Genomic DNA, 94,868 nt, shown 5'->3' with positions numbered 1-94,868 from the left:
GACCCGGCGGACCCGGCGATCTTGTGCAGGATCCCCTCGATCTCGGCGGTGGTCGCGACCGGATCCGCATGCCCGGCCAAAGCCTGGGCCAGCAGTTCCAACCGATCGTGACGGTCGCAAAGTTTGCGGATGAACAGTCCCCTCAGGCGGGCCATGCCGTCGTCGAAGGATTGACGATCCATCACGCCGTGGCTCCGGAGAACCAGAAATCATCCAGCTGCGCCTCGACCCGGCGCGCCTCCTGCTCTGCACTGTTGACCGCTCGCGACAACAGATCGAGCGCCGAGGCGCCGGACTGCCACATGATGCGGCTGGACTGACCCGTGCTGACGCGCACGTTCAAGGGCGCGCCGTTGCTGCAATGCATTTCCAGCCGCTGGATCGACAGGTTCAGCCGATCGGTGAATGCCTCGTAATCAGTCATGCGCGCGCCCTCGACGACACAGACGAACGATCCGCTGCCCGCGTAGGCCGCGACGAAAGTCTGCGAGGCCAGCGTGTCGGACAGCGCCTCTGCCACGTCGACGATCATGCATTGGAAGTCGAAGACCGAGGTCTGCAGGAACAGCTGCTCGATCCGCCGGATCGAGATCGCGAAGACACTGGATCCGAACAAACGCGCCCGCGATAGTTTGGACACGTAGTTTTCCAATGCGACGACATCGACGATGCCTTCGATGTCCCTGATCTCGAACGGCTTATCGATCGACATCGGCGTCGCGCCGACACTGGCGCGATGGCCGGATGGCGTCGGTTCAAGCTTTGTGCCGTTGTCACGGCGCGCCTGAACAAGCGACTCGATCAGATTCAGCCGGACGCGCAGTTCGGAGATGTCGAAAGGCTTCGTCAGGTAGTCCGTGGCCCCCGCTAAAAAGGCCGAATCAATATAGCGCTTTTCCGACATCGCCGTCAGCATCATGACCGGCGTCTGGGCATAGCCGTTGATCAGGCGCAGGGCACGGCAAACCTCCACCCCGTTCATCTCTGGCATCTGGTAATCGAGCATGACGCAGTCGAAATCCCTTTGCTCATGCAACATCTCGAGGGCCTCGGGGCCAGAAACAGCGGTCTGCAGTGTATGGTCGCCGACGTGGCCGATGATCTCGGTCAGAAGTTCAAGGATGAACGGATCGTCATCAACAGCCAGAATTTTCATGACACGGGCCCTTCTGCCTGCACGTGCATCTCTGGGATGCGGGAATGGTCGTCTTGTGCCCACGGGTGATCCCCAATTGCGGTGGCAATTTGTCGAATCGACGATGATTTTGGGATGGTCGCTGTCATCGTCCGCTGCCGATCATACCTGAACAAAAGGACAGGGTCCTGCACGCATAGGCAGAAATGGCACAGGTGCCGAAAAAGTGTCCGGAAACCAGTCCCCTTGACGACTGATGTGGGTAACAGTCTCGAACGCCTGTTAAAATAGCACCCTTGAGTAGTAAATTCGATGTCGGCCAATGCGAACATCAGGGTTCATGTCCTGATTGCCATGATTTGTCTCGGACTGACGGGCGGAATCGCGATCGCAGCAGAGGTCGTAGCACAACGCCGCGCGGAATCGGCCTATCAATCCATCGTCGATGACAGCCGGGCGGCGATGCTGACGCGCATCGAAAGCTACATGCTCGGCCTCAACGGACTCGCGGCCTTCTACGACGCGTCGGACAACGTCACGGCTGGCGATTGGGCGTCCTACGTGGCGGCGCTCGACATCGATCGCACCTTGCCCGGCGTGCTGGGTCTCGGACTGGTGCAACCGGTCGACGGTCCGGAATTGGTCGATATGCTGGACAGCGTCCGCGCAGCCGGAGAGCGTGAACTGGTCGTGCACCCGGAAACCGGACGCGCCGAAAAGATGATCGTCCGTTACATCGAACCGGCGCCCTCGAACGAGGCGGCGCGCGGTCTGGATATCAGTTTTGAGGAGACGCGGAGGAGCGCCGCAGTGCTGGCCCGCGACGCCGGCGTGGCGCAGATGACGGGCCCGATCGAACTGGTCCAACGGGGCGGCGAGACCTGGGGCGCGCTGCTGCTTCGGCCGATCTACGACATCACCCCGATCCCCGAGACGGTGGACGCCCGGAAGGCCGCACACCTCGGTTGGGTGTATGCACCGTTCTTCATGGAAGAAGCCCTTTCCGGCCTGTCTGCAAGTCAGGGCGATCTATACGGAGTCACCGTCTCGGACGGGGATCAAATCATCTATCACTCCGGTCACGACGATACGGCGTCCCACTACGTCAGGTCCGAAGACATTCCGGTTCACGGCCGGACTTGGTCCGTGACATGGGAAAGCTCGCCCGCTTTCGATGGGCTGCACCACAGCCCCGCACCCTATATCGTGCTGGTAACCGGGTTTTGCACGACGATGCTCTTGTGGTTCTACCTGCGGACGCTGGCCACCCGCGAGACGGAGATCAACAGGCTCGTCGACAAGAAGACCCGCGCCCTGTCGGACCGGGTACAGCAGAACCGGGCAGTGATCGAGAATTCCGTTTTCGGCGTCATTCATCTGGACGCGGACGGGATCGTCCAGTCATCCAACGCCGCCTCCTGCAATCTGCTGGGATTGAACAAGACGGAATTGAAAGGCCGCCGCCTGGCCAATCTGATCAAGCCGGACAACCCCGAAATCGACAGCGCAGTGCCGCAGATGGCAACAGCGCTGCGCAACGGGGAATTACGCAACCTCGAAATGCAGACGAATGTCTGGCATCGGTCCAACGGCAAATCGGTCCAGTCCGTCCTGCTCCGTGACGTCACCGAAGAAATCCAGTCGCAGCAGACGATTCGTGCCGCGGAGGAGCGCTGGAACCTCGCGTTGCAGGGTGCAGAAATTGGTGTCTTCGATGTGGACCTGACGACTAATACCTCGATCGTCTCCGACACCTGGAGACGGATGATGGAGGTGCCGGATGACGTGAGCATCAATGCGCAGGCGCACTTCTTCTCTCGCGTCCACCCCGACGATCTGCAGGCGCTGCAGGCGGCCGATCTGGCAGCGATCAAGGGCAAGGTACCGCGTTCCATTTCCGAATTCCGTGTCAGCACGCCTGACGGCAAATGGCGCTGGCTGCGATCGGACGCCGTCGTGGTGCAGCGCGGGGCCGATGGAACGGCGCTGCGTCTGATCGGCGCACAGACCGACATCACAGCCCTGCGCGCTGCAGAAATGGCCCGCAATCAAAGCGAGGAACTGCTGCAACTCGTGATCGACCGCGCCCCGGTCGGCACGGCGATACTTGATCAGAATGGCATCCTGACGCGCGCAAACGGTGCCCTGTCGAACCTTACCGGCCACGACGAGAAGGAGCTGGTCGGCAGCCACCTCGGCTCGATCCTGATGCCGGAGGAACGTGACGCGATACTGGCGGCTGTAGTCGACCTGCAAGGTGACTCAAAGCGGAACTATCGCGGCGAACATCGGATCTGCTGCGCCGGCGACGACGTGCGCTGGGGCCTCATCAAGGTGTCCTGGGCGTTCGACCCGGCACAGGGCACGGAAATCTTCATCGTTCAGATCAACGACATCACAGAGGAAAAGCGGGCCGAACTGGTCAAGAACGAATTCATCGCGACCATCAGCCACGAGCTGCGGACGCCTCTGACATCGATCAAGGGTGCGCTGGGGCTGATTGCGGCGAAGCGGTCCGACGAGATTTCGGCGCCGTCGGCACGGCTGCTCGAAATCGCCAGCGCCAACACCAACCGATTGATTGCCCTTGTGAACGACATCCTCGATCTGGAAAAGATCACTGCGGGCAAGATGGATTTCAACATCCAGCGCCATGACGCCGCCGCCCTCGTCACAGAGGCACTCGAAAACAACCGCCCCCTTCTGCTGAAGAACAGCCTGACGTTCCGTGTCGTGGACCGGTCCGACAGGGCCGAGGTGATGGTCGATGCCGATCGCATGGCACAGATCCTGAACAACCTGCTTTCGAACGCCTGCAAGTTCGCCCCGACGGGCAGTGCGGTTGTGGTCGAGATCCTGCGCAGCGACGACATGGTGCGCTTCGACGTCACCGATCGCGGACCCGGCGTGCCCCAGGCCTTCCGGAGCCGAATTTTCGGCGCTTTTTCGCAGGCGGACAGTTCGGATACCCGCCAGAAGGGCGGCACCGGCCTCGGGCTCAGCATTTGTCGTCAGATGGTCGAGAAAATGGGTGGACAGATCGGATTCGAAAGCGACCCCGACGTGCGCACGACCTTCCATTTCACCTGCCCGCTTGCAACCGCGCCGCAGCCCGAAAAGGTCGAGGTTCCCGTGATCACCACCGACTTGTCGCGCAAGGTCATCCTGCACCTCGAGGATGACGACGACTTTGCAGAAGTCATCCTTTACGGCCTTGGCGATATCGCCGACATCACGAAGGCCGCCACCCTGACCGAAGCGCGGCAACGGATGAAAGAGCGGTCCTACGACCTGATCCTCGTCGACTGGGTGCTGCGCGACGGCGATGTCGCCTGCCTGCTGGATGAATTGGTCATCGCGCAACCAAAGGCCCGGATCGTGGTCCTGTCGTCGGCGGACCTGACCATTTGCAAGGACCGCATTGATCTCGCGATGACGAAGTCCCGCAACGGCCTTCCCGATATCGTCGCCAACCTCAAGCAGGAAATGATGAAAACTGCAGTCGCCTGACATTTTCGGCGCGATTGCAGAGGCCCCGCCTTACCCTCTCCTGAGCCATAAACTTGCCTCAAATGAAAATTATTCAGTTGGCAGTCGAAGCTCTCGGCTTGACGTTTGATCTTGAATAAAGACTTTTATCGCAGGACTATTTTTATGCGAGACCCCATTTTGTCATCACGGCTCGCATTGCGATCCATCTCTACCGGCGCGGCCGCAATGCTGATATGGCAGACCCAGCCTTTCATGCATCTTAACGCGACCTCCGCCAGCATCTTTGCGCTGACCGCAAGCCTTGGGTTGCTCATGTGTCTGCCACCGCGTCAGTCCCTTGCCCCCGTTGGCGGCGGGACGACGCGATCATCGCGGGATACAATTGCGCTCGACCTTCATGCGCTTGTGGTCAGGACCGACCTGCAGGGCAAGATCCGGCAGGTGAATGACCACTTCCTCGCTTTGACGGGTTACCAGCGAGAGGAAATCATCGGGCGGCCCGTATCCGTGCTTCACCACCCCAAGGATGTTGCGCCACACGCAGAGGCGTCGCACGCTCTCGCCACCGGTGACAGCTGGACCGGTGAAAATCGCATCGTGGGCCGCGACGGCATCATCCTTTGGACCCGTGCTACGGCATTATCGGACACGGATGCGGACGGCCGGCCCTGCGGCACCCTGCTGGTGCATTCCGACATCAGCCGAACGAAGGAATCTCTGGCAGCCCACAACGCCACCGCCAGCTTGAACCGGCTGACCGAACCGGTCTTCATGGTCAGCACCACCAATTACGAACTGACGTTTGCCAATGATGCAGCGGCGGCGCTGTTCAATTGGAACCGTGAGGACATGTCGGTCATCCGCGTCGGCTCGCTGCCGCTGGAATGTGACAGGCCGGCGGTATCGCGGCAGATTGAATCCCTGCTTGCGCACGAAATCGGCAGCTTCGCCTTCGAAGCGCTTTACAAGGGCGTTCCCTACCGTGCCGACGTGCAGCTGATCGAGCACACCGATATCCGGCCTCGGCTTTATGTCGTCCTGCGCGACCAGGTTGCCGTCAAGGCCGCCGGCCGCGCCAAGGACGAGCTGGTCGCCACTGTCAGCCACGAACTTCGCACACCTCTGACCTCGATCAAGGGTGCCCTGGGTCTGATCCGATCCGGCGTCGCGGGTGAATTGACCGACAAGATCCGTGACCTGCTGGACATCGCCTACCGCAACGCCGACCGGCTGGTGCTGATCGTGAACGACATTCTCGACCTCGAGAAGCTGGCTGCGGGGCAGATGGATTATGATATGGAACGGCAGGATCTGATCCAGACACTGAAGGAGGCGATTGCCGCAAACGAGGCCTTCGCCACCCGCTTCGGCGTCACGATCCGCCTGATCGCCGAGGACGACTCTGCATTTGTCTGCTACGACGCCGACCGTATCCATCAGGTCATGACGAACCTGATCTCGAACGCCTGCAAGTTTTCACCCACGGGCACCGACATCGAGGTTCGTGTCGATTCTGACGAAGAAAAACTGCACGTCAGCGTCACCGACAAAGGTATCGGCATCCCTGCCGACGCGCTCGAAACGATCTTCGACCGGTTCACACAGGTCGGCAAGGCCAGCCGCTCCCGGCAGGGCGGCACCGGTCTGGGACTCAGCATCGTGAAAGGCATTGTCGAAAGTCATGGCGGAACGGTAGACTTGTCCAGTATCGAAGGTCAGGGCACCACAGTTACCATTACATTGCATCGCGCACCCGCGGAAAAACCCGCGGCCATGTTAAGCGCCAACAGAGGTCTTCACTGACATGCCATCCGCGCCGATCCGCCTCCTGCACGTCGAGGATGACCTCGATATCCTCGAAATTGCCGCCATGTCGCTGGAAATGGCCGGTGGTTTCGACGTCCGGCAGTGCGAGAATGCGGCGGATGCCCTGCGGGTTGCACCGGACTTCAAGCCCGACGTCATGCTGTTCGACATGATGCTGCCAGAGATGAGCGGCGTTCAATTGCTGGCCGCCATCCGCGAGGTACCCGACTTCGCCGAGACGCCGGTGATCTTCATGACCGCCCGTGCCCAACCGCACGAACGCCGGGACCTGATCGAACGCGGTGCCGTTGATGTGATCGTAAAGCCGTTCGACCCGGTGAAGCTGGGCGATCAGATCAAGGGCATCCTCGCCGCGTCCTGAACCAGCCGGCACGGCATTTGGCCGGTCTTTGCACCCTCGGATATCGCAAATATCTGTACCCACAGACTGTCGCCACCGGTTCTTGACTATTTTACTTTGCCGGGCGTAGACAGGCCTTGCCGACGCGATGAACCACGCCGTGCTATGGCCAGATCCGGCCGCAGGAACGCAACGCCATGGCCCTTGATCATGCTATGCCACCCATCACCGTCCTCTGCCTCGGGGCGGCGACAAAAGGTTTTTCCGGAAAGGTGCAAGCCATCGAAGTCGCCGACACGCGATCCAGCCTCCCGGCGGCAGAGATGGAGCGGCGCCTGATCGAACTGGGGTTTATCGAAGGCGCGCGGGTGCAGATCCTGCATCAAGGCCTTTTCGGACGCGATCCGATCGCCGTCCGGGTGAACGGGACCACCGTGGCGCTGCGGCGGCGAGAGGCAATGGCCATTCAGGTCGCCTAGAATTCAACCGGGACATTTCCCATGCCAGACGGCTCTCATTCGCGGGCGTTACGCTTTGCCATCGTTGGCGCGCCGAACTGCGGCAAGACGGCCGTGTTTAACGCGCTTACAGGCGGGCGGCAGAAAGTCGGGAATTACGCTGGTGTCACGGTCGAGCGGAAGACCGGCATCGCACGCACGCCCGCGGGCCGGACCCTGAATATCATCGACCTGCCCGGTACCTATTCCCTGCGCGCCCGCAGCCCGGACGAGGAAGTGACCCGCGACGTCGTCCTGGGCACACATCCGGGTGAACCGGCACCGGACCTCCTCTTGGTCGTGGCCGACGCAACCTCGCCACGGTCGGGCCTGCGGCTGGTGATGGAACTGCAGCAGGTCGGGCGACCGATGATCCTTGTCATGAACATGATCGACATCGCCCGGCACCGGGGCATCACCGTCGATCTCGAAAGGCTCAGCCGTGACCTTGACATCCCCGTCGTGGCCGCGACCGCCGTGCGCCGCGGTGGACAGGACGAGGTGTGGCGAGCCCTCGATGCCGCCATTGACGAAGGGATAGCGCCTGCTGCCGAAAACCGCTGGACCCCGCCCACGGCCGCCGACCTGCGCCGGTCCCAGCGCGTGGCGGATACGCTGATTTCTGCCGCAGTGATCCAGCCTGAAAAGCCCGATACCGTGACCAACCGCATCGACGGCGTGCTGCTGCACCCGGTCTGGGGCCTCGTCATTCTGCTCGCGCTGCTGTTCGTCATGTTTCAGGCAGTGTTTAGCTGGGCCACCCCGGCGATGGATGGCATTGCCTGGGTCTTCGACCACCTCAGCCTGCTGATCGGGCAAGTCCTGCCGCCGGGTCTTGTCCAAAGCTTCCTGCGCGACGGCGTGATATCGGGCGTCGGCGGCGTACTCGTCTTCCTGCCGCAGATCCTGATCCTCTTCCTGTTCATCCTCCTGCTCGAAGACCTCGGTTACATGGCCCGCGCCGCGTTCCTGATGGACCGGATCATGGGCGGTGCGGGGCTGCACGGGCGAGCGTTCATCCCGTTGTTGTCCAGCTTCGCCTGTGCGATACCCGGCATCATGGCAGCCCGTGTGATCGACAACCGGCGCGACCGGCTGACGACGATCCTCGTGGCGCCCCTGATCACCTGCTCTGCCCGGATTCCGGTCTACACCCTCATCATCTCGGCCTTCGTGCCCGCGCGGCAGGTGGCCGGCCTGTTCAACCTGCAGGGTCTCGTGATGTTCGGACTCTATGCCGCCGGGATCGCGGCCGCCCTCGGCGCCGCAGCGGTGGCGAAATTCGTGTTCTGGCGCGATCAGTCGTCGCCTCCGTTCATGCTGGAACTGCCGGACTACAAGATGCCTCGCGGCCGTGACGTGGCCCGCGGACTGATGACCCGTGCGCGCATCTTCATCAAGCGGGCCGGGACGACGATCTTTTCCATGACCGTCCTGATCTGGGTGCTGGCGACCTTCCCCCGCCCGCCCTCCGGCGCCACCGAACCCGGCATCTTCTACAGCTTCGCCGCGATGATCGGCCATCTGATCGGACCGCTGCTGGCTCCCATCGGGTTCAACTGGCAGATCAGCGTGGCCCTGATCCCGGGCATGGCCGCAAGAGAGGTCGCGGTCTCGGCCCTCGGCACCGTCTACGCGATACAAGGCGACACCGGCCTGATCGGCCGGACATTGGCCACCAGCTGGAGCCTTGCAACCGCCCTGTCCTTCCTCGTGTGGTACATTTTCGCGCCGCAATGCGCCTCCACCCTCGCGGTGATCCGGCGAGAGACGGGCGGATGGACATGGATGTGGGTGACCTTCGGCTACATGCTTGCGCTGGCCTATGCCGCTTCGTTTCTCACTTACCACCTCGCCGTTCTGATGGGTGCTGGCTGACCGTCCGACAGATTGTTGCGCGCACCCTCTGGACGACGCACCACGGTCGTTTAGACTGGTCTGAAACGCAACCGGGTCCACCGGGACGAATAACCTCCGGGGACGCCACAGCCTATGCCATTCAGATCATGTCTCGTCCTAACCGCGCTTCTGGCCCTCGGGGCCTGCGTCGGGCGTCAGTCCGTCCTCGATCCTGCAGGGCAGGATGCGCAGACGTTGCTGATACTTTTCGCCGTGATGCTAGCCGGGGCAATCGTGCTATGGGTGGCCGTGAACGGCATGATGCTGTTTTTCAATCGGATCAGCACGCGGCACTACGACGAATCCGCCGCCCGTAAACTGATTATCGGCGGCGGCATCGTGTTTCCCACCATCGTCATCGCCGCCCTGCTGGCCTGGGGCCTGTCGATCATGCCCGACCAGCGTGCGCCCGGCGACGGCCTGCGCATCAAGGTGATCGGCGAACAGTGGTGGTGGCGCGTCGAATACTGGCCGGAGGGTGCAGAGACACCCATCGTTGCCGCCAATGAAATCCGCCTGCCCGTCGGCGCGCGGACGGAATTCAACCTGACCAGCGCCTATGTCATCCACTCCTTCTGGATCCCCGCACTGGGTGGCAAGATGGACATGTTCCCCGGCCGCGAGACGATGGTCTCGCTGGAACCGACCGAGACGGGCGTCTACCGCGGCCAGTGCGCCGAGTTCTGCGGCGCGTCCCACGCGCAGATGGCCTTCGAGGTCGTCACCCTGGACACCGCCGATTTCGACACATGGCTCGCGGCAGAGGCCGCACCGGCCATGGCCCCCGAAGGGGCGAAGGCGCAACGCGGGGCGCAGGTCTTTCTGGCCGAAGGCTGCGGCGCCTGCCACGCCATTCGCGGGACCGAAGCCGTGGGTGAGGTCGGCCCCGACCTCACCCACGTCGGCAGCCGCGAAAGCCTTGGCGCCGGGGTGCTGGAACCGACCATGGCGAACATCGCGGACTGGATCGCCCACACCGACGACCTGAAGCCCGAGGTGGAAATGCCTGCCTATGACGACATGCCGGACGACGACCTGATGGCGCTGGCCACCTACCTGAAGGGCCTGAAATGAGATACTCCGGCACCGACCGCCCGCAGGCCTCCGGCATCTGGCCGCCCACCGAGGAGATGCTGGCCGAACCCGTCGACCGCGCCGCGCAGGCGGCGCGCGAAGACCGCCTGCGCGAAGCCTGGGACGAACCGACCGGCATCGCCTACTGGACCGCCGTCAACAACGACAAGGTCGGCGCTTGGTATTCGCTGACCGCACTCTTCTTCATGCTCTGCGCCGGGGTGCTGGCGCTGCTGATGCGGGTGCAGCTCGCGGTGCCGGACAACCAGTTCCTCGACGCGGACCGGTTCAACCAGTTCTTCACCATGCATGGCTCGGCCATGATGTTCCTCTTCGCCGTGCCGATGTTCGAGGCGATCTCGATCCTCGTGCTGCCCGCCTTCCTCGGTGCCCGCGACATGCCGTTCCCCCGGCTGTCGGCCTATGGATACTGGTGCTTCCTGATCGGTGGCATCTTCGTCATGGGGTCGGTGCTGTTCGACAGCGGACCGCGCGGAGGCTGGTTCATGTATCCACCCCTGTCCACGCTGGACGACGGCGTCGGCGCCGACATCTGGTTGCTGGGGCTGAGCTTTATCGAGGTCGCCTCCATCGCCGCGGCGGTGGAGCTGATCGTGGGCGTGCTGAAGTGCCGCCCGCCCGGGATGCGCGTCAACCTGATGCCGCTCTACGCGTGGTACGTGCTGGTCGTGGGGGGCATGATCCTCTTCGCCTTTCCGCCGCTGATCGCGGGCGACTTCCTGTTCGAGATGGAGCGCAGCTTCGACTGGCCCTTCTTCGACCCCACGCGCGGCGGCGATCCCATGCTGTGGCAGCACCTGTTCTGGATCTTCGGCCACCCGGAGGTCTACATCATCTTCCTGCCCTCCATCGCCATCGCGGCGATGGTGGTGCCCACGGTCGCGCAGCGTCCCATTGTCGGCTATTCCTGGATCGTGCTGAGCGCAGTGGGCGTGGGCTTCCTGAGCTTCGGCCTCTGGGTCCACCACATGTTCACGACCGGCCTGCCGAACATTTCGCTCGGCTTCTTTTCGGCCGCGTCGGAGGCGGTGGTGATCCCCACCGGCATCCAGATCTTCGTCTTCGCCGCGACGCTGATGGTGGGCAAGGTCAAGAAAAGCCTGCCGATGCTGTGGATCGCCGGGGCGCTTGCGATCTTCACGCTGGGCGGTCTGACCGGCGTCATGCTGGCCATCGCGCCCTTCAACTGGGCCGTGCACGACACCTATTTCGTCGTGGCGCACCTGCATTACACACTTTTCGGCGGCATGATCTTTCCGGTGATGGCGGGCGTCTACTACTTCTATCCCTTCATCCGGAAGGGCAAGATGATGTCAGAAACGCTGGGCCGCTGGTCGTTCTGGCTGATTTTCGTCGGCTTCAACGCGGCCTTCCTGCCGATGCACTACACCGGCATGATGGGCATGCCGCGCCGGGTCTATACATATGGTGAAAGCATGGACTGGGGCTGGCTGAACATGCTGTCCACCGTGGCGAGCTTCGTCATCGCGGCGGGATTCCTCGTCTTCGTCTACGACCTGCTGCGCAAGAAGAAGGACTTCGAGGGCCGCCAGCGCAACCCGTGGAACGCGGGCACGCTGGAATGGTCCCACGATGTGCCAGAGGAAAACTGGGGCGTCCGCACCATCCCCTACATTACCACGCGCTATCCCCTCTGGCAGCAGCCGCAGATGGTGGAGAGGATGGACGCGGGCCGATTCTACCTTGGCGATACCGAATTCGGCCACCGCGAGACGCTGGTGACCTCGGTCCTCGATGCCAAGCCGCTGCATATTCAGCGTGTCACGGGCCCAGCCTATATCACCATGCTGGCGGCGGGTTTCACCGGCGGCGCCTTCATCTTTCCGACCTTTCACATCTATGGGCCTGCGATCGTCTGCGGTGCCTTCGCCATCGTCTGTGTGCTTTACTGGCTCTGGACCTCTACCGCGCAGATTCCCGAGGCCCCGACTGGCGACGTCGGACTTGGCCTGACCCTGCCGCGCTATGCCTCCGGGTCCGATGCGCCGGGCTGGTGGGCGGTCTGGATCACCATGCTGGGCGATGCCACGGCTTTCGCGTCGCTGATCTTCGGTTTCTTCTTCTACTGGACCGCCAGCGACAACTTTCCGCCGCAGGATACGACACATGCGGACGGCGGTTACGTGGCGGCCTTCGCCGTGCTTCTGGCCCTGTCCTGGGTCGCGACGCGCATGGCGCGCGGCATCCACCGGGGCGGCAACGTCGCAATGGGCCGCATCCTGATGGCCGCCGGCATCGTGCTGACCCTGACGGGCGGGGCCGCCGTCTATACCGCGGTCAGCGACCTGCGCCCCACGGAACACGTCTATCCCGCGCTGATCTGCGGCCTTGCCGTCTGGCTGGGCGCGCATCTGATGCTGGGGGTGATCGGTCAGGGCTACTGCCTCGCGCGGTCCCTCGCGGGGCGGATGACGCCGCTTTATGACGCGGATCTCCACAACGTGACGCTGCTGTGGCACTTCATAGCGCTGCAATCGCTGGTCACGGCGGCTGTGATCGGCCTGCTGCCGGGGTGGATGTCGTGAAGGCGCAGGGCAAGACCGAATTCCGCACCGGTGTCGGGACCCTGCTGAAGATCAGCCTCGCCCCGACGATCTGGGCCTTCCACTTCGTCATCTGCTACGGCGCCACCGCCGTCTGGTGCACCAAGCTTACCGCATCCGGCGATACCGTGCCGCTGCAGACATGGCTGTCCGCCCTGACGGTCGCGGCACTGGCAGGGATCGTTGCCTGTGGCATCAACGGCTGGCGGACCTGGCGAAGGGGCGGCTACGGCGAGGATGGTCATACCCCGGGAATCGGCGACACTGAAAGCCGCGCACGATTCCTCGGCCATGCGACGGTGCTGCTCAGCGTCGTGTCCTTCATCGGCGTGATTTTCGTGATCACCCCCGTGCTGCTCATCGGCACCTGCGCATGAAGGCTCTTGGCATCCTCGGCCTCGCCCTTCTGCTCGCCATCTGGGTCTGGCCGTGGGAGGGGTGGATCGGTCTCTTTCCCGCTCATATGGTCCGTCACATGGGGCTGGTCGCCGTCGTAGCACCGCTGCTGGTCATCGGCTTTCCGAAGGCCACGCGCATCTTCGCCGTCTCCCCTCTCGCCGCCACGGTGTTCGAGTTCGTCATCGTTTGGGGCTTTCATCTGCCCGCCCTGCACGAGGGCGCGGCCTTCAGCACCCCTGCCTTCGTCGCGGAACAGACCCTGTTCCTGCTCGCAGGCCTTTGCGTCTGGGCTGGTTGCCTGCGCGGCGGCGGTCTGGCGGGCGCGGGGGGGCTTTTGCTGACCTCGATGCACATGACCCTGCTGGGAGCGCTGCTGACGCTTGCGCCGCGCGTGCTGTATGTGCCGGGCTGCGTCGGATCGCTCGCGGAACAGCAGCTTGGTGGCATGATGATGCTGGCCATCGGCACACCTGTCTACCTCATCGCTGGCCTCTGGCTGACCGGCGGCGCACTCAAGGAGGAAACCGCATGAAGCGCGTTCTGCAGACGCTCGCCGCCCTCGCGGTGCTTGGCCTTATCGGCGGGTCTGCCGTGGTGTTCGGAGGGCTTTACAACGTCTCCGCCCGGGTCGGCCATTTTCCGGGTGTGCCTCTCATCCTGCACACCACCTTCATCAATTCCGTGAAACGGCATGCCCCTCCTGAAAGTGCCGTGCCCGATCTTGACGGCGAAGGCATGGTCGCCTTGGGGGCGAAGCACTTCGACGGCGGTTGCAAGGTCTGCCACGCAGCCCCCGGGCAAGACCGGTGGGCCATTCCCACCGTCATGGTCCCCGCCCCGCCACACATCACGGACGCCGTGCAGGAATGGCAGCCGAACGAACTGCACTGGATTGTCGATGAAGGCGTCAAGATGTCGGGCATGCCCTATTGGCCCGCGACGCGCACCGACGATATCTGGCCCATGGTCGCTTTCCTCGATGCGGTGCAGGACGGCATGACCGGGCAGAACTATGCCGACCTGACGGCGCGCCCCACACGGCCGGACGGCGCGCCAGAGGCGCTCCCCTACTGCGCAATGTGTCACGACAACTCCGGGCGCACCGACAACCCGTTGATACCCCGCCTCGACATCCAGCCGCAGGCTTACCTTGAACAGACGCTGCTGGCCTACGCGGACGGCAGCCGCGACAGTGGCATCATGCACGTCGCCGCCTCTCGCGTGACAGAGTCCGACCTTATGGAACTGGCTGGCTGGTTTGCAGCGCAGGACACCACCCCCACGACGGTCAGCAATATCACAGATCGCGACCTGATTGCCCGGGGCGAGGCACTGGCGGCCAAAGGCACCCGCGACGTGCCCGCCTGCACCGCCTGCCATGGGCCGAAGGCCGGGCCGCGGGCGTCAGATTTCCCCCGCCTCGCGGGGCAGAGTGTCACGTTCCTGTCCGACCAGCTTCACCTGTGGCGCGACGGTGCACGCGGCGGCGGGACCAAGGCGAACCTGATGACCAAAGCCGCGCAGGATCTCAGCGACGGCGACATCGCCGCCCTCTCCGCCTGGTTCGCCGCCCAGCCCGCATCGCGCTAGCGCATCCGCGCACCGTCGATCTGCTCGCACGGGGCTTTTCGAATGGTCGGGGCCGTGCCACCTTTCTGGCGTGCGACGCGCAACGCGCACCCCCTCCGCCCGGAAAGGATGCACCCATGAGCTGGAGCCCCACCCCCGACCCGACCCTCGGCGACCGCGACAGCGTGAACGCCGTCGACATCCTGATCGTCCCCCGTGCCGTCGATCTGGGAGAGATGACCGTCCGCCGCGCCCTGCCGTCCGTCAAGCGGCAGATGGTCGGCCCCTTCATCTTCTTCGACCAGATGGGCCCGGCGGAATTCCTGACCGATCAGGGTATCGACGTGCGGCCCCATCCGCACATCAACCTCGCCACCCTCACCTATCTGTTCGAGGGGCAGATCATGCACCGCGACAGCCTCGGCACCGAACAGGCGATCGAGCCCGGCGCGGTCAACTGGATGCGCGCAGGCCGCGGCATCGTCCATTCCGAACGCACCAGCGCGGATCGCCGCCGTGACGGCCAACGCCTTTTCGGCATCCAGACCTGGATGGCCCTGCCCGAGGACCGGGAGGAAGACGACCCCGCCTTCCTGCATCACGGCAAGGACGATCTGCCCCATGTCAGCGCCGACGGCATCACTGCGCGCCTGATCGCCGGAACGGCCTTCGGCGAAACCTCGCCCCTCGTCACCGCCTCCGACACGCTCTATGCCGACGTGGCCCTTGCGGCGGGCCGGTCCATGCCCATCGACCCCACGACCGAGGAACGCGCGATGTACACCATATCGGGAGAGATCGATATCGCCGGCGACACCTTCGGCCCGGCGCAGCTTCTGGTCCTGCACCCCGGCGACCGGATCACTGTGCGGGCGAGCTCCGATGCACGCTTCATGTTGTTCGGCGGCGCTCCGATGGGCGCGCCCCGCTACATCTGGTGGAATTTCGTATCCTCCCGACTCGAACGGATCGAAGCCGCGAAGGAGGAATGGGCCCGGGGCCGCTTCGACACCGTGCCGGGGGACGAGGCGGATTTCATCCCTCTGCCGGACAACATCGGCAAGCCGCGCAGGGCACAGGGCGGCGTTTTCTACCCCTGACCTTGGGCCAAACCGGGCGGGCTGGCATCCCGACGCGGCCTGCCCCATGATCGGCACCATGACGGGCCGGCCCGACCGGGTCCGCCACATTCATTTTCCACAGGATGCGCCCATGCAGAACGAAAACCCCGTCTGGCCGCTGGTCGACGCCCGCGCCGCTGAATTCACCGGCCTCGCCGACCGCGTCTTCGATACGCCGGAACTGGCCTATACTGAAACCCGGTCCTGCGCCGAACACACTGCCATGCTGAAACAGCAGGGATTTCGCGTGACCGAGAACGTCGCCGGCATCCCCACCGCCGTCATGGGCGAGGCGGGCAATGGCGGCCCGGTCATCGCGATCCTCGGCGAATACGACGCCCTGCCCGGCCTGTCCCAGCAGCCCGGCATTGCCACGCCGCAACAGATCGCCGACCACGGTTTCGGCCACGGCTGCGGGCACAACCTGCTGGGCTCTGCCGCCCTCTCTGCCGCCACCGCCGTCAAGGACTGGCTGGAGGCCGAAGGCATTACGGGCCGCATCCGATATTACGGTTGTCCGGCCGAGGAAGGCGGCGCCGCCAAGACCTACATGGTGCGTGACGGCTGGTTCGATGACGTCGACATCGCGATCACATGGCACCCCGGCGCCTACAGCGCGGTGGACGACATGCGCTCCCTCGCCAACACCCGCATCGACTTTACCTTCACCGGCAAGGCCGCCCATGCGGCGGGCGCGCCGGAACTGGGCCGCTCCGCCCTCGATTCTGTCGAACTGATGAGTGTCGGCGTAAACTACCTGCGCGAGCACATGCCCGATCAGGCGCGGGTGCACTATGCCTACCTCGACGCGGGCGGGATCGCGCCCAACGTTGTGCAGGCCAAGGCCACCGTCCGCCACCTGATCCGCAGCCCTGACCTGCAGGGCCTTGCCGATCTGGTGCAACGGGTCCGCGCCATCGCGGATGGCGCGGCGCTGATGGCGGGCACGCAGGTCAGCTCGCGCGTCTTTTCCGCCGTGTCGAACCTGCTGGAAAACCGCCCCCTGTCGGAAGCCATGCAGGCAGAGTTCGAGGCGCTTGGCCCCGTCCCGTTCGACGAGGCCGACCGCGCCTATGCCCGCGAGATCCGCGAGACGCTGACCCGCGCCGATATCGACGACACCTTTCGCAGTGTCGCGCAGCGGCCTGACTACGACCTCGCCCTCTTCGATACCGTCGCCCCGCTGAACCGGCCCTTCACCGGGGGCATGGGGTCGACCGACGTAGGCGACGTCAGCTGGGCCGTGCCGACCGTGCAAGCCCGCGTCGCCACCTGTGCCGTGGGCACTGCGCTGCATTCATGGCAGCAGACGGCGCAGGGCAAGGCCCTGGCCGCCCACAAGGGGATGCTGCATGCCGCCAAGCTGATGGCCGCCACCGCGCGCCGCGCCCTGACCGACGACATGCTGCGTGCGGCGGCGAAGAAGGCGCACGCCGACCATCTGGCGGAGTTCCCGTACACCTGCCCGATCCCGGCGGAAACGAAACCGCCGATCGCCGCGGAGTGACTTGCGAACCCGCCGCCCGGACCGGGCGACGGGACCGTTCAAAGATCCTGCAGTACCGCAGTCGGGCGATCGGCCATCTGCGCCAGCTTCACCTGCATCAGGATCGACAGCTCGTCGTAGTTCGTCCACTCGTCGACGATCTTGCCGTCCTTGTAGTGCAGATGCGTCATGCCCATGACCTGCACCCGCTTGCCCGTGGGTGCGCCCAGCGATTCGAGGATGCCCCACCCCAGATGGTGCCCCTCGATCAGCCAGCGCACCGCAACCTTGGTGCCGCCCTCGTCCGAGGGGACGGAACAGATGTGCTGCGGCATGAACGCACCATCCGGCACAGAGCCATAGAGCCCGATGGTCTGGTGCATGACCGAGGCCACGCCGTAAAGCTCCTTCATCAGCGGGCCGTGCCACTGGACGGTGGGCGCGTAAACGTCCTTGATCTTGCCGAACATCCGCTTGTTATGGACCTCGTGCATCCATTCCAGCGTCTCGCGCTCGATGTCGTTGGTGGCGATGGACGTGTCGGCCTCGGTCTCGGGCGGGTATTGCCCGATCAGGCGACGGGTCTCGCCGATGTCGATGGACAGCAGGCCCTTCTCGAAATAGCCGCGCGCCATGTCCTCGGCGTATTTGTCCACATCCAGCCCGATCTGCCGCAGCTGCGCCATGCTGTCGACGACCAGCCATTCGCGGTAGATCATGTTCTCGAACACCATGCAGTCGGCAATGGTGCGCGCGACGAAGGGCCGTCCCGTGGGCTTGCCCCAGGCGCCCGGCTGGGTGTGCCGCCCGGACCCGGTGACGAGGTGCGAGGTGTAAAACCCTGTCTGATCGTCGCCGCCCCAGATCACATGGGTCGCCATCCCCCGCCGCTCCGGCAGCATGCACAGCCGCTGGATCGTGTTCTGCACCACGTCCTCGCGGTTGTAGACCGTACCGGACGAGGAATAGACCACGCAGTTGTGGGTGTAGTGGGTGTAGATCAGCCCAACGTCACGCTCGTCCCAGATCCGGTGGGTGCAGCGGATGATATAGTCCACGATGTCCGTATAGATCGGATCGAACCCCTGCATCGCCTGCGCACGGGGCCGATCCGTCGGCACCATCCGGGTAAAGTCGAGCCGTTCCGGCTGCAATGTCGGCTCACCTGTCGGTGCATCCTGCCTGGTACTGCGTGTCGGCGTGGTCTTTGGGCTGTTGTCTGCGGGGGCTGTCATGTCCTGTCCTGTCGGCTGCTGGAGTGGCTCGAAACTGGGCCGATCCTGACAGGACTGCATACGATTGCAAGCATTACCTTCCCCTACGGAAGATCGGCTGCATCCGGTCCATCACATCCACCCCCATCTGCAGCAGCAGATCGAGGATATCGAGCGGCACCCAGTTTTCACGGATCAGCCCCTCGTGGTGCAGATAGAAGTCCATGACCCGCATGGTGACCGGCCGGTTGGTCGGCCCGACCCCAAGGAACCCGCCACCCGCATGCATGGCAAAGACGGACGGCCAGCCCCCCGTGACGGAGTATGGTCCGTCGCCGATCCGGATGTAGTGACCGCCCTTGTGCTGCGCCTTCAGCTCCGCGATCTCGTCCCACTGCCCGCCGCCCTTGCGCCCCGGAAAAGCGGTCCTGAACGGCAGCTGGTGATAATCCACGAAGCCCTGCAGCCCCCGTGTCGTGCCGATGCCGGACGGTCCGTACCACATCATCTTCGGGTGCCAGTGCTCCTTCTGCGGCATGGTCAACAGGCCATCGCGCCCTTGCCGCGCCTGGTCGTTGTAGGCCCCCAGCGTGCCATGCATCGCCAGCGTCTGCGCCAAGCTGGCAGCGCCCTGCGTTGCGTCCAGCGGATCAAGTGCCACGCCGTCGGCGGTCAGCGGGCCGGGCCACATCCCCTCTGTCCCGAGGCTGGGCGCGATCGGCCAGAAGCCCGCCTGCCGGATCACATCCAGCACATCCCACAGGCAGGACGACTGGACGATTCGCCCATTCTCGACCTGATGCACCTCGCCGTAGCGGATGTAGATTGGCGCGCCGGTGGCCGGAATCGTCAGCCAGTCCTGCCGAAAGGTGCCGCAGTAATGGCCCACTGCCGCGATATAGTCGCGCCCCTCGAAGCTACCGCCGACGAAGATCGCGTCGCGGCGCTCCAGATCGGGAAAGGATCGCAGCAGCGGCTGCCAGACCTGATCCGCGATCGCGTCGATGCCCTGCATCTCGTTGATCGGATGGCTGCCGCGCCACTGGGCGTCGGGGGCGTAAAGATCGGTCAGCCGGGCCGTCAGCCTCTCCGGCGTCGCCTCGGCCAGCGCGCGCAGACCGGCCAGGAGGCGGCGGCGGTCGATGCTTTTGGGGTGGGTCACGGAAGCCTCCGAGTGGGGCCGGAAACGGCGTTTCAAAAAATTCTTGCAAACGTATTCAACACGACCTAGCGTCAACGTCAACGCAGTCGTCATCCGGGTCGCCAGAAATCCGGAACCGCGTGAAATGGCCCCCAACGCCGGAACAGCAAGGCCTACCGCCTGCCCTTCACCAGAGAGGATTTCCATGACCAAGATGCTTCTGTCCACCACCGCTGTCCTGATCGGGTTGGCCGGTGCCGCTTCTGCCCAATGCGCGATCGAAGGCGACGGCTCCGTCCGCATCCTCGCCAACGATTTTCAAGCGCTGCATGCCGTCGTCAGCCGTGCCGCTACTTGCGCAGGCGAAGGCGTCGAGGTCACGACCAACGAAACGACGGAGCATAAGGACATCCAGGTCGCTGCCCTGTCCACGAGCCCCGCAGCCTATACAATCGCCGTCGTGGCGAACGGATCGCTCGTGCCTTTGCTGAACGAAGGTCTGGTTCAGCCGATGGACGATCTGGTCGCAAAATACGGGCAGAACCTGCAGGACAGCCAGCTGATCCGCGTCGACGGCAAGATCATGGCGATCGCCTTCATGGCCAACAGCCAGATGCTGCACTACCGCGCCGACCTGCTGGACCAGAATGGCATTGCCGTTCCGGCGACCTACGAGGATGTCATCGCCGCCGCGAAGACCCTCGAAGAGAAGGGCGTCATGAAGACGCCGCTTTACGCCAGCTTCAAGCCGGGCTGGGATCTGGGCGAGGAATTCATCAACATGTACATGGGCTCGGGCGAGCCGTTCTTCGAGGACGGCACGGCGAAGCCCGCCATCGACAATGATGCCGGCGTCGCAGCACTCGAGATGATGAAGGCGCTGAAGGACAACATGGGTCCAGACGTGATGACCTACAACTCGAACGAGGCCCAGCCCTACTGGGAAAACTCCGAGGTCGCGATCATGACCGGCTGGGGCAGCCGCACTGCCGCCTTCATCGACGAAAACGGTGCCACGCCAGAGATCGCCAAGGAAACAAAGATTGCGGCAATGCCGTCCTGGGGCGGCCACGACATCCCGGCAACCACGCTGTGGTGGGACGGCTTCGCACTGGCCAAGAACATCTCTGACGAAGACGCCGCCGCGTCCTTTCAGGCGATGATGTACGCCCTGTCGCCAGACCTCGTGGCCGATCCCGAAACCGCCGGCCTCGCCGCCTGGCTGGTGAACGGCTACACGCCCACCCCGGCGTCCGAAGGCGTCTTCGCCAACATGAAGGCGGGTGCCAAGCCCTATCCGATGACACCTTACATGGGGATGCTGCACACGGCGCTTGGCGACAACCTGGCCGAGTTCATGCAGGGTCAGGAAACGGCCGAAAAGGCGCTGGAGGACACCGTCGCCGCCTATACCACCGCCGCGACAGAGGCCGGCTTCATCAAGTAGGCCCTATAGGCAGGGCGCCCCCGCGCCCTGCCCTTTCATCCCTCAAACCCGATCCTCACGGTCCGCCCTGCGCGGCCGGCCAACCCCGCCACGCCGAAAGGAGGTGCCCGGATGCCGCACAAGACGTTCCTCGCCTTCATCCTGCCGTCGCTGCTGGCGATGCTGCTCTTCGTGGCGCTGCCGATCGGGTCCGTCGTCTACCAGTCGCTCTTCATCGAGCACGAGCAGGTGATGACCGAGGTCGAGACCTGCGGCCCCTTCGGCTGCACGACCGAACGCAAGGTCGACGCCGCCGCCATGCAGGAGCTGCGCGACGCGCAGCCCGCCGGGCGGTTTAACGGGCTCGGGACCTATTTTAATTCCGGCCATCTCGCCTTCGACCGCATCGGCCAGATCTGGACCCGCAGTGAAACCTGGGGCGGCTTCTTCAATCAGGTGATGAACCTGCCGCTTTACAAGGCGTTGATCTTCACGCTGGCCTATACCTTCATCGTCACCCCCTGCGTGATCGTGCTGGGGTTCTTCATCGCTCTCGGCGTCAATGCCATTCCGGGGCTGATCAAAGGGCCGGTGATCTTCTTTTCGCTGCTGCCGATGATCGTCACGCCGCTGATTGGCAGCCTCGTGCTCTACTGGATGATCGACAGCCGGGGCATCATCGGCGCGGGCCTGCAGGCGCTGTTCAACAACCCCTCCCTGTCGCTGAAGGCTTCGCCGACACTGACCTGGATCACGCTTTTCGTCTATGGCATCTGGCACAACGCGCCCTTCGCCTTCGTCGTATTCTACGCGGGCCTGCAGGGCGTGCCGCAGGACACGATGGAATCCGCCATGGTGGACGGTGCCAGCCGGTGGGAGCGGATCCGCTTCGTCACCATCCCCTATCTGCTGCCGCTGGCAACCTTCGTGGCACTGATGCAGCTGATGGACAACTTCCGCGTCTTCGAGCCGATCGTCGGCTTCTCGGCCGAGGCCAATGCGACCTCGCTGTCCTACCTGATCTATTCCGACCTGCGCGGTGCCGATACGCCGCTCTTCGCCTCCGCCGCCGCGACCTCCGTGCTGACCACGCTCGGGGTGATCGTCCTGCTGACGCCCGTGCTGATCCGCACCTGGCGCGATTTCAACCGCAAGGCCTGAGGAGGGACCGATGGCACGCCCCACCAACGCACAGCCCCTGCCCCTGATGGTGCTCTCGCTCGGCTTCATTGCGCTGTGGCTGATTGCCGCCGCCTTCCCCTTCGTCTGGACGGCCTGGGGGTCGTTCAAGGTCGAACCGGACTTCTTCTCGCGCTCGGACTGGACCAATGCGATCACCGGCGTCCAGACGATCCGCCAGACCGGCAGCGCCTTCACCGGCGCCGGCTACGAAGGCGCGTGGCTCGAGCAGGAATTCTGGAAATCCGTCATCAACACCGCCATCGTGACGCTTTGCGTCACCGTCATCTCACTGACCTTTGGCACGCTGGGCGGCTATGCGCTGGCGCGGTCTGGCTACCGCTACACCTTCTGGATCCTGATCGCGGCGCTGATCTTCCGTGCCATGCCTCATGTCACGCTGGTCTCGGGCTATCTGTTGCCGTTCTTCGAACTGGGCATCTGGGGCTATCTGCCGACGACGATCATCGTGCTGGTGGCGATCAACCAGCCCTTCACCCTGTGGATGCTGCACAGCTTCTTTCTGTCGATCCCCAAGGATCTGGACGAAAGCGCCATGGTCGACGGCTGCACCCGGTTTCAGGCGTTCCGGCTGGCGGTGATCCCGGTCATGTGGCCCGGCGTCGTGACCACCGGCCTGTTCAGCTTCCTGCTGGCCTACAACGACTTCACCGTGACCTCGATGCTGCTGACGCAGGAAAACCAGACCATGGTGCCCAAGATCGCCAGCTTCCTCGGGTCCACACAGGCCGAGGGCAAGGTGATGTATGCGGTCGCCGCCGTCGTGTCCGCCATCGCACCGCTCTTCGTGCTCGTGCTCTTCTTCCAACGCCAGATCGTCAGCGGGTTGACCGCCGGCGCCGTGAAAGGGTGATCCCATGGCCCGACTGAACCTCAAGAACGTCAACAAACGCTGGGGCAACTACGTCGCGGTCAAGGATTTCGACCTCGACATCGCGGATCAGGAATTCCTCGTGCTGCTCGGCCCCTCGGGCTGCGGCAAGTCCACCACCATGCGGATGATCGCGGGGCTGGAGGATGTGACCGAGGGCGAGATCTGGCTGGGCGACCGCATGGTCAACGATCTGGAACCAAAGGACCGTGACATCTCGATGGTGTTCCAGTCCTACGGCCTCTACCCCAACCTCACGGTCTACGAGAACATCCGCTTCCCCCTGCGCGTGCGCAAGGTGCCGAAAGACAAGCACGACGAGATGGTGATGACTGCCATCCGCATGGTGGAACTCGAACAGTTCATGCATCGCCGCCCGGCGGAACTGTCGGGTGGCCAGCGGCAGCGCGTGGCGTTGGGACGCGCCATCGTGCGCAAGCCCACCGTCTTCCTGATGGACGAGCCGCTGTCGAACCTCGACGCCAAGCTGCGGGTGTCGACCCGCGCGCAGATCAAGAACCTGCAAAGCAAGCTCAAGACCACCACTGTCTACGTTACCCACGATCAGATCGAGGCGATGACCCTCGCCGACCGCGTCGTGGTGATGAACAAGGGCGAAATCCAGCAGGTCGGCACGCCGACCCAGATCTACGACCACCCCGCCAATACCTTCGTCGCCAGCTTCATCGGCAGCCCCGCGATGAACCTGATCCCCGGCACCCTGCGCGGCGGCACGTTCACCGGCGACGGCATCACCGTCACGGGCCTGACCGCACCCGACGGCGATATGACCTTGGGCTTCCGCGCCGAGGACGCGGAGATCACCGAAAGCGGCGGCCAGATCGCGGCGCCGGTCTATGCCGTGGAACTGCTGGGCGAGGCCTCGATGATCTCGTGGCGGCTGGGGGACGCGCTGGTGTCGGTCAAGACCGCCAAGGACTACCGCGCCGAGACCGGCCAGATGGTCGAGGCCAGCGTGCCCGCCGCGATCTGCCACCTCTTCGATACCCAGACCGGAAAGGCCCTGCCCCGATGACCCCACAGGAACAGGCCGACGCGACCCGCGCCGTGATCCAGCGCATGGAACGCGCCTTGGGCGAGAACTCCAACGACATGGCCGCGCATTTCCACGCGGACTTCCACTGGTACGGCAACCGCGGCTGCGGCACCAAGGACGGGCTTCAGGCCTTCCGCGACAACTGGCAACTACCGCTGCGCGCGGCCTTCACCGACCGGACCTACCACACGCAGCGTTTCATCTGCGAAGGCGACTGGGCGTCCTGCTTCGGCCATATCGAGGGGACCCATTCCGGCCCCTTCATGGGCATCGCGCCCACGGGCAGGCGCGTGACGATCCCCTACATGGATTTCTGGCAGGTGACCGAGGGGCGCATCAAGGACAATTGGGTCAGCGTGGATTTCGCGAGCGTGCTGGCGCAACTGGGCCGCGACGTGTTCGACGGCCACGGCTGGGAGGCATTCGACGACAGAACACGGGTGCCACCGCACCCGAAGGAGACAGCATGACGATCACCTATCTCAAGCGCGGCAAGCCCGACGCCGAACGGGCCGAGGACGACGCGAAGGTCCGCGGCATCGTGGAAACGACGCTCAAGGACATCGAGATGCGCGGCGACGCCGCGATCCGCGACCTGTCGCAGAAGTTCGACGGCTATGCGCCCGACTCCTTCCGCCTGTCCGCGTCAGAGATCGAGGCCGCCATGTCGAAGGTGTCCGACCGCGACATGGCCGACATCCGGTTCGCACAGAACCAGATCCGCACCTTCGCCGAGGCGCAGCGCGCGTCGATGACCGACATCGAGGTCGAGACCCTGCCCGGCGTGATCCTCGGGCACCGCAACATCCCCGTGCAGTCGGTCGGCTGCTACGTCCCAGGCGGCAAGTTCCCCATGGTCGCCTCCGCCCATATGTCGGTGCTCACGGCCTCCGTCGCCGGCGTGCCGCGCATCGTGGCCTCTGCCCCGCCGGTCAACGGCGCGCCGCATCCGGCCATCGTCGCCGCGATGCATCTGGGCGGCGCGCATGAAATCCTCGTGCTGGGCGGCATGCAGGCGGTCGGTGCGATGGCGATCGGGACCGAGAGCATCGACCCCGTCCACATGCTCGTCGGCCCCGGCAACGCCTTCGTGGCAGAGGCCAAGCGCCAGCTTTACGGCCGCGTCGGCATCGACCTCTTCGCCGGCCCGACCGAGACGATGGTCATCGCTGACGACACGGTCGATGCGGAAATGTGCGCGACCGACCTGCTGGGACAGGCGGAACACGGCTACAACTCCCCCGCCGTGCTGCTGACCACCAGCCGCAAGCTGGCCGAAGGCACCCTGGCCGAAATCGACCGACTGCTGGCGATCCTGCCCACCGCCGAGACCGCAAGCGTCAGCTGGCGCGATTACGGCGAGGTGATCCTTTGCGACACGCACGAGGAGATGCTGCAGGTCGCCAACGACATCGCCTCGGAACACGTGCAGGTCATGACCGACCGCGACGACTGGTATCTGGACAACATGCACAGCTACGGCGCGCTGTTCCTAGGCCCCCGCACCAACGTGGCAAACGGAGACAAGGTGATCGGCACCAACCACACCCTTCCCACCAAGAAGGCGGGCCGCTACACCGGCGGTCTCTGGGTCGGCAAGTTCCTCAAGACCCACAGCTACCAGCGCATCACGACGGATGCGGCGGCGGCGCAGATCGGCGCCTACGGCTCGCGCCTGTGCATGCTCGAAGGCTTCGTCGGCCATGCCGAACAATGCAATGTGCGCGTGCGCCGCTACGGCGGACAGAACCTCGCCTATGGCACCGCCGCCCCCTACAAGGACGCGGCGGAATAGGATGCCTCAGGGGGACTTGCGATGAAACTGCCGACACCACCGACGACACGGCTCGACGGCAAATGCGCGCTGGTCACGGGGGCCTCCTCTGGCATCGGGCTGGGCTGCGCGGTGGCGCTGGCGGATCGGGGCGCCCACGTCGTCTGCGCCGCCCGTGGCGGCGACCGGCTGGCAGAGGCGGTCGCGGCGATGAAAGGCAAGGGCTATGCCGCCGAGGCGCTGACGCTGGACATCGCGGACCTCGATGCGATGGCGGCGGCGCTGGATGCGCAGAATCCCTTCGACATCGTCGTGAACTCGGCCGGCATGGCCCGCCACGGCCCCGCCACGGCCACCACGCCCGCCGATTTCGACGCCGTGATGGCGGTGAACCTGCGGGGGGCCTATTTCCTGTCCGCCCGCACGGCGCAGGCGATGCAGTCCGCGGGCATCAGGGGGTCGATCATCCACATCTCCAGCCAGATGGGCCATGTCGGCGGCATTGACCGGGCGGTCTACTGCGCCTCGAAACACGCCCTCGAAGGCATGGTGAAGGCCATGGCGATCGAATGGGGCCCGCATGGCATCCGCATCAACACGCTCTGCCCCACCTTCATCCGCACGCCTCTGGGCGACGTCACCCTGCGTGATGCCGAGAAAAGGGCGTGGATCGAGGGCATGATTAAGCTCGGCCGCGTGGGAGAGGTCGAGGACATCATGGGCGGGGTGGCCTACCTTGCCTCCGACGCCTCCGCCCTCGTGACCGGGACCGCGCTGATGATCGACGGCGGATGGACGGCGCACTGATGGCGAACGACACCCCCTCCAAGGTCACATCGCTCGACGTGGCGCGGCTGGCGGGCGTCAGCCAGTCCGCGGTCAGCCGCGTGTTCACCCCCGGCGCCTCCGCGTCCAAGCGCACGGTGGAAAAGGTCCGCAAGGCGGCCGAGGAACTGGGCTACCGCCCCAACATCCTCGCCCGCGCGATGATCACCGGGAAAAGCCGGATCATCGGCCTCGTGGTGGCATACCTCGACAACTACTTCTATCCGCTCGCCGTCGAACGCCTGTCGGTCGAGTTGCAGAAGCAAGGCTACCACGTCCTCGTCTTCATGGCGTCGAACACCGTGGGCGACGTGGAAACCGTGATGCAGGAAATCCTCGACTATCAGGTCGACGGCATCGTGCTCGCCTCCGTCTCCATGTCCTCGGTCCTCGCCGCGCGCTGCGACGATCTTGGCATTCCCGTCGTCCTCTTCAACCGGACCCAGCCCGACACGCGCCTCGCCAGCGTCACGACCGACAACGTCGAAGGCGGCCGGCAGATCGCCCACCACCTGATCGCGGGCGGCGCGCAGCGCGTCGGCTATATCGCAGGGTTCGAGGGCGCCTCGACCCAGATCGACCGCGAGGCGGGATTCCTCAAGGGGCTGGCAGAGGCGGGGGCCAGCCTGCAGGACCGCGGCGTCGGCAACTTCCTGCACGACCAGGCCCGCGCCGCGGCGCTCGAGATGTTCGCCGGCCGCGACCGGCCCGATGCCGTCTTCGTCTGCAACGACCATATGGCCTTTGCGGTGATGGACGTGCTGCGCGGCAAGCTGGGCCTCGACGTGCCCGGCGACGTCGCCGTCGCGGGATTCGACGACGTGCCGATCTCGGCCTGGGCCGCCTACGACCTGACCAGCTTTCGCCAGCCCCTGAACGCCATGGTCGCCGCCACCGTCGAGACATTGATGGAACGCATCGCCGACGACGCGGTGATGCCCCGCAAACACAAGCTGTCGGGACAGCTGATCGCCCGCGGCTCGACCCACCCCGCAAAGGACACGCCATGAAGGGTTTCGACCCCAAGTTCCGCGACTTCCCCGACTACATCATCGGCATTACGAAAGAGATCTGGGAAGACCGCGGCATCGCCACGCTGCACCAGTATTACGGCGAGGACATCGTCGTCCGCTCCCCCTCGGGCGTCGTCACGGGCAACACCGGCGTGATCGCCGCGACGCTGGCGACGCTGGCGGAATTTCCCGACCGCACCCTTCTGGGGCAGGACGTGATCTGGTCCGGCACGCCGGAGGACGGGATGCTGTCGTCGCATCGCCTCTTCTCTACCGCGACCCACCTGGGCGACGGCGTCTATGGCAAGGCGACGGGCAAGCGCCTGAAATACCGCATCATCGCCGACTGCTACGCCATCGACAACGCGATCACCGACGAATGGCTGATCCGCGATCAGGGTGCCATCGTGCGTCAACTGGGCCTCGACCCAGCCGACTTTGCCCGCGACCAGATCGCCAGCGAAGGCGGCGCAAAGGCCTGCAAAAGGCCCTTCACGCCCGAAGCCGACCTGCCCGGCCCCTACACAGGCGCCGGCAATGACAACATCTGGGGCACCCGACTGGCCGAGGCGGTAACCCGCCTGATGGACGCCGACCTTGCCGCGATCCCGGTGCTGTGGGACCGTGCCTGCGAACTGGCCTATCCCGGCGGTTTCAACGGCCACTCGCATGTGGACGTCGACCGCTTCTGGACCGGCCTGCGCGCCGCCTTTCCCGATGCCCGGTTTGAAATCCACCATACCATCGGGCGCGAGGATCCCCTGATGCCGCCCCGCGCCGCCCTGCGCTGGTCGCTGACCGGCACCCATTCCGGCTGGGGCGCCTTCGGTCCACCCACCGGGGCACCGGTGCACGTCATGGCCGTCACCCACGCGGAATTCGGTCCCTTCACCGACCGCGCCCATGGCACCGACCACAGCATCCGGCGCGAGTGGACCCTGTTCGACGAAACCGCGATCTGGAAGCAGATCCTGATCCACACCGGCGCCCACGACTGACCGCATCACTCTCAGGAGCATCCCATGACAACCGCCACCGCCGCCCGCCCCGCCACGATCACCGCCGCCGAGATGGAGGCCCGCATCGTTCGCTACGGCGATCTGCAGCCCTGCAAGACCGCCTTCATCGACGCCCATACGCCCGGGTCCGACCAGAAAGAGAACTTTACCATCATCGGCGGTGGCGTGTCGGAATCCACCGACCAGCACGTCCACATCACGATCCCGCACGGTTTCAACATCGGCGCCGCGGGCCAGCCGCCGAAATGCCGGAACTCGCTGCACAGCCACCGCACGGCAGAGGTGTTCTTCGTCCTCTCGGGCCGCTGGCGGTTCTTCTGGGGCCGCTGGGGCAATGCGGGAGAGGTCGTGTTGGAGGAAGGCGATATCATCAACATCCCCACCGGCATCTTCCGCGGGTTCGAGAACATCGGCACCGACTACGGCATGATCATGGCCGTGCTGGGCGGCGACGATGCCGGCGGCGGCGTGATCTGGGCGCCGCAGGTAATCGAGGACGCCGCCGCCCATGGCCTCGTGCTGGGCGAGAACGGGAAGCTCTACGATAGCAAAAAGGGCCAGACCCTGCCCGAGGGCGTGAAGCCGATGCCGACCCTGACCGACGCGCAGCTGGCCGACTACCCCGAGCCTCAGGCCGCCGACGTCGTGCCGCGCCACGTCGCCCGCTACTGGGACATGATGGCGATGGCGCAGAAGAAACCCGCCCTCGTGATCGGCGAAAACGGCATGCTGCCCGACCGCCCGGGGTTCGAGGTCGGTTTCCTGACCCGCGGATCCGCGACCGAAGAGATGCACAGTCACGACGTGCCTTCGGTCCTCATGCCGATGCGCGGCCACTGGCGCGTGACCTGGGACGGCGGCGCCGCCACCCTCGCCCCCGGCGACACGATGAGCGTGCCAGCCCACCTGCCCCACACCGCCGTGCCGTCGATGACGGGCGAAGCCTCGCTGTTCCACGTCGTCGCCACCGCCGACCCTGCCGGCCCGACCTGGAAAGGCTGACCCATGCCCGTGCTGACCACCCACACCGGCTCCCTCCCCCGCACGCAAAAGGTCGTGGATTTCATCTTCGCCCGCGAGCGCGAGGAGCCCTACGACGCCGCCGCCTTCGATGCCGCCATGACCGCGGCGGTGGCGGAAACCGTGCGCAAGCAGGTCGCCGCGGGGATCGACATCGTGTCCGACGGCGAGACGTCGAAGATCAGCTATGCCACTTACGTCAAAGACCGCTACACCGGCTTTGCCGGCGACGGCCCCCGCAACGCCCCCGCCGACCTCAAGCTGTTTCCGAGCTTCCTCAAGCGCGTCGCGGCGGAAGGCGGCACGCCCAAATACGCCCGCCCGGTCTGCGTGGGCGAGGTCAGGTCCAAGGGTCAGGGCGAGCTGGAAAAGGACATCGCCAACCTCGAGGCCGCGATGGCAGAGCATGGTGCGCGGCGCGGCTTCATGAACGCCGCCTCTCCCGGCGTGATCTCGCTGTTCCTGCAGAACGAATATTACGCCACCCGCGACGCCTACCTCGCCGCCCTCGCGGACGCGATGAAGACGGAATACGAAACCATCGTCGCCGCCGGTCTGGACCTCCAACTGGACTGTCCCGACCTCGCCCTGTCGCGGCACATGCTGTTCAACGACCTGTCCGAGGCGGAATTCGTGAAGGTCGCGCAGTCGCACGTCGACGCCCTGAACCACGCCCTGCGCGACATCCCGGCCGAAAAGGTCCGCATCCACATCTGCTGGGGCAATTACGAAGGCCCGCACGTCTGCGACATCCCCATGGATCGCATGTTCGGCACCCTCATGTCCGCCAAGGCCCAGTATCTGCTGTTCGAGACCTCGAACCCCCGCCACGCCCACGAATGGACCGTGTTCCGCGACCGCGCGACGGAAATCCCCGACGACAAGGTGCTGGTTCCCGGCGTCGTGGACACCACGACGAACTTCGTCGAACACCCAATGCTGGTCGCGCAGCGCTTGCAGCGCTTCACCGACATCGTCGGCCACGACAGGGTGATCGCCGGCAGCGACTGCGGCTTCGGCACCTTCGCGGGTTTCGGCGCGGTCGATCCCGACATTGCCTACGCCAAGCTCGCCGCCATTGCGGAGGGGGCGGCGCTGGCATGATCCCTCTCGTGCTCCTGCCCGGCATGATGTGCGACGCCCGCCTTTACGGCCCGCAGGTTACAGCCCTGTCGGGACCGCGCGACGTGCACGTCCTGCCGGTGACGGATCACGACACGGTGCAGGCGCTGGCCGCCGCCGTGCTGGCCGCCGCCCCGCCCCGCTTTGCCCTGTGCGGGCTGTCCATGGGTGGCATCGTCGCGATGGAGGTGCTGCGTCAGGCCCCCGACCGCGTCGACCGCATCGCCCTGCTCGACACCAACCCCAAGGCAGAGGCTCCCGCCGTGCAGGAGATGCGCGCGCCCCAGATCGCGGCGGCGCAGGCGGGGCGTCTGGCGGCGGTGATGCGCGATGAGATGAAGCCGAACTATTTGGCGGATGGCCCCGACAAGCCCGCGATCCTCGATTTGTGCATGAACATGGCCCTGACGCTGGGGCCCGAGGTCTTCGTCCGCCAGTCCAGAGCCTTGCGCGACCGCCCCGACCAGCAGGACACGCTGCGCGCCGCCCGCGTCCCCGCGCTGATCCTGTGCGGGGCCGAGGACGCGCTCTGCCCCCTCCACCGCCACACCCTGATGCACGACCTGATGCCGGGATCGACCCTGACCGTCATCGCCGGCGCCGGGCATCTGCCGACCCTCGAAAAACCTGATGACACCACGGCGGCCCTGCGCCGCTGGCTGGAGGATGCATGACCCTCGATCCCGACCTTCTGGCGCTGCTGCAGCGCGTCGACACCCCCACCGTCTGCAACGCGATCGAGGTGGCGCAGGGCAAGCGGGGTTTCGACGCCTTCACCCGCGGCACCGTCCTCGCCTCCGACACCAGCCGCGCCGTGGTGGGCTATGCCGTCACCGCGCAGATCGCCGCGGTGGAGCCCCCGACGGAAACCCCGGAGGTGATCCGCGCCCGCCGCATGGCCTATTACAAGGCGATGGCCGATGGACCCAAGCCGTCCCTCGCGGTGGTCGAGGATCTGGACGTGCCCCACGCCATCGGCGCCTACTGGGGCGAGGTGAACACCACGATCCACAAGGGCTTCGGCCTGTCCGGCGCCCTGACCAACGGCGTCATGCGCGACCTGGGCGACATGGCGCCCGACTTTCCGGTCATCGCGGGGTCCATCGGGCCCAGCCACGGCTTCGTCCACGTCCGCAGCATTGGCACGCCGGTCACCGTCTTCGGCCTGACCGTGGCCCCCGGCGATCTGGTCCACGCCGACCGCCACGGCGCCGTCGTCATCCCGCCGGAGGTCCTGCCGCAACTCTCTGCCGCCATCACGAAGATGCAGGAGACCGAGCGCCTCGTCCTCGACCCCGCCCAGGCGGAGGGCTTCGATTTCGCCGCCTTCGAAGCGGCCTGGACCGCCTTCGAAAAGGCCCGGACGTGACGGAAGGGCCCCGACTGACCGCGGCGCAATTCGACGCCGCCCTCGCCGCGCGGGGCATCGCGCCGGATGCGGCGGACCGGGATGCGGCCCTGACCATCGCCCGCTTCCTCGACGACTGCACGCGCCGCCTGAAGGCAGAGGCGCCGGACGACACGCCGGACCATGATGCAGGAGAATGACGTAACCACCTCCGACGCGGCCCTGCCGGAGCTGTCCGTCGCCGAAGCCGCCGCCGCCCTGCGCGACGGCACACTGACCTCCGCCCGTCTGACCCGCGCGCATCTCGACCTGATTGCCCGCCGCGACCCGCAGGTGCGCGCCTTCGTCCACCTGACCGCCGACCGCGCCACGGCCGCTGCCGCGCAGGCCGATGCGGATTTTGCGCGGGGCATCGACCGCGGCCCGCTGCAGGGCATCCCCTTCGCGATCAAGGACCTGATCGACGTGGCGGGCGCCACCGTCACCTTCGGCGCGCTGCGCCACGCAGATCGCACCGCCACGACAACCGCCACCGCCGTGCAGCGGCTGCTGGACGCGGGCGCCGTGCCGCTGGGGATGGTGGCGACCTATGACCTGGCCCTCGTCGGCCCGTCGCAGGACGGCCCCTATCCACCCGCCCGCAATCCCTGGCACACCGACCACATCACCGGCGGGTCCTCCTCCGGCTCTGCCGCCGCCGTCGCGGCGGGGCTCGTGCGCGTGGCGCTCGGCACAGACACCGGCGGGTCGATCCGCAGTCCCGCCGCCTATTGCGGCGTGGTCGGGCTGAAGCCGACTTTCGGTGCGGTGCCGATTGACGGCGTGCAGCCGCTCGCGCCCGGGCTCGACCACCTCGGCCCCATCGCCCGCACGGTCGCAGACGCTGCCTTCGTCTTCGCCGCCCTGACCGGCACCGCCCCGCCCGATCTGTCAGGCAACCTGCAGGGACTGCGCGTCGGCTACGCCCGGCACTGGGCAGAGGGGTCAGAGACCACGCCCGCCCTCCTCGACCGGCTCGATGACGCGGTGGCCACCCTGTCGCAGATCGGGGCACAGTTCGCACTGGTCACCCTGCCCGACATCGCCCTGATGGAGGCTGCCGGCGCCGTCATCATCCACGCCGAGGCGCTGGACACCCACGCCGCCGACGTCACCGGCACCGGCGGCCCGACCGGGCGCATGGCCTACCAAAGCCTGATCGCCGGCGCGGCCCTGACGTCAGAAGATGTTGCCCGCGCCCGGGCCGCGGCGGTGCGTCTGCGGGCCGGGATCGACACCGTGCTCGACACCTGCGATGTCATTATCACCGCCACCACACTCACGCCCGCCCCGTCGTTCTCGGCCTTCGCGGGCGGTCGTGCGGTCTGGACGCCAATGCGCACCCTGCCCTTCAACGCCACGGGCCACCCGGCCCTGTCGGTGCCCATGGAATTCGTGGACGGCCTGCCGGTCGGCCTGCAAATCATCGGCCGCCATGGCGAAGAGGCCCGGCTGCTGCAGGTCGGCGCCGCCTTCGAGGCGGCCACCGACCACGCGGTGCAACGCCCGCCCTACCTGGCCTGAAGCCTGTCCAGCCGCAGCTGCGCCGCGCGGCGGTGGCCGTCAAGCCCCTCGCTCGCACTCTGTCGCACGGCGGGGGGCGCCACCGCGTTCACGCCCTCCGGCGTAAGCCACTGGTGCGTCGCGATCTTGACGTAGGCGCCGACCCACAGCCCACCGGTATAGCGCCCCGCCGCCATCGTCGGCAGCGTGTGGTTCGTGCCGGAACACTTGTCCGAATAGACCACGCTCGCCAGCTCCCCGATGAAGAGCGAGCCATAGTTCCGCAGCCGCTTGGCGAAGGCCTGCGCGTCCTGCGTGTGCACCTGCAGATGCTCCGCCGCGATGAGGTCGGAATAGGCGATCATTGCCTCCTCGCTGTCGCAGACCGCGATCTCGCCGTAGTCACGCCAAGCCTGCGCCGCCGTCTCGGCCGTCGCGAGTTCGGTCAGTTGCCGCTTGACCTCCGCCTCGACCGCCGCGGCCAGCTTGGCATCCGTCGTGATCAGCCCCACCCGCGTCCGGACGTCATGCTCCGCCTGCGCCAGCAGGTCCGTGGCGATCATCTCGGCGTCGCCGGTGTGATCGGCGAGGACATAGATCTCCGACGGGCCGGCAAGCTGGTCGATGCCCACGGGGCCAAAGACCTGCCGCTTGGCCTCGTTCACAAAGGCATTGCCGGGGCCCACGATCTTGGTCACCTGCGGCACGGTCTCGGTGCCATAGGCCATCGCGGCGATCGCCTGCGCGCCGCCGATGCGGAAAATGCGGTCGGCTCCGGACAGGTGGCAGCCCGCAATCATCGCCGGATGCGCATTGGGCGGCAGGCAGGCGATCACCGTATCGACCCCGGCCACCTTGGCCGGCACGATCGTCATGATCGGCGCCGACAGCAGTGGATAACGCCCGCCCGGCACGTAGCAGCCGACCGTTTCCAGCGGGATCACCCGGTGCCCCATGTGGACCCCCGGCAGCGCCTCCATCTCCAGCGGCAACATGGTCGCAAGCTGCGCCTCTGCAAAACGGCGCACGTTGGCGATGGCAAATTCCGTGTCGGCGCGTGTCTGCTGGTCCAGACCCGCCAGCGCGGCTGTCCTTTCAGCGTCAGTAACCTCGAAGACCGCAAGTTCGCTCTTGTCGAAACGGCGCGCGTAGTCCGCCACCGCGGCATCGCCGCGCGTCCGAACGGCGTCGAGGATCTCGGTCACGAGTTCCGCCACGGAACCGGTATCCCCCGCCGCACTGCGCGCCGGCGCCCGGAGTTGTGTGACGCCCCGAGGAAGATCGTTGAATTGCACCATGAGAGGATTCCTTACCGGTCTGCAGCCCGTCAAACGCGGCCGCGCATATTGCTTGCATACGTATTCAATACAGCGCGCCACTTGCTGACGCAACGTCAGATTTCGATCCATCACAAGACCCGATCGAGCCGCATCGCTGATCGTGACGCACCCAGAAGATCCGTGGCCACCACTTCCAGCGCGCTGACCTCTCCGGGCGGCACGAAGCGGCGCAAGGCTGCCGGCAACTGACCATTCATTTCCGTCACCGCCCGTTCGGCTGTGGCGGCAGGGGGACCGCTGGCAGGACTGCAAAAATGTTAAACAGCACCGGCGCGGCCAGATCGCCGCCAAAGGCCCCCGGCACCGGCGTTCCGTCCGGGCGTCCCCGCCAGACCGCCGCGACATGCGTCCTGTGGAAGCCTACGACCAGCACATCGCGATTACCGCCGACATCAGCCCGGTGCGCGAAATCCTCGACCAACGCCCGGGCACTTGCAAGTTCACGTCCCTTCGATCCATTCATTATATCAACGTGCCACGTTCTAAGATTAGTTTTCGACGCCAAAGGCAGATATACCACGTATCCGCCATCTCCGGCACCCTCCGGCATCTGGCGATCAGCCTCGAGCCCGTCGGGGCGATATTGGATCGCGGTGACCGGCAAGCCGTCCACCGCCCTAACCCGGTCGCCAGCGGCCCTGCCTCGTCCGAAATCACAAGCCGGGTCGTCACATCGACGTTCATGCCCCCTGCCCCGGCACAGTGGCGCTGCCCCGCCAGACCTCGGTCGCGCACGCGGCATTGAAACGCCGACCAGACGTCCAGCGGGCGTGCGAACAGATCATCCTGCACGCCGCGACCAAATGGCGGTCCGACATCTGCATCAGCTTAAGATCGCCTTGATCAAGGTTTACCGTCGTCATCGCCAGCCCTTGGTCACCGCCCTACGGCAGGACGTAGACGCGCCCCGGAAACCGCACTGCCGGGCTGCGGTCGCGGATGTAGCCGCTGATCGCATCGTCACGCGCCAAGATCTCGCCGTTGGCAGCCGGAAGGTCGCGCCGCAGGGTGACGGCGATCTCTTGTCCATGGGTTAGCCCGGCAATGCGCAGATGTTCGTCGCGCGCGTCTACCGTCAGCCCCCTATCCGGCAGACGCACGAAGGACGTGTGATCAAGCTGCTACGACAATGGAGCGGAGAATGGGGCGCAGAACGAAGGCGACAGGCTCTCTCAGGCTTCGATCTCCACCCGCTTGATGGTCGGGTCGCAGGCCAGCAAGGCGGCCATTAGGTGTCCGGTATAGTGGCTGCGGACGTAATCCGCGATGAACCGGGTCGGTGCGACCAGCCGCAGCACCCCGCCGTCGCAGGTCCGCATCCGCAGACCGCTGAACCACGCCTGAAACAATGCGGGCGCATCCTGCTGAAGCCGCTGGATCGCAGCGGCCCAGATCCCGTCGTCGCCGGTGACGACCGGTGCAGGGCGCAGTGGCACGACGTTGCTGACGGCTGCCTCTGGCATCGCCGCGGCGCCGGTCATGCGCGCGGTAAAGTCCGGTCCGACCGCAGTCCAGTAGGGCATGGTGTCCGGCAGCACCGCATCGAAATGGATGGCATGCGTCGCGACCCTGCCGCGCGCCGCGGGGATGGTCACGCTGATCCAGCCAAGATTGCGCATCTGAGCAAGGTCCCGTTTCGCCGTCCGTTCGGTGACGCCCCACATGCGCGCAATCTCGCGCTGGCCGACACAGAACTGCCCCATCCGCCAATTGAACCGTGCGGTGATCAGGAGCGACAGCCGCAGCGCCAGTCGGCCTTGAACCGGCGAACCTTGGGCTGCGAGCGTCAGCAGCGCCGTCAGCACATCGTATTTCAGGGCACCTGCCTGCGGACCTGCCGCTGATCTGATCTGCATGACCCGCTCCTCGCCCAAGGGCCTTGCCTGACCACTGGACCTTTTCCTCGTTCCACCTCCGGCGGGCATGTCTTGCTACGACCTTCGCCGCGGCATCGTCTTAACAACGCTTTTGCCAACCTGTGGCTGATTAGCGTTGGATTGCCGGCCTGTGTCAAGGATTCGTCGCTGTGGATAGCATCCCCTCCCAATTCAATCTGAAAGAAACGGTATGAGATTGGTATAGGGGGCCGCCCATGGTGTCCCCCTAAAGCGACGCAATGTCCCCTCAATGGTTGGTATCGGCCAATTCGCGTCCCCCCAAATCGAGGGTATCTCGTCCTCCGAATCACCCCGGCGTCCGAATCACTGAAGCCCCTTCGGGCGTTTATGTGCGGACCAGTTTGCCTAGCCGGACCTTATCCGCGGATAAGGTTCTGTAGCATGGAACCAGCTCTCGACAAAACCGTCATTTTACGCGTAAATCGTCACAACCACTGAAATAACGTCCGAGGCATCATGTTCACTCACCACGATCTGCGCGATATCCAGACGCGCTCGCTGAAGATGCAGGGCTGGATCCGGCAGCAGACCTTTTCTCCGGAGAATACGAAGACCCTGCGCCGGTTCTCTAGCTGGGAGGTGGCGGAGTTGATCCTGCATATGAATCAGTCGACGTTCCGGGGCCGCATGGCGGCCGACCCTGCCCTGCCGGCCGGTCTGGTCGAACCCGACGGCCGTCAGCGGTGGTTCACGCTGGAGGAGGTGAATACCCTCCGCCGCAAGCTGAAGGTCAAGGGCAAGTCCCTGATGCCGCCCCGCCCCAAGGGGCGAGCGTTTCGGACGGCCATAGCCAATTTCAAGGGCGGCGCCGGCAAGTCGACCGTCGCCCTGCACTTCGCCCACGCCGCGGCGCTGGAGGGCTACCGTGTCCTTTGCGTCGACTTCGACCCGCAGGCGACGCTGTCTCACTCCATGGGTCTGACGGACGTGGGCGAGGAGCAGACCGTCTGGGGCATCATGGCCCGCGACCTGGTGCGGGAAACGGAAGCCGCGAACAATGCCCCCGCCGCCGCCGCGTCAGGGACCGCCCTGCCCCGCCGCACCATCCCGTCCAGCATCACCGACCTTGGCCTGCAGGATCTGCGGATCGCGGACTTCATCCAGCCGACGGCCTGGCCGACCATCGACATCATTCCCAGCTGCGCCAACGCGGCCTTCGTCGAGTTTGCCAGCGCCCAGTATCGCCATCTGAACCCCGAGTGGTCGTTCTTTGCGGCCGTGTCCCGCTACCTTGACCAGTTGCCGGACGACCAGTGGGACCTGATCTTCTTCGATTGCCCGCCCGCCATCGGCTACCAGTCGATGAACGCCGTCTTCGCGGCAGATATGCTCTACATCCCCTCCGGCCCCGGCTATTGGGAGTATGACAGCACCACGTCCTTCATCGGTCAGCTGGCCGAAGCGCTCGGCGATCTGGCGCATGGCTTTCAGGGGTCGCTGCCGGAAGACGGCATGACGCTGCCCAAGGCCTTTGCCGACATCCGGTTTCTGCTGACCCGGTTCGAGCCGGGCAATGAACTGCACCGTGCGATGCAGGATGCTTTTGGCAAGGTCTTCGGTGACAAACTGGCGCAGCATCCCGTCGAGATGACCCGTGCCGTCGAACAGTCCGGCCGGTTCCTCGCCTCGATCTACGAGATGGACTACCGCGATATGACCCGCGAGACGTGGCGCCGTGCGCGCGCCAGCTTCGACCAGGCCTACGATGAATTCCACGACACCATGCTGCCACACTGGACAGCCATGGGCACGCAGGACTGACCCAATCCCGCAAACCTTATCCGCGGATAAGGTTTCACCAGACCATGAAGGGGACCGACCATGACCCGCAAGAAACGTATCTTCGATGTCGAGATGCCAGATGACACGCCAGAGGTTGCGCCTGCGCCGGCGGAGCCCGAAACCACCGCGCGACGTGGGCCAATGGCGAGCGCGATTTCGGAAAACGCCTCTGCGCTGCAGGCCCGCAACGCCGCCGCCGCCGCGATCCGCGCAGAGAATGATGAACTGGCGCATGCCTTCGTGGCCATGAGGGCCGCGGGCCAGGTCGTCGAGGAGATCCCCCTCGATCAGGTCCACACCTACCTGCTGACGCGCGAACGGCTGGGCAGCGACGATCCCGAGCTCGATGATCTCGTGACTTCGATCCGCGAGGTGGGCCTGTCGAACCCGATCCGGGTGGAGGCGCGCACCGACGGCACGGGTTACGAGTTGATCCAAGGCTTTCGTCGGCTGTCTGCATATCGCGTACTGGCCGAAGAAGATCCCGAGAGGTGGGGCAGGGTGCCCGCGCTGGTCCTTCCCCGCGGGGAAGATATCGCGGGCCTTTACCGTCGGATGGTGGACGAGAACGTGGTGCGGAAGGACCTGTCGTTTGCAGAGATGGCCAATGCCGCCCAGAACTACGCGGCCGACCCTGCGACGCCGGTCCATGACCTGCAGGGCGCGGTCAAGGCGTTGTTCCAGTCGGCGCCCTATTCCAAGCGCAGCTACATCCGTGCCTTTGCCCGGATGCTCGATCTGATCGGCAACTATCTGATGTATCCGACGGAAATCCCTCGCAAGCTGGGCGTCGATCTTGCGCGCGAGCTTGAAGACCGGCCAGAACTTATCGGTCGTATCAGAGACGACTTGCGGGACTGGGACAGTCGATCGATTCACGACGAACTCGAAGTGTTGCGCCGCTGCGTGGGCGTCGACCGCTATATGGATGACGGCCCCGTCCTGCCGGCCCGTGATGCGCCGACCCGAAAGGCGCAGGCCGACCGGGGCAAGACCAAGACGACCTTCGACATCCGCACCGGGCGTGGCCGCGTGAAATGCACCGCCGCCGTGGGGCGGTTGGAAATCAAGATCGACCGCGACTTCTCGACCATGGACCGCGCGCGGCTGGAACGCGCGATTGCGGCGCTGATCGATGGGCTGGACTGACGGGGCAGGGGCCAAAACCTTATCCGCGGGTAAGGTTTTGGCCCTTACGATGGCAAGCGGTTTGCGCAGTGCCCTCCATAAAGATGTTTTATAACAACGATATAGCAGGTATTTCTCTCGCGTAGCCTTCAAACCTTATCCGCGGATAAGGTTTGAATTCCGAAACCGCCATCAGCAAACGAAGTAGACCTTCCCCATGGCATCTCACCAAGGGGAAGGTCTTTTCATTTTGACCGGCGGGTTGGCCGATCGTCGGGGGTGCGACCGGTTTACTCCGCCGGCTGGGGGGCAACGTCCGCCGGGTCGGCGGGTCTTTCACCGTAAAGCTCGCCGGGCAGTTCCGGTGGCATCGCGTGGTCCGCTTCCGCGTCGTTGCGGTATTTCTGGTTGTGCCTGTAGACGATCAGCGGGTCCCAGCGCAGCGCCTTGATCAGGCCGATCAGGATCAGTGCCACGACGATGGCAAAGGGAAAGCCCGCCACGACCGCTGCCGCCTGCAGCGCGGACAGACCGCCTGCCAGCAACAGGACCGATGCCACGGCGCCTTCGCTGATCGCCCAGAAGATGCGCTGCACCTTGGGTGGATCCGGGTCGCCGCCGGCAGTCAGCATGTCGATCACGAAGGACCCGGAATCGGAGGATGTCACGAACCACATCACGATCAGGATGATGGCGAAGCCCGAGGTGATGCTGGCTAAGGGGAAGTAATCCAGCAGGGCGAACATCGCATCGCCATAGGCGTTCTGTGTCGCCTCGACCAGCGTTGGGTCGCCACCGAGAGAGATCGACAGCGCCGTGCCGCCGAAGGCGCAGAACCAGAAGAACATGATCGAAGCGGGGATCAGCATGACGCCGAGGATGAACTCGCGGATCGTGCGGCCGCGGCTGATCCGGGCGACGAAGACGCCGACGAAGGGTGCCCAGCTGACCCACCATGCCCAATAGAAGATCGTCCAGTTGTTCTGCCATGTGCCGCCGTCGGTCCATGCCTCCGTCCATGTCCCCCAGGATACGATGTCGCGCACGTAGGCTCCGTAGCTTTGCACGAAGGTATCGAAGATAAAGAGGGTGGGGCCGACGATGACCATGAAGACGAGGAAGACCAGCGACAGGCCGATGTTGATGCTCGACAGCCGTTTGATGCCGCCGTCCAGGCCCGCGACGACCGACAGGGTCGCCATTGCGGTGATGACGGCGATGACGGCGATCTGCACGAAGGCGTTCTGCGGCAGGCCGAAGACGGTATCGAGGCCCGAATTGATCTGCATCGCGCCAAGGCCCAGCGAGGTCACGATACCGAACATGGTGCCGAAGACGGCGAGGATGTCGACCACATCGCCCCAGAATCCATAGATCCGGTCCCCCAGCAGAGGGTAGAGCGCCGAGCGGATCGTCAGCGGCAACCCCTTGCGAAAGTGGAAGTAGGCGAGGCTGAGCGCCACGACGGCATAGACCGCCCAGGCATGGAAACCCCAGTGCAGGAAAGAGATCGTCATCGCCTGCTTGGCGGCCTCGACGGTCTCGGCTTCTCCGACCGGGGGGGCGAAAAAGTGGTAGAGCGGCTCTGCGGCGCCCCAGTAGATCAGGCCGATCCCGATGCCGGCAGAGAACAGCATCGCGACCCAGGCGAACAGGCTGTATTCCGGCGCCTCGTCCATGCGTCCCAGGCGGATGTCCCCGAACCGGCCGAAGGCGAGATATACGACGGCGACCAGCATGACGTTGACGAGGATGATCATGGCCCATCCGAAGGTATTCGCCAGCCAGTCCTGCATGCCCGAGAACACCGCGCCCGCCGTTTCGCTGAACGCGGCGCCAAGGATGATGAAGCCCAGGATCAGGATCGCCGAGACCGAAAAGACCCTGACATTTACCTTGGGAAAGATCAGTAGTCGCTGCTGTTTCATCCGGTCCATGTGATCCTGCATCGTTATCCTTTCCTCGGTCCGCATCCGGCGCTTTGCGTCCGGTCGGTGCTTCTGATGGCTGCGCCGCAATGGCCTGCGCGGAGCAGTCGTGCAGCAGTTTTTGCCACACGGTCTTGTGATCAAAGCGGACGGAGGGGGATATTGTTCCGAAAAAAGCGGTATCAGCCCTTTATGCGGCGCGAAGGGGTGTCAGCTTTGGTGACCTGCGCATCGCCTTCTAGCGCCGCAGACCGTCGACGAAGATATCCAGCAGGCGCAACACCTGCGCCCGCCAGTCCGGGCCGGGCGGGCGGGCGTAGCAGAGTGCATACATCGTCTGCAAAACATCATCCGCCGTCACGTCGTCCCTGATCTGTCCCTGCGAGGCCGCCGCTTCCAGAAGCCGCGCCACGGCGGCGTTGATCCGGTCTGACAGCGGTGCGAGGGGGCGCTTGAGGTCGTCGGACATCACCAGCGAAAGCGCACCCAGCATGCCACGCTTCGTCTCGACCGTCGCGACATTGGCGTGAAGCCAGTGCCGCAGGGCCCCAACCGGATCGTCGGTCCGGTCAAGGCTGTCGGCGGTGGTCACGAGCTGTTCGAGCTCGCGCAGGAAGACCGCATGGAACAACGCCGCCCGGTCGGGAAAATTGCGGTAGAGCGTGCCGATCCCGACACCGGCCTCGCGCGCGACGGCCTCGAGGCTTGCGTCCGGGCCGCCCTTGCCCAGCACGTCCTTGGCTGCCGCGATCAGTCTTTCACGGTTGCGCAGGGCGTCGGACCGCGGCTTGCGTTTGCGCGTTTCCAAGGGCAACCACCTTTCACTTGCAAAGCGGAGGGTTCCTCCGTATAACGGTTTCTGAACGATCCACCAAGGCCCCGATTGGTGCGGGGGATCGCCACCCGGCAGGGCGCATGTGCCCTGCTTTCCGCAAAATAGCACGGAAGGGAAGGACGCATGTCACTTTCTATCTCTCTGACCCTGAACGGTGTCGTCCGCGACATCGTGCTGGATGACCCGCGCGTGACGCTGCTGGACCTGCTGCGCGAGCGTCTGGCCCTGCCGGGAACGAAGAAAGGCTGCGACCGCGGCCAGTGCGGGGCCTGTACGGTGCTGCTGAACGGCAAGCGGATGAATGCCTGCCTGACGCTGGCGGCGACACTCGACGGTGCCACGGTCACGACGATCGAAGGGCTGGCCGATGGCGATGCACTGCACCCGGTGCAGACGGCATTTCTGGAAAACGACGGATTCCAGTGTGGATACTGCACCCCGGGCCAGATCATGAGTGCGGTGGGCCTGATCGCGGAAGGCCGCGCCGGGGACGATCCGGAGCGTATCCGCGAAGGTATGAGCGGCAACATCTGCCGGTGTGCCGCCTATCACGGCATCACCAGGGCGGTGCAGGAGGCGACGCGTCGCATGGCTGCCGCCGAACGAGGAGACGCAGCATGAAGCGGTTCGATTTCGTCCAGCCCGCCAGCGTAGCAGAGGCGCTGCAGGTCTGGCATCCCGGTGCCGTCTGGCTGGGGGGCGGGACCAACCTGCTGGACCTGATGAAGGGCGGCGTGATGCTGCCCGACACGGTCATCGACATCAACCGGCTGGCCGATCTGCGCGGTATCACGACGCTGGACGACGGGTCACTGCGGATCGGTGCGCTGGTCAGCAACGCCGAACTGGCGGATGACACCGGCTTTGCCCATGATTTCCCGATGGTGGCAGAGGCGCTGTTGTCAGGCGCGTCCGGCCAGTTGCGGAATGCGGCGACGGTGGCGGGCAACCTGATGCAGCGCACCCGCTGCGCCTATTTTCAGGATACCACCGCCGCCTGCAACCGGCGAGAGCCGGGGACCGGATGCGATGCGCGGGGCGGGGTGGACAGCCATACCGCCGTGCTGGGGTTTGGCGATGCCTGCATCACCACCCATCCATCGGACTTCTGCGTGCCGCTGGCTGCACTTGATGCGGTGGTCGAGGTACAGGGCCCGGACGGTGCGCGCGAGGTTGCGCTGCGCGACTTTCACCTGCTGCCCGGAGAGACGCCGGAGCGTGAGACGGCGCTGCAGCCGGGCGAGATCATCGTGGCCCTGCGTCTGCCAGCGGACGCCAAGGGGTTTGCGGCCCATGCCCGCTACCTCAAGGTGCGGGACCGGACGTCCTATGCCTTTGCGACGACCTCTGCCGCCGCCGCGCTGCGGGTCGAGGGTGGCGTGATCGCGGAAGCGCGGCTTTCGCTGGGTGCCATCGCGGCAAAGCCATGGCGCGTGACGGAGGCCGAGGCGCTGCTGGTTGGCCATGCGCCGGATGCGGCGCCCTTCGATCAGGCAGCGGCGCGCGCGTTGGACGGGGCCGTGCCATCGAACGACAACGGCTGGAAGATTGCGCTTGCGCGGCGCACGGCGATCCGGGCGCTGGAACTGGCCGCCGCCGGCACGCCCGAACGGATGCCGGCGCTGCCTGCCTCACCCTTTGCTGACCAGAACGGAGATCATGCCCATGTCTGATACGATGACACCGCAACGCTATGGGTCGAACGCCGGCCAGCCGTTGACGCGGCGTGACGGCTTGGCGAAGGTGACCGGCACGGCGACCTTCGCTGCCGACAATACGCCCGAGGGACTGCTCTATGCCGTCTATGTGCCCGCCGCGATCGCACGGGGGCGCGTCGTGCATCTGAATGTCGAAGCTGCCACCGCCGTCGCCGGTGTGACCCACGTGATGACGCCACAGAACCGTCCGCCGCTGCAGGGCGACCCGGAGGCGAAGCCGAACGGATTTTCGTTCATCGTCGATGTCCTGCAGAACGATGGCGTGCGCTATGCCGGGCAGCCGATCGCACTGGTGGTGGGCGAGACGCTGGAGGCGGCGACGGAAGGCGCGCGCCTGCTGGCGCCGCGCTACGAGGTTGCCGATTCAGAGACGACACTGGCAGGGCAGGGGGGTGAAGCGGTGGAACCGGGCGCCTTCGGACGTCCCGGCGGGGCAGAGCATGGCGATGTCCCGGCGGGACATGCAGCCGCCGTCAGTGCCATCGATGTCGTCTACGAAACACCGGCCCAGTATCATAATGCCATGGAAACCCACGCGGTGGTGGCCGCATGGGACGGCGACCGACTGCACCTCGACCTGCCCAGTCAGGCGCTGAGCCTGTCCTGTGCAAGCTATGCCTATTTCTTCGGGATTCCCGCCGACAACGTGACGATCCGCTGCCCCTATATCGGTGGCGGGTTCGGATCGAAGGCCTTTCCGACGGGGCCGCAGGTGCTGGCGATCCTTGCGGCGCGGACGGCAGGCCGGCCGGTGAAGCTGATGCTGACACGGGCGCAGATGTTCGGCCCCGTCGGGCACCGTGGTGCAACGCGTCAGCGGCTGCGGCTGGGGATCGACGGTGGCGCGGCGCTGACCGTTCTGGATCACGAAGGCACGGCGGCCACGTCCCGCTTCGACGATTTCATCGAGCCCGCGGCGAACGCGTCGCAGGGCCTTTACGCGGCAGAGGCGCTGCGGTCGGCGCACCGCGCGGTACGTCTGGACGTCGGTACTCCCGGACCGATGCGCGCGCCCGGAGAGGCGTCGGGGTCGGCGGCGCTGGAATGCGCGATGGACGAAATGGCGCTGCTTGCAGGCCTCGACCCGCTGAAGTTCCGGCTGCGCAACTATGCAGAGGTGGAGCCGGGGACCGGCAAGCCCTATTCGTCGAAGGCCCTGCGCGCGTGCTATGCCGAGGGTGCAAAGCGGTTCGGCTGGGCGGACCGGCCGATGGAGCCGGGCCGGATGCGTGACGCGCGGGGGCTGTTGACCGGCTGGGGCATGGGCACGGCGCTGTTCGGCTGCCCGATGTTCGAGGCGGAGGCGACGGCGACGCTGCGCGCCGACGGGTCCGCGCTGGTCGAAACCTCTGCCATCGACATGGGGCAGGGGGCCTGGACGGCGCTGGCGCAGATCGCGGCGGACAGTCTGGGCCTGCCGATGGACCGGGTGGAGTTCCGGGCCGGCCATTCGTCCCTTCCGAACGCGGGCATCGCGGGCGGGTCGGGGCATACGGCGACCGCGGGCGGCGCGCTGCATGCGGCCGGTCGCGACGCGATCCGCAAGCTGGGCGAGATCGCGGCGGCCGACCCGGATTCGCCCCTTCACGGTAGCGGCAACGCGGATTTCACCGCGCGTGACGGGCGCCTTTACGTCGCAGGCGACGACAGTCGCAGCGAGGATTTCGCGGCGATCCTGTCGCGGGCCGGGGCGGTGGACCTGACCGGTGCGGGGTCTGCGTCAAGGCCGGCCGCGGATGCGGAGGCCCATGCAATGAACTCTCACGGCGCGGTCTTTGCAGAGGTGAAGGTCGATCCGGACCTGTGTCAGGTCCGCGTGACGCGGCTGGTCGGCGCCTTTGCCGCGGGCCGGATCATCAACCCCCGGCTGACGGAAAGCCAGCTGATGGGCGGCATGATCTGGGGCATCTCTTTCGCCCTGCACGAGGAGGCGAAGCACGACCCGCGTTCCGGCCGGATCATGAACGCCGATCTGGCGGGGTATCATGTGCCGGTCAACGCCGACGTGCGCGGGCTGGAGGTGCTGACGATCCACGAGGACGACCCCTACGTGAACGCCCTTGGGATCAAGGGTGTCGGAGAGATTGGCGTCACCGGAACGGTCGGCGCCATTGCGAACGCGATCTGGCACGCGACAGGCAAGCGCGCGCGCCGCTTTCCGATCCGGATCGAGGATCTGCTGGACTAACCGGCCCGCCCCGTGGCGCATAGCGTCACGGGGCGGGTCAGGCAGAGGCCTTGTCCCGCGGGTCGTCCTTTGACCAATCACTTTCCGGTTCCGGCAGGACCATGAGGTCGTCGAGGAACAGGCTGAGCAACTGGCCCCGGCCACTGACGCCGGCCTTGCGGTAGATGGCGTTGCTTTGCGCCTTCACCGTGCCTTCGCTGACGCCGCGCAGGCGGGCGATATCGGCGCCGGACAGGCCCTTGATCGCGAAGAGGGCGACGTCACGCTCCGCCGGGGTGAGGCGCCAGCTGTCGAAACGATCCTCCAGCATCTGCATGAAGGCGCCCGAGGCGCGGCGAAGTTGATCCTCGATCTCGGCCGAGCGGCGCAGGGTGCGTTGCAGGACGATGACGCCAAGCACGACGCCCAGCAGCAGGCCGAGGGCGGCGCCAAGTTCGATGTATTCGCTGATCTGCCAACTGATCGGGACGAGGCCGAGGACCGATGACAGGATGTTGGCGAGGAAGAACATCGCGCAGATGATCTGAACGACGAGGATCGCCAGCACGCCGGCGCCGCGGCGTCCAAGGCGCCGGCGGGCGCGCATCAGTCGTCGTCCCCGTCGTCGCCGCCACCGCGTCCGCCATGGCCGCCGCCATCGCCCTTGCCACCGTCATCGCTGCCGCCGCGGTCACCGCCGCCGTCGTCACCGCCGCCCCGTCCGCTGTTGCCGCCGCCATCGTCGCTGCCGCCGCCGCGGTCACCGTCGTCACCTCCGCCGCGACCGCTGTTACCGGATCCGCCCCCGTCGTCACCGCCCTTGCCCGATCCCGATCCGCCGCGACCACCGGAATCGTCGGACCCGCGTCCGGAGCGATCTTCGCGGCCACCCTGCGGATCCATGATTTGCGGTGCTGCACGGCCGTCGTCGTTCCGTTCCTGCCAGTAGTCGCGCAGGATCTCTCCGGTCTGGGGATTGAAGACCATTTCCCGTTCAAGACGGTCGCTCGTCGCCTCCAGCCGCGTCCGGCCAAGGAGGGTGCGGCTGACCTCGATCCGGGTAAAGCCCTGATCGCGCAACTGGGACAGGATCGATTCCTGCACGGTTTCCGCAGCGGCAAGGGACGGAAGCAGGCACAAGCAAGGCAGGATCAGATGTTTCAGCACAGCAATACTTTCTGCGTGTAGAGGCCCCTGCACCGATGCAGGGGCCCGCTGTTCATGATGTTTATCACGAATTTTCCCGGACTACCGAGATCAATCGTCATCGCTGTCGTCGTTGTCATCGCGGCCGCCGTGACGACCGCCGTCGGATTTGCCGCCATTGTCATCGCCGCCGGACGCATTGTCACCGCCACGGCCGCCATGATTGCCGGGCTCGTGATCGTCGCCATCGTCATCGGATGCGCGATCTCCACCGTGACGGCCATGATCGTCATCGTCGCCCTGCATGCCGTCATCGTCATCGTCTTCGGCATGATCCCCGCCACGGCCCCGACCGCGGCCCTGACCACGGTGATCGTCTGAAGCCTCGTTCGCATGTTCGTCATCGCGCGGCGTGCCGTTCATCATGCCGTCACGATCTTCGACGGAATTGACTTCCTGTTTGAGGATGTCACCGGTGGTGGCGTCATAGGTGACCTCGAGCTGGCGGTCACCGCGAATTGCCTCGACCTTGACCTGATTGTCGCGGGTCTTGACCTCGATGCGCGAGTATCCCTGTTCGGTCAGCTGGTCGACGACCTGCTGACTGATGGATTGGGCGTGACCTGCAATGGCGATCGTCGTCAGGATCGTGGCGCAGGCGAGTGTGGTGCGGATGGACATGTCGGGTTCCTCTCTGGCTGGCCCCGCGTCGTGCCGGGCCCTGACCTCAGAAAGGCGCGTTGCCGTCGCCGGGGCCATTGCCCAGAGGTGCATATTGCACCCGATCATCCTGCTACCTAGGACCATCAACCCAAGTTTACGACCTTGTTTGCCCGACTGGGACGACCTGCCACGCGAACCGCGGTCTGGCGGCGGGGCGCAAAGCGTCGCATGACTGGTCAAGCACGGTGTCACGCACGGACCCCGCGCAGCAACGTGAAAGGACATCCGATGACTTGGCCCACCCCCCGTCTGGCACCGCCGCAGCCCGCCGATTACAATGCGCGACAGCAGCAGATTGCGGCCGCGATCGCAAGCGGACCACGCGGGGTCGTCGCCGGCCCGCTGGCGATCTGGCTGCACCGGCCGCAGCTGGCGGATACCGCGCAGGCACTGGGGGCCTACTGCCGCTATGGCACGTCACTGGAACCGCGCCTGTCGGAACTCGCGATCCTCGTGACGGGCCGGGTGTTCGGGTCGGAATACGAATGGTTCGCCCACAAGGACCATGCCCTTGCCGCCGGTCTGCCGCCCGAGACGGTCGAGGCGATTCGCCTAAACCTGGTTCCTGCGTTCGAAACAGAAGAGGAGAGCGTCGTACACGACGTTGCTCGCGCCGCGCATCTGAACCGGGGTCTGGATGACACGCTCTACGCCCGTGCGATGGCCGTGCTGGGACAGGATCGTCTGGTCGATCTGGTCGGCCTGCTGGGCTATTACACGTTGATCTCGCTGACCATCAACATCTTCGGCGTAACGCCGCCTGACAGCGCCACACCGGAACTTGCCGAGGGATGACGTGACGGATTTGGCCGGTGCCATGCTGCACTGGCAATTGTCCGTCCGATCACCATAATTCGCGCAGCGCAGCATTCCACCGGGGAGCGATGGGCGGTATCTGACGGTCATGGACATCATTCTCGTCACGACCGTCATCGCCTCGCTCTTTCTGGTCATCGGCCTCGCAGAGCCGCTAGCGGCCCGACTGCGGCTGCCCTACAGCGTGATCCTCGCCGTGCTGGGCGTCACCATCGCGGCCGGGGCCACGTTCTTTCTGCGCACGACGCTGACCGACGCGCTGAACCCGGTGGCCGAGGCGATCCTCGGCCTGCCGATCCGGTCAAACGTGTTCCTTTACGTCTTTCTGCCGACCCTGCTGTTTCAGGCCACATTGGGCATGAACCTGCGGCGAATGCTGGATGACTGGGTGCCGATCCTGACGCTGGCTGTGGTTGCCGTCGTCGTGGCGACGATCACGGTGGGTTACGCCCTGTCATGGGCCAGCACGTTGCCGCTGGCGGCCTGCCTGCTGATCGGCGCGATCGTGTCGACCACGGACCCCTCGGCGGTGGTCTCGATCTTCCGTTCGATTTCGGCCCCGCGACGGCTGGCGCGGATCATCGAAGGAGAGAGCCTGCTGAACGACGCCGCGGCGATCGCGCTGTTTGGCCTGTTCATGGGATTTGTCATGCTGGGCGTGCCGGATCCGACCTTTTCCGACGCGATCGGCCGGTTCCCGATGCTGATCGCGGGCGGGGCCCTGGCGGGTTGGGTCGCGGCGCGGCTGGCGGTCTGGATCATGGGCATGTTCGCGCGGCACGAGCGGGCGCAGATCACCGTCTCCATCGCGCTGCCCTATCTGGCCTACATCATCGCCGAACAAAGCGTCGGCGCCTCGGGCGTGATCGCGGTCGTGACCGCCGGCCTGACGCTGAACCTGACCGGGCCGGGGCGGCTGCCGCCGCAGGCCTGGACCTCGCTGCAAGAGGTCTGGGACCTGCTGGCGCATTGGGCCGGGGCGCTGATCTTTATCCTCGCCGCGCTGCTGATCCCGCGTCTGCTGGAGGCGGTGCGCCTGAGCGATATCGCCCTGATCGGCGTCGTCATTCTGGCCGCCGTCGCGGCGCGGGCGGTGATTCTGTTCGGATTGCTGCCGTTGCTGAGCCTGCTGCGGCTGTCGCCTGTCGTGGAACGCCCCTATCGCGCGGCGATCCTATGGGGGGGATTGCGGGGGGCGGTGACGCTGGCGCTAGCGCTGGCGGTGACCGAGAGCCTGCGAGTGCCGGTCGAGGTCAAGCGCATCGTCGGCATCCTTGCGACGGGTTTCACCGTTTTCACCCTGATCGTGCAGGGGTCGACCCTGCGGATGGTGATCGGCTGGCTGGGGCTGGACCGGCTGTCGCCTATCGATGACGCGCTGTCGCGGCAGGTCGTCGCCGTCGCACTGCAGACGGTGAGAGAGGATGTCGCCCGCACGACAGAGAACTACGACCTGTCCCGCGACATCGTACGGTCAGAGGCGAAGCGGTTCGGCGAGCGGCTTGATGCCGCCGTCGTGTCGGCAGAGGCGAATGCCGACATCCTCGACCGGGATCGGATCACGCTGGGGCTGATCGCGTTGGCGGGTCACGAGCGGGACACGATTCTCGCGCGGGTGCGGGAACGCACGATCTCTGCCCGGATGGCGGAGCGGGTGCTGCTGGATGCGGACCAGCTGATCGAGGGCGCCCGGTCTGGCGGGCGCAGCGGGTATCAGCGGGCCGCGCGGCGCAACGTGGCCTATGGCCCGGCGTTTCAGGCGGGCGTCTCGCTGCAGCGGCGATTGGGGCTGTCGGGGCCGCTGGCCCGGATGACGGCGGACCGGTTCGAACTGCTTTTGTCGCAGCGACTGATCCTGCGGGATCTGGGCGGATTCATCGACGGGCGGATCAGGCGCATTCACGGACGGCGGGTCGCGGACCTGCTGCACGAGCTGCTGTCGCGCAGGATCGAAGCGGCGGAGACCGCACTGGAGGGGCTGCGCCTGCAATATCCGGGCTATGCCGAGGAACTGGAGCGGCGCTTCATCCGGAGGACGGCGTTGCGGCTGGAAGAGCGGGAATACAACGCGATGCGAGAGGACGGCCTGATCGGGTCGGAGGTCTATACCGCGCTGATGCAGGAACTGGGCGCGCGGCGGGCCAGTGCCGAGGACCGCCCGAAGCTCGACATTGCATTGCAGCGCACGGATCTGGTGCGGCAATTTCCAGTCTTCAAGGATCTGGACGATGCAGCGCTGGCCCGGCTGGGACGGGCGCTGCAGACGGAATACGTCGATGCGGGTCAGGTCATTGTGCCGCGCGACAGCATCGCCACGCGGGTCTTCTTCATCGCCTCTGGCGCGGTCGAGATGGAAGCGGCGGGCCAGCCCCTGCGCCTTGGGCGGGGCGAAATGTTCGGCCAGTTGGCGTTGCTGTCGCGGCGGCCCCGGCGGGCCGAGGTGCGGGCGATCGCGCCCTCGACACTGCTGGTGCTGGACGAGGTGCGGTTTCGCCGGCTGCTGCAGGCCAGCAGCGGGCTGCAAGAGGCTGTCCGGGCAAGTGCCGAAAAGCGGGGACTCGACCCCGACGCGGTGTTTTAGGGTGGCGCAGCCTTGATGACCGGGACTGCCAGCCTAAGCTGTGGCAGGCTTCGGGACGACCAGCATGACAGGCGGCCTGCCCGGACGGTTTACCAGGGCGAGGTTCGCAGATGTCCGAACATCAAGACCGACCGGCCGATGCGGCCGAGACCGCGCCAGACAGCGGCGATACATCAGACGAAGCGAAAGGGTCGTCGCGCCGCAAGCGGATCACGCTGATCATCGTGGCGATCGTCGTCGTGGCCGCGGTGGTTGGCGGCGTTCTGTGGTACCTGCACGCCCGGCAATTCGCGACGACCGACGATGCCTTTATCGGTGGCGACGTGGTGCGGGTCTCGGCGCAGGAGGCGGGCGCACTGATCGCGGTGCCCGTCACGTCCAACCAGCAGGTGCAGGCGGGCGATGTGCTGGCGCGGATCGACGATGCAGCCCTGCAGGCTGAATTGGCGCTACGGCAGGCGCAGTTGGCGCAGGCGCGCACCGCGATGGGTGAGGCGGAGGCCGGCATCGCCGAAGCGCAGGCGGCCCTAGCGGGGGCGCAAAGCAATGCGGCGGGCGCCCAGGTCACGGCGCAGAACGCACGCACCAAGGCAGACCGCTACGCGGCACTGGTCGACGAAACCGGGCAGACCTCGATTTCACGCCAGACCAACGACGACACGCAGGCTGCGGCGGACGAGGCCGAAGCCGCAGCAACGGCTGCTGCGACGCAGGTCAAGACTGCCGAAAGCCGGGTTGCGGCGGCCGAGGCGCAGGCTGCATCCGCCAAGGCGAATATCAAGGCGGCTGAAGCCAATGTCGCGGCGACGCAGGTCAGCGTGGATCATACGACGATCACGGCGCCGATCGACGGTCAGGTCGTGCAAAACAATGTGAACCTCGGGTCCTATGTCGCGGCGGGCACGCAACTGATGGCGATCGTACCGAACGACCTTTACGTGACCGCGAACTTCAAGGAAACGCAGATTGCCGACATCCATCCGGGGCAGGCGGTCGATATCACCATCGACGCCTTTCCCGACGTGGACTTCAGCGGCACCGTGGTCTCGATCCAGAACGGGGCAGGGCAGGCGTTCCAACTGCTGCCACCGCAGAACGCCACCGGCAACTTCGTCAAGGTCGTGCAGCGGGTGCCGGTCCGGATCTCGATCGACAAGCCGAGCCTTGCGGATTACCCCATCGGGCCGGGCATGTCGGTGCTGCCCCGCATCCATCTGGACGACTGACCGTGGCGGGGGCCGCCACCGCCGGGGCAGGGGACCGCGCGCGGGACGACACGCCGGACCTGCCCCGCTCGGCCGCCGGGGTCGGCGGGCCGTGGCTGATGACCATCGTGATCTCTGCCGCGACCTTCATGGAGATCCTCGATACCTCGATCGCCAACGTGGCGCTGGCCAACATCTCGGGCGGTTTGGGCGTTTCGACCAGTCAAGGGACGTGGATCGTCACCAGCTACCTCGTCGCCAACGCGATCATCATTCCGATCAGCGGGTTCCTGTCCAAGGCGATCGGGCGCAAGCGCTACTTCATGATCTCGATCGCGCTGTTCACGGCGGCCTCGCTGCTTTGCGCCGTGTCCACGTCGCTGGGGACGCTGATCCTCGCCCGCGTGCTGCAGGGCGTCGGTGGCGGCGGGCTGGCCCCGGTGGAACAGTCGATGCTGGCCGACAGTTTCCCGCCCGAGAAGCGGGGGCAGGCCTTTGCGGTCTTCGGCATCGTCGTGGTGGTGGCCCCGATCATCGGGCCGACCATCGGCGGCTGGATCACCAATGTCATCTCGTGGCACTGGATATTCCTGATCAACGTGCCGGTGGGCATATTCACCCTGTTCACCGTCGGCGCCGTGGTCAACGAACCCAAGGCGCTGGTGGAGGAGACGCGCAAGCTGCGCGCCGGCGGGCTGAAGGTTGACTACATCGGTTTCATCCTTGTCGCCATCGGTCTGGCGGGCCTGCTGGTGATGCTCGACCGGGGCGAGGCGGAGGGCTGGTTTTCCAGCAACCTGATCCTGACCATGACCGCGATGGCCGTCGTGGGCCTTGGCGGCATGGTCGCGTGGGAGCTGAACCACCCGGACCCCATCGTGCCCATCGGGCTGCTGGCGAACCGCAACTTCGCGATCTGCACCGTGCTGATCATGATCACCGGGCTGCTGGTCTTCGGCACGATCCAGATCATCCCCCAGATGCTGCAGCAGGTCTTTGGCTATACCGCCTATGACGCGGGGCTGGCGCTGACCTATGGCGGGGTGATCTCGCTGCTGCTGATGCCCGTGGCCGGGGCGCTGTCGGGGCGGGTCGACCTGCGGCTGCTGCTCCTGCCCGCCTTCGTCACGCAGGCGGTGTCGTTCTGGTGGTTCAGCGGGTTCAGCCTGCAAAGCACCTTTGCCGATGCGGCATGGGGGCGGTTCTTCATCTCTCTGGGGCTGCCGTTCATCTTCATCCCGATCACCTCTGCCGCCTACGTCGGGTTGAAGCAGGGCGAGTCGGACAAGGCGTCGGCCTTGTTGAACTTCTTTCGCAATCTCGGTGGGGCATTCGGGATATCCCTCTGCCAGACGCTGCTGGCGCGGCGCGAACAGGTGCAGCAGGCGCGGATGACCGAGGGGCTGAACGATCTGAACCCTATCTTTGTCGATGCGCTCGACACGCTGACGCGACAGGTCGGCAGCCGCGATGCGGGGCTGGCGACGCTGTACCAACAGGCGCAGCGGCAGGCGGCGATGATGGCCTATGTGGAGCTTTTCCACGTCCTGATGCTGCTGGTCGTCTTCATGCTGCCGCTGATCCTGCTGCTGCGCACGCGCAAGAGTTGACGCCCGCGGGGCCCCCGCGCCCTTGACGATGCGTCCGGTGCCATGCACACCAAGCGGCAAGAGGGGTGGGGGACCGGACGTCATGGCTCAGACGACAGGCGCGCGGGCGGCACTGATCGGCGCCGGCATGGTGGCACGGACCCACGTTGCCGCGATCGCCGATACGGACGCCGTGCAACTGGCCACGATCTGCGCCCGCCGCCCAGAACGGGCCGCGGCGCTGGCGGCAGAGGCCGCAGAGCGCATGGGCCACCCCGTCGCCGCGACGACCGATCTGGCCAGCGTGGCCGCCGATCCTGCCATCGCCTTTGCCATCGTGCTGACCCCGCCCGACGCCCGCGCCGACGTGATCCGGCCGCTGGCGCAGGCGGGCAAGCACATCCTGCTGGAAAAGCCCATGGGCCGCACGGCAGAGGAAGCGCGCGAGGTCGTGGCGATCTGCCGCGATGCCGGTGTCACCTTGGGCGTGGTGTTCCAGCATCGCGTGCGCGCGGCTTCCCGCGCCGCCGCCGCGCGCATCGCCACCGGCGATCTGGGTGCGCTGGGGCTGGTGGAGATTTCCGTGCCCTGGTGGCGGCCGCAAAGCTATTACGACGAGCCGGGGCGCGGCACCTATGCCCGCGACGGCGGCGGGGTGCTGATCTCTCAGGCGATCCACACGATGGATCTGGCGCTGAGCCTCGCGGGGCCGGTGACGGCGGTGCGGGCCATGGCCGCGACGACCCGCTTTCACGCCATGGAGGCGGAGGATTTCGTCACCGCCGGCCTGACTTTCGCCAACGGCGCGGTGGGGTCCATGGTCGCCAGCACCGCCAGCTTTCCCGGCGGGGCGGAATCGATCACCCTGCATTTCGAGCGCGCCAGCCTGCACCTCGCCTCCGGCCAGCTGGTCACGCAGTGGCGCGATGGCCGGGTTGAAAAGGAAGGTGCCACGGGCGGCACCGGCGGCGGGGCCGATCCAATGGCCTTTACCTCCGACTGGCACCGGGACGTCATCGCGGATTTCGCGCAAGCCATCGCCACCGGCCGCGACCCGCTGGTGACGGGAGAGGCCGCATTGGCCGCCCACGACCTGATCGACGCAACCATCCGGTCGGCCCGCAGCGGCCGCCCCGAGGAGATACCGCAATGACCACGCCCCTGCGCTTTGCCGCCATCGGCATCGACCACCGCCACATCTACGGCATGGCCGCCAACATGATCGACGCGGGCTGCACCTTCGTCGGCTGGGCGACCGAGGGGCATCCCAATACCGAGGACGGCTTTGTCGAACGGTTCCCCGACGTGCCGCGCCGCGACGCGCAGGCTCTGCTGGACGATCCCGCCGTCGACCTGATCCTGCTGTCGGGCATCCCCCGCGACAGGGCTGGTTGGGCCGTCCGCGCGATGGAGGCCGGCAAGGACGTGCTCAGCGACAAGCCCGGCTGCACGACCGAGGAGCAGCTGGCGACGCTGCGGGACACCGTCGCCCGCACCGGCCGCATCTGGTCCATCGACTTTTCCGAACGGTTCGAGGTGCCTGCCGTCACCCGCGCGGCCGAACTGGTGGCCGAGGGCGCCATCGGGCGGGTGATCCAGACGCTGGGCATCGGGCCGCACCGGCTGAACCGGGCGACGCGGCCCGACTGGTTCTTCGAACGCGACGCCTATGGCGGCATCCTGACCGACATCGCCAGCCACCAGATCGACCAGTTCCTGTTCTTCACCGGATCGACCGACGCCGAGGTGACGCTCGCCCGCGTCGCCAACTACGCCAACCCGGACGATCCCGGCCTGCAGGATTTCGGAGAGATCGCCCTGCAAAGCCCGAAGGGTCACGGCTATATCCGCGTCGACTGGTACACGCCCGACGCGCTGCCGACGTGGGGCGACGGGCGGCTGACCATTCTGGGGACCGAGGGCTATATCGACCTGCGCAAGTACGTGGACGTGGGCCAGCCGGGGACCGATCACCTGATCCTTGTCAACGGCGACCGGTGCGAGCGGATCGACGCCTCCGGCGCCGGTCTGCCGTTCTTTGCGCGGCTGGCGGCGGATGTCCGCGACCGGACCGAGACGGCGATGACGCAGACGCATGTCTTCAAGGTCTGCGAACTGTCCCTGCGGGCGCAGGCCATGGCAGAGGCGGCGCAGGCATGATCCGGGTCGCCATCGTCGGCGCCGGGATCGGGGCCGAGCATCTGGCGGGCTACCGGGCGCTGCCCGACCGTTTTGCCGTGACGACCTTCTGCGATCTGGACACCGCCCGCGCCGAAAAGGCCACCGGCGGCGACCCCGCCATCGCCGTCACCGGCGATCTGGACGCGGTGCTGGCGGACCCGGCCATCGACCTGATCGACGTCTGCCTGCCGCCGCATCTGCATTTCCCGATCACCCTGCGGGTGCTGAAGGCGGGCAAGCACGCGATCTGCGAAAAGCCCATCGTGCGCGCCCTGTCCGAGGCGGATGCGCTGGAACGCGCGGCGCTGGCCGCCGACCGGCAGGTGTTTCCGGTGTTCCAATATCGCTTCGGCCGCGCGATGCAGCAGCTGGTGGCCCTTCAGGAGGCGGGGCTGGCGGGCAAGGCCTTCGTTGCCAGCATCGAGACGCACTGGAACCGCGGCACCGCCTATTACGACATTCCGTGGCGCGGCACATGGGCCGGCGAATCCGGCGGCGCCCTGCTGGGCCATGCGATCCACGCCCACGACCTGCTGTGCCACATCCTCGGGCCCGTCGCCGCCGTCTCGGCCATGGCCGACACCCGCGTGAACGCAATCGAGACCGAGGATTGCGCCGCGCTCGCCTTTCGCATGGAAAGCGGCGCGCTGGCGACCAGTTCGGTCACGCTGGGCGGCGGCGACGACACCACGCGGCTGCGGTTCTGCTTTCAGGGCTTCACAGCCGAAAGCGGCAGCGCGCCCTATACCCCCGCGCAGTCCGACTGGCGCTTCATCGCGCGGGCGCCCACGACGCAGGACCAGATCGACGCGGTGACGCAGGCGGTGCCCGAGGGACACGGCGGCTTTGCCGGATACCTCGACGCGGTGGCCGATGCACTGGACGGCGCACCGGGGCGCGAGGTCAACCTTGCAGCCGGACGCCGGTCCATCGAACTTGTGACGGCGATATACGCGGCGATCCGGGGGGGGCGGACCATCGACCTGCCCCTCGCGCCGGATTCAGAGTTTTACAACGGCTGGATGCCGCCCGTAAGCTAGGGCGACCAACATCCGGCACACGGCATCTGGGAGGAGCCTGACCAATGAGACAGACGATTTTGCGGACGACCGCGCTTGCGGCGGGACTTGGGATGACGGCCGGGGCGGCCATGGCGCAGGACATCCGGTTCCAGTGCTATTCCGACGGCAACGAATGCGAGGTCTACGACGACCTGCTGTCGCGCTTCGAGGCCGAAAACCAGGGCGTCAACATCACCGTGGACGTGGTGCCCTATCAGGCGATCCTCGAAAATTTGCCGGTGCAGCTGGCAGCCGGCAACGGGCCGGACATGGCGAAGGTCACGGACCTTGGCGGTCTGAACCAGTATTACCTCGACCTTGCGCCCTACATCGACACCGCCGCCTGGGACGAGGCCTTCGGCAACACGCTGGACTGGTATCGCGCCGGCGACCGTCAGGGATACTATGGCCTGCACACGCAGCTGACCATCACCGGCGGCTTCGTCAACGCGACCCTGTTCGAGCAGGCGGGCGTCGAGATGCCCGGCGAAGGCGCGACATGGGACGACTGGGCGACGGCGACCAAGGCCGTGGCCGAGGCGACCGACGCCGACTTCCCGATGGCGGTCGACCGGTCGGGCCACCGCGTCGCGGGGCCCGCGATCTCCTACGGCGCCAAGTTCCTCGATGCCGAGGGCAAGGGCACCTTCGACGGCTTCAAGCCCTTTGCCGAGCAGTTCGTCGCTTGGAACGAGGACGGCACCATGGCGCGCGACGTCTGGGCCAGCCAGGGCGGCGCCACCTATGCCGACGCCGCGCAGGAGTTCATCAACGGCGAGGTCGTGCTCTACTACTCCGGCTCTTGGCAGGTCGCGCGGCTGGACGAGCAGGTGGGCGACTTCTTCGACTGGAAGGTCATCGGGTCGCCCTGCGGTCCCACGGGTGAATGCACCGGCATGCCGGGTGGTGCCGGCATCGTCGGCTTCGAGCAGACCGAGCACCCGGAACTGGTGGCGAAGATCATCGACTTCCTTGCGCAAAAGGACATCTATGCCGAGGCCGCCGCGCGGACACGCAACCTGCCCGCGCATCAGGGCGTCGCCGCCGAGGGCGTGACCTTCGAAGACGTGACGCCAGCCGCGCAGGAGGCGCTGAGCGCCTTTGCCGCCGACCTGAAGAACGTGTCGCCCACCGCCTTCGCCTATCAGGGCTATGCGGGCAACCGGGCGATGTTCGGCATCACGGTCGAGCGTCTGAGCCAGGCCATCGTCGGAGAGCTGACGGTGGACGACGCGATGACCCGCATGGAAGACGACCTGAAGGCCGCGGCCGAAGGGTCGCAATAACAGGACGACACCCCGCCGCACCCCTGCGGCGGGGACTTTCGGGGGGCGTCCATGCTGGCAGTCATCACACCGCTCATGCGGATCATCGAGATCCCGATGCTGGCCCTGCAGCGGCTGCTGGGGATCAACCGGCTGGCCTGGGCGTTCCTGCTGCCGAACCTGATCCTTTTCGGACTCTTCGCCTTTCTGCCGGTAATACTAAACGTGTTCTACGCGACCTCTGGCAGCGACAACGTGCTGCTTCAGAACCGGCCCTTCGTGGGCGGGCAGAACTTCGGTCAGCTGCTGGACTGCGGCAACTACATCGACGCCAATTCCTGCCGCGAGGACAAGTTCTGGCGCGCGGTCTGGAATACCGTGACCTTCGTGACGCTGCAGGCCGGCTTCATGGTGGGGTTCGCCCTGCTGACGGCGGTGATCCTGAACGGCAGGATCCGGGCGCGGGGCTTTTTTCGGTCGGTGTTCTTCTTTCCGGTGTTGCTGTCGCCGGTCGTCGTGGCGCTGATCTGGAAATGGATCCTGCAGCGCGAGGGGGTGCTGAACGCCTTCCTCGACTGGACCGGGCTTGGCGGCATCAACTGGCTGGTCGATGCGCAATGGGCCTTTGGCTGGTCGGTCTTCATCTCGGTCTGGGCGCATATGGGGTTCTATACGCTGATCCTGCTGGCGGGCCTGCAGGCGATCCCGCGGGATGTCTACGAGGCGGCGACGATGGACGGCGCGTCAGGCTGGCGGACGTTCCGGCGCATCACCCTGCCGCTGTTGGCGCCCACCATGCTGGTCGTGCTGGTGCTGGCGCTGATCCGCGGCGTGCAGACCTTCGACGAGATCTATGCCTTTACCGGGGGCGGGCCGGGGACGGCTACGACCTTCATCATTCAATATATCTATGAACGCGGCTTTGCAGGTGCGCCGCGGCTGTTCGGGCTGGCCGCGGCCGCATCGCTGCTGGTGGCGGGTGTGCTGGTGGTGCTGACGCTGGCGCAGTTGTGGGCCAACAGGAGGAACGTCGATGGCTGACCGCAGTGGCGTCACGGGCTTTCTGACCGCGACGCGGGGCAGGGGGCGGCTGCACTGGACCGACTGGGTGTCCTACGGCTACCTCTTCCTTGGCGTCTTCCTGATGTTTGGCCCCGTGGTCTGGCTGGTGCTGTCCAGCTTCAAGGACCAGAACGAGCTCGACCGGTTTCCGCCGCGGTTCCTGCCCTATGCGCAGGAGGTGCTGACGGTGCCGGGCTACGACGATCCGCTGCCCGCCTTCACCGTGACGGAGGGCGATCTGGCGGGACAGGTCGTCGGCCAGACCCGCCGCGCCGCGGGCCGGGCCGAGGTCGTGTCGCCCGACGCGCCGGAGGATCGTGTGCGTCTGACCACGGACATGCTGCAACCGGTCGAAGGGGTGGCCTTTGCCACCGACAATTATACCCAGCTTTTCGCGCGGTTCGATTTCCTGCGGTATTTCTGGAACTCGACCTTCATCACTATCGCCGCCACGGTCATCATGCTGCTGGTCAACGCGATGGCCGCCTTCGCCCTGTCGAAATACCAGTTTCGGGGGCGCAACGCGGTGCTGCTGATCGTCATCGGCACATTGATGATCCCGCAGACCGTGGTGCTGGTGCCGCTGTTCCTGATCGTCACGAAACTGGGCATGTTCAACAGCCTGTGGGGCGTCATCATTCCCGGAGCCGCGACGCCGACCGGGGTGTTCCTGCTACGGCAGTACATGATCACGATCCCGGACGAGATCCTTGACGCCGCGCGCATGGACAAGGCCAGCGAGTGGAAGATCTTCTGGCGGATCATCCTGCCGCTGTCGGCCCCCGCCATCGCGGTGCTGGCGATCCTTGCGATCATGTGGCGCTGGAACGACTTCCTCTGGCCGCTGATCGTGCTGACCCGGACCGAGAATTTCACATTGCAGCTTGCACTGAACTCCTTCCAAGGCGAGTTGCAGACCGACTGGCCCAGCCTGCTGGCGATGACCGTTCTGACGCTGCTGCCGATCGCGGCGGTGTTCATGTTCCTGCAGAAATACATCGCTACAGGCATCGCCTCGACCGGCGGCAAATGACGACGAATAGGAAACAAGATGGCCAGAGTTGAGCTGCGGCGGGTCCGCAAGTCCTATGGAGAGGTGGAGGTCATCAAGGGCATCGACCTCGACGTGCAGCAGGGCGAGTTCTGCGTCTTCGTCGGCCCCTCGGGCTGCGGCAAGTCCACGCTGCTGCGCATGATCTCGGGGCTGGAGCCGATCAGCGACGGCGACGTCGTCATTGGCGACGAGGTTGTCAACGACATTCCCGCCGCCGACCGGGGGCTGGCGATGGTGTTCCAGTCCTATGCGCTTTACCCGCACATGTCCGTGCGCCAGAATCTCAGCTTCGGGTTGGAAAACATCAACACGCCGAAGGCCGAGATCAGGGCCAAGGTCGATCAGGTGGCGAAGATGCTGCAGATCGACACGTTGCTGGACCGGCGCCCCAAGGACCTATCCGGCGGTCAGCGCCAGCGGGTCGCGATCGGGCGGGCCGTTGTGCGCGAGCCGCGCGTCTTCCTGTTCGACGAGCCGCTGTCGAACCTCGATGCGGAGCTGCGGGTCGAAATGCGCAAGGAGATCACGGGCCTGCACCGGCGGCTGGAAAACACCATGATCTACGTGACGCACGATCAGGTCGAGGCGATGACGATGGCCGACAAGATCGCGGTCCTTCGGCTCGGCGAGCTGGAACAGTTCGGGAAACCGCTCGACCTTTACAACCGGCCGCGCAACCTGTTCGTCGCGGGCTTCATCGGGTCACCCAAGATGAACTTCGTCGCGGGGCGGATCGATGGCGACACGCTGGCGCTGGACACCGGCGAGCGGATGTCGCTGCCCGCCACGGGGTTCCGCTATCAGCCGGGACAGGCGGTCACGCTGGGGATCCGGCCCAACCACGTCACCGTCGGCGACGACGGCCCGATTCGCATGACTGTCGCCAGCGTGGAGCAGTTGGGGGGCGAATCTTATATCTACGGCACCCTTGGCAATGGCGGCGCAATCGCGCTGCATCTGCCCGGTCAGGCCGGCGCCGGTACGGGCGAAGTGCTGACCATCGGTGCCGACCCTGCGCAGATCCATCTGTTCGACACCGAAAGCGGCCTGTCCCTGCGCACCGACTGACGATTCCATGCGGCGTGCCCGCCCGCTGAATCGCATTGACCTTGGCGTAGTGGGGGCCATGTCCTGCAGCATTCCGGCGCGGCGCGAGACCTGCCGATCATACCCCAAGGAGGCCCGTCCTGCCCGGTCAACCCATCTCTCCATTCTCGGTGCCGATCTTCCGCTCCATCTGGCTCGCGTCGATGTCGTCGAACTTCGGCGGTCTGGTCCAGGCCGTGGGTGCGTCCTGGCTGATGACTTCGCTGTCGAACTCATCTCAGGAAGTGGCGCTGGTGCAGGCGTCGACCGCCTTGCCGATCATGCTCTTTTCACTCGCGGCGGGAGCGATCGCAGATAACCTCGACCGGCGCATCGTGATGCTGTGCGCGCAGACCTACATGGTGGTGATGTCCCTGCTGCTGGCGTTTTTCGCATGGAACGACTGGCTGACGCCCTGGGGGCTGCTGGGGTTCACCTTTGCCATCGCCTGCGGCACGGCGCTGAACAATCCGGCGTGGCAGGCCTCTGTCGGGGACATGGTGCCGCGCAGTGCCTTGCCCGGCGCGGTAGCGCTGAATTCCATGGGGTTCAACATGGCGCGGTCAGTCGGGCCAGCGATCGGCGGGGCGATCGTCGCCGTGGCCGGGGCCGCGGGCGCGTTCCTGACCAACGCCGTCAGCTACATCGGACTGATCGTGGTTCTGTTGCGCTGGCATCCGGACCGTAAGCCGCGCACGCTGCCGCGGGAACGGATCGACGTCGCCATGGCCGCCGGGCTGCGCTATGTCGCCATGTCGCCGAACCTGTGCGTCGTGCTGCTGCGTGGGTGCCTTTTCGGCGCAGCCGCGGCGGCGATCCCGGCACTGATGCCGATCGTGGCACGCGACCTGATCGTTGGCGGGCCGCTGACCTATGGCGTCCTGCTGGGGGCCTTCGGCATCGGTGCCGTCGGCGGTGCCCTGTCCAGCGGAAGGCTGCGTGCGCGGCTCACGACCGAGGGGATCGTAAGGGTTGCATCCGTCGCGATCGTGCTGGGCGGTGCCGCCACAGGCCTCAGTCGGACTCTCATTCTGACGCTGCCCGCGCTGATGCTGGCAGGAGCAGGGTGGGTGCTGGCACTGTCCACATTCAACGTGACGGTGCAGCTGTCGACGCCGCGCTGGGTCGTCGGACGCGCACTGTCGTTGTACCAGATGGCGACCTTCGGCGGTATGGCAGCCGGAGCCTGGGGTTTCGGCGCGGTGGCGGAACGTCATGGTGTGACCCTCGGTCTGCTTGCCGCGGCGGCACTGCAGGCGGCGGGCGGGCTGGCCGGGCTTGTGCTGCCATTGCCCGCGGGTGGCGATGCGGACCTCGAACCGATGGACAATCTGGGCGAGCCCGAGACCGCGGTGCCGGTCCACGCCCGGTCCGGCCCCATCGTCATCACCATCGAACATCGCGTGCCCGAGGCGAACATTCCGGCCTTCGTTGCCGCAATGAACGAAAGGCGGCGCATCCTGCGCCGCGACGGCGCGCAACGCTGGACCCTGCTGCGCGATCTGGCCGAAACCGACCTGTGGATCGAGCGCTATCACGTCGCGACGTGGCTGGAATACATCCGCGACCGGCAACGGCGGACCCGGGCGGACCAGGACAATTCAAGGCAAATCCGTGCGCTTCATGTCGAGGGTCACACGCCGCGTGTGCACCGGATGATCGAGCGGCCCGTCGGCTCTGCTTCGTCGGAACATGTGCCGGGCGGCCATGAAGCCGGCGATCCGATGACGGACCCGACGCGGGCCAACTGAAGGCGTTTGACAAGTTGCATTCGCGGCTTGGCTGCCTTTCAGCGGCGCTGCACTCCGAGCTTTTTGGCTGGAATTCCTGATCGATGGCGCCTGAATTTTCGCCAGTTAGCGCAGGGCGGGCAGACCGACGCCTGTCGATTCGAAACCTCCGTCGGCGGCCACGACCTGACCGGTCACGTAGCTTGCGCGGGAACCGGCCAGAAAGCAGATGACCTCCGCGATCTCGCGTTCCGTGCCGTAGCGATTCAGCGGGATCGCATCGTGATAGGCGGCGCGGATTTCGGGCGAGTGAACGGCAAGGGCCAGCTTCGTGTTCACCGGGCCGGGGCAGACGCAGTTGGCGCGGATGCCGACCTCGCCTAGTTCCGCCGCCTGTTGCTTGGTCAGATGGATGACGGCGGCCTTTGACGTGCCGTAGGCGATCCGCAGGGTGGAGGCGCGCAGGCCGGAGATCGAGGCGATATTGACGATGGCCCCGCCCTGCGCCGACAGCAGCGGCAGGCAGGCCTGGCTCATCAGGAAGACGCCGTCGAGGTTCGTTTCCATCACCCGGCGCCAGCGGGCAAAGTCGGTCTCGGCCAAGGGGCCGAAGTCCGCGACGCCCGCGTTGTTCACGAGGATATCGAGGCGACCGCAGGTCTGTTCGATCTCGGCCGCCGCCTGCGCAACCTGCTGCGGCACCGCGACGTCGCAGGGGATCGCCAGCGCGCCGGGCAGGGTGGCTGCGGCCTGTTCCAGCTCCTCGGCGTCGCGGTCAAGCATGACGACGCGGCGGCCTTCGGCCTGCATCAGGGTCGCGGTGGCCAGCCCGATGCCGCGGGCGGCCCCGGTGATCAGGGCGACGGTGTCGGTCATTTCAGCATCTCCGGCAGGAACAGGGACAGGGCGGGCATGGCCGCCACGATGGCGAGGCCGATGATGCTGACCACCAGGAACGGCAGCGCCGCGCGGGCGATGCGTTCCAGCGGCAGCCGCGTGATGTTGGCCGCGACATAGAGGTTGATCCCGACGGGCGGCGTGATCAGGCCGATGGCGAGGTTCACCATGACCAGCACACCGAACCAAACCGGATCCCAGCCCAGTTCCCGCACCACCGGCATGAAGATCGGGAGGGAAATGAACATGACCGTCACAGGGTCCATGAACATCCCCGCGATCAGCAGGATCAGCATGATGACCATCAGGATCACCGCGCCGTTGTCCGACAGGCCCAGCAGCTGGCCGGAATACTGACCCACCAGGTCCTCAACCGTCACGACCCATCCGAAAAGGCTGGCATAGGCCACGACCAGCATGACGACGGCGGAGGAGGCCGCGGCCTCGGTCAGCGCGTCGTAGAGGGTGCGGAGGGTCAGGGTGCGATAGGCGAAGGCACCAACGGCGATGGCATAGACGGTGGCGACCAGCGCCGCCTCGGTCGGGGTGAAGATGCCGGAGTAGATGCCGCCGAGGATCACGACCGGCGTCATCAGGCCCCAGAAGGACGCGCGGAAGCTGCGGCCGAGGTCGCACCAGTAGCCGTCGCTGGCAGCAGCGGGGGCCAGACGGTCGAGCCCGTCACGGCCGCGCGGCTTGATGAAGGGCAGGACCACCAGCATCAGCAGGCCCATGAAGAGGCCCGGCACGATGGCGGCGGTGAAGAGGGCGGAGATCGAGGTTTCCGCGATCACGCCATAGATCACGAGGCCGATGGAGGGCGGGATCACGATCGAGAAGGCGGCCCCGGTGCAGACGAGGGCGGCGGCGGCGGCGCGGGGATAGCCGTCCTCCTGCATGCCCTTGATGATCATCGGGCCGATGGCGGCGACGGAGGCGGGACCGGAGCCGGAAACGGCGCCCCAGAACAGGCAGACGACGGTGCCGACGACGCCCATGCCGCCGGGCAGATTGCCGATCAGGATGCGGAAGAAGCGGATCATCCGCTCTGCAATGCCCAGCGTGCCCATCAGGGTGCCGGCGAGGATGAAGAAGGGGATCGCGAGCAGCGCGTATTTTGCAATGCCGGTGGCGATGAGGTCGCCGGCGAGCTCGAACCCGAAGCCGATCTGCCACATGGCATACATCGCCGACAGGCCAAGCGCGAAGGCCACGGGCACCCGCAGGGCCATCAGCAGGAAGAAGACGACGATCATCTGGGTGCCGGCACTCATGCCAAGAAGGTCAGACACTGGGCGTCGCCTGCGGTTCGGCGCGGGGGGCGTGCCATGTTTCGGCCGCGTGTTGCAAGTAGCGGATAATGATGAGGGCGAAGCCGAAGGGCAGGCCAATCTGATACCACCAGGCGGGCAGGCCGAGGGCATAGCTGCGCATGCCGCTTTCGATCTGGTTCATCGCCGTGACCCACGAAAACCACGCCGATGCCGCCAGCAGGATCAGTGAGAGGATGACCGACAGGACGAAGACCGCCTGCGCCGCGCGGCGGGGCAGGGCGTCCTGCACCAGTGTCACGGCCAGATGCTCGCCCCGCCGGGCGGCGATGGCGGCGCCGAAGACGGTCAGCAGCAGGAAGCCGTTGGTCAGCACCTCCTCCGACGCGGCGAAGGAATAGTGCGTGGCGTAGCGCACCACGACGTTGATGAAGCCGATCAGCGTCATGCCGAGGAACAGCACGGCGCAGACGATCTTCTCGAATTCGCGCAGGACGAAGCGCATCTGATCCCCTCCCCGGATCGGCGCAGCCCCGGTGGCGGGGCCGCGCCGCAGTCTTCAGTTCGCGGGCACGGTCGCGATGGCATCCTGAAAGCTGCCGACGATGTCGGTGCCGACCTTCTCGGCCCAGGTGTCGAAGGCGGGTTGGGTCGCCTCGCGGAAGGCGGCGAGCTCTTCCTGCGAGGGCTCGTAGATCTCCATGCCCTTCTCGCGCAGCAGGTCGACGCCTTCGGCGGTGCTGTCACGCGTGATCTCGCGCTGGTATTCCATCGCCTCGGTCGCGGCGGCACGCATCTCCTCCTGCGTCTCGGCATCCAGGCCGTCCCAGACCTTGGTGGACACGCCGAGGAAGATCGGGTCGTAGGAATAATGCCAGGTCGTCAGGTATTTCTGCACCTCGAAGACCTGCTGCGGGATGATGACGGCGCCGATCGGGTTCTCCTGCCCGTCGACCACGCCCTGCTGCAGGGCGGTCATCGTCTCGCCCCACTGCATCTGCTGGGGATTGGCGCCGAGGGCGTTCATCACGTCGATGTACATCGGCCCCGCCACACGCATGTTCAGGCCCTTCATGTCGTCGGGCTTGGTGATCGGGCGGACGTTGTTGGTGACCTCGCGGAAGCCGTTCTCGCCCCAGGCCAGAACTTCGATCCCCTTGTCGCGCAGGATGTCCTCCAGCAGCTTGGCGGGTTCGCCCTGCGTGGTCGCGTCGACCTGCGCGTAGTCGGCATAGAGGTAGGGCAGCGAGAAGACGGCCATCTCGGGCACCAGCGGTGTGACGTTGATCGCGGAGGTCACGACGAGGTCGAGCGCGCCGCGGCCCACCATCTCGGCCTGCTTCATCTGGTCGCCGCCGGACAGCTGGGCGTTCGGGAAGACGCGGACGTCGTAGGCGCCGTCGGTTTTCTCCTTCAGCAGTTCGGCGAACTTGTCGGCGCCCTTCTGCCAAGTCGTCGTGTCGCCGGTGTTGTGGGAAAGGCGCAGGGTCTCGGCCTGGACGGCGCCGGACAGGACGGTGGTGGCAAGCATGGCGGCCAGGACGGCCTTGGTGATGGTCTTCATGATGGTTCCTCCCTCAGTTCGTCATAATGTGGAACAGAGAACGCCGCGTCGGGCAAGATATTTCTTGCATTACATGCGAAAATGCGCAGGTCTTTGGGGAAAGGCCCGAGGTTTCGGGAGGATTTCAGAGATGGCGGTCCATATCGTGAAAGATCTTGGCGATGCGACCCAGGCCAGCGGCAGCCAGGCGGTGGACCGGGCGCTGCTGCTGTTGCAGATCACCGGTCAGGCGGCCGGGCGGGGCGTGTCGCTGTCCGATCTCATCGCGGCCTCCGGCCTCGGCAAGCCCACGGTGCGGCGGCTGATGCTGGCGCTGATCCGGCGCGGGCTGGTCGAACAGGACGTGGCCACGCGGGCCTACCATCTGGGGGAGGAGGCCTATGTGCTGGGCACGCTGGCGACGCCCCGCCACGGGCTGCTGGAGATTGCCGCCGATGCGGTCGTGCGGCTGGCCAAGGCCAGCGGCGACACCGCCTTCGTCAACATGCGGCGCGGGGCGGCGGCGGTCTGCCTGCACCGGGAGGAGGGATCGTTCCCCATCCGCACCCTCGCGCTGGAAACCGGCGCGCAGCATCCCCTCGGTATCGGTGCTGGGTCTCTGGCGATGCTGAGCGCCCTGCCCGACGCGGAGGTCGAGGTGGTGCTGGCTGACAACGCGGACCGGATGGCCGCCGATTATCCGAGTTACGACGCCGCGCTGCTGCGCAGCGACGTGGCGGCGACGCGGGCGCGGGGATTCGCGCTGAACCCCGGGCGGATCGTGGCGGGCAGCTGGGGCGTGGGCGTCGCCCTGCGGCGGCCCGACGGCACGGTTGCCGGTGCGCTGTCGATCGCCGCCATCGACAGCCGCATGCAGCCGCCGCGCGACGCGGAACTGGCGGCAATGCTGACGCGCGAGGCGCGCGAAATCGAGACACGGTTGGCCCGGCGCATGCCGCGCACCGCAACGGAGGACGCAAGATGACCGATCCCTATATCGTGGGCTGGGCCCACACCGCCTTTGGCCGAAGTGCTGCCGAGGATACCGAGGCCCTGATGGCCGAGGTGACCGGCCCCGCGCTGGACCACGCCGGCGTCGTGGCTGAGGATGTCGACGGCATCTTCGTCGGCGTCTTCAACAACGGCTTCTCGGGGCAGGACTTCCACGGCGCGCTGGTCGGCATGGGCAACGACGCCCTGAGCCGCGTGCCCGCGACCCGCTACGAGAACGCCTGCGCCACAGGCTCCGCCGCGCTGCACGGGGCGATGGATTTCATCGCCAGCGGGCGCGGCAAGGTGGCGCTGGTCGTGGGGGCGGAGAAGATGACCGCGACCCCGGGGGTGGAGGTGGGCGACATTCTCCTCGGCGCCTCTTACCGGCGCGAGGAGTCGGGGGTCGGCGGCGGCTTTGCCGGGCTCTTCGGTCAGATCGCGTCGAACTATTTCCAGCGCTACGGCGACCGGTCCGAGGAATTGGCGATGATCGCCGCCAAGAACCACCACAACGGGATGCAGAATCCCTTCGCCCACATGCGGCGCGACTTCGACGTGGCGTTCTGCAACACGGTGTCCGAGAAGAACCCACTTGTCGCCGGCCCCCTGCGGCGCACGGACTGTTCGCTGGTCTCCGACGGCGCGGCGGCACTGGTGCTGGCCGCACCCGAGGTCGCGGCGGAGCTGCACCGCGCGATCCGCTTCCGTGCCCGGACCCACACCAACGAACCGCTGGCCTTGTCCCGCCGCGACATGACCCGCTTCGACGGCGCGAAGCGCGCCTGGGATCAGGCCTATGCCGCTGCCGGGGTGACGCTGGACGACCTGAGCCTTGTCGAGACCCACGACTGTTTCACCGTGGCCGAGCTGTTGGAATACGAGGCCATGGGGCTGGCCGAACCGGGGCAGGGCGGCCGCGCGATCCGCGAGGGCTGGACGGCGAAGGACGGGCGGCTGCCGGTGAACCCCTCTGGCGGGCTGAAGTCCAAGGGACACCCCATAGGCGCCACCGGCGTGTCGATGCACGTCATGGCCGCGATGCAGCTGATGGGCGAGGCCGGGGGAATGCAGATCCCCGACGCCAAACTCGCCGGTGTCTTCAACATGGGCGGGGCGGCGGTCGCCTCCTACGCCTCGATCCTCGAACGGGTCGCGTGATGCCCGTCTCGACCCGGGTGATGAACCTGTCGCAGTTCCTGACGGAGTCCGCGCGGCGGTACGGGGACGACATAGGTCTCGTCTGGGGCGAGGCGACCTGGACCTGGGACCAGATCGAGGCGCGCGCGACGGCCTTCGCCGCCGCCCTGCGCGACCGCTACGGCATGGTGAAGGGCGACCGTCTGCTGGTCCAATCCGCCAACTGCAACCAGATGTTCGAGGCCGCCTTCGCCTGCTGGAAGCTGGGTTGTGTCTGGGTGCCCGCCAACTTTCGCCAGACGCCCGAGGACGTGGCGTGGCTGGCAGGATCGTCGGGGGCGAAGGGTCTGCTGGCGGGGGCGGAGTTCGCGGACCACATCGCGGCCTGCGACGTCGGCTTCACGGTGACCATAGGCGGAGAGGGTTCCGACGACTACGACACGCTCGTCGCAGAACACATGGGGCGAGAGGTCATCCCGGCGGCCGTGGACCGCGACGATCCCGCGTGGTTCTTCTTCACCTCGGGCACCACGGGCAAGCCTAAGGCCGCCGTGCTGACGCACGGGCAGATGGCCTTCGTCGTGACGAACCACCTCTGCGACCTGATGCCGGGGACGGGGCCGGAGGATGCGTCGATCGTCGTGGCGCCGCTGTCGCATGGGGCGGGGATCCACCAGCTGGCGCAGGTGGCGCATGGGGTGAAGACGATCCTGCCCGGCGGCACGAAGTTCGACGCGGGCGAAGTCTGGCGGCTGATCGAAGAGTGGCGCGTGACCAACGCCTTCACCGTGCCGACCATCGTGAAGCTGCTGGTGGAACACCCGGCGGTGCACGAATACGATCACGCCAGCTTGCGATACATGATCTATGCGGGCGCGCCGATGTATCGCGCCGACCAGGTCCGCGCGCTGGAGGTGCTGGGGCCGGTCCTCGTTCAATATTTCGGGTTGGGAGAGGTGACGGGCAACATCACCGTGCTGCCGCCGGCGCATCATTCGGCCAACGATGCCGTCATGCGGATCGGCACCTGCGGTTTTGCCCGGACGGCAATGCAGGTGCAGGTGCAGGATGCCGAAGGTCGCGAGGTCGCGCCGGGTGATACCGGCGAGGTCGCCGTCATCGGGCCTGCGGTCTTTGCCGGATACCATGACAACCCGGAGGCCAATGCCAAGGCCTTCCGCGACGGCTGGTTCCTCACGGGCGATCTCGGCCACATGGATGCGGAGGGGTTCCTCTACCTGACCGACCGGGCGTCGGACATGTACATCTCGGGTGGGTCCAACATCTATCCGCGCGAGATCGAGGAGAAGATCCTGCTGCACCCCGCGATCAGCGAATGCGCTGTGCTGGGCATGCCCGATCCGACATGGGGCGAGGTCGGCGTCGCCGTCTGCGTCGCGCGCGGCGCGGCACCGGAGGCGGGGGCGTTGCTGGACTGGTTGTCCGCAAAGGTGCCGCGCTACAAGATGCCGAAGGCGGTGGTGTTCTGGGAGGAGATGCCGAAATCGGGCTACGGCAAGATCACCAAGAAATTAATCCGCGCCGAGCTGATCGCCCGCGGCGACCTTGCCGGTGTCTGAGGCGCGCACCCTGATCCACCCCGGCCCCGTCGCGGCGGCGCGGATGACCGCCGTACCTTGTTTCGCCACCCGCAGACGGGTCACATTGCGGGCGGGACTGACGCTCTTGGAAGCAATGGTCAATGCGGTCGGCGCGTGGGGCGCGTGGTTTGACTTGCGGAACGTGCCCGTCCGAACGCTGTCTTTCGTGCGGCCAGCGCCGGCCAACGATGCGGCGCATGTGGCGTGGTACAGCGACACGACCGTTCTGGAGCATGCTCGTGTCGTCGTGGCCGGCGCGCATCTGGGGTGGCGTGACGGGTCACCCTTCGCCCACGTCCACGGCCAGTGGACGGCGCAGGACGGCAGGGTCCACGCCGGGCACCTGCTGGCGGAGGTGACGGTCCTTGGGGCCGACCACGAGGTGGATGTCTGGACGCTTTCAGGCGCGCGGATGGAGAGCGGATACGATGAGGAAACCGGGTTCACGCTGTTTGTGCCGAAGCCGACCCAGCCTGTCATGCGGCCCAACGCGGTGCTGTCCTGTGTCAAACCGAACGAGGTGATCGACGATGCTATCAGGACCATCGGGGCCGGCGCGTCGCGCGTTACGGTCAAGGGACTTGGCAGCCTCGTGGGCACAGCGCTGGAAGGTCAGGCCGGGCTTGACGATCATGCGACAGAAGTGCTGTTGACCGGCGGTGCGCCGTCGGTCCTCGACGTGGTCAGCGTCGGGTTCGACGGACCGCCCGTGGCGGGGGCATTGGTGCCGGGGGCGAACCGGGTCTGCGTCACCTTCGAACTGCTGGTGCTTCTGGATTGACCTCGCCCGGTCAGAGCCACGACATGAGAAGCAGTGACCACAGCGTCAGCACGGCCCCGGCAACAAGGATATAGACGCCGTTCCAGCCCAGACCGGCACGCATCGGGGATACGCCACCCAAGGATGCGGCCAGCATGACGGACGCGGTGAAGGGCGAGGTCGCCCCGCTGAGTGCCCAGCCCGACGTGATCGCGATGACCATCGCGGTGGGCGGGATGCCCATGACATCCGGCGCAGGCAGGATCGGCACCAGTAAAGACACCGCAAGGATCGGGTTCATGCCCAGTTGCCCGGTCAGGGGAATGATCCAGACCATGGCTGCGATAATGACCCACGGCGGGATCGATGTCATGTCCAGTCCCTGGGCCTGAACCAAGGGCACCAGCAGATATGCACCGAGGCTGCCGATGAAACCCGCCATGAACAAGAGCACGATCTCTCCTCTATAGCCGGGCAATTCCTCCATGACGAAGCGTGACGTCCTGAGCCGGACATGGGCAAGGCGGGTCAACCCTGTGGGCGGCGTCTGTGCCGCGACCCATAGCACGGCGATGGCCGGTACGAGCGACATCACGGCGCCGATCACCTCGACCCCTGCCGCGGCGTGCAACAGGGCGACACCGATCATCACGGCCCCCAGCAGGATCAGCAGGGGGCGGAGTTGGACCAGCCAGCGCTCGGTTTCTTTCGGGCGCATCTGCGGGGTGCCTTTGGTTTTGTACAAGGCGTCCAGACCCCAGCCGATCACCAGCATCATCAAGGCACTGGCGATACCGGGCAGGGCAGCGGCGGCCCAGCTGGCACCCGGCACAACGGATACACTGATGATCATCGAGAACCCGAGCGGCGACCAGCACAGCGTCGAGGCAAAGCCGCGCTGGATCGCGATCATCATCCGGCGGGTGCGCTGGCGGCGAATCTCGGGGTCGCGCTCGTGCACCGCGCTTTCGGTAGCAAGCGTGCCGAGCAGTGAGATCGAGCCGTAGATCAGGATGAGCGCGAAGAGGTGCCCGCCGATGGTCAGGGCGGTATAGCGCAAGCCCGGTCGTTGCCGGGCAAGGAACCGGCCGCATTCGACGATTTCCGGGGCAGTCATGGCGGCGTTGCGGATCGCCGTCAGCGCAGCGAACAGGGCCATGACCATCGCGCCCCGTTGTGCCGCCGTGGCGGTGGCCGCGGCCCAGTCCGACCGGGTCAGGGCAGCCCAGAACACCAGCCCGATGGCGATCACCACGAAAGCCACACGAGAGGCACGAACGCCGAAACTGAAGATCGCGACGGCGATGATGGCGAGAACGGAGGCGGCCAGAGCAAAGCCCGTCTGGCCCGTGTATTCGAAGGCGATCATCAAAAGGACGACGCCCGCCGGCAGGATGCCGGCCAGACCGAAGATGCGAGACTCTCTGGGGGCGGTCACGAAGGGCGTCGGGCTTCTGTCAACGGATCGGGTGCCGCACACTTGTCAGATGCGCGGCCCGGCTGGAAGGGCCATGATGGCCCCGTCGCCTGCCCCGTCATTCCCGGGGCAGGGCGTAGACGGCGACCTGATCGCCGACCTGATCCTTCAGGATGGTATTTCCGCCAGCGACGAAGGCGACGTATTCCCGGCCCTGATACTCATAGATGGCGGGGTTCGCGACGGCCGGGGCCATGGCCTGATCGGACCAGAGCTCTTGCCCCGTTTCAAGGCTGTAGGCCCGCACCTTGGCGTCCATCGAAGCCCCGATGAAGATCACGCCGCCTGCCGTGACGGCGGGCCCGCCGATGGTGGGCGAACCCCAGCTTTCGGGCATGAAGAAGCCGTATTGCTGAGAGGCCCCGACCGGCTTGCGCCACTTGACCTCTCCCGTATGCATGTCAAGGGCCACGAGCTCGCCGTAAGGCGGCACCCAGCACGGCATGCCAAGCCAGTTGCGTGCCACTTCCAGCTGCATTCCGTAAGGCGATCCGGTCTGCGGTGCAAAGCCACTTTCGTTGCCGGAACCATTATTGGCCTTCTCATAGGCCCCTCGGTCGTAAAGTTTGATGTACTGCACGAGGTGAGACGTGTTCACGACTGCAATCTGACTGTCAGGTTCGAACGCCACGCCGCCCCATTGGACGCCACCGGCGCTGTCCGGATAAGCCATCGCACCGGACCCGCGGGTCGTGGGCGGTGTGTACATGCCCTCGTACCACAGGTCGTTCCACAGCCGTGAACAGGACCCCAGACCGACCGCGTCTGCCAAAGCCCAGATCTCGGGTTTTTCGGCTTGATCCAGCAAGGGCTTCGGCATTGTCGGGAACGGCTGGGTGGGGGCATAGACCTCTCCGTTCACGCTGTCGTCGCCTTGCGGGACAGGGCGTTCCTCGATCGGCCAGACGTCCTCTCCGGTTTCGCGGTTCACGACGAAGAGGAATCCCTGTTTCATGGACTGCATCAGCGCCGGGATCGTCTTTCCGTCCACAGTGATGTCCATCAGCGTAGGGGCAGCATTGGTGTCATAATCCCAGATGTCGTGGTGCACCCACTGGCGGGACCAGACGACCTTTCCGGTCTTGATGTCGAGCGCGGTGGTCGAGGTGGCATAGGGTGCCTCCTCGGTCCGGTTGCCACCCCAATAGTTCGGCGAGGGCGAAGAGACGGGCAGGTAGATCAGTCCGCGTTCGACGTCGGCGGACATGGCGGTCCAGATGTTGGCGGTGCCGCTTTTGTCGCGCAGGGATTCAGGCAGGGTCTCGAACGTCCAGACCAGTTCGCCGGTACGGGCGTCGATGGCGAAGACCGACCCCGGCGGCGCCTGCTCGAACTCCCAGTCCTTGCCGGCCCAGCCGAGGATCAGCAGGTTGCCGACGACGGTCGGCGGTTGCAGCAGGGACAGGGGCCAGCGGTCGTTGGTGGTGTTCCACTGGTTGACGTCCAGCACGCCGTTGTCCGCAAATTCAGTGCAGGGTTTGCCGGTATCCGCATCCACGGCGAACAGGCGGGCGTCCATGGTGCCGATGTAGACCGTCTTGTCGCAGGCATTGCCTGAGGCCTCGGCGTCCTGCCAATAGGCGACGCCGCGGTTTTTCAGGGCGGGCTGCGTCAGGGCGGCCAGTTCGGACTGCGTGTCGAAGGTCCATTTCTCGGCACCTGACGCAGGGTCGAGGGCGATGATCCGGTAGAACGGCGTGCCGATATACATCGTGTCGTTGGCGATGACGGGCGTGGCTGACCAGACAGTGGCCGGCAGATCGCCCTTGCCGTCGGCCAGATCGCCGGTGTGGTAATCCCAGACCTTTTCCAGCTGGCCGACGTTGTCGGCCGTGATCTCGGTCAGGGGGGAGTATTTCTGGGCATTCAGCTGACCGTGAAAGCCGTCCCAGCGGGCATCGGCGTTCTGGGCCTGTGCCAGCGGTGCAAGGGCGATCAGCGCGAGGCTGGCAAGGCTTGTGCGGGTCCGGGTCATGCAGCGGTCCTTCCGGGGCGGATGATGTCGATGATTACGCCGATCAGGCCGATGATCATGGCGAGGGCGATCAGGTTCTGATGCAGCAGCAGGCCGGCAACAGCGGTTCCCGCAAGGGCCAGCAGGATCAGGATGCGCATCGTGATCCGCAGGCCCCGACCGACCGCCATCCGCAGGATCAGGCCACCGATGATCAGCAGGACGCCGGCGAGAATGACCAGCAACGGACCAGCGGTGTTATTCACGCCAGTCAGCGGCATCAGGAAGGCGTAGGCGGCAATCACCGCGGCAATCAGTCCGGATACGGCGACCATCGCGCCGCCCGCCGGGTTGCGATGAGGGATGTAGTACATGCGACTCTCCAGTCTGGGGCCGGCGCGGGGCCGAAATTGGACGCAGGGTCTGCAATGTGATCACCGCGCCTGCGGCAAAGCCGTTCTGCGACCCTGTGTCGCGCAAGAACCTAGTCTTGCACCTGCCGGAGTAAATGATTGAGTGTGCATTTCCGCCATGCACCCGCCTCATGCAGGGGCAGGAATCGGTGCACCGCCGCGGCCGGCGGATCAGCGCACCTCGCAGCGGACACGCGTGCGATTGAAGCTGTCGCTGATGACCTCCGTCATGGCCGCGCGGGCGAGGGCAGCCTCTCCGTGGGCGATGGCGGTCGCGATGACGCGGTGCTTGCGGGCAACGTCGACCTTGCTTTGCGGAAAGGCGTCGTTCGCCTCTGTCATGAACAGGGAATAGAGCGCGGTTTGCACCATGTCGCCCAGCGAGTGCAGGAACCGGTTCCGTGACAGCTTGAGGATCTGCTTGTGAAACTCGTAGTCGGCCACGGCGAAGGCTGCACGATCCCGCGCGCTTTCCATGTCGTCACACAGCTGGGTCAGCCGTGCGGAATCCACAACGTTCGCCATGGTCGCGGCCTTCGCCGCGGCGGCGGGTTCGAAGATCATGCGGATCTCGAAAAGTTCGTCGTAGAACTGAGTCGGGTTCTTCTGCGCGGCGTGCCACATCAGCACGTCCTCGTCGAACATGTTCCAGTCATCACCGGCGCGAACATGGGTGCCGACCTTGGCCTTGGACTGGATCAGCCCCTTGGCGATCAGGGTCTTCTTGGCCTCGCGCACGACGGTCCGCGATACGCCGAACATTTCGCACAGGTCCGGGTCCAGCGGGATCATGGTGCCGGCGGGGTATTCGCCCGCCACGATGGACCGCCCCAACTGATCGACGACGAAGGTGGTGTGGTTCGATGCCCGTTCGTCCCGACCGCCGGAATGTATGAAGTTCATGATGGCGTGACGAAGCCAGTCGCTGCTTTTCTGCGTGCCGTCGATGCCCACGTCAGTCCCTTTTGCAAAAGGATGAATGCGAAAAGCAAACCTCCGATGACGATCTTTGTCCACCAGCTCGACAGCGAACCGTCGAAGACGATGTAGGTCTGGATCAGCCCCATGATGAGGATGCCGAAGAAGGTCCCGGCGACGAATCCATAGCCGCCGGTCAGCAGCGTGCCGCCGATGACGACGGCGGCGATGGCATCAAGCTCTACCCCCACGGTGGCCAACGAATAGCCGGCAGAGGTATAGAGCGAGAAGACGATGCCGGACAGTCCTGCCAGACCGCCAGAGATCGCGTAGATGCCGATCGTGGTCGACGCCAGCGGCACGCCCATCAGCCGGGCCGTCGTGCCGCCGCCGCCCAGGGCATAGACGTTCTGACCGAAGCGGGTACGGTGCGCAACCAATGCGCCGACGATGAAGGTCAGGATCATCACGCCGCCGATCAGGCGAAAGCGCCCGCCACTGGCGGTTTTCCAGTAGATCTGCTGCAGGGTGTTGTAGAATTCATGCGTGATCGGCACCGAATCCGTCGACAGGACATAAGCCGCACCGCGGGCCAGGAACATGCCTGCTAGCGTCACGATGAAGGCCGGCATCTCAAGATAATGAATGATCGCGCCCATCGCGGCGCCGAAGGTCGCGGTGATGACAAGCACCAGCGCGAAGGCCGCGAGCGGGTGGATGCTGGTGTCGCGCAGGATCACGGCAAGGAAGACGCCGGTGAAGGCGATGACCGATCCGACCGACAAATCGATGCCGCCCGACAGGATCACGAAGGTCATGCCGACGGCAACGATGCCCAGAAAGGCGTTGTCGGTCAGCAGGTTCGCCACGACCCGCAGGGACAGCATCGCCGGATACTGAGAGGCGCAAAGCGCGTAGGCGAGCACGAAGGTCGCCAGCGTGACGAGCAGAGGCAGGTGGGTGGACCGGATCATCGCTGACCCTCCTTCAACGGCGGTAGAGGTTTGCGCGCGCTTTGCGGGGCAGAGGCACGCAGGATGTAAAGCAGATGACTGACCTTCGGCGACTGGATCACGAGGATCGCGAGGATGAGAAGGGCCTTGATGATCAGGTTGAACTCGGGCGGCAGGCCGGACAGCAGGATCAATGAGTTGACGGATTGAATGATCATCGCGCCCAGAAGCGAGGCAACGATGGAAAACCGACCGCCCAGCAGGGAATTGCCGCCGATCACTACGGCGAGGATGGCGTCGAGTTCGAGCCAGAGGCCCGCATTGTTCGCATCCGCCCCCTGAATGTCGGCTGCGACGATGATGCCGGCGATGGCCGCGCCAAGGCCGGACACGATGTAGACGCAGACCAGCAGCACCTTGCTGTTGATCCCGGCCAGCCGCGAGGAGGCCTCGTTGATGCCAATAGCCTCGATCAGCATCCCCAGCGCCGTCCGGCGCACGAAGATTGCGACGAAGGTGCCGAGAGCGAGCCAGATCACTATCGGTGTCGGCACGCCGAAGATCGTGCCCGCACCGAGGTGGATCAGTCCGGGGTCGAGGAAGGTGAGGATGGTGCCACCGGTGATCAGCTGCGCGATGCCGCGCCCTGCGACCATCAGCACGAGCGTCGCCACGATGGGCTGGATGCGCAGGACAGCGACGAGGATGCCGTTCCAGATCCCGCAGATCGCACCGACGGCCAGCGCACCGGCGACGGCGGTCAGAAAGTGGTGTCCGTCCACCACCAGCGATGCCGCTGTGGCGCCGGCGATGGCCATGACCGCGCCGACCGACAGGTCGATGCCACGTGTCGCGATGACGAGCGTCATGCCGAGGCAAAGCAGCGCCGTCGGCGCACCCCGATTCAGCACGTCGATCAGGTTTCCGAAGAGGCGACCATGTTGCAACTCGACCTTCAGGAAATCAGGGAAGACCATCAAATTCAGCGCCAGCACGATTGCTAGAATGACCAATTGCGGCGCGATCCGCCGCAGAAGCGCGCGGCCCATCATGCCACCGCCGCGCTGACCGGGTCCGCGGCAATGGCACGGACGATGTTGTCAGCGGTCACGTCCTCGCCCACCAATTCGCCGACCTGCCTGCGATCTCGGAGGACGACGACGCGGTTGGCGTAAGCGACGAGCTCTTCCATTTCAGACGATGCGACCAGCAAGGCCATGCCGTCCTGCTGAAGCCGTCCGATCAGGGCGATGATCTCGGCATGGGCGCCGATGTCGATGCCGCGGGTCGGCTCATCGAGGATCAGGACATCGGGATCGGTCGCCAGCCAGCGGGCCAGCAGGGCCTTCTGCTGGTTGCCGCCCGACAGCAGGCGGATCGGCATGTCGAGGTTCGCCAGCCGGATGTCGAGCGTCCGGACGTAATGCTGGGCGATGGCGTCGATCTTCTTGCGGGGGACGGGGCGCATCCAGCCCTGCCGGGCCTGCAGCGCAAGCACGATATTGTCGCGGACGGACAGATCGCCGACGATCCCTTCGGTCTTGCGATCCTCAGGGCAAAGCGCGAAGCCGTGGGCGACCGCATCGCGGGGATTGCGAACCTGGATGTCCTGCCCCCGTAGGCGCAGCCGCCCCTGATCCGCCTTTACTGCACCGAAGATCAGGTTTGCCGTTTCTGTCCGACCCGAACCCAGCAGACCCGCCAGCCCCACGACCTCGCCTTCGTGCAGGTCGAGCGTGAAAGGGTCGAGCATCCCGGTCTTTTGCAGGCTCTCGATCTGAAGAAGCGTGCGACCGCCAACGGCGGGGGCGGGCGCCCGCACGCGGGCGGCCAGCTGGCGGCCGAGCATCAGGCTGATGACATCGTTGCGGGTCGTTTCGGCCAGATCGCGCCGCCCCACGACCTGTCCGTTGCGGAGCACTGTGGCGCTGTCGCAGATGTCAAAGACCTGATCGAGGAAATGGGTGATGAAGACGACCGCCAGACCGCGTGTCTTCAGCCTTCGGATGACGCCAAACAGCAGCTGCACCTCGTCATGATCGAGGCTGGCGGTCGGCTCGTCGAGGATCAGGACCTTGCCCGACATCTCGACCGCGCGGGCGATGGCCACGACCTGCTGGATCGCGACGGAATAGCTGAAAAGCGGTTGAGTCGGATCAACGTTGATCCCGAAGCCGCGCAACGACACGGCGGCGTCGGCGTTCATCTTGCGACGGTCCACGAAAGGCCCGCGCATCGGCTGACGACCAAGGTAGAGGTTTTCGGCCACGGTCAGGTTCGGCAGTAGATTGACCTCTTGGTAAACCGTTCCGATTCCCAGCATCTGGCTGTGATGCGTCGATTTCGGGTCTACGGATGTGCCGTCTAGCAGGATCTCTCCTCCATCGCGGCGATAGACGCCGGTCAGGCATTTGATCAGTGTCGACTTGCCAGCGCCGTTCTCGCCCAGCAGGGCATGGATTTCACCCGCGTGCAGCGTCAGGTCGACGTTGTCGAGCGCGACGGTGCCGGGGAAGAATTTCGAGATGCCTTTGGCATGCAGCACCGGGCGCGGGGTGTCGGTCATGGAAATGTCCTCGGGCAGAAAGGCGGGCGCGACACCCTGCGGCCAGCGCAGGGTGTCGTCCGGAAGATCGGCGGCCGCGGTGGCCGGCCTGCGTCAGTAACCCAAGCCCTTTTTCGTTTCGTAGACGGCCTGATTGTCATCGGCCGCGGTATAGAGCCGCGATTCCGTCTGGATCCATTTCGGCGGCATGGTGCCATCCGCCTTGTAGGCGGCGAGGGCGTCCAGCGCAGGACCGGCCATGTCCGGGGTCAGTTCGATCGTCGCATTCATCTCGCCGTTAGCGATGGCAAGGTGCGCGTCCGGCACGCCGTCGATCGCGACGATCTTGATATCTTCGCCCGGCTTCAGACCCGCTTCCTTGATTGCCTGAATGGCGCCGACGGCCATGTCGTCGTTATGGGCGTAAAGCGCACAGATGTTCTCTCCGCCTTCGGCCTTGAGGAAGCTTTCCATGACGACCTTGCCCTGACTGCGGGTAAAGTCGCCGGTCTGGGACCGTACGATTTCAAGGTTGTCGTGGCCTGCAATCGCGTTCTCGAAGCCCTTTTTGCGATCGATCGCGGGGGACGACCCGGTCGTGCCCTGCAGTTCGACGATCCGGCAGTCGTTGCCAGCCTCTTCGTCCACCAGCCACTGGCCTGCGACTTCGCCCTCGTGCACCAGATCGGACGTCACGGCAGTCAGGTAAAGATCTTCCGGGGCGTCGACCGTGCGGTCAAGCAGGATGACGGGAATGTCGGCATCCTTGGCTTCCTCCAACACGCCGTCCCAGCCCGTTGCCACGACCGGGGCCAGAAGGATCGCATCGACACCCTGCGCGATGAACGACCGCAGTGCAGAGATCTGGTTTTCCTGCTTCTGCTGCGCGTCCGCGAACTTCAGGTCGATACCGCGCTTTTCAGCCTCCTGCTTCGTTACGGTCGTTTCGGCCGCGCGCCAGCCGGATTCAGAGCCGATCTGCGAAAAACCAATGGTCATGTCCTGCGCCGCGGCAGCGAGCGGGGACAGAGCGACGGCGCTGGCGAGTAATGCTGATCTGATAGACATGGTGTTCCTCCCAAAACATAATGTGAGGCGATTAAGTAATACTTTAATACTTTTGTAAAGTGTTTGCTGCGGGCGATGACCTGATCCGCAAGAACGATCTGCAGGGACTGCGGCACATCCTTCACCTGTGGCAGGCGGGAATAATTCCGAACGTTTTCCAGTCGAAGCGTCTGCATGGTATGGCTTCGTTCGATCGGCACGAACCCTGCTACGATCCGACCTTCGATTCGGCCGGTAGGGGACGTCAATCGCGGGCGGACCTGCAGCCAGTGTCGTCGATGGCGCAGGACCCCCCTAGCGCAGGCGGCGTCCGTCGGGCGCGAACAGGAAGCTCTTGGCGGGATCGTAGGCGAGGCCCACGGTGTCGCCGACCCGGGCCGGGTGCTGGCCGAAGACGCGGATCGTCGCCATCTCTTCGGGGCGGGTCTGCACGACGATATTGGTGTCGCCGCCCAGCCGTTCGACGTGGGTGACAGTGCCCTGAAGCGCACCTTCGGGGTCGAGGCGCAAATCCTCCGGTCGGATTCCAAGTTCTGCCCCGTCCGGGGCGTCGTCTGGCGGGGTCAGGAAGTTCATCGCCGGCGCACCCAGAAAACCGGCCACGAAGCGATTGGCGGGATTGTTGTAAAGCTCCATGGGCGATCCGACCTGTTCGACTCGGCCGTCGCGCAGGACGACGATGCGGTCGGCGAGGGTCATCGCCTCGGTCTGATCATGGGTGACGTAGATCATCGTCGTCCCCAGTGTGCGGTGCAGTTGCGCGATCTCGATCCGGGTGTTCATCCGCAGGGCCGCGTCGAGGTTCGACAGCGGTTCGTCGAAGAGGAAAAGCTGCGGCTGGCGCACGATGGCCCGCCCGATCGCGACGCGCTGGCGCTGGCCGCCGGACAGTTCCGCCGGACGGCGGATGAGGTAGGGGTCGAGGTTAAGGATCCGCACCGCTTCGGCCAGCCGTTCGGTGATCATGCTCTTCGACGCCCCTTCTTGCTTCAACCCCAGCGTCATGTTGTCGGCGACATTGAGGTGGGGATAGAGCGCGTAGCTTTGGAACACCATCGCGATGCCGCGTTTCGCGGGCGGCACGGTGTTGACGCGCTGACCTGCGATCTCGACCGTGCCGGAGGTCGCATCCTCCAGCCCCGCTATGACGCGCAGCAGTGTGGACTTGCCGCAGCCGGAGGGGCCGACGAAGACGACGAACTCGCCTTTCTGGACGTCGAGGTCGATGTCGTGCAGCACCTTGACGGTACCGAAGGCCTTGCTGACGCGGTCGAGTTTCAGGCTGGTTTCGGTCATGGGGCATCCTTGAGGGCGACGGGATAGCCCGTGCGGATCGAATGGTCGGCAGCAAGGCAGATTGCCAGCGATTGCACGGCGTCGGCCATGTGGCGGGTCAGGTCGACGTCTTGGGCGATGGCGTCGATGATCCATGCCTGTTCCGCGTCGCAGAGCGCCTGGTGGCCGGGTTCGTCGGGCATCTGGATCGTCTCGTCGCCTGCAGGACGGTGGACGAGGATCGCGCCGACCTTCGTGTGGCCGTCCACGTCGTCGGACCGGCCCTTGTTGCCCTCGGTGATCGAAACGGAGCCGGTGGGCGAGACGATGTCCTTCACGAAACTCGCCGTCTCGCTCATCATCGGGCCCCAGCCGGCCTCGTACCAGCCGACGGAGCCATCGTCGAAGACGACCTGGAACTGGCCGTAATTGTACATCCCCTCCGGCAGCTCGTCCGACAGGCGCAGGCCCATGCCGTTGACGCGGACGGGCTGGGAGTCGGTGATCTGGCACATGACGTCTACGTAGTGCACGCCGCAGTCCACGATGGGCGAGGTCGTCTGCATCAGCGCCTTGTGCGTCTCCCACGTGGGGCCGGTGGATTGCTGGTTGAGGTTCAGGCGGAACACGTAGGGCCCGCCCAGACCCCGCGCCTCTGAGATCAGGCGCTGCCAGCTGGGATGGTGCCGCAGGATGTAGCCGACGCCCAGCTTGCGGTTCAGCTGCTCTGCCGCAGCGACGACCCGCCGGGCGTCATCGACGGAGGTGGCGAGGGGTTTCTCGACGAAGACATGCGCCCCCGCCTCCATCGCAGCGATGGCATAGTCGGCGTGGCTGTCGGAATAGGTGGCGACGACGACCAGATCGGGCCGGGTCTGCGCCAAGGCCTCCGCGTAGTCGCTGAACAGGGGATACTCTCGCAACTCGGCGGGCAGATCGACGGGCGATCGGTTAACGAGCCCCACGATCTGCGCGTCGGGGTGGTGATGGTGGGCCAGCGCGTGGCAGCGCCCCATGTTGCCCAGACCGGCGATCAGCACTCTCATTTCACGGCTCCCGATGTGATGCCCCGGATCAGCTGGCGCGAGAAGATGACGTAGAGCACCATGACCGGCAGGATCGCGAGGCTCAGCGCCGACAGCACCGCGTTCCAGTCGGTGACGAACTGCCCGATGAAGACCTGGGACCCGAGGGTGAGGGTCTTCACTTCCTCCGCCGGGGCGAGGATCAGGGGAAACCAGAGGTCGTTCCAGATCGGGATCATGTTGAAGACCGCCACCGTCGCCATCGCGGGCCGCACCAGCGGCAGCACGAGGCGGAAGAAGATCGCGTATTCGGACAGGCCGTCGATGCGGCCGGCGTTCTTCAGGTCGTCCGAGACCTGGCGCATGAACTCCGACAGGATGAAGACGGCGAGCGGCAAACCTTGCGCGGTATAGACGAGGATCAGCGCCCAGAGCGTGTTCACCAGCCCCGTCGCCACCATCATCTGCAGGATCGCCACCGTGCCGATGCGGATCGGGATCATGATGCCGAGCGCGAGGTAGAGCCCCATCAGCGTGTTGCCCTTGAACCGGTATTCCGCCAGCGCGAACGCGGCCATGGCGCCGAACAGCAGGATGAAGAACAGCGCGACCACGGTCACGATCATCGAGTTCTGGAAGTAGCCGAAGAAGTCGCCCTGCTTCATCACCGTCTGGTAGCCAATCAGCGAGAAGCTCTCGGCATCGGGCAGCGCCAGCGGTTCGCGGAAGATCGCCTTGCGCGCCTTGAAGCTGTTGACAACGATGACGAAGACCGGGAACAGCGCGATCAGCGTGTAGATGATCAGCGCCGCATGGGCGGCGGCGGTGTTCAGGGGATGGCTGCGCGCGGTGCTCATGGGCCTCTCAGAACTGGTAGCGGCGGATGCGCGTCTGGATCCCGAAGAGATACAGGCACACGCCGATCAGGATGACGCCGAACATCGCACTCGCGATGGCCGATCCCATGTAGGGATCGCCCAGCTGCAGCTGGAAGCCGAAGAAGGTGCGGTAGAGGAAGGTGCCGAGGATGTCGGAGGAGAAATCCGGCCCCGCCAGTGTGCCCTGCGCGGCATAGATCAGGTCGAAGGCATTGAAGTTCGCCACGAAAGTCAGGATCGAGATGATGCCGATGGAGGGCAGGATCAGTGGCAGCTTGATCTTCCAGAAGGCCGCCCAGCCGGTGATGCCGTCGCATTCCGCGGCCTCCAGCACCTCGTCGGGGATCGACAGCAGGGCGGCGTAGATCAGCATCATCGGGATGCCGACGAACTGCCAGACCGAGATCAGCGCGAGCGTAGTCAGGGCCGAGCTTTCCTTGCCCAGCCAAGGCGAGAACAGGGATTTCAGCCCCACCGCGTCCAGCATGTTCGGCGCGATGCCCCAGATGGGTGAGAGGATCAGCTTCCACGCGAAGCCCACGATGACGAAGCTCAGGATCGTGGGGACGAAGATTGCGGTGCGGTAAAGGCCCGCGAACCGCAGCCGGGGATTGGACAGGATCGCCGCCAGCGCGATGCCGATGGGATTCTGCACGAGCATGTGGATCACGAAGAACCAGCAGTTGTTGATCAGCGCGTTCCAGAACTGCCGCGACCAGTTGGGATCGCCGAAGAGCGTGGCGAAATTGCGCAGGCCGACGAAGACGGCGCCGTCATCACCCTTGTTGAAAAGCGCGAGCCGCAGCGTGTCGAACAAAGGGATGATCATGATGGCCGTGTAGACCAGCACCGCGGGGGCCAGGAACACGGCGATGTGCCAGCGGCGGCGGGGGCGATCGGTCATTGGGGCCTTTCGGATAGATGGCCCCGGCGCAGACGCCGGGGCCGGGGTGCACTTACTGACCGGGCGTATACCAGGACTCAAGGCCCTGCTGCAGGCGCGCGGCGGCGTCCTGCGGCGACTCTTCGCCCTTGATCACCTGGGCGGAGGCGTTCCAAGTCTCGTTTTCCAGGTTCGGGGTGCCGCGGGACAGGATCTGGTAGGTGGACCGGATCGTCGACTTGCACTCGTCACGCCAGCTCACGAACTCCTGCGCTAGCGGGTCGTCCAGTTCCACCGCCTCGTTGGACAGCGGGAAGAAGCCAGGCAGGGCGTTGGCATAGAGTTTGGCGAACTCGGGCGACGCGACCCAATCTAGAAACGTCCTCGTCTCTTCGGGGTGTTCCGTGGCCTTGTTCATGCCGATCGCGATGTCGACATGGTCCGAGATGTAGCACTCGTCGCCCTCGTTCGGAACGGGCGGCGGGAAAGCCCCCATCTCGAAATCGGCGAGGCCGTTGAAGCCCGAGATCTCCCACGAACCGGCGGGATAGATTGCAGCACGGCCGAGGGTAAAGAGGTTCTGGCTGTCGGGGTAGGTCTGTGCCTCGAACCCCTCGCCGAGGTAGCCCTTCCAGCGGGCCAGTTGCTCGAACGGGGCGACCCAGTCGGCGTCGGTCAGCTTCTGCTCGCCCTTGATCAGCGCGGTGCGGCCGTCCTCGCCCTTCCAGTAGTTCGGGCCGATGTTCTGGTAGCCCATCGTGGCGGCTTCCCACTGGTCGTTGGTGCCCATCGCCATCGGGATGTAGGTGCCGTCCTCCTTGATCTTGTCGAGCACGGCGAAGAACTCGTCGACGGTTTTGGGCTCTTGCAGCCCCAGCTCCGCGAAGGCGTCCTTGTTGTAGATGAAGCCGTGGATCACGCTCGCCATCGGCACGCAGAAGGTGGCACTGCCGTCGTCGGTGGACCAGCCGGATTTCGCCACGTCAGAGAAGTTGGCCATGCCCGGCAGATCGGTCAGATCGGCCAGCTTGCCGCCGTCGTAAAGCGCCAGCGAGGCGTCGAAGGGCCGGCAGGTGATCAGGTCGCCCGCCGATCCGGCGTCGAGCTTGGAGTTCAGGACGGCGTTGTATTCCGCGGGCGCGGAGGGGGCGAAATTCAGCTTGATGCCGGGGTGGCTCGCCTCGAACGCCGGGATGATCTGGTCCTGCCAGATCGACAGGTCGTCGTTGCGCCAGCTTTCGATGGTCAGCGTGACGTCCTGCGCCATGGCGGAGCCCGCAAGCAAGGTCGAGGCCAGCAGCGTGGCCGTGAAGGTACGGTAGTTCATTGTCGTCTCCCAGGTGTTGAAGATGGCAGGCCCGTTCTAGCGGGCATCTTGGTCTTGCAGGGCCGCCAGCGCCGGTCGCAGGTGGCCTTGGTGTCGGGTCAGAAGTTCAATGGCCGCGGCAGGCGAGGCCCCGGCGGCGATAAGACAGGCCGTCTTGGTGTCGTAACGGGCGGCGTTCAGGGACTGGGTCGCCACAGCATCGCTGACGCGCGCGATATGGGCGACGATCCGGGCTGCCCGGTTTCGCAGCTTTGCATTGTCGACGCGCAGGTTGACCATATCGCCGTCGTGCACATGGCCCAGCCGCACGCCTGCAAGGGTCGAGATCAGGTTCAGCGCCGCCTTCTGCGCAGTGCCCGCCCCCATGCGTGTCGATCCGGCCAGCACCTCCGGCGGGGTTGCGAGGCAAATTGCGACGGTCGCCGTTTGCAAGAGGGGGGTATCCGGATTGTTCGCGATGCCGATCACTGGCACGCCATCGGCGCGGGCCCGCGCAGCGGCATCGACCGCCCAGCGGGTACTGCCGCTGGCCGATATGGCAATCAGCAGGTCACCGGGACGGAGCGTCAGACCGGCGTCGACCAGATCCTCTGTATCGCCGGGCATCCGGGCATCGGTCGGGATGCCGCCCGCCATGCGGATGGCGATACGATCGGGATCGATTCCAAAGGTACCCGGCAGTTCGCTGGCATCAGCCAGCGCCATCAGGCCCGAAGATCCTGCCGCGGCATAGACGAGCCGGCCGCTGCCGCGCAGGGTTTCCGCCACCAGGTCGGCGGCAGCATCAAGCGCAGGCAGGACCGCGCGTAACGTGGCGAGGCTCTCGATCTGAACGTCGATCATGCGTGTCAGCGCGGCGGCCCCATCCAGACGGTCAATCGCGGTCTCGTCGGTCGTGCGGGCTTCGGTCCGGGGCAGGGCCATGTGACACTCTCCTTTGTGGTCAGTAATACCTTTCAGATACCTCTTGTCCAGATTCTTTCTGATCGTGCGACGTGTCGCTTCGAAAATCCGGTTCTGGGGGCCGAATTGGGATTTGTTCGCCGCCAAAGGTATTATAAAGGTATGGCATGACGGCGAGCGAACCTCTTTACCTTGGCGTGGACGGTGGCGGAACCGGCTGCCGCGTCGCCCTGTGGTCCGCGGACGGCGCGGTTCTAGCGCGGGCAGAGGGCGGGCCCTCCAACGTGACCTCGGACTTCGATGGGGCCTGCGCAAACATCCTGAATGCCCTGTCGCTTATTTCCGATGCTGTTTCCGGTGCCTTGCCCGAGGCGATCGGTCACCTGGGCCTCGCGGGGGCGATCTCTGACGATGTGTGCCGGGCCGTGGCGGCGCGGATGCCGATGAAACGTTGTACCGTGACCGGCGACATGCCGACGACGGTCGCGGGGGCGCTGGGTCCGCAGGACGGCGCGGTGCTGGCGCTCGGGACTGGGAGCTTCGTGGGTCTGAAGCGGAACGGCGTCGTGACCTCCGTCGGCGGTTGGGGGCTGCAGGTGTCGGACAATGGGTCCGCCGCCTGGATCGGCCGGGCGGGGCTGGCCGCGACGCTGGAAGCGGTGGATGGCCTGACACCGCGCGGCGCCATGGCACAGGCGCTGCTGGCCCGGTTCGACGACGACCCCACCGCCATCGTCCGTTTCGCCGCGACCGCCCGTCCCGCGGACTACGGCAAACTGGCGCCGGTCGTACTGGAGGCCGACGATCCGGCGGCGCGGGCGATTGTGGCGCAGGGGGCGGACTGGTTGGAACGCGCTCTCTTGGCCCTTGGCCATGATGACAGCATGCCGCTGTGCCTGATCGGCGGGCTTGGTCCCCGCTACCACGATCTGTTGGCGCGGGACGGGCGGCAGTTCGTGGCGCCGCAGGGATCGGCCCTCGACGGCGCATTTTTGTTGGCGAAGGGGGCCGCGTGAACATCGCGGCCTTCCTCGCGCCGGACCAGTGGCAGTCGGTCCGCAACGGGCCACTTTACGCGCAGTTGTTTCAGCGGCTGACCGAAGCGATGACGCAGGGCCTTTTGCCGCCCGGCAGCACCCTGCCGCCGGAACGCGAAATTGCGCAACTGACCGCCTTGTCGCGCGTGACAGTGCGCCGCGCCGTGCAGATGCTCGTTCGCGACGGTCTGATCGTGCAAAAACAGGGCGCGGGATCCTTCGTGGCGGCCGCCCCAGTCCGACTTGAACAATCCATGTCACGTCTGACCTCGTTCACCGAGGACATGGCCCGGCGCGGTTTGACGACGACGACCCGGTGGTTGGGGCGTGGTGTGCATGACCCGTCCCCGGATGAGGTCATTGCCCTCGGCCTGCGGCAGGAAGACCGCGTCGCGCGGTTGGCCCGCCTGCGGCTGGCGGATGACCGTCCCCTGGCGATCGAGCAGGCGACCCTGCCGCTTGCCCTGCTGCCGGATCCCGGACAGGTGACGACCTCGCTCTATGCCGTTCTGGCAGAGGACGGTCACCGTCCGGTCAGGGCCTTGCAGAAGATTTCGGCTGTGAACCTTGGCGCCGAGGACGCAACGCTGCTGCAGGTGGCGACCGGCGCGGCCGGGCTGCGAATCGAGCGAATTTCCTATCTGGAGGACGGGGGCGTGGCGGAGTTCACGCGGTCGGTCTACCGGGGTGATGCCTATAACTTCGTCGCGGAACTGCGACTGTCACAGGATTGAAGGGGCCGCCATGGCGCTGCAGACAAAGATGTACGGCGAGATCAGGGATATACCGCAGGCCGTGGCGCAACTGCTGGCCGCGGGCGGCACGACAATGGCTGACGCCGGGTCCGCGCTGCGCGATCGCGATCCGGCCTTTCTATTGACGGCGGCACGGGGATCGTCGGATCATGCCGCGTCCTGCTTCAAATACGCCACCGAAATCCTGATGGGGGTGCCGGTCGCGTCTCTTGGGCCGTCGGTATCGTCGATCTATGGCCGGCAGATGCGGCTGGACAGAGGCGCCTGCGTGGCGGTGTCGCAATCGGGGCAAAGCCCTGACATTGTCGCCGTGGCGCAGATGGCGGCGCGGGGCGGGGCGCTGACCTTTGCGCTGACAAACGAGGCTGACTCGCCACTTGCCGCCGCATGTGACCGGACCCTGCACCTGCACGCGGGGGCGGAACACAGTGTGGCCGCGACCAAGACCTTCGTTAACTCCTGCGTAGCGGCGTTGTGGCTGCTGGCGGAATGGGCGCAGGACAAGGTGCTTCTTGCTGCCTTGCACGATTTGCCAGAGGCGTTGAGCCGTGCCGTGGTGTTGGACTGGCCGGAGTTGCGCGCCGCGCTGGACAAACGGGCGTCCCTTTACTGTCTCGGGCGGGGACCGGCCTATGCCATCGCGGGCGAAGCTGCGCTGAAGTTCAAGGAAACCTGCCTCATGCACGCAGAGGCCTATTCATCTGCAGAGGTGCTGCATGGTCCGGTGTCGCTGGTCGATCCGGGCTTTCCGGTGCTGGCGCTCTGCGCCGCCGACGCGGCAGAGGCGTCGCTGGCCGAGGCGGCGGACGCCATTGCGCAGAAGGGTGCGGCGGTCTTTGCCACGAGCGACAAGGTCCGGCATGCGACAGTCCTGCCGGTGGTGCGCACCGGTCATCCGCTGACGGATGTCGTGGCCTTGATCGCGACCTTCTATGCGATGGTCGAGCGTGTGGCGGTGGGGCGTGGCATTGATCCGGACACACCGCGCCATCTACGCAAGGTGACGGAAACGACATGAACGCCATCGCCTACACCGGCTGCGACATCCACGACGGTAACCGGCTTCACCCCGGTGCCGTGCTGGTGATGGAGGATGACGTCTGTGCCGGGATAGAGAGCACCGTGCCGCCCGGTGCGCGGGTCGTTACGCTGGATGGTGGCACGCTGTGCCCCGGTTTGGTCGACCTGCAGGTGAACGGCGGAGGCGGTGTCATGTTCAACGACGCACCCACGGTCGAGACCTTGCGAACCATTGCCGAGGCTCACCGGCGGATGGGCACGACGGCCTTGTTGCCGACCTTGATCACCGACAGGCGTCATATGTCCCGCGCAGCGATCGCCGCGGCGGTGGAGGCGGTGGGCAAGGTACCCGGCATCATCGGGCTGCATCTGGAAGGGCCGCATCTCTCGCAGGCCCGCAAGGGCGCGCATGATGCGTCGCTGATCCGGCCACTCGACGATGATGACATGGCGATGCTTTGCACTGCGGCGGCAAAGTTGCCAAAACTGATGCTGACTGTCGCCGCGGAAACCGTGACGCCCGCGCAGATCGCCCAGTTGAGCGCGGCGGGCGTCATCGTTTCACTCGGTCATTCCGATGCGGGGTTCGAGGCCTGCCGGGCTGCCTTCGCGGCCGGCGCGCGCTGTACCACGCATCTGTTCAATGCAATGAGCGGATTGGGCCACCGTGAACCGGGACTTGTGGGTGCGACACTGGACGGGGCCGGCGCCGCGGGCATCATCGCGGACGGCATCCACGTCCATCCGACGGCAATCAGGGCGGCACTGCATGCAAAGGTCGCGGGATCGATGTTTCTTGTCAGCGACGCGATGGCGCCCGCGGGGACGGATATCGATCGTTTCACCCTGAACGGGCGAGAGATCCTGCGTCGTGGCGGGCGGCTGACGCTGGCGGACGGCACGCTTGCGGGGGCGGACCTGTCGCTGCCGCAAGCGATTCGCGTCATGGTGAACGAAGTCGGAATATCCCGTGAGCAAGCCATCGTCATGGCTACCGCCGCGCCGGCCGGCGTGCTGCGGCACAAAGGATCGGCCGGTCACCTGACTGTTGGCGCGCGATCCGAGGTCGTTCATCTGGCGCCGGATCTTTCAACGGCGCGTCCGTTGACGGACTGACGGGGGCAGTCATTCCCCGCAAGAAGCAAATGCGATGGCGGGCCGGTCTGACCGGCCCGCCGGATCGTCTATGCAAGAACCTTCAGGTCTTCCGCATTGAAGCCTTTCAGATCGCCCATCCGCCCGTCGCGAACCTTTTCGACCCACTGTGCGTCCGACAGGATGGCCCTGCCGACGGCAATCAGGTCGAACTCATCACGCTCCATCCTCCCGATCAAGCGGTCGAGTGGTGTGGTCTGCGAGCCCTGACCCGCGAAGGCGCCACCGAAGTCGGAGTTCAAGCCGACGGAGCCTACGCTGATTGTGGCTGCCCCGGTCAGCTTCTTGGCCCAGCCGGCGAAGTTCAGGCCGTCATCGCCGTCAATTTCGGGAAACTCGGGTTCCCAGAAGCGGCGCTGGGAACAGTGCAGCACGTCGACGCCGGCTTCGACCAGCGGCATCAGCCAATCGGTCATCTCGTCCGGGGTAGGGGCAAGGCGGGCGGTATAATCCTGCTGTTTCCACTGGCTAACACGCAGGATCAAGGGAAAGTCGGGGCCGACGGCGGCGCGGATTGCCGTGACGATCTCGGCGGCGAAGCGTGATCGTTCCCTGATCGTCGGGCCGTTCCACGCATCGTCGCGCAGGTTCGTGCCGGACCAGAAAAACTGGTCGATCAAGTAGCCATGGGCGCCATGCACCTCTACCGCGTCGAAGCCTGCGTCCTTGGCCAGTTTCGCAGACGATGCAAAGGCCGCGATCGTGTCGGCAATGTCTTCGTCCGTCATGGCGCGCCCGCGCGGTTCACCTGGGCCCACTAATCCAGAAGGGCTTTCGACTTCAGCTTCAGGCTCCCAGTCACCTCCACGGGTCGAGCCGGTGTGCCAGATCTGCGGGGCGATCTTACCGCCTGCCGTATGAACGGCGTCGGCCACGTCCTTCCAGCCCGCCATGGCCTTTTCACCGTGAAAAAACGGGATACCCGGCAAATTGCGCGATGCTGGACGGTCGACCACGGTGCCTTCGGTCAGGATCAGGCCGACATCGGCGGCGGCACGACGCGTGTAATAGTCAACCTGCGGCTGGCCGGGGATGCCTTTGGGCGCCATGCTGCGCGTCATGGGGGCCATGACGATGCGGTTGGGCAGATCCAGCCCCTTGAAGTTAAAGGGGCGAAAAAGAGTGTCGGTCTTCATGACGTGTCCTGATTAGTTTTGTCATTGCGACCGTCTAGGTATACATCATGCACCAGGTGTCCAGAGGGCACCTTGATGACACCAGGTTACTTGGAGGAAACCATGCGTCACGACACGTCCTGCGCAGGCTCGCACTTCTCTGTCGATTGCCCGTCGCGCCTGCTCTTCGATCAGGTGGCCGACAAGTGGTCGATGATGATCATGACTGTCCTGCACGGTGGCGCCACTCGGTTCAACGACCTGAAGCGTCGATTGGAGGGTGTGTCGCAGAAGTCCTTGTCGATGACGCTGAAACGGCTGGAGCGTAACGGCATAATCGCGCGCAGCGTCATTGCCTGCACGCCGCCGGGCGTGCTGTATGAATTGACACCGTTGGGACTTACCCTATTGCCGCCGTTTCAGGCGATTTATCGCTGGGCCAATGAAAACATGCACGCAGTCGAGGCGGCGCGCAACGCCTACGACAGGAACATCGGTTCGGCCTGATCGGGTTCAATTGCCATCAGCTGACACGGGCGTGCCTATCCGCGAACCCGGAGGTGTGGAGGTCGACGCCCATGAGGACGAGTTGCTTGCTAAGCCCGCCGTAGGACCTTGGTTCAGACAACTGGTCGAAGCCATAGAGCATGCGATAGAAGGCAACCCTCTCCTCCGAGACGGCGGCGATGCCGTAGTCCACGTCATGAAGCTTGGCGAAGTTGGCGTAGACCCGCAGCGTCTGCCGCGCCACTGAAAGGCGCAGCGCCCCAAGGTCGGGGGCAACAGCAAACCGCGCACCGTCGATCAGCGTCAGGCCCGACAATATCTTGGGCTTCAGGATGTCCGAGAAGGCGGACATCGTTGCCGAACGGGCATCGCACCCCTTCAGGATATGCAGGCGGATTGTGCCTCCGATCCGGTCACCGGATTTCAGCATGTAGACCTGGGCATTCTCGACATAGTCGTATTCGTCAAGAAAACGCCTGTCTGTACGGCTGCCGATCAACCCGTCCGCCAGATAGCAGTCGTAACGAAACGAACCAACCGCGCTAAGATCACTGTCCGATTGCACGCGGGTGACATCGAACTTTGCCGTCCGCAGCATCAGGGCTTCAGACGGTAGCGGGGGAAGAAGAATCCCGTTCTGGATTTGTAGTCGAGATAATCGGACCCGTGATCGCTGCGATCGAGGACCGCTTCTTCCTTGATCGCGGAATAGATGTAGATGAATACCAGCGTCACGCAGACCGTGATCGACGCGACGTGGGTGGTTCCCAATGCGCAGGCGCACCAGAATAGGGCGTAGGATGAATAGAACGGGTGCCGGACATAATGCCACGGACCCGTTGTGATGATCCCGTCGATGTTCAGATCCTCATCGAAGGCAAGGGAAAGCCTTCGGTTGTGGCTGTGCCTGATCGCCCAAGCAAACAACGCCGCAGCGGCCAGGATCATGCCAAAGACAACTGCACGATATTCGAGCGATGTCAGAAAGGCGTGCGCCATGAATACCGAAATGCCGACCAGCGAGATGGTCGATATCAGCATCATGCCGACCGGGTATTTTTCGGAGGAGAAGTGCTGCTTCGTAGCTGCAGCGATGACCAAGAAATATGCGAGCGCGGCTAAGCCGATCACGACATCAAAAAAATGCGACACTTGTGCGGTTATCTT

General features: G+C 65.5%; 88 protein-coding genes. 53 read left to right on the top strand and 35 right to left on the bottom strand.

The window, feature by feature from the left end:
- Together BUA54_RS16265 and BUA54_RS16260 are read right to left on the bottom strand one after the other, a co-directional pair.
- Positions 1-182 (bottom strand): hypothetical protein (locus tag BUA54_RS16265; RefSeq protein WP_143155458.1); only part of this gene is annotated, 182 nt, incomplete at its 3' end.
- On the bottom strand, positions 182-1,156 hold the full coding sequence (locus BUA54_RS16260) for a response regulator (protein ID WP_072858312.1): 975 nt from the start codon (positions 1,154-1,156) through the stop codon (positions 182-184). The genes BUA54_RS16265 and BUA54_RS16260, both read right to left, overlap by 1 nt.
- A 291-nt stretch (positions 1,157-1,447) precedes the next feature.
- Between BUA54_RS16260 and BUA54_RS16255 the strand changes: the two genes are divergently transcribed.
- From BUA54_RS16255 to BUA54_RS16200, 12 genes are all read left to right on the top strand, one after another.
- Positions 1,448-4,645: a CHASE domain-containing protein gene (locus tag BUA54_RS16255; protein WP_072858311.1), complete on the top strand. Its 3,198-nt coding sequence runs from the start codon at positions 1,448-1,450 to the stop codon at positions 4,643-4,645.
- Positions 4,646-4,879: 234 nt separating this feature from the next.
- Entirely contained in the window at positions 4,880-6,430 is a 1,551-nt protein-coding gene (locus tag BUA54_RS16250; RefSeq protein ID WP_178352769.1) for a PAS domain-containing sensor histidine kinase, read from the top strand.
- 1 nt (position 6,431) lies between these two features.
- Positions 6,432-6,815, top strand: coding sequence for a response regulator (locus BUA54_RS16245; protein WP_072858309.1), 384 nt, complete (start codon positions 6,432-6,434; stop codon positions 6,813-6,815).
- Between the two features lie 176 nt (positions 6,816-6,991).
- Complete coding sequence (locus tag BUA54_RS16240; protein ID WP_342742729.1) at positions 6,992-7,273, top strand: FeoA family protein; 282 nt, start codon at positions 6,992-6,994, stop codon at positions 7,271-7,273.
- A gap of 21 nt (positions 7,274-7,294) precedes the next feature.
- Positions 7,295-9,169, top strand: a complete 1,875-nt coding sequence (gene feoB / locus BUA54_RS16235; protein WP_072858308.1) for a ferrous iron transporter B — start codon at positions 7,295-7,297, stop codon at positions 9,167-9,169.
- Positions 9,170-9,283: 114 nt separating this feature from the next.
- Positions 9,284-10,264: a cytochrome c oxidase subunit II gene (gene coxB, locus BUA54_RS16230; RefSeq protein WP_072858307.1), complete on the top strand. Its 981-nt coding sequence runs from the start codon at positions 9,284-9,286 to the stop codon at positions 10,262-10,264.
- Positions 10,261-12,831 carry a cytochrome c oxidase subunit I gene (ctaD, locus tag BUA54_RS16225; protein WP_072858306.1) on the top strand — a complete coding sequence of 857 codons (2,571 nt, stop codon included), beginning with the start codon at positions 10,261-10,263 and terminating at the stop codon, positions 12,829-12,831. Before coxB ends, ctaD begins: the two co-directional genes overlap by 4 nt.
- Positions 12,819-13,226 (top strand): hypothetical protein, encoded by a 408-nt coding sequence (locus BUA54_RS16220; protein ID WP_072858305.1) that lies wholly within the window; start codon positions 12,819-12,821, stop codon positions 13,224-13,226. Before ctaD ends, BUA54_RS16220 begins: the two co-directional genes overlap by 13 nt.
- Positions 13,223-13,780: a cytochrome c oxidase assembly protein gene (locus tag BUA54_RS16215; RefSeq protein WP_072858304.1), complete on the top strand. Its 558-nt coding sequence runs from the start codon at positions 13,223-13,225 to the stop codon at positions 13,778-13,780. The genes BUA54_RS16220 and BUA54_RS16215 overlap by 4 nt, the downstream gene beginning before the upstream one ends.
- Entirely contained in the window at positions 13,777-14,838 is a 1,062-nt protein-coding gene (locus BUA54_RS16210; RefSeq protein ID WP_072858303.1) for a c-type cytochrome, read from the top strand. The genes BUA54_RS16215 and BUA54_RS16210 overlap by 4 nt, the downstream gene beginning before the upstream one ends.
- A gap of 116 nt (positions 14,839-14,954) precedes the next feature.
- The gene (locus tag BUA54_RS16205) at positions 14,955-15,917 is read left to right on the top strand and encodes a pirin family protein (protein WP_072858302.1); all 963 of its coding nucleotides are present in this window, start codon (positions 14,955-14,957) and stop codon (positions 15,915-15,917) included.
- Positions 15,918-16,029: 112 nt separating this feature from the next.
- Entirely contained in the window at positions 16,030-17,445 is a 1,416-nt protein-coding gene (locus BUA54_RS16200; RefSeq protein WP_072858326.1) for a M20 family metallopeptidase, read from the top strand.
- A gap of 38 nt (positions 17,446-17,483) precedes the next feature.
- Here BUA54_RS16200 and BUA54_RS16195 read toward each other — a convergent pair whose 3' ends face one another.
- Together BUA54_RS16195 and BUA54_RS16190 are read right to left on the bottom strand one after the other, a co-directional pair.
- Positions 17,484-18,659: a nuclear transport factor 2 family protein gene (locus BUA54_RS16195; RefSeq protein ID WP_072858301.1), complete on the bottom strand. Its 1,176-nt coding sequence runs from the start codon at positions 18,657-18,659 to the stop codon at positions 17,484-17,486.
- Positions 18,660-18,732: 73 nt separating this feature from the next.
- A complete protein-coding gene (locus BUA54_RS16190) occupies positions 18,733-19,800 on the bottom strand; it encodes a nuclear transport factor 2 family protein (RefSeq protein ID WP_245810731.1) in 1,068 nt (355 codons plus the stop codon).
- A gap of 184 nt (positions 19,801-19,984) precedes the next feature.
- Here BUA54_RS16190 and BUA54_RS16185 point away from each other — a divergent pair, with 184 nt between their 5' ends.
- The 15 genes from BUA54_RS16185 to BUA54_RS16115 all read left to right on the top strand — a co-directional run bounded on the left by BUA54_RS16185 (position 19,985) and on the right by BUA54_RS16115 (position 34,017).
- Positions 19,985-21,226, top strand: a complete 1,242-nt coding sequence (locus BUA54_RS16185; RefSeq protein WP_072858300.1) for an ABC transporter substrate-binding protein — start codon at positions 19,985-19,987, stop codon at positions 21,224-21,226.
- 111 nt (positions 21,227-21,337) lie between these two features.
- Entirely contained in the window at positions 21,338-22,366 is a 1,029-nt protein-coding gene (locus BUA54_RS16180) for a carbohydrate ABC transporter permease (protein ID WP_072858299.1), read from the top strand.
- Positions 22,367-22,376: 10 nt separating this feature from the next.
- On the top strand, positions 22,377-23,258 hold the full coding sequence (locus BUA54_RS16175) for a carbohydrate ABC transporter permease (protein WP_072858298.1): 882 nt from the start codon (positions 22,377-22,379) through the stop codon (positions 23,256-23,258).
- Positions 23,259-23,262: 4 nt separating this feature from the next.
- A complete protein-coding gene (locus BUA54_RS16170) occupies positions 23,263-24,312 on the top strand; it encodes an ABC transporter ATP-binding protein (RefSeq protein WP_072858297.1) in 1,050 nt (349 codons plus the stop codon).
- Entirely contained in the window at positions 24,309-24,803 is a 495-nt protein-coding gene (locus tag BUA54_RS16165; RefSeq protein WP_072858296.1) for an ester cyclase, read from the top strand. Before BUA54_RS16170 ends, BUA54_RS16165 begins: the two co-directional genes overlap by 4 nt.
- Positions 24,800-26,128, top strand: coding sequence for a histidinol dehydrogenase (gene hisD, locus BUA54_RS16160; protein ID WP_072858295.1), 1,329 nt, complete (start codon positions 24,800-24,802; stop codon positions 26,126-26,128). The genes BUA54_RS16165 and hisD (BUA54_RS16160) overlap by 4 nt, the downstream gene beginning before the upstream one ends.
- 21 nt (positions 26,129-26,149) lie before the next feature.
- Positions 26,150-26,914: an SDR family NAD(P)-dependent oxidoreductase gene (locus BUA54_RS16155; protein WP_072858294.1), complete on the top strand. Its 765-nt coding sequence runs from the start codon at positions 26,150-26,152 to the stop codon at positions 26,912-26,914.
- Positions 26,914-27,942, top strand: coding sequence for a LacI family DNA-binding transcriptional regulator (locus tag BUA54_RS16150; RefSeq protein ID WP_072858324.1), 1,029 nt, complete (start codon positions 26,914-26,916; stop codon positions 27,940-27,942). The genes BUA54_RS16155 and BUA54_RS16150 overlap by 1 nt, the downstream gene beginning before the upstream one ends.
- Positions 27,939-28,943: an ester cyclase gene (locus tag BUA54_RS16145; RefSeq protein ID WP_072858293.1), complete on the top strand. Its 1,005-nt coding sequence runs from the start codon at positions 27,939-27,941 to the stop codon at positions 28,941-28,943. Before BUA54_RS16150 ends, BUA54_RS16145 begins: the two co-directional genes overlap by 4 nt.
- 57 nt (positions 28,944-29,000) lie before the next feature.
- Positions 29,001-29,966: a cupin domain-containing protein gene (locus BUA54_RS16140; protein ID WP_072858323.1), complete on the top strand. Its 966-nt coding sequence runs from the start codon at positions 29,001-29,003 to the stop codon at positions 29,964-29,966.
- 3 nt (positions 29,967-29,969) lie between these two features.
- The gene (locus BUA54_RS16135; protein ID WP_072858292.1) at positions 29,970-31,088 is read left to right on the top strand and encodes a cobalamin-independent methionine synthase II family protein; all 1,119 of its coding nucleotides are present in this window, start codon (positions 29,970-29,972) and stop codon (positions 31,086-31,088) included.
- The gene (locus BUA54_RS16130; RefSeq protein ID WP_072858291.1) at positions 31,085-31,780 is read left to right on the top strand and encodes an alpha/beta fold hydrolase; all 696 of its coding nucleotides are present in this window, start codon (positions 31,085-31,087) and stop codon (positions 31,778-31,780) included. Before BUA54_RS16135 ends, BUA54_RS16130 begins: the two co-directional genes overlap by 4 nt.
- The gene (locus BUA54_RS16125) at positions 31,777-32,475 is read left to right on the top strand and encodes an RraA family protein (protein ID WP_072858290.1); all 699 of its coding nucleotides are present in this window, start codon (positions 31,777-31,779) and stop codon (positions 32,473-32,475) included. The genes BUA54_RS16130 and BUA54_RS16125 overlap by 4 nt, the downstream gene beginning before the upstream one ends.
- A complete protein-coding gene (locus BUA54_RS16120) occupies positions 32,472-32,654 on the top strand; it encodes a hypothetical protein (protein WP_072858289.1) in 183 nt (60 codons plus the stop codon). The genes BUA54_RS16125 and BUA54_RS16120 overlap by 4 nt, the downstream gene beginning before the upstream one ends.
- Positions 32,638-34,017 (top strand): amidase, encoded by a 1,380-nt coding sequence (locus BUA54_RS16115; RefSeq protein WP_245810729.1) that lies wholly within the window; start codon positions 32,638-32,640, stop codon positions 34,015-34,017. The genes BUA54_RS16120 and BUA54_RS16115 overlap by 17 nt, the downstream gene beginning before the upstream one ends.
- Here BUA54_RS16115 and hisD (BUA54_RS16110) read toward each other — a convergent pair.
- The 5 genes from hisD (BUA54_RS16110) to BUA54_RS16090 form a co-directional block, all read right to left on the bottom strand.
- Positions 34,005-35,294, bottom strand: coding sequence for a histidinol dehydrogenase (gene hisD, locus BUA54_RS16110; RefSeq protein WP_072858287.1), 1,290 nt, complete (start codon positions 35,292-35,294; stop codon positions 34,005-34,007). The two genes, BUA54_RS16115 and hisD (BUA54_RS16110), sit on opposite strands and share 13 nt — an antisense overlap.
- Before the next feature lie 110 nt (positions 35,295-35,404).
- Positions 35,405-35,533 (bottom strand): hypothetical protein, encoded by a 129-nt coding sequence (locus tag BUA54_RS21895; protein ID WP_425434981.1) that lies wholly within the window; start codon positions 35,531-35,533, stop codon positions 35,405-35,407.
- 5 nt (positions 35,534-35,538) lie between these two features.
- On the bottom strand, positions 35,539-35,799 hold the full coding sequence (locus tag BUA54_RS16105; RefSeq protein WP_143155456.1) for a hypothetical protein: 261 nt from the start codon (positions 35,797-35,799) through the stop codon (positions 35,539-35,541).
- 421 nt (positions 35,800-36,220) lie between these two features.
- Positions 36,221-36,436 carry a hypothetical protein gene (locus BUA54_RS16095; RefSeq protein ID WP_072858284.1) on the bottom strand — a complete coding sequence of 72 codons (216 nt, stop codon included), beginning with the start codon at positions 36,434-36,436 and terminating at the stop codon, positions 36,221-36,223.
- Positions 36,437-36,508: 72 nt separating this feature from the next.
- On the bottom strand, positions 36,509-37,192 hold the full coding sequence (locus BUA54_RS16090) for a DnaA N-terminal domain-containing protein (RefSeq protein ID WP_072858283.1): 684 nt from the start codon (positions 37,190-37,192) through the stop codon (positions 36,509-36,511).
- A 498-nt stretch (positions 37,193-37,690) separates the two neighbouring features.
- On the opposite strand from BUA54_RS16090, the gene BUA54_RS16085 reads away from it, so the two are divergent.
- Positions 37,691-38,995: an AAA family ATPase gene (locus BUA54_RS16085; protein WP_072858282.1), complete on the top strand. Its 1,305-nt coding sequence runs from the start codon at positions 37,691-37,693 to the stop codon at positions 38,993-38,995.
- Positions 38,996-39,055: 60 nt separating this feature from the next.
- Positions 39,056-40,165 (top strand): ParB/RepB/Spo0J family partition protein, encoded by a 1,110-nt coding sequence (locus BUA54_RS16080; RefSeq protein ID WP_072858281.1) that lies wholly within the window; start codon positions 39,056-39,058, stop codon positions 40,163-40,165.
- A 269-nt stretch (positions 40,166-40,434) separates the two neighbouring features.
- Here BUA54_RS16080 and BUA54_RS16075 read toward each other — a convergent pair whose 3' ends face one another.
- Together BUA54_RS16075 and BUA54_RS16070 are read right to left on the bottom strand one after the other, a co-directional pair.
- On the bottom strand, positions 40,435-42,093 hold the full coding sequence (locus BUA54_RS16075) for a BCCT family transporter (RefSeq protein WP_245810728.1): 1,659 nt from the start codon (positions 42,091-42,093) through the stop codon (positions 40,435-40,437).
- A gap of 217 nt (positions 42,094-42,310) precedes the next feature.
- The gene (locus BUA54_RS16070) at positions 42,311-42,880 is read right to left on the bottom strand and encodes a TetR/AcrR family transcriptional regulator (RefSeq protein WP_218588296.1); all 570 of its coding nucleotides are present in this window, start codon (positions 42,878-42,880) and stop codon (positions 42,311-42,313) included.
- Between the two features lie 150 nt (positions 42,881-43,030).
- On the opposite strand from BUA54_RS16070, the gene BUA54_RS16065 reads away from it, so the two are divergent.
- The 3 genes from BUA54_RS16065 to BUA54_RS16055 are packed head-to-tail and all read left to right on the top strand — an operon-like array spanning position 43,031 to position 46,813.
- Positions 43,031-43,528: a (2Fe-2S)-binding protein gene (locus tag BUA54_RS16065; protein ID WP_072858279.1), complete on the top strand. Its 498-nt coding sequence runs from the start codon at positions 43,031-43,033 to the stop codon at positions 43,526-43,528.
- Positions 43,525-44,580: an FAD binding domain-containing protein gene (locus tag BUA54_RS16060; RefSeq protein WP_072858278.1), complete on the top strand. Its 1,056-nt coding sequence runs from the start codon at positions 43,525-43,527 to the stop codon at positions 44,578-44,580. The genes BUA54_RS16065 and BUA54_RS16060 overlap by 4 nt, the downstream gene beginning before the upstream one ends.
- Positions 44,573-46,813, top strand: coding sequence for a xanthine dehydrogenase family protein molybdopterin-binding subunit (locus tag BUA54_RS16055; protein ID WP_084114465.1), 2,241 nt, complete (start codon positions 44,573-44,575; stop codon positions 46,811-46,813). The genes BUA54_RS16060 and BUA54_RS16055 overlap by 8 nt, the downstream gene beginning before the upstream one ends.
- 37 nt (positions 46,814-46,850) lie before the next feature.
- On the opposite strand, the gene BUA54_RS16050 is transcribed toward BUA54_RS16055, so the two are convergent.
- The 3 genes from BUA54_RS16050 to BUA54_RS16040 form a co-directional block, all read right to left on the bottom strand.
- Entirely contained in the window at positions 46,851-47,399 is a 549-nt protein-coding gene (locus BUA54_RS16050; protein ID WP_084114463.1) for a helix-turn-helix transcriptional regulator, read from the bottom strand.
- Positions 47,399-47,959, bottom strand: a complete 561-nt coding sequence (locus BUA54_RS16045; protein ID WP_072858276.1) for a hypothetical protein — start codon at positions 47,957-47,959, stop codon at positions 47,399-47,401. The genes BUA54_RS16050 and BUA54_RS16045 overlap by 1 nt, the downstream gene beginning before the upstream one ends.
- Before the next feature lie 90 nt (positions 47,960-48,049).
- Positions 48,050-48,619: a PepSY domain-containing protein gene (locus BUA54_RS16040; protein ID WP_072858275.1), complete on the bottom strand. Its 570-nt coding sequence runs from the start codon at positions 48,617-48,619 to the stop codon at positions 48,050-48,052.
- 270 nt (positions 48,620-48,889) lie between these two features.
- Between BUA54_RS16040 and BUA54_RS16035 the strand changes: the two genes are divergently transcribed.
- The 12 genes from BUA54_RS16035 to BUA54_RS15980 all read left to right on the top strand — a co-directional run bounded on the left by BUA54_RS16035 (position 48,890) and on the right by BUA54_RS15980 (position 64,312).
- Positions 48,890-49,456 (top strand): carboxymuconolactone decarboxylase family protein, encoded by a 567-nt coding sequence (locus BUA54_RS16035; RefSeq protein WP_072858274.1) that lies wholly within the window; start codon positions 48,890-48,892, stop codon positions 49,454-49,456.
- 109 nt (positions 49,457-49,565) lie between these two features.
- Positions 49,566-52,058 carry a cation:proton antiporter gene (locus BUA54_RS16030; protein ID WP_072858273.1) on the top strand — a complete coding sequence of 831 codons (2,493 nt, stop codon included), beginning with the start codon at positions 49,566-49,568 and terminating at the stop codon, positions 52,056-52,058.
- A 110-nt stretch (positions 52,059-52,168) separates the two neighbouring features.
- Entirely contained in the window at positions 52,169-53,284 is a 1,116-nt protein-coding gene (locus BUA54_RS16025; RefSeq protein ID WP_084114461.1) for an HlyD family secretion protein, read from the top strand.
- Between the two features lie 2 nt (positions 53,285-53,286).
- Complete coding sequence (locus tag BUA54_RS16020; protein WP_218588295.1) at positions 53,287-54,873, top strand: DHA2 family efflux MFS transporter permease subunit; 1,587 nt, start codon at positions 53,287-53,289, stop codon at positions 54,871-54,873.
- An 82-nt stretch (positions 54,874-54,955) separates the two neighbouring features.
- Positions 54,956-56,005, top strand: coding sequence for a Gfo/Idh/MocA family protein (locus BUA54_RS16015; RefSeq protein WP_072858272.1), 1,050 nt, complete (start codon positions 54,956-54,958; stop codon positions 56,003-56,005).
- Positions 56,002-57,012, top strand: a complete 1,011-nt coding sequence (locus BUA54_RS16010) for a Gfo/Idh/MocA family protein (RefSeq protein ID WP_072858271.1) — start codon at positions 56,002-56,004, stop codon at positions 57,010-57,012. The genes BUA54_RS16015 and BUA54_RS16010 overlap by 4 nt, the downstream gene beginning before the upstream one ends.
- Positions 57,009-58,073 (top strand): Gfo/Idh/MocA family protein, encoded by a 1,065-nt coding sequence (locus BUA54_RS16005; protein ID WP_072858270.1) that lies wholly within the window; start codon positions 57,009-57,011, stop codon positions 58,071-58,073. The genes BUA54_RS16010 and BUA54_RS16005 overlap by 4 nt, the downstream gene beginning before the upstream one ends.
- Positions 58,074-58,117: 44 nt before the next feature.
- On the top strand, positions 58,118-59,380 hold the full coding sequence (locus BUA54_RS16000) for an ABC transporter substrate-binding protein (RefSeq protein WP_072858269.1): 1,263 nt from the start codon (positions 58,118-58,120) through the stop codon (positions 59,378-59,380).
- A gap of 51 nt (positions 59,381-59,431) precedes the next feature.
- A complete protein-coding gene (locus tag BUA54_RS15995; protein WP_072858268.1) occupies positions 59,432-60,400 on the top strand; it encodes a carbohydrate ABC transporter permease in 969 nt (322 codons plus the stop codon).
- The gene (locus BUA54_RS15990; RefSeq protein WP_072858267.1) at positions 60,393-61,454 is read left to right on the top strand and encodes a carbohydrate ABC transporter permease; all 1,062 of its coding nucleotides are present in this window, start codon (positions 60,393-60,395) and stop codon (positions 61,452-61,454) included. The genes BUA54_RS15995 and BUA54_RS15990 overlap by 8 nt, the downstream gene beginning before the upstream one ends.
- A gap of 18 nt (positions 61,455-61,472) precedes the next feature.
- Positions 61,473-62,543 (top strand): ABC transporter ATP-binding protein, encoded by a 1,071-nt coding sequence (locus BUA54_RS15985; RefSeq protein WP_072858266.1) that lies wholly within the window; start codon positions 61,473-61,475, stop codon positions 62,541-62,543.
- Positions 62,544-62,662: 119 nt separating this feature from the next.
- A complete protein-coding gene (locus BUA54_RS15980; RefSeq protein ID WP_072858265.1) occupies positions 62,663-64,312 on the top strand; it encodes an MFS transporter in 1,650 nt (549 codons plus the stop codon).
- A 105-nt stretch (positions 64,313-64,417) separates the two neighbouring features.
- On the opposite strand, the gene BUA54_RS15975 is transcribed toward BUA54_RS15980, so the two are convergent.
- The 4 genes from BUA54_RS15975 to BUA54_RS15960 are packed head-to-tail and all read right to left on the bottom strand — an operon-like array spanning position 64,418 to position 68,023.
- Positions 64,418-65,167 carry an SDR family NAD(P)-dependent oxidoreductase gene (locus BUA54_RS15975; protein ID WP_072858264.1) on the bottom strand — a complete coding sequence of 250 codons (750 nt, stop codon included), beginning with the start codon at positions 65,165-65,167 and terminating at the stop codon, positions 64,418-64,420.
- Entirely contained in the window at positions 65,164-66,480 is a 1,317-nt protein-coding gene (locus tag BUA54_RS15970) for a TRAP transporter large permease (RefSeq protein WP_072858263.1), read from the bottom strand. The genes BUA54_RS15975 and BUA54_RS15970 overlap by 4 nt, the downstream gene beginning before the upstream one ends.
- Entirely contained in the window at positions 66,473-66,964 is a 492-nt protein-coding gene (locus BUA54_RS15965) for a TRAP transporter small permease (RefSeq protein WP_072858262.1), read from the bottom strand. Before BUA54_RS15965 ends, BUA54_RS15970 begins: the two co-directional genes overlap by 8 nt.
- A gap of 54 nt (positions 66,965-67,018) precedes the next feature.
- Positions 67,019-68,023, bottom strand: coding sequence for a DctP family TRAP transporter solute-binding subunit (locus tag BUA54_RS15960; RefSeq protein ID WP_072858261.1), 1,005 nt, complete (start codon positions 68,021-68,023; stop codon positions 67,019-67,021).
- A 130-nt stretch (positions 68,024-68,153) separates the two neighbouring features.
- Here BUA54_RS15960 and BUA54_RS15955 point away from each other — a divergent pair, with 130 nt between their 5' ends.
- The 4 genes from BUA54_RS15955 to BUA54_RS15940 are packed head-to-tail and all read left to right on the top strand — an operon-like array spanning position 68,154 to position 72,514.
- Positions 68,154-68,987 carry an IclR family transcriptional regulator gene (locus tag BUA54_RS15955; RefSeq protein WP_072858260.1) on the top strand — a complete coding sequence of 278 codons (834 nt, stop codon included), beginning with the start codon at positions 68,154-68,156 and terminating at the stop codon, positions 68,985-68,987.
- The gene (locus tag BUA54_RS15950; protein WP_072858259.1) at positions 68,984-70,153 is read left to right on the top strand and encodes an acetyl-CoA acetyltransferase; all 1,170 of its coding nucleotides are present in this window, start codon (positions 68,984-68,986) and stop codon (positions 70,151-70,153) included. Before BUA54_RS15955 ends, BUA54_RS15950 begins: the two co-directional genes overlap by 4 nt.
- Positions 70,153-71,712, top strand: a complete 1,560-nt coding sequence (locus BUA54_RS15945) for an acyl-CoA synthetase (RefSeq protein WP_072858258.1) — start codon at positions 70,153-70,155, stop codon at positions 71,710-71,712. Before BUA54_RS15950 ends, BUA54_RS15945 begins: the two co-directional genes overlap by 1 nt.
- Positions 71,705-72,514 carry a PPC domain-containing DNA-binding protein gene (locus BUA54_RS15940; protein ID WP_072858318.1) on the top strand — a complete coding sequence of 270 codons (810 nt, stop codon included), beginning with the start codon at positions 71,705-71,707 and terminating at the stop codon, positions 72,512-72,514. Before BUA54_RS15945 ends, BUA54_RS15940 begins: the two co-directional genes overlap by 8 nt.
- Before the next feature lie 10 nt (positions 72,515-72,524).
- Here BUA54_RS15940 and BUA54_RS15935 read toward each other — a convergent pair whose 3' ends face one another.
- From BUA54_RS15935 to BUA54_RS15870, 14 genes are all read right to left on the bottom strand, one after another.
- A complete protein-coding gene (locus tag BUA54_RS15935) occupies positions 72,525-73,931 on the bottom strand; it encodes a hypothetical protein (protein WP_072858257.1) in 1,407 nt (468 codons plus the stop codon).
- A gap of 97 nt (positions 73,932-74,028) precedes the next feature.
- Positions 74,029-75,945, bottom strand: a complete 1,917-nt coding sequence (locus BUA54_RS15930; RefSeq protein WP_072858256.1) for a pyrroloquinoline quinone-dependent dehydrogenase — start codon at positions 75,943-75,945, stop codon at positions 74,029-74,031.
- Positions 75,942-76,298: a hypothetical protein gene (locus BUA54_RS15925; RefSeq protein WP_072858255.1), complete on the bottom strand. Its 357-nt coding sequence runs from the start codon at positions 76,296-76,298 to the stop codon at positions 75,942-75,944. Before BUA54_RS15925 ends, BUA54_RS15930 begins: the two co-directional genes overlap by 4 nt.
- 210 nt (positions 76,299-76,508) lie before the next feature.
- Positions 76,509-77,291 carry a FadR/GntR family transcriptional regulator gene (locus BUA54_RS15920; protein WP_245810726.1) on the bottom strand — a complete coding sequence of 261 codons (783 nt, stop codon included), beginning with the start codon at positions 77,289-77,291 and terminating at the stop codon, positions 76,509-76,511.
- Positions 77,237-78,229, bottom strand: coding sequence for a galactofuranose ABC transporter, permease protein YjfF (gene yjfF / locus BUA54_RS15915; RefSeq protein ID WP_218588294.1), 993 nt, complete (start codon positions 78,227-78,229; stop codon positions 77,237-77,239). Before yjfF ends, BUA54_RS15920 begins: the two co-directional genes overlap by 55 nt.
- On the bottom strand, positions 78,226-79,260 hold the full coding sequence (locus tag BUA54_RS15910) for an ABC transporter permease (protein WP_072858254.1): 1,035 nt from the start codon (positions 79,258-79,260) through the stop codon (positions 78,226-78,228). The genes yjfF and BUA54_RS15910 overlap by 4 nt, the downstream gene beginning before the upstream one ends.
- Positions 79,257-80,774, bottom strand: coding sequence for a sugar ABC transporter ATP-binding protein (locus BUA54_RS15905; protein WP_072858253.1), 1,518 nt, complete (start codon positions 80,772-80,774; stop codon positions 79,257-79,259). Before BUA54_RS15905 ends, BUA54_RS15910 begins: the two co-directional genes overlap by 4 nt.
- Before the next feature lie 93 nt (positions 80,775-80,867).
- Positions 80,868-81,821, bottom strand: a complete 954-nt coding sequence (gene ytfQ, locus BUA54_RS15900; protein ID WP_072858252.1) for a galactofuranose ABC transporter, galactofuranose-binding protein YtfQ — start codon at positions 81,819-81,821, stop codon at positions 80,868-80,870.
- Between the two features lie 294 nt (positions 81,822-82,115).
- On the bottom strand, positions 82,116-83,117 hold the full coding sequence (locus BUA54_RS15895) for an ABC transporter ATP-binding protein (RefSeq protein ID WP_072858251.1): 1,002 nt from the start codon (positions 83,115-83,117) through the stop codon (positions 82,116-82,118).
- Positions 83,114-84,142, bottom strand: a complete 1,029-nt coding sequence (locus BUA54_RS15890; protein WP_072858250.1) for a Gfo/Idh/MocA family protein — start codon at positions 84,140-84,142, stop codon at positions 83,114-83,116. Before BUA54_RS15890 ends, BUA54_RS15895 begins: the two co-directional genes overlap by 4 nt.
- Positions 84,139-84,978, bottom strand: a complete 840-nt coding sequence (locus BUA54_RS15885; protein ID WP_072858249.1) for a carbohydrate ABC transporter permease — start codon at positions 84,976-84,978, stop codon at positions 84,139-84,141. The genes BUA54_RS15890 and BUA54_RS15885 overlap by 4 nt, the downstream gene beginning before the upstream one ends.
- A 7-nt stretch (positions 84,979-84,985) precedes the next feature.
- Positions 84,986-85,903, bottom strand: a complete 918-nt coding sequence (locus BUA54_RS15880) for a carbohydrate ABC transporter permease (RefSeq protein WP_072858248.1) — start codon at positions 85,901-85,903, stop codon at positions 84,986-84,988.
- Between the two features lie 52 nt (positions 85,904-85,955).
- Positions 85,956-87,209, bottom strand: coding sequence for an ABC transporter substrate-binding protein (locus BUA54_RS15875; protein ID WP_072858247.1), 1,254 nt, complete (start codon positions 87,207-87,209; stop codon positions 85,956-85,958).
- A gap of 36 nt (positions 87,210-87,245) precedes the next feature.
- Positions 87,246-88,133, bottom strand: a complete 888-nt coding sequence (locus tag BUA54_RS15870; protein ID WP_072858246.1) for an N-acetylmuramic acid 6-phosphate etherase — start codon at positions 88,131-88,133, stop codon at positions 87,246-87,248.
- Positions 88,134-88,279: 146 nt separating this feature from the next.
- On the opposite strand from BUA54_RS15870, the gene BUA54_RS15865 reads away from it, so the two are divergent.
- The 4 genes from BUA54_RS15865 to nagA are packed head-to-tail and all read left to right on the top strand — an operon-like array spanning position 88,280 to position 92,040.
- Entirely contained in the window at positions 88,280-89,128 is an 849-nt protein-coding gene (locus tag BUA54_RS15865; RefSeq protein WP_072858245.1) for a glucosamine kinase nucleotide-binding domain-containing protein, read from the top strand.
- On the top strand, positions 89,125-89,883 hold the full coding sequence (locus tag BUA54_RS15860) for a GntR family transcriptional regulator (RefSeq protein WP_072858244.1): 759 nt from the start codon (positions 89,125-89,127) through the stop codon (positions 89,881-89,883). Before BUA54_RS15865 ends, BUA54_RS15860 begins: the two co-directional genes overlap by 4 nt.
- A gap of 10 nt (positions 89,884-89,893) precedes the next feature.
- The gene (locus BUA54_RS15855) at positions 89,894-90,922 is read left to right on the top strand and encodes an SIS domain-containing protein (protein ID WP_072858243.1); all 1,029 of its coding nucleotides are present in this window, start codon (positions 89,894-89,896) and stop codon (positions 90,920-90,922) included.
- Positions 90,919-92,040 (top strand): N-acetylglucosamine-6-phosphate deacetylase, encoded by a 1,122-nt coding sequence (gene nagA / locus BUA54_RS15850; protein ID WP_072858242.1) that lies wholly within the window; start codon positions 90,919-90,921, stop codon positions 92,038-92,040. Before BUA54_RS15855 ends, nagA begins: the two co-directional genes overlap by 4 nt.
- 68 nt (positions 92,041-92,108) lie before the next feature.
- Here the strand turns inward: nagA and BUA54_RS15845 are convergent, their stop codons facing one another.
- Positions 92,109-93,215 carry an NADH:flavin oxidoreductase gene (locus BUA54_RS15845; RefSeq protein WP_072858241.1) on the bottom strand — a complete coding sequence of 369 codons (1,107 nt, stop codon included), beginning with the start codon at positions 93,213-93,215 and terminating at the stop codon, positions 92,109-92,111.
- Positions 93,216-93,317: 102 nt separating this feature from the next.
- Here BUA54_RS15845 and BUA54_RS15840 point away from each other — a divergent pair, with 102 nt between their 5' ends.
- On the top strand, positions 93,318-93,701 hold the full coding sequence (locus tag BUA54_RS15840) for a winged helix-turn-helix transcriptional regulator (protein ID WP_072858240.1): 384 nt from the start codon (positions 93,318-93,320) through the stop codon (positions 93,699-93,701).
- Positions 93,702-93,717: 16 nt separating this feature from the next.
- Here the strand turns inward: BUA54_RS15840 and BUA54_RS15835 are convergent, their stop codons facing one another.
- Positions 93,718-94,299, bottom strand: a complete 582-nt coding sequence (locus BUA54_RS15835; RefSeq protein WP_072858239.1) for an N-acyl amino acid synthase FeeM domain-containing protein — start codon at positions 94,297-94,299, stop codon at positions 93,718-93,720.
- Positions 94,299-94,853: a methyltransferase family protein gene (locus BUA54_RS15830; RefSeq protein ID WP_072858238.1), complete on the bottom strand. Its 555-nt coding sequence runs from the start codon at positions 94,851-94,853 to the stop codon at positions 94,299-94,301. The genes BUA54_RS15835 and BUA54_RS15830 overlap by 1 nt, the downstream gene beginning before the upstream one ends.
- Between the last annotated feature and the right edge of the window lie 15 nt (positions 94,854-94,868).

Source organism: Loktanella atrilutea (genome assembly GCF_900128995.1).
Classification (GTDB): domain Bacteria; phylum Pseudomonadota; class Alphaproteobacteria; order Rhodobacterales; family Rhodobacteraceae; genus Loktanella; species Loktanella atrilutea.
Note: the sequence above shows the minus strand (reverse complement) of the source record. Positions and strands in the feature narration are given on the sequence as shown.

Coding starts and splice junctions, on each gene's coding strand:
- BUA54_RS16260 (WP_072858312.1), bottom strand. CDS start 1,156: ATGAAAATTCTGGCTGTTGATGACGATCCGTTCATCCTTGAACTTCTG.
- BUA54_RS16255 (WP_072858311.1), top strand. CDS start 1,448: ATGTCGGCCAATGCGAACATCAGGGTTCATGTCCTGATTGCCATGATT.
- BUA54_RS16250 (WP_178352769.1), top strand. CDS start 4,880: ATGCATCTTAACGCGACCTCCGCCAGCATCTTTGCGCTGACCGCAAGC.
- BUA54_RS16245 (WP_072858309.1), top strand. CDS start 6,432: ATGCCATCCGCGCCGATCCGCCTCCTGCACGTCGAGGATGACCTCGAT.
- BUA54_RS16240 (WP_342742729.1), top strand. CDS start 6,992: ATGGCCCTTGATCATGCTATGCCACCCATCACCGTCCTCTGCCTCGGG.
- feoB (WP_072858308.1), top strand. CDS start 7,295: ATGCCAGACGGCTCTCATTCGCGGGCGTTACGCTTTGCCATCGTTGGC.
- coxB (WP_072858307.1), top strand. CDS start 9,284: ATGCCATTCAGATCATGTCTCGTCCTAACCGCGCTTCTGGCCCTCGGG.
- ctaD (WP_072858306.1), top strand. CDS start 10,261: ATGAGATACTCCGGCACCGACCGCCCGCAGGCCTCCGGCATCTGGCCG.
- BUA54_RS16215 (WP_072858304.1), top strand. CDS start 13,223: ATGAAGGCTCTTGGCATCCTCGGCCTCGCCCTTCTGCTCGCCATCTGG.
- BUA54_RS16210 (WP_072858303.1), top strand. CDS start 13,777: ATGAAGCGCGTTCTGCAGACGCTCGCCGCCCTCGCGGTGCTTGGCCTT.
- BUA54_RS16205 (WP_072858302.1), top strand. CDS start 14,955: ATGAGCTGGAGCCCCACCCCCGACCCGACCCTCGGCGACCGCGACAGC.
- BUA54_RS16200 (WP_072858326.1), top strand. CDS start 16,030: ATGCAGAACGAAAACCCCGTCTGGCCGCTGGTCGACGCCCGCGCCGCT.
- BUA54_RS16195 (WP_072858301.1), bottom strand. CDS start 18,659: ATGACAGCCCCCGCAGACAACAGCCCAAAGACCACGCCGACACGCAGT.
- BUA54_RS16185 (WP_072858300.1), top strand. CDS start 19,985: ATGACCAAGATGCTTCTGTCCACCACCGCTGTCCTGATCGGGTTGGCC.
- BUA54_RS16180 (WP_072858299.1), top strand. CDS start 21,338: ATGCCGCACAAGACGTTCCTCGCCTTCATCCTGCCGTCGCTGCTGGCG.
- BUA54_RS16175 (WP_072858298.1), top strand. CDS start 22,377: ATGGCACGCCCCACCAACGCACAGCCCCTGCCCCTGATGGTGCTCTCG.
- BUA54_RS16170 (WP_072858297.1), top strand. CDS start 23,263: ATGGCCCGACTGAACCTCAAGAACGTCAACAAACGCTGGGGCAACTAC.
- BUA54_RS16165 (WP_072858296.1), top strand. CDS start 24,309: ATGACCCCACAGGAACAGGCCGACGCGACCCGCGCCGTGATCCAGCGC.
- hisD (WP_072858295.1), top strand. CDS start 24,800: ATGACGATCACCTATCTCAAGCGCGGCAAGCCCGACGCCGAACGGGCC.
- BUA54_RS16155 (WP_072858294.1), top strand. CDS start 26,150: ATGAAACTGCCGACACCACCGACGACACGGCTCGACGGCAAATGCGCG.
- BUA54_RS16150 (WP_072858324.1), top strand. CDS start 26,914: ATGGCGAACGACACCCCCTCCAAGGTCACATCGCTCGACGTGGCGCGG.
- BUA54_RS16145 (WP_072858293.1), top strand. CDS start 27,939: ATGAAGGGTTTCGACCCCAAGTTCCGCGACTTCCCCGACTACATCATC.
- BUA54_RS16135 (WP_072858292.1), top strand. CDS start 29,970: ATGCCCGTGCTGACCACCCACACCGGCTCCCTCCCCCGCACGCAAAAG.
- BUA54_RS16130 (WP_072858291.1), top strand. CDS start 31,085: ATGATCCCTCTCGTGCTCCTGCCCGGCATGATGTGCGACGCCCGCCTT.
- BUA54_RS16125 (WP_072858290.1), top strand. CDS start 31,777: ATGACCCTCGATCCCGACCTTCTGGCGCTGCTGCAGCGCGTCGACACC.
- BUA54_RS16115 (WP_245810729.1), top strand. CDS start 32,638: ATGATGCAGGAGAATGACGTAACCACCTCCGACGCGGCCCTGCCGGAG.
- hisD (WP_072858287.1), bottom strand. CDS start 35,294: ATGGTGCAATTCAACGATCTTCCTCGGGGCGTCACACAACTCCGGGCG.
- BUA54_RS21895 (WP_425434981.1), bottom strand. CDS start 35,533: ATGAATGGTCAGTTGCCGGCAGCCTTGCGCCGCTTCGTGCCGCCCGGA.
- BUA54_RS16105 (WP_143155456.1), bottom strand. CDS start 35,799: ATGAATGGATCGAAGGGACGTGAACTTGCAAGTGCCCGGGCGTTGGTC.
- BUA54_RS16090 (WP_072858283.1), bottom strand. CDS start 37,192: ATGCAGATCAGATCAGCGGCAGGTCCGCAGGCAGGTGCCCTGAAATAC.
- BUA54_RS16085 (WP_072858282.1), top strand. CDS start 37,691: ATGTTCACTCACCACGATCTGCGCGATATCCAGACGCGCTCGCTGAAG.
- BUA54_RS16080 (WP_072858281.1), top strand. CDS start 39,056: ATGACCCGCAAGAAACGTATCTTCGATGTCGAGATGCCAGATGACACG.
- BUA54_RS16075 (WP_245810728.1), bottom strand. CDS start 42,093: ATGCAGGATCACATGGACCGGATGAAACAGCAGCGACTACTGATCTTT.
- BUA54_RS16065 (WP_072858279.1), top strand. CDS start 43,031: ATGTCACTTTCTATCTCTCTGACCCTGAACGGTGTCGTCCGCGACATC.
- BUA54_RS16060 (WP_072858278.1), top strand. CDS start 43,525: ATGAAGCGGTTCGATTTCGTCCAGCCCGCCAGCGTAGCAGAGGCGCTG.
- BUA54_RS16055 (WP_084114465.1), top strand. CDS start 44,573: ATGTCTGATACGATGACACCGCAACGCTATGGGTCGAACGCCGGCCAG.
- BUA54_RS16050 (WP_084114463.1), bottom strand. CDS start 47,399: ATGCGCGCCCGCCGGCGCCTTGGACGCCGCGGCGCCGGCGTGCTGGCG.
- BUA54_RS16040 (WP_072858275.1), bottom strand. CDS start 48,619: ATGTCCATCCGCACCACACTCGCCTGCGCCACGATCCTGACGACGATC.
- BUA54_RS16035 (WP_072858274.1), top strand. CDS start 48,890: ATGACTTGGCCCACCCCCCGTCTGGCACCGCCGCAGCCCGCCGATTAC.
- BUA54_RS16030 (WP_072858273.1), top strand. CDS start 49,566: ATGGACATCATTCTCGTCACGACCGTCATCGCCTCGCTCTTTCTGGTC.
- BUA54_RS16025 (WP_084114461.1), top strand. CDS start 52,169: ATGTCCGAACATCAAGACCGACCGGCCGATGCGGCCGAGACCGCGCCA.
- BUA54_RS16015 (WP_072858272.1), top strand. CDS start 54,956: ATGGCTCAGACGACAGGCGCGCGGGCGGCACTGATCGGCGCCGGCATG.
- BUA54_RS16010 (WP_072858271.1), top strand. CDS start 56,002: ATGACCACGCCCCTGCGCTTTGCCGCCATCGGCATCGACCACCGCCAC.
- BUA54_RS16005 (WP_072858270.1), top strand. CDS start 57,009: ATGATCCGGGTCGCCATCGTCGGCGCCGGGATCGGGGCCGAGCATCTG.
- BUA54_RS16000 (WP_072858269.1), top strand. CDS start 58,118: ATGAGACAGACGATTTTGCGGACGACCGCGCTTGCGGCGGGACTTGGG.
- BUA54_RS15995 (WP_072858268.1), top strand. CDS start 59,432: ATGCTGGCAGTCATCACACCGCTCATGCGGATCATCGAGATCCCGATG.
- BUA54_RS15990 (WP_072858267.1), top strand. CDS start 60,393: ATGGCTGACCGCAGTGGCGTCACGGGCTTTCTGACCGCGACGCGGGGC.
- BUA54_RS15985 (WP_072858266.1), top strand. CDS start 61,473: ATGGCCAGAGTTGAGCTGCGGCGGGTCCGCAAGTCCTATGGAGAGGTG.
- BUA54_RS15975 (WP_072858264.1), bottom strand. CDS start 65,167: ATGACCGACACCGTCGCCCTGATCACCGGGGCCGCCCGCGGCATCGGG.
- BUA54_RS15965 (WP_072858262.1), bottom strand. CDS start 66,964: ATGCGCTTCGTCCTGCGCGAATTCGAGAAGATCGTCTGCGCCGTGCTG.
- BUA54_RS15960 (WP_072858261.1), bottom strand. CDS start 68,023: ATGAAGACCATCACCAAGGCCGTCCTGGCCGCCATGCTTGCCACCACC.
- BUA54_RS15955 (WP_072858260.1), top strand. CDS start 68,154: ATGGCGGTCCATATCGTGAAAGATCTTGGCGATGCGACCCAGGCCAGC.
- BUA54_RS15950 (WP_072858259.1), top strand. CDS start 68,984: ATGACCGATCCCTATATCGTGGGCTGGGCCCACACCGCCTTTGGCCGA.
- BUA54_RS15945 (WP_072858258.1), top strand. CDS start 70,153: ATGCCCGTCTCGACCCGGGTGATGAACCTGTCGCAGTTCCTGACGGAG.
- BUA54_RS15930 (WP_072858256.1), bottom strand. CDS start 75,945: ATGACCCGGACCCGCACAAGCCTTGCCAGCCTCGCGCTGATCGCCCTT.
- BUA54_RS15925 (WP_072858255.1), bottom strand. CDS start 76,298: ATGTACTACATCCCTCATCGCAACCCGGCGGGCGGCGCGATGGTCGCC.
- yjfF (WP_218588294.1), bottom strand. CDS start 78,229: ATGATCCGGTCCACCCACCTGCCTCTGCTCGTCACGCTGGCGACCTTC.
- BUA54_RS15910 (WP_072858254.1), bottom strand. CDS start 79,260: ATGATGGGCCGCGCGCTTCTGCGGCGGATCGCGCCGCAATTGGTCATT.
- BUA54_RS15905 (WP_072858253.1), bottom strand. CDS start 80,774: ATGACCGACACCCCGCGCCCGGTGCTGCATGCCAAAGGCATCTCGAAA.
- ytfQ (WP_072858252.1), bottom strand. CDS start 81,821: ATGTCTATCAGATCAGCATTACTCGCCAGCGCCGTCGCTCTGTCCCCG.
- BUA54_RS15895 (WP_072858251.1), bottom strand. CDS start 83,117: ATGACCGAAACCAGCCTGAAACTCGACCGCGTCAGCAAGGCCTTCGGT.
- BUA54_RS15890 (WP_072858250.1), bottom strand. CDS start 84,142: ATGAGAGTGCTGATCGCCGGTCTGGGCAACATGGGGCGCTGCCACGCG.
- BUA54_RS15885 (WP_072858249.1), bottom strand. CDS start 84,978: ATGAGCACCGCGCGCAGCCATCCCCTGAACACCGCCGCCGCCCATGCG.
- BUA54_RS15880 (WP_072858248.1), bottom strand. CDS start 85,903: ATGACCGATCGCCCCCGCCGCCGCTGGCACATCGCCGTGTTCCTGGCC.
- BUA54_RS15875 (WP_072858247.1), bottom strand. CDS start 87,209: ATGAACTACCGTACCTTCACGGCCACGCTGCTGGCCTCGACCTTGCTT.
- BUA54_RS15870 (WP_072858246.1), bottom strand. CDS start 88,133: ATGGCCCTGCCCCGGACCGAAGCCCGCACGACCGACGAGACCGCGATT.
- BUA54_RS15865 (WP_072858245.1), top strand. CDS start 88,280: ATGACGGCGAGCGAACCTCTTTACCTTGGCGTGGACGGTGGCGGAACC.
- BUA54_RS15855 (WP_072858243.1), top strand. CDS start 89,894: ATGGCGCTGCAGACAAAGATGTACGGCGAGATCAGGGATATACCGCAG.
- nagA (WP_072858242.1), top strand. CDS start 90,919: ATGAACGCCATCGCCTACACCGGCTGCGACATCCACGACGGTAACCGG.
- BUA54_RS15845 (WP_072858241.1), bottom strand. CDS start 93,215: ATGAAGACCGACACTCTTTTTCGCCCCTTTAACTTCAAGGGGCTGGAT.
- BUA54_RS15840 (WP_072858240.1), top strand. CDS start 93,318: ATGCGTCACGACACGTCCTGCGCAGGCTCGCACTTCTCTGTCGATTGC.
- BUA54_RS15835 (WP_072858239.1), bottom strand. CDS start 94,299: ATGCTGCGGACGGCAAAGTTCGATGTCACCCGCGTGCAATCGGACAGT.